The 107732-nt window shown below is 60.8% G+C and carries 123 protein-coding genes, 2 tRNA genes and 1 other RNA gene (2 of these 126 only partly in view); 67 read left to right on the top strand and 59 right to left on the bottom strand.

The genetic code is table 11. The features are described from left to right. A protein-coding gene (locus tag SynMINOS11_RS07255; RefSeq protein WP_186547600.1) for a response regulator transcription factor crosses the window boundary here: on the top strand, positions 1 to 37 show its 3' portion. The gene continues 671 nt to the left of window position 1, outside the view; 37 of the gene's 708 nt are visible here — the last part of the coding sequence; its start codon lies off the left edge, out of view; the stop codon is at positions 35 to 37. Positions 38 to 88: 51 nt separating this feature from the next. Beyond that, positions 89 to 382 (top strand): hypothetical protein, encoded by a 294-nt coding sequence (locus tag SynMINOS11_RS07250; RefSeq protein WP_011935849.1) that lies wholly within the window; start codon positions 89 to 91, stop codon positions 380 to 382. Positions 383 to 396: 14 nt separating this feature from the next. On the opposite strand, the gene SynMINOS11_RS07245 is transcribed toward SynMINOS11_RS07250, so the two are convergent. Together SynMINOS11_RS07245 and nadA are read right to left on the bottom strand one after the other, a co-directional pair. Beyond that, positions 397 to 1386 (bottom strand): ligase-associated DNA damage response exonuclease, encoded by a 990-nt coding sequence (locus tag SynMINOS11_RS07245; protein ID WP_186550769.1) that lies wholly within the window; start codon positions 1384 to 1386, stop codon positions 397 to 399. Further along, the gene (nadA, locus tag SynMINOS11_RS07240) at positions 1383 to 2336 is read right to left on the bottom strand and encodes a quinolinate synthase NadA (RefSeq protein ID WP_186547598.1); all 954 of its coding nucleotides are present in this window, start codon (positions 2334 to 2336) and stop codon (positions 1383 to 1385) included. The genes SynMINOS11_RS07245 and nadA overlap by 4 nt, the downstream gene beginning before the upstream one ends. Before the next feature lie 57 nt (positions 2337 to 2393). Here nadA and SynMINOS11_RS07235 point away from each other — a divergent pair, with 57 nt between their 5' ends. From SynMINOS11_RS07235 to SynMINOS11_RS07215, 5 genes are all read left to right on the top strand, one after another. Further along, positions 2394 to 3248, top strand: coding sequence for a TIGR04168 family protein (locus SynMINOS11_RS07235; protein WP_186550767.1), 855 nt, complete (start codon positions 2394 to 2396; stop codon positions 3246 to 3248). 119 nt (positions 3249 to 3367) lie between these two features. Further along, entirely contained in the window at positions 3368 to 3931 is a 564-nt protein-coding gene (locus SynMINOS11_RS07230) for a recombinase family protein (RefSeq protein ID WP_011935845.1), read from the top strand. Next, complete coding sequence (locus tag SynMINOS11_RS07225) at positions 3932 to 4105, top strand: hypothetical protein (RefSeq protein WP_011935844.1); 174 nt, start codon at positions 3932 to 3934, stop codon at positions 4103 to 4105. 17 nt (positions 4106 to 4122) lie between these two features. Then, positions 4123 to 5202 carry a hypothetical protein gene (locus SynMINOS11_RS07220; RefSeq protein ID WP_186547596.1) on the top strand — a complete coding sequence of 360 codons (1080 nt, stop codon included), beginning with the start codon at positions 4123 to 4125 and terminating at the stop codon, positions 5200 to 5202. 224 nt (positions 5203 to 5426) lie between these two features. After that, positions 5427 to 6200 (top strand): glycoside hydrolase family 24 protein, encoded by a 774-nt coding sequence (locus SynMINOS11_RS07215; protein WP_186547594.1) that lies wholly within the window; start codon positions 5427 to 5429, stop codon positions 6198 to 6200. A gap of 1 nt (position 6201) precedes the next feature. Here the strand turns inward: SynMINOS11_RS07215 and SynMINOS11_RS07210 are convergent, their stop codons facing one another. Then, positions 6202 to 6996 carry a TPM domain-containing protein gene (locus SynMINOS11_RS07210; protein ID WP_186547592.1) on the bottom strand — a complete coding sequence of 265 codons (795 nt, stop codon included), beginning with the start codon at positions 6994 to 6996 and terminating at the stop codon, positions 6202 to 6204. A gap of 33 nt (positions 6997 to 7029) precedes the next feature. Here SynMINOS11_RS07210 and SynMINOS11_RS07205 point away from each other — a divergent pair, with 33 nt between their 5' ends. Then, entirely contained in the window at positions 7030 to 8214 is a 1185-nt protein-coding gene (locus SynMINOS11_RS07205; protein WP_186547590.1) for a class I SAM-dependent methyltransferase, read from the top strand. Between the two features lie 5 nt (positions 8215 to 8219). On the opposite strand, the gene SynMINOS11_RS07200 is transcribed toward SynMINOS11_RS07205, so the two are convergent. Continuing rightward, positions 8220 to 8630 (bottom strand): tautomerase family protein, encoded by a 411-nt coding sequence (locus SynMINOS11_RS07200; protein ID WP_186547588.1) that lies wholly within the window; start codon positions 8628 to 8630, stop codon positions 8220 to 8222. Between the two features lie 283 nt (positions 8631 to 8913). Between SynMINOS11_RS07200 and SynMINOS11_RS07195 the strand changes: the two genes are divergently transcribed. Both SynMINOS11_RS07195 and SynMINOS11_RS07190 read left to right on the top strand, forming a co-directional pair. Next, positions 8914 to 9408 (top strand): DoxX family protein, encoded by a 495-nt coding sequence (locus SynMINOS11_RS07195; protein ID WP_186547586.1) that lies wholly within the window; start codon positions 8914 to 8916, stop codon positions 9406 to 9408. Between the two features lie 74 nt (positions 9409 to 9482). Beyond that, positions 9483 to 10253: a methyltransferase domain-containing protein gene (locus SynMINOS11_RS07190; RefSeq protein ID WP_186547584.1), complete on the top strand. Its 771-nt coding sequence runs from the start codon at positions 9483 to 9485 to the stop codon at positions 10251 to 10253. On the opposite strand, the gene aroB is transcribed toward SynMINOS11_RS07190, so the two are convergent. Next, positions 10250 to 11353, bottom strand: a complete 1104-nt coding sequence (gene aroB / locus SynMINOS11_RS07185) for a 3-dehydroquinate synthase (RefSeq protein WP_186550765.1) — start codon at positions 11351 to 11353, stop codon at positions 10250 to 10252. The two genes, SynMINOS11_RS07190 and aroB, sit on opposite strands and share 4 nt — an antisense overlap. A 67-nt stretch (positions 11354 to 11420) precedes the next feature. Here aroB and SynMINOS11_RS07180 point away from each other — a divergent pair, with 67 nt between their 5' ends. The 9 genes from SynMINOS11_RS07180 to SynMINOS11_RS07140 all read left to right on the top strand — a co-directional run bounded on the left by SynMINOS11_RS07180 (position 11421) and on the right by SynMINOS11_RS07140 (position 16780). Next, positions 11421 to 12317 (top strand): carbohydrate ABC transporter permease, encoded by an 897-nt coding sequence (locus tag SynMINOS11_RS07180; protein ID WP_011935835.1) that lies wholly within the window; start codon positions 11421 to 11423, stop codon positions 12315 to 12317. Between the two features lie 25 nt (positions 12318 to 12342). Then, a complete protein-coding gene (locus SynMINOS11_RS07175; RefSeq protein ID WP_186547582.1) occupies positions 12343 to 13503 on the top strand; it encodes a 5-(carboxyamino)imidazole ribonucleotide synthase in 1161 nt (386 codons plus the stop codon). A 6-nt stretch (positions 13504 to 13509) separates the two neighbouring features. Then, positions 13510 to 13692, top strand: a non-coding RNA gene (gene ssrS / locus SynMINOS11_RS07170) — 6S RNA. Between the two features lie 156 nt (positions 13693 to 13848). Then, a complete protein-coding gene (locus SynMINOS11_RS07165; RefSeq protein ID WP_186547580.1) occupies positions 13849 to 14142 on the top strand; it encodes a hypothetical protein in 294 nt (97 codons plus the stop codon). Between the two features lie 100 nt (positions 14143 to 14242). After that, positions 14243 to 14494: a hypothetical protein gene (locus SynMINOS11_RS07160; protein ID WP_186547578.1), complete on the top strand. Its 252-nt coding sequence runs from the start codon at positions 14243 to 14245 to the stop codon at positions 14492 to 14494. Positions 14495 to 14640: 146 nt separating this feature from the next. Then, positions 14641 to 15075, top strand: coding sequence for a hypothetical protein (locus SynMINOS11_RS07155; protein ID WP_186547576.1), 435 nt, complete (start codon positions 14641 to 14643; stop codon positions 15073 to 15075). A 101-nt stretch (positions 15076 to 15176) separates the two neighbouring features. Then, on the top strand, positions 15177 to 15368 hold the full coding sequence (locus tag SynMINOS11_RS07150; protein WP_043736971.1) for a hypothetical protein: 192 nt from the start codon (positions 15177 to 15179) through the stop codon (positions 15366 to 15368). Positions 15369 to 15571: 203 nt separating this feature from the next. After that, on the top strand, positions 15572 to 16165 hold the full coding sequence (locus SynMINOS11_RS07145) for an AAA family ATPase (protein ID WP_011935828.1): 594 nt from the start codon (positions 15572 to 15574) through the stop codon (positions 16163 to 16165). 183 nt (positions 16166 to 16348) lie between these two features. Next, on the top strand, positions 16349 to 16780 hold the full coding sequence (locus SynMINOS11_RS07140; protein WP_186547574.1) for a VOC family protein: 432 nt from the start codon (positions 16349 to 16351) through the stop codon (positions 16778 to 16780). Here SynMINOS11_RS07140 and SynMINOS11_RS07135 read toward each other — a convergent pair. Continuing rightward, positions 16767 to 17048 (bottom strand): DUF2103 domain-containing protein, encoded by a 282-nt coding sequence (locus tag SynMINOS11_RS07135; RefSeq protein ID WP_011935826.1) that lies wholly within the window; start codon positions 17046 to 17048, stop codon positions 16767 to 16769. The genes SynMINOS11_RS07140 and SynMINOS11_RS07135 overlap by 14 nt on opposite strands. A 4-nt stretch (positions 17049 to 17052) precedes the next feature. Further along, a complete protein-coding gene (gene clpS, locus SynMINOS11_RS07130; protein ID WP_011935825.1) occupies positions 17053 to 17349 on the bottom strand; it encodes an ATP-dependent Clp protease adapter ClpS in 297 nt (98 codons plus the stop codon). Positions 17350 to 17432: 83 nt separating this feature from the next. Between clpS and petN the strand changes: the two genes are divergently transcribed. From petN to SynMINOS11_RS07120, 3 genes are read left to right on the top strand one after another with little or no spacing between them, the layout of a single operon-like run. Next, positions 17433 to 17534 carry a cytochrome b6-f complex subunit PetN gene (gene petN, locus SynMINOS11_RS07125; protein ID WP_011935824.1) on the top strand — a complete coding sequence of 34 codons (102 nt, stop codon included), beginning with the start codon at positions 17433 to 17435 and terminating at the stop codon, positions 17532 to 17534. A gap of 10 nt (positions 17535 to 17544) precedes the next feature. After that, positions 17545 to 17679 carry a hypothetical protein gene (locus tag SynMINOS11_RS12955; protein WP_255445338.1) on the top strand — a complete coding sequence of 45 codons (135 nt, stop codon included), beginning with the start codon at positions 17545 to 17547 and terminating at the stop codon, positions 17677 to 17679. 6 nt (positions 17680 to 17685) lie between these two features. Next, positions 17686 to 18924 (top strand): hypothetical protein, encoded by a 1239-nt coding sequence (locus tag SynMINOS11_RS07120; RefSeq protein WP_186547572.1) that lies wholly within the window; start codon positions 17686 to 17688, stop codon positions 18922 to 18924. On the opposite strand, the gene psb29 is transcribed toward SynMINOS11_RS07120, so the two are convergent. Beyond that, positions 18870 to 19583 carry a photosystem II biogenesis protein Psp29 gene (gene psb29, locus SynMINOS11_RS07115; RefSeq protein WP_011935822.1) on the bottom strand — a complete coding sequence of 238 codons (714 nt, stop codon included), beginning with the start codon at positions 19581 to 19583 and terminating at the stop codon, positions 18870 to 18872. The two genes, SynMINOS11_RS07120 and psb29, sit on opposite strands and share 55 nt — an antisense overlap. A 78-nt stretch (positions 19584 to 19661) precedes the next feature. On the opposite strand from psb29, the gene clpP reads away from it, so the two are divergent. Next, complete coding sequence (clpP, locus tag SynMINOS11_RS07110; RefSeq protein ID WP_011935821.1) at positions 19662 to 20252, top strand: ATP-dependent Clp endopeptidase proteolytic subunit ClpP; 591 nt, start codon at positions 19662 to 19664, stop codon at positions 20250 to 20252. 16 nt (positions 20253 to 20268) lie between these two features. Here the strand turns inward: clpP and SynMINOS11_RS07105 are convergent, their stop codons facing one another. From SynMINOS11_RS07105 to pyk, 5 genes are read right to left on the bottom strand one after another with little or no spacing between them, the layout of a single operon-like run. After that, entirely contained in the window at positions 20269 to 20550 is a 282-nt protein-coding gene (locus SynMINOS11_RS07105) for a DUF7219 family protein (RefSeq protein WP_255445337.1), read from the bottom strand. 43 nt (positions 20551 to 20593) lie between these two features. Further along, positions 20594 to 22513 carry an ATP-dependent zinc metalloprotease FtsH gene (ftsH, locus tag SynMINOS11_RS07100; protein ID WP_011935819.1) on the bottom strand — a complete coding sequence of 640 codons (1920 nt, stop codon included), beginning with the start codon at positions 22511 to 22513 and terminating at the stop codon, positions 20594 to 20596. Positions 22514 to 22561: 48 nt separating this feature from the next. Then, entirely contained in the window at positions 22562 to 22987 is a 426-nt protein-coding gene (locus SynMINOS11_RS07095; RefSeq protein ID WP_186547570.1) for an NUDIX hydrolase, read from the bottom strand. Further along, on the bottom strand, positions 22984 to 24258 hold the full coding sequence (locus tag SynMINOS11_RS07090) for an ABC transporter permease (RefSeq protein WP_186547568.1): 1275 nt from the start codon (positions 24256 to 24258) through the stop codon (positions 22984 to 22986). Before SynMINOS11_RS07090 ends, SynMINOS11_RS07095 begins: the two co-directional genes overlap by 4 nt. Beyond that, positions 24227 to 26011 (bottom strand): pyruvate kinase, encoded by a 1785-nt coding sequence (gene pyk / locus SynMINOS11_RS07085; protein ID WP_186547566.1) that lies wholly within the window; start codon positions 26009 to 26011, stop codon positions 24227 to 24229. Before pyk ends, SynMINOS11_RS07090 begins: the two co-directional genes overlap by 32 nt. A gap of 45 nt (positions 26012 to 26056) precedes the next feature. Here pyk and SynMINOS11_RS07080 point away from each other — a divergent pair, with 45 nt between their 5' ends. Both SynMINOS11_RS07080 and SynMINOS11_RS07075 read left to right on the top strand, forming a co-directional pair. Beyond that, positions 26057 to 26386 (top strand): nucleoside triphosphate pyrophosphohydrolase family protein, encoded by a 330-nt coding sequence (locus SynMINOS11_RS07080; protein WP_011935815.1) that lies wholly within the window; start codon positions 26057 to 26059, stop codon positions 26384 to 26386. Continuing rightward, a complete protein-coding gene (locus SynMINOS11_RS07075) occupies positions 26383 to 26844 on the top strand; it encodes a hypothetical protein (protein ID WP_011935814.1) in 462 nt (153 codons plus the stop codon). Before SynMINOS11_RS07080 ends, SynMINOS11_RS07075 begins: the two co-directional genes overlap by 4 nt. A 273-nt stretch (positions 26845 to 27117) precedes the next feature. On the opposite strand, the gene SynMINOS11_RS07070 is transcribed toward SynMINOS11_RS07075, so the two are convergent. From SynMINOS11_RS07070 to ilvA, 5 genes are all read right to left on the bottom strand, one after another. Next, complete coding sequence (locus SynMINOS11_RS07070) at positions 27118 to 27315, bottom strand: hypothetical protein (RefSeq protein ID WP_186547564.1); 198 nt, start codon at positions 27313 to 27315, stop codon at positions 27118 to 27120. A gap of 68 nt (positions 27316 to 27383) precedes the next feature. Beyond that, positions 27384 to 27674, bottom strand: a complete 291-nt coding sequence (locus SynMINOS11_RS07065) for a YggT family protein (protein WP_011935811.1) — start codon at positions 27672 to 27674, stop codon at positions 27384 to 27386. 86 nt (positions 27675 to 27760) lie between these two features. After that, positions 27761 to 28693, bottom strand: coding sequence for a phycobilisome rod-core linker polypeptide (locus SynMINOS11_RS07060; protein WP_186547562.1), 933 nt, complete (start codon positions 28691 to 28693; stop codon positions 27761 to 27763). Between the two features lie 193 nt (positions 28694 to 28886). Then, on the bottom strand, positions 28887 to 29402 hold the full coding sequence (scpB, locus tag SynMINOS11_RS07055) for an SMC-Scp complex subunit ScpB (RefSeq protein WP_186547560.1): 516 nt from the start codon (positions 29400 to 29402) through the stop codon (positions 28887 to 28889). Between the two features lie 27 nt (positions 29403 to 29429). After that, positions 29430 to 30953: a threonine ammonia-lyase, biosynthetic gene (gene ilvA / locus SynMINOS11_RS07050; protein ID WP_186547558.1), complete on the bottom strand. Its 1524-nt coding sequence runs from the start codon at positions 30951 to 30953 to the stop codon at positions 29430 to 29432. A 101-nt stretch (positions 30954 to 31054) separates the two neighbouring features. Between ilvA and dxs the strand changes: the two genes are divergently transcribed. Continuing rightward, the gene (gene dxs, locus SynMINOS11_RS07045) at positions 31055 to 32977 is read left to right on the top strand and encodes a 1-deoxy-D-xylulose-5-phosphate synthase (RefSeq protein WP_011935807.1); all 1923 of its coding nucleotides are present in this window, start codon (positions 31055 to 31057) and stop codon (positions 32975 to 32977) included. A gap of 24 nt (positions 32978 to 33001) precedes the next feature. After that, positions 33002 to 34162 (top strand): NAD(P)/FAD-dependent oxidoreductase, encoded by a 1161-nt coding sequence (locus tag SynMINOS11_RS07040; RefSeq protein WP_370586198.1) that lies wholly within the window; start codon positions 33002 to 33004, stop codon positions 34160 to 34162. 11 nt (positions 34163 to 34173) lie between these two features. Here the strand turns inward: SynMINOS11_RS07040 and psaK are convergent, their stop codons facing one another. The 3 genes from psaK to SynMINOS11_RS07025 are packed head-to-tail and all read right to left on the bottom strand — an operon-like array spanning position 34174 to position 35113. Continuing rightward, entirely contained in the window at positions 34174 to 34449 is a 276-nt protein-coding gene (gene psaK / locus SynMINOS11_RS07035; protein WP_011935805.1) for a photosystem I reaction center subunit PsaK, read from the bottom strand. Then, positions 34446 to 34811 (bottom strand): DUF3593 domain-containing protein, encoded by a 366-nt coding sequence (locus SynMINOS11_RS07030; protein WP_011935804.1) that lies wholly within the window; start codon positions 34809 to 34811, stop codon positions 34446 to 34448. Before SynMINOS11_RS07030 ends, psaK begins: the two co-directional genes overlap by 4 nt. Further along, entirely contained in the window at positions 34808 to 35113 is a 306-nt protein-coding gene (locus SynMINOS11_RS07025; RefSeq protein ID WP_011935803.1) for a DUF2499 domain-containing protein, read from the bottom strand. The genes SynMINOS11_RS07030 and SynMINOS11_RS07025 overlap by 4 nt, the downstream gene beginning before the upstream one ends. Before the next feature lie 46 nt (positions 35114 to 35159). On the opposite strand from SynMINOS11_RS07025, the gene csaB reads away from it, so the two are divergent. Further along, positions 35160 to 36230: a polysaccharide pyruvyl transferase CsaB gene (gene csaB, locus SynMINOS11_RS07020; protein ID WP_186547555.1), complete on the top strand. Its 1071-nt coding sequence runs from the start codon at positions 35160 to 35162 to the stop codon at positions 36228 to 36230. Here csaB and SynMINOS11_RS07015 read toward each other — a convergent pair. Together SynMINOS11_RS07015 and rpmB are read right to left on the bottom strand one after the other, a co-directional pair. Further along, positions 36211 to 36756, bottom strand: a complete 546-nt coding sequence (locus tag SynMINOS11_RS07015; protein ID WP_186547553.1) for a peroxiredoxin — start codon at positions 36754 to 36756, stop codon at positions 36211 to 36213. The genes csaB and SynMINOS11_RS07015 overlap by 20 nt on opposite strands. Before the next feature lie 37 nt (positions 36757 to 36793). Beyond that, positions 36794 to 37030, bottom strand: coding sequence for a 50S ribosomal protein L28 (rpmB, locus tag SynMINOS11_RS07010; RefSeq protein ID WP_011935800.1), 237 nt, complete (start codon positions 37028 to 37030; stop codon positions 36794 to 36796). Between the two features lie 175 nt (positions 37031 to 37205). Between rpmB and SynMINOS11_RS07005 the strand changes: the two genes are divergently transcribed. Together SynMINOS11_RS07005 and SynMINOS11_RS07000 are read left to right on the top strand one after the other, a co-directional pair. Next, positions 37206 to 38720: an FGGY family carbohydrate kinase gene (locus tag SynMINOS11_RS07005; RefSeq protein WP_186547551.1), complete on the top strand. Its 1515-nt coding sequence runs from the start codon at positions 37206 to 37208 to the stop codon at positions 38718 to 38720. Continuing rightward, positions 38701 to 40263: a glycerol-3-phosphate dehydrogenase/oxidase gene (locus SynMINOS11_RS07000; RefSeq protein ID WP_186547549.1), complete on the top strand. Its 1563-nt coding sequence runs from the start codon at positions 38701 to 38703 to the stop codon at positions 40261 to 40263. Before SynMINOS11_RS07005 ends, SynMINOS11_RS07000 begins: the two co-directional genes overlap by 20 nt. Here the strand turns inward: SynMINOS11_RS07000 and SynMINOS11_RS06995 are convergent. Beyond that, on the bottom strand, positions 40176 to 41906 hold the full coding sequence (locus SynMINOS11_RS06995) for an alpha-amylase family protein (protein ID WP_186547547.1): 1731 nt from the start codon (positions 41904 to 41906) through the stop codon (positions 40176 to 40178). The two genes, SynMINOS11_RS07000 and SynMINOS11_RS06995, sit on opposite strands and share 88 nt — an antisense overlap. A 69-nt stretch (positions 41907 to 41975) precedes the next feature. Further along, positions 41976 to 43175 carry a glucosylglycerol 3-phosphatase gene (stpA, locus tag SynMINOS11_RS06990; protein WP_186547545.1) on the bottom strand — a complete coding sequence of 400 codons (1200 nt, stop codon included), beginning with the start codon at positions 43173 to 43175 and terminating at the stop codon, positions 41976 to 41978. 93 nt (positions 43176 to 43268) lie between these two features. Between stpA and SynMINOS11_RS06985 the strand changes: the two genes are divergently transcribed. After that, positions 43269 to 44780: a hypothetical protein gene (locus SynMINOS11_RS06985; protein WP_186547543.1), complete on the top strand. Its 1512-nt coding sequence runs from the start codon at positions 43269 to 43271 to the stop codon at positions 44778 to 44780. Here the strand turns inward: SynMINOS11_RS06985 and SynMINOS11_RS06980 are convergent, their stop codons facing one another. Genes SynMINOS11_RS06980 through ggpS form a run of 5 tightly spaced genes read right to left on the bottom strand, consistent with a single transcriptional unit; the run spans position 44781 to position 50227 of the window. Then, the gene (locus tag SynMINOS11_RS06980) at positions 44781 to 45836 is read right to left on the bottom strand and encodes an ABC transporter ATP-binding protein (protein WP_186547541.1); all 1056 of its coding nucleotides are present in this window, start codon (positions 45834 to 45836) and stop codon (positions 44781 to 44783) included. Further along, positions 45833 to 46627, bottom strand: a complete 795-nt coding sequence (locus tag SynMINOS11_RS06975; protein ID WP_186547539.1) for a carbohydrate ABC transporter permease — start codon at positions 46625 to 46627, stop codon at positions 45833 to 45835. Before SynMINOS11_RS06975 ends, SynMINOS11_RS06980 begins: the two co-directional genes overlap by 4 nt. Beyond that, complete coding sequence (locus tag SynMINOS11_RS06970) at positions 46624 to 47478, bottom strand: carbohydrate ABC transporter permease (protein ID WP_011935792.1); 855 nt, start codon at positions 47476 to 47478, stop codon at positions 46624 to 46626. The genes SynMINOS11_RS06975 and SynMINOS11_RS06970 overlap by 4 nt, the downstream gene beginning before the upstream one ends. A gap of 23 nt (positions 47479 to 47501) precedes the next feature. Further along, the gene (locus tag SynMINOS11_RS06965) at positions 47502 to 48755 is read right to left on the bottom strand and encodes an ABC transporter substrate-binding protein (RefSeq protein ID WP_186547537.1); all 1254 of its coding nucleotides are present in this window, start codon (positions 48753 to 48755) and stop codon (positions 47502 to 47504) included. A gap of 5 nt (positions 48756 to 48760) precedes the next feature. Beyond that, entirely contained in the window at positions 48761 to 50227 is a 1467-nt protein-coding gene (gene ggpS, locus SynMINOS11_RS06960; RefSeq protein ID WP_011935790.1) for a glucosylglycerol-phosphate synthase, read from the bottom strand. Between the two features lie 190 nt (positions 50228 to 50417). Between ggpS and SynMINOS11_RS06955 the strand changes: the two genes are divergently transcribed. Next, entirely contained in the window at positions 50418 to 51359 is a 942-nt protein-coding gene (locus SynMINOS11_RS06955; RefSeq protein ID WP_186547535.1) for an NAD-dependent epimerase/dehydratase family protein, read from the top strand. Between the two features lie 10 nt (positions 51360 to 51369). Here the strand turns inward: SynMINOS11_RS06955 and htpG are convergent, their stop codons facing one another. The 5 genes from htpG to SynMINOS11_RS06930 form a co-directional block, all read right to left on the bottom strand. After that, positions 51370 to 53274, bottom strand: coding sequence for a molecular chaperone HtpG (gene htpG, locus SynMINOS11_RS06950; protein ID WP_186547533.1), 1905 nt, complete (start codon positions 53272 to 53274; stop codon positions 51370 to 51372). 87 nt (positions 53275 to 53361) lie between these two features. Further along, positions 53362 to 53586 carry an indolepyruvate ferredoxin oxidoreductase subunit alpha gene (locus SynMINOS11_RS06945; protein ID WP_011935787.1) on the bottom strand — a complete coding sequence of 75 codons (225 nt, stop codon included), beginning with the start codon at positions 53584 to 53586 and terminating at the stop codon, positions 53362 to 53364. A 32-nt stretch (positions 53587 to 53618) separates the two neighbouring features. Beyond that, positions 53619 to 54800 (bottom strand): ATP phosphoribosyltransferase regulatory subunit, encoded by a 1182-nt coding sequence (locus SynMINOS11_RS06940; RefSeq protein ID WP_186547531.1) that lies wholly within the window; start codon positions 54798 to 54800, stop codon positions 53619 to 53621. 26 nt (positions 54801 to 54826) lie between these two features. After that, positions 54827 to 55666, bottom strand: a complete 840-nt coding sequence (locus SynMINOS11_RS06935) for an inositol monophosphatase family protein (protein WP_186547529.1) — start codon at positions 55664 to 55666, stop codon at positions 54827 to 54829. After that, positions 55663 to 56031 carry a 2Fe-2S iron-sulfur cluster-binding protein gene (locus SynMINOS11_RS06930; protein WP_011935784.1) on the bottom strand — a complete coding sequence of 123 codons (369 nt, stop codon included), beginning with the start codon at positions 56029 to 56031 and terminating at the stop codon, positions 55663 to 55665. Before SynMINOS11_RS06930 ends, SynMINOS11_RS06935 begins: the two co-directional genes overlap by 4 nt. Positions 56032 to 56087: 56 nt before the next feature. Between SynMINOS11_RS06930 and SynMINOS11_RS06925 the strand changes: the two genes are divergently transcribed. Beyond that, positions 56088 to 56174 (top strand) — tRNA-Ser (locus SynMINOS11_RS06925). A 63-nt stretch (positions 56175 to 56237) separates the two neighbouring features. Next, positions 56238 to 57293 (top strand): PstS family phosphate ABC transporter substrate-binding protein, encoded by a 1056-nt coding sequence (locus tag SynMINOS11_RS06920; protein WP_255445336.1) that lies wholly within the window; start codon positions 56238 to 56240, stop codon positions 57291 to 57293. 73 nt (positions 57294 to 57366) lie between these two features. Here SynMINOS11_RS06920 and pstB read toward each other — a convergent pair whose 3' ends face one another. The 5 genes from pstB to SynMINOS11_RS06895 all read right to left on the bottom strand — a co-directional run bounded on the left by pstB (position 57367) and on the right by SynMINOS11_RS06895 (position 62335). After that, a complete protein-coding gene (gene pstB, locus SynMINOS11_RS06915; protein ID WP_011935782.1) occupies positions 57367 to 58182 on the bottom strand; it encodes a phosphate ABC transporter ATP-binding protein PstB in 816 nt (271 codons plus the stop codon). A gap of 46 nt (positions 58183 to 58228) precedes the next feature. Continuing rightward, positions 58229 to 59122, bottom strand: a complete 894-nt coding sequence (gene pstA / locus SynMINOS11_RS06910) for a phosphate ABC transporter permease PstA (protein WP_186547525.1) — start codon at positions 59120 to 59122, stop codon at positions 58229 to 58231. 4 nt (positions 59123 to 59126) lie between these two features. Then, on the bottom strand, positions 59127 to 60083 hold the full coding sequence (gene pstC / locus SynMINOS11_RS06905) for a phosphate ABC transporter permease subunit PstC (RefSeq protein WP_186547523.1): 957 nt from the start codon (positions 60081 to 60083) through the stop codon (positions 59127 to 59129). A 122-nt stretch (positions 60084 to 60205) separates the two neighbouring features. Beyond that, a complete protein-coding gene (gene pstS / locus SynMINOS11_RS06900; protein WP_186547521.1) occupies positions 60206 to 61192 on the bottom strand; it encodes a phosphate ABC transporter substrate-binding protein PstS in 987 nt (328 codons plus the stop codon). A gap of 156 nt (positions 61193 to 61348) precedes the next feature. Beyond that, positions 61349 to 62335, bottom strand: a complete 987-nt coding sequence (locus SynMINOS11_RS06895; RefSeq protein WP_186547519.1) for a substrate-binding domain-containing protein — start codon at positions 62333 to 62335, stop codon at positions 61349 to 61351. 198 nt (positions 62336 to 62533) lie between these two features. On the opposite strand from SynMINOS11_RS06895, the gene dnaK reads away from it, so the two are divergent. Genes dnaK through murQ form a run of 4 tightly spaced genes read left to right on the top strand, consistent with a single transcriptional unit; the run spans position 62534 to position 66722 of the window. Then, positions 62534 to 64519, top strand: coding sequence for a molecular chaperone DnaK (dnaK, locus tag SynMINOS11_RS06890; protein ID WP_186547517.1), 1986 nt, complete (start codon positions 62534 to 62536; stop codon positions 64517 to 64519). An 8-nt stretch (positions 64520 to 64527) separates the two neighbouring features. Next, complete coding sequence (locus SynMINOS11_RS06885) at positions 64528 to 65352, top strand: DnaJ domain-containing protein (RefSeq protein ID WP_186547515.1); 825 nt, start codon at positions 64528 to 64530, stop codon at positions 65350 to 65352. 21 nt (positions 65353 to 65373) lie between these two features. Beyond that, on the top strand, positions 65374 to 65793 hold the full coding sequence (locus tag SynMINOS11_RS06880) for a DUF3110 domain-containing protein (RefSeq protein WP_011935775.1): 420 nt from the start codon (positions 65374 to 65376) through the stop codon (positions 65791 to 65793). Next, the gene (murQ, locus tag SynMINOS11_RS06875) at positions 65790 to 66722 is read left to right on the top strand and encodes an N-acetylmuramic acid 6-phosphate etherase (RefSeq protein WP_186547513.1); all 933 of its coding nucleotides are present in this window, start codon (positions 65790 to 65792) and stop codon (positions 66720 to 66722) included. Before SynMINOS11_RS06880 ends, murQ begins: the two co-directional genes overlap by 4 nt. Here murQ and SynMINOS11_RS06870 read toward each other — a convergent pair. After that, positions 66701 to 67615, bottom strand: a complete 915-nt coding sequence (locus SynMINOS11_RS06870; RefSeq protein ID WP_186547511.1) for an S-methyl-5'-thioadenosine phosphorylase — start codon at positions 67613 to 67615, stop codon at positions 66701 to 66703. The two genes, murQ and SynMINOS11_RS06870, sit on opposite strands and share 22 nt — an antisense overlap. Before the next feature lie 42 nt (positions 67616 to 67657). Here SynMINOS11_RS06870 and SynMINOS11_RS06865 point away from each other — a divergent pair, with 42 nt between their 5' ends. Next, complete coding sequence (locus SynMINOS11_RS06865) at positions 67658 to 68098, top strand: peptidylprolyl isomerase (RefSeq protein WP_043738095.1); 441 nt, start codon at positions 67658 to 67660, stop codon at positions 68096 to 68098. Here the strand turns inward: SynMINOS11_RS06865 and ribBA are convergent, their stop codons facing one another. Further along, positions 68099 to 69748: a bifunctional 3,4-dihydroxy-2-butanone-4-phosphate synthase/GTP cyclohydrolase II gene (gene ribBA, locus SynMINOS11_RS06860; protein WP_186547510.1), complete on the bottom strand. Its 1650-nt coding sequence runs from the start codon at positions 69746 to 69748 to the stop codon at positions 68099 to 68101. A 76-nt stretch (positions 69749 to 69824) separates the two neighbouring features. Between ribBA and argC the strand changes: the two genes are divergently transcribed. After that, positions 69825 to 70916 (top strand): N-acetyl-gamma-glutamyl-phosphate reductase, encoded by a 1092-nt coding sequence (gene argC / locus SynMINOS11_RS06855; protein ID WP_186547508.1) that lies wholly within the window; start codon positions 69825 to 69827, stop codon positions 70914 to 70916. Here argC and purN read toward each other — a convergent pair. Beyond that, complete coding sequence (purN, locus tag SynMINOS11_RS06850; protein ID WP_186547506.1) at positions 70907 to 71539, bottom strand: phosphoribosylglycinamide formyltransferase; 633 nt, start codon at positions 71537 to 71539, stop codon at positions 70907 to 70909. The genes argC and purN overlap by 10 nt on opposite strands. On the opposite strand from purN, the gene SynMINOS11_RS06845 reads away from it, so the two are divergent. Genes SynMINOS11_RS06845 through SynMINOS11_RS06835 form a run of 3 tightly spaced genes read left to right on the top strand, consistent with a single transcriptional unit; the run spans position 71531 to position 74431 of the window. Then, a complete protein-coding gene (locus SynMINOS11_RS06845) occupies positions 71531 to 71872 on the top strand; it encodes a DUF1257 domain-containing protein (RefSeq protein WP_186547504.1) in 342 nt (113 codons plus the stop codon). The genes purN and SynMINOS11_RS06845 overlap by 9 nt on opposite strands. Before the next feature lies 1 nt (position 71873). Continuing rightward, complete coding sequence (locus SynMINOS11_RS06840) at positions 71874 to 73580, top strand: M61 family metallopeptidase (RefSeq protein ID WP_255445335.1); 1707 nt, start codon at positions 71874 to 71876, stop codon at positions 73578 to 73580. Positions 73581 to 73594: 14 nt separating this feature from the next. Then, on the top strand, positions 73595 to 74431 hold the full coding sequence (locus SynMINOS11_RS06835) for an N-acetylmuramoyl-L-alanine amidase (RefSeq protein ID WP_255445334.1): 837 nt from the start codon (positions 73595 to 73597) through the stop codon (positions 74429 to 74431). Positions 74432 to 74435: 4 nt separating this feature from the next. On the opposite strand, the gene SynMINOS11_RS06830 is transcribed toward SynMINOS11_RS06835, so the two are convergent. Then, entirely contained in the window at positions 74436 to 75221 is a 786-nt protein-coding gene (locus SynMINOS11_RS06830; RefSeq protein WP_186547498.1) for a helicase DnaB, read from the bottom strand. A gap of 163 nt (positions 75222 to 75384) precedes the next feature. Between SynMINOS11_RS06830 and SynMINOS11_RS06825 the strand changes: the two genes are divergently transcribed. Further along, positions 75385 to 77007 (top strand): glucose-6-phosphate isomerase, encoded by a 1623-nt coding sequence (locus SynMINOS11_RS06825; RefSeq protein ID WP_186547496.1) that lies wholly within the window; start codon positions 75385 to 75387, stop codon positions 77005 to 77007. Positions 77008 to 77043: 36 nt separating this feature from the next. Continuing rightward, the gene (locus SynMINOS11_RS06820; protein WP_255445333.1) at positions 77044 to 78468 is read left to right on the top strand and encodes an MFS transporter; all 1425 of its coding nucleotides are present in this window, start codon (positions 77044 to 77046) and stop codon (positions 78466 to 78468) included. 9 nt (positions 78469 to 78477) lie between these two features. On the opposite strand, the gene SynMINOS11_RS06815 is transcribed toward SynMINOS11_RS06820, so the two are convergent. Continuing rightward, positions 78478 to 79134, bottom strand: a complete 657-nt coding sequence (locus SynMINOS11_RS06815; protein WP_186547494.1) for an HAD family hydrolase — start codon at positions 79132 to 79134, stop codon at positions 78478 to 78480. A 75-nt stretch (positions 79135 to 79209) separates the two neighbouring features. On the opposite strand from SynMINOS11_RS06815, the gene acs reads away from it, so the two are divergent. Next, positions 79210 to 81183, top strand: coding sequence for an acetate--CoA ligase (gene acs / locus SynMINOS11_RS06810; protein ID WP_186547492.1), 1974 nt, complete (start codon positions 79210 to 79212; stop codon positions 81181 to 81183). 4 nt (positions 81184 to 81187) lie between these two features. After that, the gene (locus SynMINOS11_RS06805) at positions 81188 to 82267 is read left to right on the top strand and encodes a calcium/sodium antiporter (protein WP_011935761.1); all 1080 of its coding nucleotides are present in this window, start codon (positions 81188 to 81190) and stop codon (positions 82265 to 82267) included. Here SynMINOS11_RS06805 and SynMINOS11_RS06800 read toward each other — a convergent pair. Continuing rightward, the gene (locus tag SynMINOS11_RS06800) at positions 82239 to 82976 is read right to left on the bottom strand and encodes a DUF1350 family protein (RefSeq protein WP_186547490.1); all 738 of its coding nucleotides are present in this window, start codon (positions 82974 to 82976) and stop codon (positions 82239 to 82241) included. The genes SynMINOS11_RS06805 and SynMINOS11_RS06800 overlap by 29 nt on opposite strands. Beyond that, complete coding sequence (locus tag SynMINOS11_RS06795; protein WP_186547488.1) at positions 82976 to 83431, bottom strand: peroxiredoxin; 456 nt, start codon at positions 83429 to 83431, stop codon at positions 82976 to 82978. Before SynMINOS11_RS06795 ends, SynMINOS11_RS06800 begins: the two co-directional genes overlap by 1 nt. Positions 83432 to 83524: 93 nt before the next feature. On the opposite strand from SynMINOS11_RS06795, the gene SynMINOS11_RS06790 reads away from it, so the two are divergent. After that, positions 83525 to 84283: a 3'-5' exonuclease gene (locus SynMINOS11_RS06790; RefSeq protein WP_186547486.1), complete on the top strand. Its 759-nt coding sequence runs from the start codon at positions 83525 to 83527 to the stop codon at positions 84281 to 84283. A gap of 81 nt (positions 84284 to 84364) precedes the next feature. Next, the gene (locus SynMINOS11_RS06785) at positions 84365 to 84592 is read left to right on the top strand and encodes a hypothetical protein (protein ID WP_011935757.1); all 228 of its coding nucleotides are present in this window, start codon (positions 84365 to 84367) and stop codon (positions 84590 to 84592) included. 3 nt (positions 84593 to 84595) lie between these two features. Here the strand turns inward: SynMINOS11_RS06785 and SynMINOS11_RS06780 are convergent, their stop codons facing one another. From SynMINOS11_RS06780 to SynMINOS11_RS06750, 7 genes are all read right to left on the bottom strand, one after another. Next, on the bottom strand, positions 84596 to 84880 hold the full coding sequence (locus SynMINOS11_RS06780) for a 2Fe-2S iron-sulfur cluster-binding protein (RefSeq protein WP_186547484.1): 285 nt from the start codon (positions 84878 to 84880) through the stop codon (positions 84596 to 84598). Positions 84881 to 84969: 89 nt separating this feature from the next. Beyond that, positions 84970 to 85043: transfer RNA gene (locus tag SynMINOS11_RS06775), tRNA-Pro, on the bottom strand. Between the two features lie 31 nt (positions 85044 to 85074). Beyond that, positions 85075 to 85407, bottom strand: a complete 333-nt coding sequence (locus SynMINOS11_RS06770) for a hypothetical protein (RefSeq protein WP_186547482.1) — start codon at positions 85405 to 85407, stop codon at positions 85075 to 85077. Then, positions 85404 to 85688: a hypothetical protein gene (locus tag SynMINOS11_RS06765; RefSeq protein WP_186547480.1), complete on the bottom strand. Its 285-nt coding sequence runs from the start codon at positions 85686 to 85688 to the stop codon at positions 85404 to 85406. The genes SynMINOS11_RS06770 and SynMINOS11_RS06765 overlap by 4 nt, the downstream gene beginning before the upstream one ends. A 22-nt stretch (positions 85689 to 85710) precedes the next feature. After that, positions 85711 to 86409, bottom strand: a complete 699-nt coding sequence (msrA, locus tag SynMINOS11_RS06760) for a peptide-methionine (S)-S-oxide reductase MsrA (RefSeq protein ID WP_186547479.1) — start codon at positions 86407 to 86409, stop codon at positions 85711 to 85713. Further along, entirely contained in the window at positions 86409 to 86666 is a 258-nt protein-coding gene (locus tag SynMINOS11_RS06755; RefSeq protein WP_011935752.1) for a hypothetical protein, read from the bottom strand. The genes msrA and SynMINOS11_RS06755 overlap by 1 nt, the downstream gene beginning before the upstream one ends. Before the next feature lie 87 nt (positions 86667 to 86753). Beyond that, on the bottom strand, positions 86754 to 88508 hold the full coding sequence (locus SynMINOS11_RS06750) for an ABC transporter ATP-binding protein (protein WP_186547477.1): 1755 nt from the start codon (positions 88506 to 88508) through the stop codon (positions 86754 to 86756). Between the two features lie 54 nt (positions 88509 to 88562). Between SynMINOS11_RS06750 and SynMINOS11_RS06745 the strand changes: the two genes are divergently transcribed. The 9 genes from SynMINOS11_RS06745 to SynMINOS11_RS06705 all read left to right on the top strand — a co-directional run bounded on the left by SynMINOS11_RS06745 (position 88563) and on the right by SynMINOS11_RS06705 (position 98694). Next, positions 88563 to 88901, top strand: a complete 339-nt coding sequence (locus tag SynMINOS11_RS06745) for a DUF3288 family protein (protein WP_186547475.1) — start codon at positions 88563 to 88565, stop codon at positions 88899 to 88901. 118 nt (positions 88902 to 89019) lie between these two features. Continuing rightward, a complete protein-coding gene (gene trpD, locus SynMINOS11_RS06740) occupies positions 89020 to 90054 on the top strand; it encodes an anthranilate phosphoribosyltransferase (protein WP_186547473.1) in 1035 nt (344 codons plus the stop codon). A 22-nt stretch (positions 90055 to 90076) separates the two neighbouring features. Further along, entirely contained in the window at positions 90077 to 91225 is a 1149-nt protein-coding gene (carA, locus tag SynMINOS11_RS06735; protein ID WP_186547471.1) for a glutamine-hydrolyzing carbamoyl-phosphate synthase small subunit, read from the top strand. A 31-nt stretch (positions 91226 to 91256) separates the two neighbouring features. After that, the gene (locus SynMINOS11_RS06730) at positions 91257 to 91625 is read left to right on the top strand and encodes an STAS domain-containing protein (RefSeq protein ID WP_043738086.1); all 369 of its coding nucleotides are present in this window, start codon (positions 91257 to 91259) and stop codon (positions 91623 to 91625) included. Continuing rightward, positions 91612 to 91980, top strand: coding sequence for a Mini-ribonuclease 3 (locus tag SynMINOS11_RS06725; protein WP_186547466.1), 369 nt, complete (start codon positions 91612 to 91614; stop codon positions 91978 to 91980). The genes SynMINOS11_RS06730 and SynMINOS11_RS06725 overlap by 14 nt, the downstream gene beginning before the upstream one ends. A 27-nt stretch (positions 91981 to 92007) precedes the next feature. Then, a complete protein-coding gene (gene rlmB / locus SynMINOS11_RS06720; protein WP_186547464.1) occupies positions 92008 to 93300 on the top strand; it encodes a 23S rRNA (guanosine(2251)-2'-O)-methyltransferase RlmB in 1293 nt (430 codons plus the stop codon). A gap of 51 nt (positions 93301 to 93351) precedes the next feature. After that, complete coding sequence (locus SynMINOS11_RS06715) at positions 93352 to 93582, top strand: DUF1816 domain-containing protein (RefSeq protein WP_011935744.1); 231 nt, start codon at positions 93352 to 93354, stop codon at positions 93580 to 93582. Between the two features lie 49 nt (positions 93583 to 93631). Continuing rightward, positions 93632 to 95089 carry an Asp-tRNA(Asn)/Glu-tRNA(Gln) amidotransferase subunit GatA gene (gatA, locus tag SynMINOS11_RS06710; RefSeq protein ID WP_186550753.1) on the top strand — a complete coding sequence of 486 codons (1458 nt, stop codon included), beginning with the start codon at positions 93632 to 93634 and terminating at the stop codon, positions 95087 to 95089. Between the two features lie 77 nt (positions 95090 to 95166). Then, positions 95167 to 98694, top strand: a complete 3528-nt coding sequence (locus SynMINOS11_RS06705; protein WP_186547462.1) for a DNA polymerase III subunit alpha — start codon at positions 95167 to 95169, stop codon at positions 98692 to 98694. Here SynMINOS11_RS06705 and SynMINOS11_RS06700 read toward each other — a convergent pair. From SynMINOS11_RS06700 to ruvA, 3 genes are read right to left on the bottom strand one after another with little or no spacing between them, the layout of a single operon-like run. Then, on the bottom strand, positions 98639 to 99046 hold the full coding sequence (locus SynMINOS11_RS06700) for a PAM68 family protein (RefSeq protein WP_011935741.1): 408 nt from the start codon (positions 99044 to 99046) through the stop codon (positions 98639 to 98641). The genes SynMINOS11_RS06705 and SynMINOS11_RS06700 overlap by 56 nt on opposite strands. A 9-nt stretch (positions 99047 to 99055) precedes the next feature. After that, positions 99056 to 99325 (bottom strand): 30S ribosomal protein S15, encoded by a 270-nt coding sequence (gene rpsO / locus SynMINOS11_RS06695; RefSeq protein WP_011935740.1) that lies wholly within the window; start codon positions 99323 to 99325, stop codon positions 99056 to 99058. Positions 99326 to 99378: 53 nt separating this feature from the next. Then, on the bottom strand, positions 99379 to 100005 hold the full coding sequence (ruvA, locus tag SynMINOS11_RS06690) for a Holliday junction branch migration protein RuvA (RefSeq protein ID WP_186547460.1): 627 nt from the start codon (positions 100003 to 100005) through the stop codon (positions 99379 to 99381). A gap of 21 nt (positions 100006 to 100026) precedes the next feature. Between ruvA and SynMINOS11_RS06685 the strand changes: the two genes are divergently transcribed. Genes SynMINOS11_RS06685 through dnaG form a run of 3 tightly spaced genes read left to right on the top strand, consistent with a single transcriptional unit; the run spans position 100027 to position 102947 of the window. Further along, positions 100027 to 100488, top strand: a complete 462-nt coding sequence (locus SynMINOS11_RS06685; RefSeq protein ID WP_255445332.1) for a hypothetical protein — start codon at positions 100027 to 100029, stop codon at positions 100486 to 100488. Positions 100489 to 100513: 25 nt separating this feature from the next. Next, a complete protein-coding gene (locus SynMINOS11_RS06680) occupies positions 100514 to 100873 on the top strand; it encodes a hypothetical protein (protein ID WP_011935737.1) in 360 nt (119 codons plus the stop codon). Positions 100874 to 100925: 52 nt separating this feature from the next. Beyond that, positions 100926 to 102947: a DNA primase gene (gene dnaG, locus SynMINOS11_RS06675; RefSeq protein ID WP_186547456.1), complete on the top strand. Its 2022-nt coding sequence runs from the start codon at positions 100926 to 100928 to the stop codon at positions 102945 to 102947. 142 nt (positions 102948 to 103089) lie between these two features. Here the strand turns inward: dnaG and SynMINOS11_RS06670 are convergent, their stop codons facing one another. Together SynMINOS11_RS06670 and SynMINOS11_RS06665 are read right to left on the bottom strand one after the other, a co-directional pair. Beyond that, on the bottom strand, positions 103090 to 103446 hold the full coding sequence (locus SynMINOS11_RS06670; protein ID WP_186547454.1) for a hypothetical protein: 357 nt from the start codon (positions 103444 to 103446) through the stop codon (positions 103090 to 103092). 6 nt (positions 103447 to 103452) lie between these two features. Further along, positions 103453 to 103920: a pentapeptide repeat-containing protein gene (locus SynMINOS11_RS06665; protein ID WP_186547452.1), complete on the bottom strand. Its 468-nt coding sequence runs from the start codon at positions 103918 to 103920 to the stop codon at positions 103453 to 103455. A gap of 51 nt (positions 103921 to 103971) precedes the next feature. Between SynMINOS11_RS06665 and SynMINOS11_RS06660 the strand changes: the two genes are divergently transcribed. The 6 genes from SynMINOS11_RS06660 to secD all read left to right on the top strand — a co-directional run. Then, positions 103972 to 104337: a YraN family protein gene (locus SynMINOS11_RS06660; RefSeq protein ID WP_011935733.1), complete on the top strand. Its 366-nt coding sequence runs from the start codon at positions 103972 to 103974 to the stop codon at positions 104335 to 104337. Between the two features lie 15 nt (positions 104338 to 104352). Then, the gene (rsmA, locus tag SynMINOS11_RS06655; RefSeq protein WP_186547450.1) at positions 104353 to 105177 is read left to right on the top strand and encodes a 16S rRNA (adenine(1518)-N(6)/adenine(1519)-N(6))-dimethyltransferase RsmA; all 825 of its coding nucleotides are present in this window, start codon (positions 104353 to 104355) and stop codon (positions 105175 to 105177) included. Then, positions 105174 to 106097, top strand: coding sequence for a 4-(cytidine 5'-diphospho)-2-C-methyl-D-erythritol kinase (gene ispE, locus SynMINOS11_RS06650; protein WP_186547448.1), 924 nt, complete (start codon positions 105174 to 105176; stop codon positions 106095 to 106097). Before rsmA ends, ispE begins: the two co-directional genes overlap by 4 nt. Next, the gene (locus SynMINOS11_RS06645) at positions 106090 to 106377 is read left to right on the top strand and encodes a DUF3082 domain-containing protein (RefSeq protein ID WP_011935730.1); all 288 of its coding nucleotides are present in this window, start codon (positions 106090 to 106092) and stop codon (positions 106375 to 106377) included. Before ispE ends, SynMINOS11_RS06645 begins: the two co-directional genes overlap by 8 nt. A 195-nt stretch (positions 106378 to 106572) precedes the next feature. After that, positions 106573 to 107550, top strand: a complete 978-nt coding sequence (locus SynMINOS11_RS06640) for an alpha-ketoacid dehydrogenase subunit beta (protein WP_011935729.1) — start codon at positions 106573 to 106575, stop codon at positions 107548 to 107550. After that, on the top strand, positions 107547 to 107732 hold the 5' end (the start) of the coding sequence (gene secD, locus SynMINOS11_RS06635; RefSeq protein ID WP_186547446.1) for a protein translocase subunit SecD. 1287 nt of this gene lie beyond the right edge of the window; only the first 186 of its 1473 coding nucleotides appear in the window; the start codon lies at positions 107547 to 107549; its stop codon lies off the right edge, out of view. Before SynMINOS11_RS06640 ends, secD begins: the two co-directional genes overlap by 4 nt.

Genomic DNA, 107732 nt, shown 5'->3' with positions numbered 1-107732 from the left:
GATGGCCCTGCGGATGGGGCTACTCAGCGCGGTTTAAATCGTTTGCCCGAATTGTTTTCACACTGAAAGCAGTCCGTTTGTCCCTGCCATGGCTGATATCACCGAAACCCCTGTCGTCGATACCACCGCCGACATCATCGAAACCCATCCCCTCGTCGACAACGATGAGTTGCATGCCGGTGTGGCTGAGCGCCTGCGACATTCCCAAGAGTTCGGCAGTGCCCTGTGGGATGCCACCAAGGACTACCTGCAGAAGATGAACCTCACCGCTGAGGAGCGCAATCAGGTGGGTGATTGGTTGCACCAGAAAAAAGACAAGTTCCAGAGCAAGGTGGTTGAGCAGCTCCATAAGCTGCACAAAGTTGACGACAACAAGCTCTGAATCAACAGCTGCTGTTAGTGCTCAGCTTCTCCTTCAAACAGGGTGCTGAGTGGTTCGCTGGCGATTCCCTCCACTTCGCGTAGGTAGCGCGCCAACACGTCGCTTTGGCCATGGGTCACATACACCTGTTGTGCCTTGGATTCGCGCACGGTTTGCAGCAGACCGGGCCAATCGGCGTGATCACTCAGCACAAAGCCACGCTCGTAACCACGACGCCGGCGGGCTCCGCGCACGGCCATCCAGCCGGAGGCAAACCCTGTTTGCGGCGCCTTGAAGCGCTTCATCCAGGGGCTGCGGTGTGCCGAGGGGGGTGCCAGCACCAACCTCCCCGATAGGTCTGCCAGACGTGGCAACGAGCTCAATGCTTCGGTGGGCACCATTGCAATGCCCTCATCGCGATAGGCCTGGGTGATCGGCACCATGGCCCCATGCAGCAGCACCGTGTCGCTAACCCCGAGCTGATGCAGCTCAGCGAGTAGTCGTTGGGCTTTGCCGAAGGCGTAGCAGAACAGCAGCGATGCCCTCTCAGGTGCGTCGCGCCACCACTGCAGTAGATCAGCCGCCACTTGTCGGCCAGCTGGCCAGCGGTAGATCGGCAAGCCAAAGGTGGCTTCGCTGATTAACACATCAGTACTCACTACCGAGAAAGGATCACAACTGGGATCGCTGTCACGTTTGTAGTCGCCACTGACCAGCCAGGTTTCACCGCCGGCTTGCAGGCGGATTTGCGCTGAACCCAGCACATGGCCAGCGCTGTGAAATGACACTCGTGCATCACCAATGCGGTGCTCATCGCCGTAGTTCACGCAGTTGAGAGTGATCTGCTGCCCCAGTCGCTGACGCAACACAGCAGCGCTGCGACCAATCGCCCAGTACTCGCCACAACCAGCACGGGCATGGTCGGCGTGGGCATGGGTGATCAACGCCCGCGGTACTGGTCGCCAGGGATCAATCCAAGCGTTCGCGGCTTGGCAGAAGAGCCCTTCGGGGGTGTGCTCGATCAGCGGCTCAGCTCCAACATCCGCTCGATGGGCTTGAGCGCTCGTAAGCGCAGGTCTTCATCGAGTTCGATTGCTGGTTCGAGAGTTTCGAGACACTGCTCCAGCTTGTCGAGGGTGTTGAGCCGCATATGGGGGCAGGCATTGCAGCTGCAGCCGTCGAGCCCCGGCACGGCATAAAACTCTTTGTTGGGGACTGCCTTGCGCATCTGGTGCAGGATTCCCGGTTCGGTGAGCACGATGAAGCCGCTCGCCTCACTGGATTGGCTGTAATTCAGCAACATGCTTGTGGAGCCAATGAAATCGGCCAGGTCCAGCAGATGTTGTTCGCATTCGGGGTGGGCGATCACCGCCGCATCGGGGTGGGCCGCTTTCAAGCCAAGTAAGGCTTCTTCGCTGAAGGTTTCATGCACCATGCAGCTGCCAGGCCACAGCGTGAGCTCACGACCCGCCTGGCGGGAGACCCAGCGGCCCAGGTTTTGATCGGGAGCAAACAGGATCGGTTGATCGCTCGGCACCGACTGCACCATCGCCACGGCGTTGCTGCTGGTGCAGATCAGATCGCTTTGGGCTTTGATCGCTGCTGAGCAGTTGATGTAGCTGATCACCACGTGGTCTGGGTGTTCCGCCTTGAATTGCGCAAAGCCATCGGCCGGGCAGGCATCAGCAAGCGAGCAGCCGGCGTTGAGATCTGGCAGCACCACCGTTTTCTGCGGGCTGAGGATCTTGGCGGTCTCCGCCATGAAGTGCACCCCGCAAAACACGATCACCTCGGCATCGGTGTTGGCTGCTTTGCGGGAGAGTTCCAAGGAGTCACCGATGAAGTCGGCGATGTCTTGGATGGCGTCCTCTTGGTAGTAGTGCGCCAGGATCACGGCATGGCGTTGCTGCCGTAGCTGCGCAATACGTTCGACCTGATCCAGACGCGGAGCGGCGGATTGAGTGGCGGCAAACACGCGGGGAGTGGAGGGCGCAGTGCCCTAAGAGTAGAAACGCCTGCGCGCCGGACTGTGCTGCGACTTGCCATCGCTGGAGATCTCCACGGTCAGTGGGACCAAGGCGATGCCTCGTTGCTGACGATTTTGGCGCCCGATGCCCTTCTGGTGGTGGGGGATCTGGCCGATGGTGATGTGAGGTTGCCGCGCCTGCTGCGGGAGCTGGAGCTGCCGGTGGCTTGCGTTTTGGGTAACCACGACGCGGCCAAAGATGCCAGTGGCCGCACCCTGGCGCGGATGGAGCAAGCGCTTGGTGGCCTGCACTGCGGCTGGTCGCTCAAGCCGCTGGATCCAGTACCCCTCTCTGTGGTCGGTGGGCGGCCAGGCAGTGCTGGCGGTGGCTTTTATCTCTCTCCTGCGGTGAAGGCCCATTGGGGCGAGCTCAGCTTGTTTGAGTCGGCCCAGCGCATTAGTGCAGCAGCCCTTCAGGCACCAGCAGATCGTCCCTTGGTGCTGCTTGCCCATAGCGGTCCAACCGGGTTGGGGAGTGAAGCGGCTGATCTCTGCGGCCGTGATTGGAAACGTCCGGCCTGTGATTGGGGCGACCAAGACCTGCAAGAAGCGATCCGTTTGATCCGCAAGCAGAGGCCCCTGCCCTTGGTGATCTTTGGCCACATGCACCATCGCCTGCGGCATGGAGCCGGGCAACGCCGCACCGTGCAGCGGGACCGGCAGGGCACCGTCTATCTCAATGCCGCTTGTGTTCCGCGCCATGGCATCGATGCAAGCGGTAGGCCCTGGCGTCATTTCTCGTGGGTCGAACTGGATCACAACGGCGACGTCCAACTCGCGGCCCACCGTTGGTATGGCCTCGATGGCGAGCTCTTGGAGCAGCAGGTGTTGCTGGATTCCGGTGGGCTTGTTGCCCCCTGAGCTGCTGTGTCGTAACTAGCTCCATTCGACACATCCATATACGCCAATTCTCACAAGCAATTTGCATGTGTCGTAAGTAGGTGTCACGCTAGAGGCATCCACTTACGGCAATAGGCCCCATGGCGCTCGTTGGTTATGCGCGTTGCTCCACAACGCCCCAGGAGCTCGAGCATCAGCTCGAGGGCCTCAAGGCGGCTCTTGTGGATCAACTCTTTAGTGAGCACATCTCCGGTGCTGCACCCTTCAGCGAACGGGTGGAGCTGCAGCGGGCCATTGATGCCTGCCGGCCCGGGGATGTGCTTTTGATCCCCAAGCTCGATCGGCTGGGCAGAACCATGGAGGACTGCGTCAGCAGGGTCGCTGAACTGCTCGAGCGTGATGTGCACGTTCGAACCCTTGATGGGCGCGTCGATACGAAAGGCCTCGGGACCATGGCTAAGCCGGTGGTCGGGGTCCTAACGGCTGCTGTTCAGGTGGAGCGTGAGCTCTCGTTGGAGCGTTCCCGTGAGGGCATCCAAGCCGCCCGCAACAAGGGCGTGCCCTTTGGTCCCAAGCGCAAATACACCAACGAGCAGGCTGAGCATGTCCGCGACCTTCGCGCCCAGGGCAAGAGCTATGGCTCCATCAGCAAAGCCACTGGCCTGACGGTGAGCACGGTCCGCCGGATTCTGGGGGTGGTTTAGATGGAAGAGACCGAAGACTTTTTTCGGCCGGCCTGGATGGTGCCGCCGCCCCGGCAACACCGCTTGGCTTGGGTGCTGTGGCAGCGCGGCGATGTGTGGCGACTGTTGGCGAAAACTCTCACTGATGAGGATTTGGCTTGGGCGCAGCAGCATGGCGATGAGCCCTCCCTTTAGCCCTGTGCCCTAGCGCGATGTTGGTGGTGACTTGCATCAGTAGCCATGGCTTTGGCCATGGCGCCCGGGTAGCAGCCGTGCTGCAGGCTCTAGCGGCTCGCCAGCCGGCCTGCCGGTTTGTTCTCTCAACCGCATTGCCGGCGGCGTTCCTGCGGCGAACCTTTGTGGGTCTCAACTATGAACACCGCTCCTGCCAATGGGATGTGGGCGTGGTGCAAGCCGATGCCTTGGGCAGTGATCCCGAAGCCACGGTGCAGGCCTTGGAGCGTTTGGAGCAGCAGCTGCCTCAGCAAATCGAGGCCGAAGCCCGCTGGCTAGAGCACTGGCGCCAGGCCCATGAGCCCGTGGTGATCGTTGCCGATGTCCCCCCGGCCGCTGCCCGCCTAGCCGAGCGCTTGGGCTGGCCGTTGCTGTGGCATGGGAATTTCGGTTGGGATTCGATTTATGCCGACCTGGGTGGTCCATTGCAGGAGTGGGCTCAAAGCAGCCTGGCTGACTACCGCCGCGGTCAAACGCTGCTGCGCTGCCCCTTCGCCTTGCCGATGCCGTGGGATGTTCCGGTGCAACCCCTGGGGTTGGGCGCCAGCGAGCCCCGTTTTCAGCTTGAGTGCATTGCTGAGCGTCTCAATTGGCGCGGCCTGAGGCAGCGCTCGGCCCTGCTGTGCTTTGGCGGTTTGGGCTTGCCGCTAGAGCCAGCTCTGCTGCAGAGCTGGCCCGATTGGCAGTTTTTGGTTGTCAATGAAGCCTTGGCACAAGCCGCCAATGCCACCTGGCTTGCCGAGGACCTCCGCCCGGTGGATGTGATGCCCTTGTGTTCAGTTGTGATCACCAAGCCTGGTTACAGCACGTTTGCTGAAGCGCTTTCGCAGGACTGCGGCTTGGTCGTGGTGGAGCGCAGTGGATTTGCAGAGGCTGAAGTTCTGCAGAAAGGCTTGCAGCAACATGGTTTTCATCGGCTGCTGACTCGGCGCGCCTTTGAGCAAGGGCAGTGGTTGCTGGATCAGCCTTTGGCCCAGCCTCAGGGTCTACCTTTACCGACTGATGGGGCTGCTTCAGCGAGCGAATGGGTGTTCGCAGCGCTGTCGCAATCGCGCTGATACTGACAGCTTAATGCCGCTATTTTAGCTGCCAATTTGTTAGTCAAATGCTGCTGAATTGAGCCTTCAAGTTGTTGAGGTGTCCGACCAATTGGTGTCACGCAAGCGCTCGGGGACAATTTATTATCCGTCCGCAGGATAATCCCATCAGTCTCAATTCTGGGCATATTTGCGCCGATCGCTTCTCGTGGTTCGCCGCGAGCGCTCCCGTTAATTCCTTATCTGTGATGCTTCAGCACCCTCAAGCTTCCAGGTTGTTTGCTGCTGTTTTGCTGGCACCTGTAGCCGTGTTGCCGGCCACCCCTGTTCTGGCTGCTGGAGCCAAAGCTCAGCCCGCCGCTGAACCGGAAGCCAGCGAATTGGCACAGTTGCGTTTTCCCCGCCTGCGCATGCCGAGCGTGCCGCGCATGCCGAAGGTGTTTGCGATCACGCCTGAGCGCCGCGCACTGCTCAACACGATCCGCTACGCCGAAGGCACCTGGAAGGAAGGCGCTGACATCGGCTACCGCGTGATGTTTGGCGGTTCATTGATGAAAACCCTGAACCGCCATCCCGATCGGGTGAATTACACCAGCGGCTATGCCAGCGCCGCCGCTGGGGCCTATCAATTCATGCCAGCAACCTGGCGCATAGCTGTTCGGGCTCTGGACTTGGTGGGCTTTGGTCCCCATGCCCAAGATCAGGCCGCGCTGTATCTGATCAAGAAACGCGGCGCTATGCATTTGGCTGATCGCGGCGAGCTCAGCCCGCAGTTGGCTGCCAAGTTGGCACCTGAGTGGGCATCGTTCCCCACCCTGCGTGGCTACAGCTACTACGGCCAACCGGTTGTGAAATACGGCCGCCTCAAGCGTTTCTATGAGGCCAACCTGCAGAAGTTGCGTCAGATCCACCCACCTGTCGCGCTGATGGAAGAGCCCCAACAGGTTGAGGTGGCCCCTGAGCCCTGCAACGACGACAGTCTCGAGTGCATGCTCGCCAAGGTGAGCGAGGGCCTTTGATCTAGGGGTTGTCGCCTGCTTGGCTGTTGCGGCTGGTGAGATATTGAGCCAAGAGATAAGCGGCCACGCTGCTGCCAATGAAGCCGAGAATATTGCGGCTCAGTGGCAACCAATCAGCCGTGCGGGTTACCACCGGGCCGATGCCAAAGACGCCAAAGAGAATCACCCAAAGCGGTGAAAGCAGCAGCACCCAAGACCAGGCGATGGTTTGATCCGGTTCCCGTGGGAATGCAGCAATTCCCACGATCAATCCCCCCAAGATGGATGTCATCAAGGTGAGAATCCACTGCTCTTGGGGCAAACCAGGCACCACTTGGCAACCACCACGCTCCAAGCAAATTTCAACGGCTTCGAGGGCATCAAAAATGGCGCCGTCTTCGCCGTGGTCGCGCACATAAAACTGATTGCCAAAGCGGGTTTGTAGTTCCACCCAGTAGGTGCGCGGCATCAGCGCAAAGAGAGCGTCGCCCACGTTGAAGTTCAACAGGTTGCCGCCGCGGGGGTCGGCAATCAACAGCAGGCTGCGCTCATCCAGCTGCCAGAAATCGCGCACGGCCAGTCCTGGTGTTTGATCGAACTGGGTGAGTACGCGCAATTTCCAGCCCACCTTGGCTTCAACGCCATCGAGTTCTTGCTCCAGGTTTTTGCGCTGGCTGTCGGTGAGGATCCTGGCCAGATCAATCACAGGGGTGGGTTGATCCGGTAAGACCGAAGGGTCGTCGATGGCGAGGGCTGCCGATGGCTGCCAGAGGCACAACAGCAATGCGCAGATGGCAGACAGCAACCAGCGGGGCATAACCAACGGCATTGAGGTGGTGCATTCTCGTTGATGTCCAGCGGAGGTGTTGTGGTGGAACAGCAGCAGAGCTCCTGGCTGGTGCAGCGCCTTCAGGCCAGCGCTGGGCCGCAAAGCTTTGTGGCGGTGATGGATTGGCTGCTCAATGACCCTGCCTATGGGTATTACGGCAGTGGCCAGGTGCGCTTCGGCTCTGGCGGCGATTTTGTGACCGCTCCCTCTCAAGGCCCAGTATTTGCCGAATTGTTGGCCCGCCAGTTGCGGCCCTGCCTGGATGCCCTGGCCGCCGAGTCAGGACCTCTGACCTTGATTGAGTGGGGTCCTGGCGATGGTCAATTGATGCGCGATCTCATCGCTGGGATCGGCGTTGAATCTCCGGCTTGGTTGGATCGGCTCGAGCTGGTGTTAGTGGAGAGCAGTCCGGCGCTGCAGGCGCGTCAGCGGCAAACCTTGGCCGGCTCAGCGGTGCCTGTGCACTGGTGTTCCCCGCAGCAGCTGGCAGCGGAACCGCGCCGCGGATTGATCGTGGCCCATGAGCTTCTTGATGCCTTGCCAGTCCAGCGATTTGGCCTGCAGAACGGCAACTGGCATGAGTGGCTGGTGGGCCTCGATGGGCAGCAGCAGCCCTGCTGGCAGGTGGGCGCTGGCTTGGCTCCGGCGGTGCTGGAGCAGTTGGAGCAGCTGGGGTTGCCGCCCGGTGGCGGCGGGCGGCCTGATGGCTGGAGCAGTGAATGGTGCCCTGCGCTGGGCCCCTGGCTCGAGCAGGCACGGGCCTGTTTGCGCCAGGGATGGCTGCTAGCGATTGACTACGCCATGCCGGCATCGCGTTACTACGCCCCAAGCCGTGATGGGGGCACCTTGTTGGCCTGCCGCGAACAGCGCACTAGCACTGAGCTGTTGCGCGATCCCGGGCGTATGGACCTCACAGCCCATGTCTGCACAACCTTGGTTGAGCAGCTCGCTGCCGCTGCCGGTTGGCGCTGGCAAGGGGCTGCGCTGCAGGGAGAGGTGCTGCTGCAGTTGGGGCTGGCCCAGGAGATCACAGCCCTCTCCGAGCCAGGTCCATTGGCGTTGGCCGATCGCCTCAGTCGCCGTGAACAACTGCTGAGGTTGGTGGACCCGCATCTGTTGGGTGGGTTCTGGTGGTTGTTGCTGGAAAGCGATTCGGCGACGCCACCGCAGCGGCCTGCCTGTCCGCCGGCTTGGTGGCCCAGCTGATGGCTTCAATCAGAACAGGACTCAGCCTTTCGGGGGGCATCGAGTAGCTGCGCTACGCCATTGCCAAAGGACCAATCTTCTGGGTTGCTGGGTGTAATGCTGATGAACAGATCCTCAGGTCGAAAGCCAAGTCGAGCAAACTCGCCGGCAAGCAGCTTGTAGAAGCTGGTCTTCATCTCTGCACTCCTTGGCGAGGAGGTGATTTGCAACAGGATGGGTGGATGACTGGAACGCTCGATACCCCACATCGTTCTGTCGATTCGCATTCTTGATTGGGGACGCTCGCTGATGAGGTAGAAGCCACCGTTGTCAGGAATGCCCCAAGCTTTGACCAAGCAAGCATGGGTTGCCTGCTGGATCTGATCAATTTGAGTTTCGGACAGTCCCTGCCAGACATTGATAGTGACCAGGGGCATAACGCAATGGCGAGATCAGCGGAGTCTTGCGCAGGATCTTTGAAGCGTTGAAGGGGCGTATCCAACGATCAACCGGTGATCGCGCAGCGCGTTGCCAGGGGAGCCATGAATCCGATTGACGGATCCATCGGCAAGCTGCTTGGCCAGCGCTCTCCGTTGGAATGGATGGAGCCTGCCTTGTGATCCAAGGTCAGGCCTGGCGTTTTGCTGCGAACGAGCGGCAGCCACAGCAGCGGATAATCCTCCTTAGGGTTGATGTAGTTATGTAAAGCCCATGCCAGTCATGGCTCGATCCCTTGGACTTCTGCTCCTGCGCATTTGCGTGGGAAGCGTTTTGATCCACCACGGCTACGACAAGCTTGCTGATATCCAAGGCTTTGCTGAGTCGGTAGTTAAACCACTGCATCTGCCTTTCCCCGTTCTGCTCTCCTACGTCGCCGCCTATTCCGAAATCGTCGGTAGTTGGTTGATGATTTTCGGTCTTGGTGCTCGCTTGGGTGGCCTGGCCGTTGTGGGAACGATTTCAGTGGCGATCTATCACTCAATCGTCGTCACCGGTGGATTCAACATTTACGCGCTGGAGTTGTTGATCCTCTACTTCGGTGGCTCGGCGTGTGTGGCTCTCCTTGGGGCTGGTCGTTTCTCATTGGACTTTTTGATCATCCGCGCCATCGGCATGAGCTCTTCACCGCTGAAGGCTTTTGTGATGCGCCGTCCGCAGCTGGATGAACTCGAGGAGTTGGTTGGAATTCCGGTCACCACCAGCGATAAGTACTGAGCGGGTCATGGCCCAGATAGGGATGTTCGTTGATTGCTCCAATCGGCGCAGCATCCTGCCATTAGGTTCTCTTAATGCCTAATCCCTGTTGTCCTCCCGATCACCGGGATGCCATAGACGAGCGTTATGGCGCTGCTGCCCTTGAGCAGGAAACTTGCTTATGTGCTGCAGTCCCGTTTGATCCGGCTCTGTTAGCGGCCATTCCCAAGGACGTGGTCAGCCGTGATTACGGCTGCGGAGACCCCACCCGCTGGGTTCGCCCTGGCGATCGCGTGCTTGACCTAGGCAGTGGTAGCGGTAAAAACGCCTTCATCTGCAGTCAGCTGGTGGGCGCTGAGGGTTCGGTGCTCGGACTCGACCGCAATCCCAACATGCTGGAGCTGGCCAACAGCGCCTGCGGCTCTGTGGCGAGTCAAATTGGTTACGGGAATGTGTCGTTTCGGCGCGCTGAGATCGATCAGCTGGCTGAAGACCTCGACGGTCAGCCCTTGCTTGCCGATGGCTGCATCGATGTGGTGCTGAGCAACTGCGTATTGAATTTGGTGCAGCCGTCCCGGCGCGGCCAGCTGCTTCAGGAAATCAGGCGTGTCACGGCGCCTGGGGGGCGCCTGGCCATCAGCGACATCATTTGCGACAAGCCAGTGCCGTTGGAGTTGCAGCAGGATCCCGATCTGTGGAGCGGTTGCATCAGTGGCGCTTGGCTGGAATCCGAGTTCTGCGCAGCCTTCGAGCAGCTGGGATTCAGCAAGGTTGCGCTCGTTGATCGCCAAGAAGAACCTTGGCAAGTGCATGCCGGCATTGAGTTTCGCTCCGCAACCCTGACCGCCGAGCTGCCCTGCTGTTAGGCCTCAACGCCGCTGGTGGCTTTGAGCGCCGCTACGGCAGCCTCGAGATCCACGTCGTCGCGGATCACCACCTGGCCGATGGCGGTGGGCAGCACAAAACGGACGCGGCCGTTTTGCACTTTTTTATCGCGCAGGATGGCGGTTCGGATCGCTTCGGTGTTCAGCTCAGGGGCTTGCCACGGCAGGCCGCAGCGCTTCAGCAACGTCAACTGTCGCTGCTGCTCATCAGCGCTCCATAGCCCAAGCCGCTGGCTCAGCAGACCAGCGGCATGCATGCCGATGCCAACGGCTTCGCCGTGCAAGTAGGTGCCGTAACCCGTCAGGGTTTCCACCACATGGCCAAGGGTGTGGCCGTAATTGAGAATCGCCCGCAAGCTTCCTTCCCGCTCGTCATGGGCCACCACGCGCGCCTTGGCCGCTGCTGAACGGCGCAGGATCTGTTGCATCAAGGTTGAGCCAATGGCCTCGAGGCTGTCCAGCGGCCCGTGGGCCTCGAGGGCTTCAAACAGCACCGGATCGCCAATCACGCCGTACTTGATCACTTCGGCCATACCGGCGTGGACTTCGCGGATCGGCAGCGTGCCCAGGGTGGCGGAATCAATCATCACCAGCCTGGGCTGGTGAAAGGCGCCGATCAAGTTTTTGCCGCCGGGGTGGTTCACGCCGGTTTTGCCGCCAATGGCGGCATCCACCATCGCCAGCAAGGTGGTGGGCACCTGCACCACGGCGACACCCCGCAACCAAGTGGCGGCAGCAAAGCCGGTCATGTCACCCACCACACCGCCGCCGAGGGCCAGCATCAACGAGCTGCGCTCGAGCTGCATGGCGTAGGCCTTGTCATGGATCTGAGCCACGGTGGCCGGCGTTTTTTGCTCTTCCCCGGCTTCAATCACCAGCAGCTCGGCTTCGTAGCCAGCGGAGCTGAGCGATCCCATCACTGTGGCGCCGTAGTGCTCAGCCACCACTGGGTTCGACACCACCAAAATTTTGGTGCCCGCTCGGATGGCTTGCTGCTTGAGGCGCTCGCCCAGCTGTTGCAGTGAGCCCTGGCCAATCACAACGTCATAGGGGCGCTTCAGCTCCACCGTCACGGTTGTCATCGCGCCGCCGCTGTCCATCGACACCACAGAACCAGGGCTTCTGAATGTATGGCCTGTTTGGCTCACAATGCGCAGGCAGCGAACCGAAGGCATGCGCCGCTCCCTCTGGCTTCCTTGGCTTTTCGTGGCGCCAGCGATGGTGCTGGTGTGCCTCACCGTGCTGGTGCCGGCCCTGATGGCGCTGTTGATGAGCTTCACCCGCTCTGGCCTCGATGTCAGTGAGCCACTGCAGTTCATTGGCTTGGCCAACATCCAACGGTTGCTGGCTGATCCGATGTTTTTGCGGGTGCTTGGCACCACGGCGATCTACTTGGTGGGCGTGGTGCCACCGATCGTGTTGGGCGCCTTAGCCCTGGCGGTGCTGGTCAATCGCGCTTTGCCGGGGATGCATTGGTTCCGAGGCGCCTTCTACACCCCTGTGCTGGTGTCGATTGTGGTGGCCGCCATTGCTTTCCGCTGGCTCTATGCCGAAAACGGCTTGATCAATGGCTGGGGCCAAGCGCTATTTGGTGATGCCTTCACGCCGATTGGCTTTCTCACCGATCCTCTGCTCGCTTTGCCCTCGGTCATGCTGGTGACCCTCTGGAAAGGCCTTGGCTACTACATGGTCATCTTTTTGGCCGGGCTGCAGGGCATTCCCAAAGACCTCTATGAAGCCGCTGAACTTGATGGCAGCGTCGGCTGGAGGCAACACCTCGACATCACCTTGCCCCTGCTGCGCCCCTATGTGGCCTTGGTTGCGGTGATCTCGGCCATTGCCGCCACCAAGGTGTTTGAAGAGGTGTTTTTGATGACCCAGGGCGGACCCGCTGATTCCACCCGCACCGTTGTCTATTACGTCTACGACTTGGCCTTCCAGGAGCTGGAGATCAGCTATGCCTGCACAGCGGGTTTGGCCCTTTTTCTGGTGGTGCTGGTGCTTGGCCTGATTCAGCAAGGGCTGAAGACCGGTAGCGCCAACTAGATTGAGAGATTGATTTGAGCTGCCTGTGAAGCGGCCGGGCATCGTTGGAAGCGGCCAGCTGGCGGTGATGTTGGCGGAAGCTGCCGCTGCGATGGGATTGAACTTGGCCCTGCAGGCATCCAGTGCCAGCGATCCAGCTTGCAAGCTTGTTGATGAGGTGGTGATCGGCGCGGCGCCTGATGGCGCGGCGACAACTCAGTTGGCTGAGCATTGCGATGCGATTGGTTTTGAGAACGAGTGGGTTGATCTCAAGACCATTGCTCAGCTGGAGAAGCGTGGCTTGGAGTTTCAGCCTTCGGCGGCTGTTCTGCAGCAGTTGGTGGATAAACGCAGTCAGCACCTGCTGCTCGAGCGGCTGAACCTGCCTTGCCCGCGCTGGTGCGACCTGGCGGAGGTGGTGAGTGCTGGTGGTGCGTTGCCGGAGCACATGGAACTTCCCGCCATGGCCAAGGCGATGACAGGCGGTTACGACGGCCAGGGAACCGAACGGGTGCTGAACCGCGCATCGCTTGAAGCGTTGTTGATGCGTGTTGATCCGCGCTGCTGGATCCTCGAGGAACTGGTTCCGTTTGAGCATGAGCTGGCCGTGGTGGTGGCGCGCGATGCGGCCGGGCAGGTGGAACTGATGCCATTGGTGGAAACCCACCAACATCAGCAGGTCTGCGAGTGGGTGTTGGCACCAGCAGGCGTGAGCCATGCAGTGGAGGCCCGTGTCCGTTCGATTGCGGTGTCACTCGTCACAGCACTCGACTACGTCGGCGTGCTGGCGATCGAAATGTTCTTGGGGCCTCAAGGACTGTTGATTAATGAGCTGGCTCCGCGCACCCACAACTCCGGCCACTTTTCGATTGAGGCCTGCAGCACCAGTCAGTTCCAGCAGCAGCTGAGGTTGCTGAGCGGCGAACCGCCCGCAGCTGTGGAGTGGCTGGCCTCAGGGGCCTTCATGGTGAATCTGCTTGGCTTTGAAACGTCGGACTGTCCCTACAGCGATCGTCTGCAGCAGTTGGAGCGCCTGCCTGGGGCCCACGTGCACTGGTACGGCAAAGAGCAGTCGAGGCCAGGGCGGAAGTTGGGTCACATCACCTTCCTGCTGCAAGCCAAAGACCCTGGGTTGCGCCGTCGTGAAGCCATGGAACGTTTGCAAGAGGTGCGTGAGCACTGGCCTGCTCCTGGTCAAACCCCCTAAATTCGGTTCGGACTGCTGTGTTGGTGTTTGCCCTGCCAAGTGTTCTGATCTGACTCCCTTTTCGACTTGGGGGAGATGTCCCGGAAGTGACGTAGACCGGCCCAGTAGCTGGAAACGAAGCTCCGCTTTTCTCCCCCTTCTGGTTTATCCAGGTCGAACCTCAGGTCATCACGGCACGGCGGTCCACCCAATTGTTGTGGCAACGCGTCTCGGGGTTTGTCGGCTCCCACCGCTGAGTTGAACGCCTTGGTGATGGCTCAGCGCTGGCGATAAATCCACGCTGATTGGCTCGACAAGGCCCTGGTTGGAGAGGAGTTCCAACGCTTTTGCACCCCGCTGGAATGGGTGCTGATGCCTTCCAATGACACCCACCAGGGTTTTGTCTTGGCTTTCCAGCGCCGCGATGCGCTTGCTTTGAGCACTTTGTTGATTAAGGAGAACCAGAGCGGTCCGGTTGAAACGCTATGCATGGATGTCGTTGTCCTTGGCTCGCTCGATCAAATCCAAGACACGCTGCTGTGTTGTGCCATCGAGGTCGTCATACGACGTAGGGACTCGAAACGTTCGGCAACGAACTTCTGTTTCGATGGACCGGCAACGCCTGATTCCCCCGGTTTTCAGAACTGCTACAGCGCTTGAGAGGTTCTGATTGGGCAGGTGCCGTGTTGTCGATTCACCAAAACGGGGGATGCGGCTGGACCGCTGCTGTCCACACCCTGGAAGGAGATGTTGATCTCCTATGAACGCTCTGACTCGTTTGGTGATTGGCTCTGCCGCTGGCGGTTTGATCGGTGGAGCAGTATTTCTTGGCGTGGAGGCTGCCACGGCTCACAAAGCCTCCGCTGAATCGTTCCAGAACCGAGAAGCAACGGTGTTCATCAAGGACGATGCGCTGGCTAACAAGTTGGGCACACGCTTCCTCGAGGAATGCGAGGCCAGCCAACGCAGCGGTAGCGCCCACGTTGAGGTCACCTGTTGGGGCTCGTTTTGAGTGTTGGTGTGTGACTTGGTGTGGGCAAAGCAGGCGTGCATTGGATTTGGTCGTCAACAGCCTCTTACCGGGGGCCTGCCAAACCATCCCAACAGCAGCACACTGGCTGTATGAAAAGAATCCTCTTCTCTTTGCTTGCTCTTGGTTTGAGCAGCCCAGCGCTGGCCCAGGATCTCGACCAAACCGTGGAGCAGTTCCAGCAGCAAGCTGCAGAGCAGCGCGCCCAGCAGGAAACATGCATCGCTAGCTGGAATGAGGCTCAGTTCCAAGCGGCAGATCCGATCTTGGTGAACGAGCGTTTTCTGCTCAAAGATGGAACTGTGCAGGGTTTCAACTACGACCCAGAGATTGTGCGCAACAACGACGAGTGCCTCATCGGCGATGTGGTGTCGTTGATGGATCAGCAAAACACACCTGGTTGTATCACCCCTTCAACGGTTCTGATTCCTGGTTTGGATGATTGCCAGGCAACGATGTATCGCCTCGAGGTGGATGGTTTGGTGCTTTATACCAAGTCAAAATCTGATCAAGACAATTCCTTGACACGGAATTTGATCGGAGTTCGGCGCGTTGGCTACTGATCAACGCCCAGCGATGCTGACCTTGGGTTGATGAAGGTCTGACAACATTCATTGGCAGCCTGGTAGCTCAAGTGTTTGAGTGCCGCCAAAGGAAATTTTCCATGGCCTGGTGGACTGCTGTTTTTAAAGCGCGCGATGGCTCCACAGAAGAGCTAGAGGTGAGCACCACGACGACCCTGCAATACGAGGCTTGGAATAAGGTCACAACCATGTTTCCCAATAAAGAGCTGCTGCAACTGAAAAGTGGTGATGAGCTGCCGAAAACCCTTGAGGAGTGGAATGGACGCAGCTGAGCCCACCGTGTTGACTGGGGAGATGCCACTGCTTTTCCACGATGCGTTTTGTTGAGGCACTGCGCCGCTTCTGGAAAAAATTCCTGGCGAATCTCAAAACCAATCGGGCTCCCCTGGATCTCTTCGGATCGGGACAGCGGCCTTTGAAGTAGGAGCTGATCAGCCCCAAGATTGATTAAACCGGAGTAGATCCCGGCGAGCCGATGCGCATTGCTGTCAGTGGAGCCCATTCCCAGGGCAAAAGCACCTTTGTGCATGACTGGGTTGCCCGCCATCCGCAGTACGTGCGGGAAGAAGAGCCATTTCGAGCGCTGCATGCTGAGGGCTATGACATTCGCTTCCGTCAGGAATGTCATCGCTTCGATAATGGCTTGCAGATGTACTACAACATCAGCCGCGTTCACGCTTACAGCAACTCAAGTGATTGTGTGATTTTTGATCGTTGCCCCATCGATTACATCGCTTACTCCCAGTACACGGCTAACTACAAAACGACCGACATCGATGATGCATTCGTTGAGATGATGGTGCCTGCGGTGCGCCGCTCATTGGAGTCTCTCGACTGGCTTGTGTTCTTCCCGATCACGAACGAATGGCCAGTGGAGATGGAAAACGACGGGATTCGTCCGATTGATTTGCCCTATCGCGATGAGGTGGATGCCATCTTCAAGCAGATTTATCGCGATCAGCGTTGGGCCGTGTTGCCTGAGCAGGCAGCTCCAAGGGTGTTGGAGTTGTGGGGGTCCCGGGAGCAGCGCTTGGAACGCCTCGAGCAAGCCATTCAGCAGCAGGCCTAGGCCATGGACCCTGAAGTTCAGCGTTTGGTGATTGAGCAGCTGGTGGTGATTGGTTTGGTGGTGGGATTGTTTTGGTGGGCTTGGCTGCGATTGCTGGACTAACAACCGCCACGGGATTGCCGCGAATCCAAGGGCATTCGGTGGTTTAAGTCCTTCAGCGGTGCATCCAGCTATCGGAAGTTCATGGCCCAAGCCTCCCCCATTCCCCTGATGGGTATCGATCACGTTGTGATTCGGGTGCGTGATCTTGAGCCCATGCTGGCCTTCTATACCGAGGTTCTCGGCTGTGAAGTCGCCAAGCACAACGCTCCCCTCGATCTATGGCATTTGCGCGCTGGTAGCGCCTTGATTGATTTGGTGCCTGTCAACGGAGTTCTGGGCCGCAGCGGTGGTGCCAGCGGCGATACCAAGCCCCCGGCTGCCTCGGGCCGAAATGTTGACCATGTGGCCTTCAAGGTTCAGCCCTTTGATCCGCCGGCGCTGCTGAGCCATTTGCAAAGCCATGGCATCGATGCCAAAGCCACCTTGCAAAGCCGCTTTGGCACAGATGGGGATGGTCCGTCGATTCAGTTCACCGATCCGGAAGGCAATGGGATTGAACTCAAGGGTTATTGAGTAAGGCGTCGAGCCGCTGCTGCAAGGCGCTGCGCTCCAGGGGCGTGACAACGAACACCTCCTGTGCGCTGGTGCCGCGCCGAGCCACCACTTTGTGGCCCCCGCTAATGGGGGCTGAGATCCGCAGCTTGAGTCCTTGGCAGCGGCCTTTGACGCGGCTGATCACCGCCGGTGTCACCGTCACCACTTGGGGATCCTTGGCCAATTGCTTGAGCAGCGGGATCAATCCTTCGAGGTAGGTGCTGTGGGTGATCACCACCCGCCCCATGGCCTCAGGCCCGCTCCAGTGGGGCCATGGTCAGGCCCTCAGCGCCCAATTGCATGTGATACAGCTCGGCTTGCTCCTGCGGACCCACCCAGACCACGGCTTGGCCATCGCTATCGATCTGCTGAGCTAATGACCAGGCGCGGTCGGGATCCATGGCAGGGATGTACTTCACCAGGCAATCCACCACGTGCTGGAAGGTGTTCACCTCATCGTTGAGGACCACCACCTTGAAATTGGGATAGGGAGCCCGCTCCAGCAGGGTGCTGCCGGCTGTTTGGCGGCTGGGAGCTGAGCTGGTCAATGCTGAATTCCTACCAACTGCGCCATTCTGCGCAATCACCCCTCCAGCTTTCAGTACAGTCAGCACGTTTGATCGACCGTCCAGTGCTGATCTCCTTGGGTTGGGCTGCTTTGGCTGCCACGTTCACCTTCTCGATCGCCATGGTGGTCTGGGGCCGCAACGGCGACGGATCCATCAATTTCTGATCCCCATCTGATGTCCGTGGTTGAGCTGCCGGGGACAACCCTGCTGGCCACGGTGGCAGCGGCTTTGTTGCTGTTCGTTAGTGGTGGTGTGATCTACCTCTCAGCGGTGGAGTGGCGTGATCGCCGCCGCCGCAAGCGTGATTAATCGGCCATGCGCCGTTTGCTCGGATCCCTAGCGGCAGCTGCAGGGCCAGCCGCTTTGGCTGCGTTGCTATGGGCGACGGCGCCCCCATCGGCCAGCCCAGAGCTGACGCAGCTGCTTCCCATCAGCGACCTGATTCAGGCATTTCCTGTGCTGCCTCGGCCGCAGCCTCCAGCGCTGTGGCTGCAGCGTTTGCCGCAACCTTTGGCCGCAAAGCTCTGGCGCAACAAAGCGATCAGCTGGTTTCAGCTGTGGGGTGAACATGCCGGGGCTCCCCCCTATTTGATGTTGCGTGGGGGCGCAGAGCTCGATGGGATTCCCCACAGCCTGCGTTTGGGGAATTACCGCCTTGTTGCTGCCGATGCCCTCAGCCTCCAAAGCCTGCAGCAGGGGTTGGAGGGTCAAAACAGTTCTGAACTCCGCTGTGAAGCATTGGCTGGTTCACCACCGGCTCTGTTTTGGCAAGGCGAGGCCCTGGCCGGTTGGTTGGGGAGTTGGTCTCCTCTGGCTGAACCCCTGCGCTGGGGCTGCTTAACGCTGCGCGGGGATCGTTTCTGGGGACAGGTCAGCACCCGTCCAGCAGCCCTGCAAGCCGCTTTGCGGGCCCCGGCGAGACGTCCATCCAGCATCTTGCCGGACCCCATTGTTTTGCGGCTCCAGGGGCGCCGGATGGCGCCGCTCTTGCAGCCCTTGCTGGATGCCCTCAGCTGGCCTGCAGTGCTGCTGCCCCATCGCAGCTGGCTGCTGAATAGCCCATTTCAGTTGGAGCTTCGCCGCAACCCAGAGCAATCGCCCTATCGCGCCAGTCTCTGGCTTCGCTTGTGGCCCGCTGATCGCCACCGCTTGGATGTGGCGCGTTTGCAGCGGCAGCTAGAAACTCAGCAGGCGCCGGGATGGCCTATCAGCGCTGAGGGTCCGATCAGGCGCGTTCAGCAGCCTGATGGTCCTGTTCAAGCCGGATGGCGATGGTTCCCCAGCGGTGAATTGTTGGTGGTGTTGGGGGCTGATGTCCCGTTAGCCAGCCAGCCCCAACCACCATCTGGTGCTGTGTTGCGTGAGGGCTTGCAGCTCAGTGCCGCCCCTGCAGCCATGCAGCAGCTGCAGTTGCTGCCGGTAGGGCTACCTGCGTTGTGGGGCGGTCTGCAGCAACTGGATGCCGAGTGGCAGCCAGCGCATCAAAGCGGTGGCCCCGCTCAGCTGGCGGGCTCGCTCACTTGGCCTGTGGCAGCAGAAGCAGGTTCACCCTGACGCTGCTCGCGCTTGCGGCGTTCAGCAGCCACGGTTTCCTCGAGTAACTCCACGGCCTGCGACATCTTCTCCAGATTGCTGGCATAGAGGCCCATGTCTTTCTGCAGTTTGTCTTTCTGCAATCCCATGCTGTGCCCCAATTGGTGCGCCCGCTCTTGCAAGGCTTGGGGATCTTGGTCATCGCCACCGCTGAGGTCTTGCAGCAGCCCCATCAGCCCAACGGCATGCAGGCGTGAGTAGTGGAAATCGCTGCGGCCTGCCTGCTGTAAGACGTGCTTGAGCACATCCGGTGCTCCTTGGCCCTGCTGCTCGATCCAGGATTTGATTTCGGCTTCGCCATGGGGAACCAGATGCTCCCTGAGCTGCTTGGCGTCTTTGCGTAGTTGATCCGCCTTTAGGCCAGCTCCAGAGCAGATCGCCGCAAACAGCTCCTTCTGACGTTCAGCAGGTTTGAACCCCTGCATCAGGTTGTCGAACACCTGGGTGAGCCCCATCGCAAACAGCGAATCGGCCTGGAAGCCGGCCTGCCCAGCGAGCAGGTGCAACTCCACCAACAATTCATCCACCACCCGCCGGTAGAGACCGGGGATGACATGGGGGTAGGCGGCGTAAAAACGGCGCTTGCTGTCGGCAACGGTTTGCGGGTTGCTCAAGACCATGCTCTGCAGGACTGAGACCTTAGCGCTCAGAGTCCTGGTTTTCGTCGGTAAGATCGCCCTATCTGACCTGATGTCCCCATGATTCCCATCGTGATCGAGGAGTCCGGACGGGGCGAAAGGGCGTTTGACATTTACTCCCGCCTGTTGCGTGAGCGGATCATCTTCATGGGTGAACCGGTGACCGCCGAATCGGCCAACCGGATCGTTGCTCAATTGCTGTTCCTCGAGGCAGAAGATCCTGACAAGGACATCTTCCTGTACATCAATTCACCCGGTGGTTCCGTCTATGACGGCCTTGGCATTTTCGACACCATGCAACACGTCAAACCCGACGTGCAGACGGTGTGTGTTGGCTTGGCCGCCAGCATGGGTGCTTTCTTGCTCGCCGCCGGCGCTCCTGGCAAGCGCAGCAGCCTGCAGCACTCGCGGATCATGATTCATCAGCCCTTGGGCGGTGCCCAGGGTCAGGCCAGCGATATCCGCATTCAGGCCGATGAAATCTTGTTTTTGAAAAAGCGCCTCAATGAGGAACTGGCCCAACGCACCGGCCAGCCCCTCGATCGGATTCAAAAAGACACCGACCGCGACTTTTTCATGTCTCCCGCTGAGGCGGCTGAGTATGGCCTGATCGACAAGGTGATCGATCAACGACCGATTCACGCGATTTAAAACCGTTCAAACAGGACTACAAATCCAGTAACTCACCTCGGCTTTCTTTGAGATCCTTCCAAATTTGGCGGATCTCACTGAAAGCTTTTTCTTGGCTGATTTTTCCGTTGCCTTGCAAGGCAACGATCAAGCCGACTCGCTCAGCAAATTGTTCCAGATTTTGGTGGAACATCAGCCGTTGAGGGGACCAATCATCCCCTCGATAACCCGTATGACTTTCCATCGGCGAGTGGGTACCCACTTCGCCTGATGGAATTGGCCCCTCAAACTCTCCGTCCTGATCGCTCAGCTTCGGCACGGGGTGTAATGGCTAATCGGCAGTCTTCCTACTATGTCCCCGCTTAGCTATTGACAGGTAAAAGAGGGCTGAAACGATCCTTTTCAGGGATGCTCGCGAACTCAGCAACAACATCTCTGAAGTCATCGCCATCAAGGGTTTCCTTCTCGATCAGCAGATCCACCAAGCGATCCATGCAGTCGCGTTGATCGGCAAGCAGGTCAACGGTTTCCTTGTAGCAGCGCTCAACGATGGAGCGAACTTGCTCGTCGATTTGATTGGTGATCGAGTCTGAGACGTCGCTGCGGGTCATCAGGTCACGGCCCAAGAACACCTCCTGGTTACCAGCCTCGAGGGAGAGAGGACCCAAGTCACTCATGCCAAAGCGGGTCACCATTTGCCGGGCCATGCTGGCCACCTGTTGGATATCGCCACCGGCACCGGTGGTGACTTCAGCGTGGCCAAAGACAATGTCTTCAGCAGCGCGGCCGCCGAGAGCGCCCATGATCCGGGCACGCAGTTGGGCGCGGCTCACCAGCATTTGCTCTTCATCAGGAGCAAACCAGGTCAAACCCTGGGCCTGACCGCGAGGAATCAGGGTCACCTTCTGCACGGGATCGTGATCCTTGACCAGGGTTCCCACCAAGGCATGGCCCACTTCGTGATAAGCGATCAAACGCTTGCTGCGGCCATCGGTCAGAGGTTGCCCCTCCATGCCAGCAATCACGCGATCAACGGCATCGTCGATTTCGGCCAACGTGGTGGCTTCCTTGCGGCGGCGTGCCGTCAAAATGGCGGCTTCGTTGAGCAGGTTGGCGAGATCAGCTCCTGTGAAACCAGGGGTGCGTCGAGCGATCACCTCAAGGCTGACGTCTTCGGCCAGCTTTTTGTTGCGGGAGTGCACTTCCAAGATGGAGAGGCGGCCCTTGATGTCGGGTGCATCCACCGTCACCTGACGGTCAAAGCGGCCGGGGCGCATCAGCGCTGAATCGAGCACATCGGGGCGGTTTGTGGCCGCCAGCAGGATGATGCCGCTGTTGCCTTCAAAGCCGTCCATCTCGGTGAGCAGCTGGTTGAGGGTCTGCTCGCGTTCGTCGTTACCACCACCAACACCGGCACCGCGTTGACGGCCAACGGCGTCGATCTCGTCGATGAAGATCAAGCAGGGAGCGTTCTCTTTGGCGCGCTTGAACAGGTCGCGAACGCGGCTGGCGCCAACGCCCACAAACATCTCGACGAATTCCGAACCGGAGAGGGAGAAGAACGGCACACCGGCTTCACCGGCAATGGCCTTAGCCAGCAGTGTTTTACCGGTTCCGGGAGGGCCCACCAACAGCACACCGCGGGGGATGGTGGCGCCCAGTGCAGAGAAACGCTCAGGCTGCTTCAGGAAGGTGACCACCTCTTCGAGGTCTTGCTTGGCCTCTTCCACACCAGCCACGTCGTCAAACATGACGCCGGTTTCCGCTTCCATGGCAAAGCGGGCCTTGCTCTTGCCGAATTGCATGGCCTGACCAGGGCCACCGGGCATGTTGTTGGAGCGGCGTGCCAAGAAGATCAGGGCGCCGATCAGCAGCAGCGGGAAAGCCAGATTGCCCAGGATCCCGAGAGCCGGTGGGGTGGTGCGGGGAGGATGCACATCGAAGCTGATGCCTTGCTCTTCGATCTGGCTGATCAGTTCAGGGGCAAGACCAGGCAGGTCAACGCGCAGGCGCTGGACGCGGTTATCGATATAAGGGTCAACCGCCTCGACAACTGCAGTGCGGCCACCGTCGTACACATCAACAGCGGTGATGCGGCCGGCCTCGAGGTAGTCGAGGAAACGGCCGTAAGCCACGCGCGCCACGGCGCTGTTGCGCGGAGCTTCGGTGGGGCCATTGGCCGCCTGCATTGGGCCGCCGCTGCGAACCACTTGCAAACCAAAGAAGACAACCAGGGCGATGGGCAGGGCCCAAAGCGCAATCAGTCGCCAGCGGTTGTTCATAGGAAGCGCCCCGTGCCACCAAAAATGTTTCGCGATTGTAAAGTCTTCTCAGGCTTGATCGCGTTCTTTTTTCAGCTCTTGTACGGCCCGTTGCAGCGAAGGGGCTAGCGGGCGCCGTTGTTGGCACTTCGGGCTCCAGATAGAGCCGCTGAGCAACTCATCGAGTGCGGCGACCACCATGTCTTGCCCCTCCAGCAGGGTGAGGGACTCCAGCGGAACGGCCAGAGGGCCTCGAAAAAAATGGCGGATGCGCTGGTCATCGCGCTGTTCAAACCAAGGGGCCAGATCGCTGCCAGCCCAATTGATCTCTTCTTCCAGTTCGCGCCGCAAGGCCACCTCAGGGGTTTCCCCGGGATCGAGATGTCCTCCAAAGAGGGCCCACTGGCCGGGATAGAGAATCCCCTCGGTGTCGTCACGCAGCTGCAGCAGCCAGCGGCCGTCGCATTCGATCATCGCGATGGCCACTTCGTTCATAGGCGTCTGAGGGCCACGATCGGATCGAGTTGGGCGGCGCGGCGCGCTGGAACAACGCCAAAGAACAGACCGATCGAGCCGGAGAGCAACACCGTGCCCAGCACGCTCACCGCTCCAATGCTGGCGGGTAGCGGGGTGAACGCCGCTACCGCCATCACCGCGCCAACCCCAAGACCGCTGCCCAGCAAGCCACCAAGGCTGGAGACCACCAGCGCTTCGACCAAAAATTGCAGCAACACATCACCGCTGCGGGCTCCCACGGCCTTGCGCAGCCCGATCTCTTGGGTGCGCTCACTCACCGACACCAACATGATGTTCATGATCCCGATGCCGCCCACCAAGAGGGAAATACCGCCAATGGCGGCAAGCATCAAGGTGAGCCCTCCAGTGATCGTGCCCACGATCGAGAGGGCATCTTTTTGGGATCTCACAGCGAAATCGTCTTCCCGCAGGATCCGGTGCCGTTGCCTCAGCAGGTTGGTGATCTGAAACCTTGCGGCACTAATGGATTCCGGGTCGCGGGCCTCAACGCTGATGAAGCTCAAGGAGGTGCCATAGGTGGGATCACGTCCACTCAGGCGGTTCACCATCGTGGTCAACGGCACGTAGGCCGCATCGTCTTGGTTTTGTCCCAGGAAGGCCCCCTTGGAGGCCATGATTCCGATCACCTGGAAGCTCTGGTTCTTGATGCGAACAGAGCGTCCGATCGGCGAGCCTTCAGGCAGCAGTCGCTCGGCTAGATCGGGTCCGAGCACCGTCACGGTGCGCGCAGCTTTGAGGTCTTCGTTTGAGAAGAAACGGCCCTGGGCCATGTCGAAGCGCCGCACCGAGAGAAATTCCGGCGTGATTCCCGTCACGGTCACCGTGGCGCTGAGGTTGCCGGCCCGAACCGTTTGGCTGGTGGTGATTTGAGGGGCCACTTTGGCCACGCTGGGCACCTGCTCCGCGATGGCGTCGGCATCGGCCAAAACCAGGGTTTTGGGATTGCTAATGCCACGCCGGCGGGTGTCGTTATTGCCCGGCACCACAAACAGCACGTTGGCCCCCAGGCTGCTGAGCTGATCTTTGGCGAGATTTTGGGCGCCCTGCCCCACACCCACCAGGGTGATCACCGAAGCATTGCCAATGACGATGCCCAGCATCGTCAGCAGAGAGCGCAAGCGGTTGGCCCCGAGCGCGCCCAGGGCCATTCCGACGGTTTCACGGAGCGGTAGTCGGGCAACGACCACCGCGGCGGATTCAACCGATCGTGTCGGCGCTGCTGTGGTCATGGACGTGGGTGCCGCGGTGCACCATCCCGTAGCGGACATCGAGGGTAACCACCTCTCCTTGGCGCACGTCGCGGGTGGCATTGGCCACCCCTGTGATGACTGGGATCCCGAGACGCTGGCCGATCACAGCGGCATGGCTTTGGCTGCCATCTTCTTCAGCGATCACCCCCCCGCAGCGGCGAATGGCTTCGAGGTAGTTCGCATCGGTGTGCGGCACCACCAAGATCCCGCCGGCTTCGATGCGGGCGGCTTCCTGGGGTGAATTGGCAATGCACACCTGGCCGCTCACCGGTTGGCTGCCAAAACCTGTGCCCCGTCCCAGCACGGCTGAAACGATGCCCACCTTGACCAGATCGGTGGATCCACTGACGCCGGCCAGAGTTCCAGCGGTTTGGATCACCAGATCGCCGTCTTGCAGCAACTTCTGTTCTTGGGCAACACCCATGGCAAGGCTGAAGGTGCGGCTGGTGGAGGCCTGGGTGGCAATCACCAGGGGATTCACACCCCAAACCAGTTGCAGCTGGCGGGCCACCTTGACGTCGCTGGTGATCGCCAGGATTGGCGTTGAGGGGCGGAACTTGCTGACGGTGCGCCCCGTGGCGCCACTTTTGGTGAGCGTCAAGATCGCGGCCGCATCGAGTTGGGTGGCGATCGTGCTCACCGCCATGCTGATGGCGTTGGGGATCGTGCAGGCCAGCTGGGTGTCGGGCTGGCGGTTTGGGTAATCCTTTTCAATGCGCCTGGCGATCCGGTCCATGGTTTCCACGGCCTCAACGGCGTAGTCGCCAACGGCGGTTTCGTTGGAGAGCATCACCGCATCGGTGCCATCGAGGATCGCGTTCGCTACATCGCTCACCTCAGCGCGGGTGGGCCGGGCATTGGCCACCATGCTGTCGAGCATCTGGGTGGCCGTGATAATCGGGATGCCCATGGAGTTGGCCTTGCGGATCAGCTCCTTCTGCAGCAGGGGCACTTCCTCGGCCGCCATCTCCACGCCCAGGTCGCCACGGGCCACCATGACGCCGTCGCAGAGCGGCAGGATGGCGTCGATCTGATCGATCGCCTCAAATTTTTCGATCTTGGCTACCACGGGTGTGGCATGGCCCAAGGAGCTGATTAGCTCCTTGATCTCCTGCATATCCGAGGGGTTGCGCACAAAGCTGAGCGCCACCCAGTCGACGCCGAGCTGCAAACCAAAGGCCAGGTCATTACGGTCTTTGGCCGTCAGCGCGCGGACCGAGAGCAGGCAGTCGGGGAAGTTGACGCCTTTGTTGTTGGAGAGCTTGCCGCCAACGGTGATCTTGCAGTGCAGGGTCTGTTCGGCCTGGTCGATCCAGTCGACCTTCATCTCCACCTTGCCGTCATCAAGAAGGATGCGGCTGCCGGGCTCCACTTCGCTGGCCAGCTTGTCGTAGGTGACTGTGGCGATGCTTTGGGTGCAGGGCACATCGCGGGCCGTTAGGGCGAAGGAATCCCCCTTGGCCACGGTGATTGGACCGTCGGCAAAACGGCCGAGGCGGATCTTGGGCCCCTGCAGGTCTTGCAGGATTCCAACATGAACTCCCAGTTCATGGGCCACCTGTCGGATCGTGGCGGCGCGCTGGGCATGCTCCTCGTGATCTCCGTGGGAGAAGTTCAGTCGGAAGGTTGTGGCACCGGCCAGAATCAGCTGCCGAATGCTGTCTGGTGATTCTGTGGCCGGCCCGATTGTGGCGACGATTTTGGTGCGTCGCTGATGATCGGGCAGGGGCATGGACCGGGCCTGAAGCGTTGCGGAAGCTACCACCCGAACGTTCCCATGGATCTCAACAATTATCAGCGGCAAGCGCGCAACACAGCCCTGTACCCCGATCTGGGCAGCAATCCCATCTATCCAGCCTTGGGGCTCTGTGGGGAAGCCGGAGAGGTGGCTGACAAGGTCAAGAAGGTGTTGCGGGATGAGGCAGGGGTGTTTAGCGATGAGCGCCGCCAGGCCATCGCCTTGGAGCTTGGTGATGTGCTCTGGTACGTGTCTCAACTCGCCGATGAGCTGGGCTTCAGCCTGGAGACCGTGGCGCAGGCCAATCTGGACAAGCTGGCCAGTCGAGCCCAGCGTCAGGTGATTGGTGGCAGTGGAGATCAGCGATGAAACGCGCCTTTTTGATGGCCCTTGTGGTGCTTGCCCTGTGGTTCCCGCAGCCGCTCTGGGCCGCTGAGCTGAGCGTTAGTGATTTGCAGCTGGCCCCTTGCCCAGAGGGTGACGCCGGCGCCCAGCCGGATTTGAAGCGGCCTGTGGGGGCGAGCTGCTATGCCCTGCGCGGTGTGGTCCACAACCCCGGCAAGCGGGCCGTGGTGGATGCCGATCTGTTTGCACAGATCTTCGATCGCGGCGGTGAGCCTGCTCTGCAGAACCGCACCCGGGTCGGATCCCTTGGCGATGTGCCGCCTGGTGATTCCGACTTTGCTCTGCGCTTATCGATCCCTGCGGGCACCCCAGAGCCTTTGAGCGTGTCGAAGGCACGGGCCAGGGGCTTTACCGCGCCCGTGCGCACCCGCGCTGGCTCAGACGATGAATTGCTGCCCTTGGAGCTGGAGCTGCAGGGCTAAGGCCCTTTCCGGTGCTCGATCTGTTGACTTCACGCCTGAAGGGTTGCCCAAGCCACCACAAAGGCCAGCCCCACAAACCCCACAAGGCTGAGGTGAAAGCCGTCTTCGAAGATCTTTTCGGCCGCCCACAAAATCACGCAGACACACAAGCACCTGATCGCCAAGTCCATGGGTGCGGTGAAATTTTCGAAAACCATGCGTCAGCAAGGTCAAGGAGCCGTTGCCTTGGGGTAAACATTCGGTAAACACTTGGCTAAGACCAGTGCTCAGTGCTCAAGCCTCTGGTTGGCTTGCCTTGCTGTAGGGCACTGATTTGGGTTTGCGGTATTGGCGATAGCCACCAGCCAGGCGTTCCAGGCTTTCAGCGATGTGTTCGTCACTGCAGCCACTCATGGCCTTAAGGCGGTCCAGTAGCCAAACCACCTCGTTGAGCGTTTCTTGAGTGGCAGCCGCCACTTGCTCGCGGTTCACCTAACCAATCAAAAACACCTGATTAGTTTGCTCCACCAGCTGGCCTTGTGGCCTGGGTTTGGTGCTGATCAGTAACCGAAGCCACCGCTGTAAAACGATGCGCTAGCGCTTGAGAGGAGTGACTGCAGCAGGTTTAAGGCGATAAAGGCAATGATCGCCGACAGATCCAGACCGCCAAGGGGAGGGATCAAACCTCGGAAGACATTCAGATAGGGATCGGTGATCGAGCTGACAGCGCTCAGTACAGGGTTGCCCCAGTCAAGGTTGGGAAACCAGCTCAGCAGGACACGAACGATCAGCACGACCGTGTAGATGCTCAAGGTTTGAGCCAGAACACCGAGTAGGAAGCTGAGATCCATCGTGCGTGGGATTTACCCGAATCTATCCAGCATCTCTTTTAAAGGAAGAGGGGCTGTGGTGGCAGCCCCTGATGGGTCGACAGCAATCAAAGACCCAGGAACATCGCTGGAATGCGATCAAGGGCATGAATTCCGGCCATCTGTGAGAGCACATTGACGAGCATTCCGGCCAGGTGAGCGCCACCGACAAGGGTTAGACCACGCCAGAGCTTTTCGTAATTGGCTGGGGGCTTGCCAGCACCCCAAGCGGCCGACACGCCAACGAAATTGACCTTCTTGCTCACCTTGATAGGCAAAGGAGTGCCTTTGGTGAGGTTGCCAAGCAGGATTGAGGCCGATCCGTTGTTGCGATCGCTGGTCACAAAGTTTTGCTCCAGCGCTGCCATGCGAACAAAGTTGATCATTGGCATACCGCTCGCTGAGGTCCAGGCCCTGGAATAGGGAACGGTGTCTGCACCGAAGACTTCGCTGTATTCGGCGGAATCCACCAGGCTGTCAACCAAGGCGTCGAAGCCATGGGCGGCTTGTGTTGCAATCGCAGCGGAGATTTCTTGCTGATGCAGCGGCGGGCGGCCCAACAGGTGTTTGAAGGCCAGTTCAATTCCCCGATGTGGTGACACCACCGAGAAAAAACGATCTCTGTAGAAGTCACGCTTCACCAAGGCCCGCACGAATTCGCGAATGCTCAGTGAGCCATGGCTGAGCTGGGATTCCAGCTCAGCGGCGCGCTCGTTGTCCATGACATAGCAGTTGCCATGAAGATGCCGGTAGGCGGCATGTATGGCCTCCTGCAACGTTGCGCTATCGGAGGGTGAGTAATAGTCAAAAGTCACCCGGTGCGGGCATTCCTGGTGATCACGGGCGCCAACACCCAGCTTCATTTGAGCGCAGGAATCCCTCAGGAAATCGGCAGTGGTGAGGGCGGCAACACTGCTAGCCCCATTGGAGTTGTTGTAAGTAACGCCCTCTGTTTTGGTGATCCCACCAAAGTCCATCTTGGGTGACAGGGAGTTGTCCATGGGGCGTCAAATGTGGGTTCAGCTGAGGCCACGTCCACAGCAATAAAGCCTGGCTTGGGTGGCACTAGAAGGGCTTTTATCAAGCCTTCAAGCCAGCTCAAACTATTCGCTATCACTGCAACAACATCGCCGGGCAATCAAACTTGAATTACCTCAAAGAAAATTTGCGTTGAGGAATGTGAAAGTACGAACTTCAGGCTGTTTTTATGTGCTGCTTCTGCTGCGCCGCTTCGGCGCTGACGTTGTTTAAGGCAAAGGTGCGATGAAATTTTTCGGTGAGGCTGATCCAAAACGAACGGCCTTCGCTCTGGCGTTTGCGTTCGATGAAGCCGTGCTGGAGCAGCTCTTTGATGTGGTCGTAGGCCCCACTGCCGCGAAGGTCCACCAGCTCCGATTGGAGGATCCTTTTTTTCAGCGCCACCGTGGCCAGGGTCCGCAGGCTGGCGGTGCTGAGGTCCACAGGAACCAGTTCTTGCACTAAGGCCGCCAGGTTTTGGCGCAATTGCAGGCTGTAACCAGCGCTTTCCTGGCGGATTTCCAGCGCCGTATCGCGGTGGGCGTAGTCCGCCATCAAGGTGATCAGCGCTAGCTCCACCTCATCGCGCTCACAACCGGCGAGCTCGCTCAATTCCGCCAGGCTCAGGCAGCGCCCCTTGAGGTAAAGGATCGCCTCGAGTTGGGCCGGAAGAGAGAGCTCGGTTGAGACCATTGGCGCAACGTAGCGGTCGTTTTTGCCTCAGGCCAGGAAAAGCTGATAGGCGGGGTTATTGGTCTCCTCCCAGCTTTGGAAGGGCAGCCCAGCCAAAACCTGCTGCCATTGCTCCAACTCCTCAGCTGGAACTTGGACTCCCACAACGATCCGGCCCACATCAGAGCCCTGGTTTCGGTAATGAAAAATGCTGATGGTCCAGCCCGGGTGAAGGGCTTCCACAAACGCCATCAGGGCACCGGGGCGTTCGGGGAATTCGAAGCGATAGAGCCTTTCAGGGACTGGGTCTTGCCCTGGTGCTGCTTCTGGTAGCCGCCCGCCCACCATGTGGCGCAGGTGCAATTTGGCCAATTCATTGCTGGAGAGATCCACGCAGGAGAATCCCCCCTCTTCCAGCAAGGCCATTAATGCCATGGCGTCTTGGCGGTTGCTGGTCTCCACCCCCACGAAGATTTGTGCCCGGTGCCCGCGGGCCTGGCGATAACTGAATTCCGTCAGGCTGTGACTGCCAAGCAAACGGCAGAACTGCCGAAGGCTGCCGGGCTGCTCAGGAATTTCCACGGCCAGCATCGCTTCGCGTTGCTCGCCCAATTCCGCCCGTTCGGCCACAAAGCGCAGCCGCTCGAAATTCATGTTGGCGCCGCAGGCCACCGCCACCAAGGCGCTGCCCTGGGGCCAACGGGCCGCGTCGGCTTTCAAGCCAGCCACAGCAAGGGCTCCAGCAGGTTCAAGGATTGAGCGGGTGTCTTCAAAGACGTCTTTGATGGCGGCGCAGATGGCATCGCTATCGACCGTCACCATCCGGTCCACCACCTGTTGCGCCACGCGAAAGGTTTCTTCCCCCACTTCCCGCACAGCCACGCCATCGGCAAACAGCCCCACCTGCTCGAGCCTTTGGCGCTCGCCGGCTGCGAGCGAGCGGGTCATGGCATCGGCATCCTGCGGTTCGACGCCAATGATCTGAACACTTGGCCAGAGGGCTTTGACGTAGGCGCCAACCCCAGCAATCAGCCCCCCTCCCCCCACGGCCAGGTAGATCGCCGCCGGTGGTTCATTGCATTGGCGCAGGATTTCCATGCCAATGGTTCCTTGCCCAGCGATGACTTCGGGGTCATCGAAGGGATGGATAAAACACAGCCCCCGCTCCTGCTCCAGGATTCGGGCCTGGGCCTGGGCGGCGTCAAAGCTGTCGCCATGGAGCACCACTTCAGCTCCGCGGCTACGCACCGCTTCAACCTTGGTGCGCGGCGTTGTCACCGGCATCACGATCACCGCTGAGCAGCCCAGGCGCTCGGCGGCCAAGGCCACGCCCTGGGCATGGTTGCCGGCACTGGCTGCAATGACCCCGCGCTGCAGCTGTTCGGCGGGCAGCTGCACCATCTTGTTGAAGGCGCCCCGCAGCTTGAAGGAGAAAACCGGTTGCAGGTCTTCGCGTTTGAGCAGCACCGAATGGCCCAGCCGCTGCGATAGGCGCGTGGCTGGCTCCAGTGGCGTTTCGCGGGCCACCTCATAGACCCTGGCGCGCAGGATCCGCTGCAGGTAACCCTCCATGACCTGGTCTTGATTGCCTCCATCCTCCCGGTTTGCTGCCGTTGATGCCATCAACCGTTGGGAAGGGGTTTTAGATTTGTCGCTTACGGGACGTCAGCCGAATGCATCTCAGCGAGCTGAGTCATCCCAATGAATTGCATGGTCTGAGCAGCTCAGAGCTCGAAGACGTTGCGCGACAGATCCGTGAGAAGCACCTGAAAACCGTGTCCACCAGTGGTGGTCACCTGGGCCCAGGCCTGGGGGTAGTGGAGCTCACCTTGGCCCTCTATCAAACCCTTGATCTCGACCACGACCGGGTGGTGTGGGACGTGGGCCACCAGGCCTATCCCCACAAGCTGATCACCGGGCGTTTCAACGAATTCCACACCCTGCGCAAGAAAGATGGTGTGGCTGGCTATCTCAAGCGCTCAGAGAGCAGCTTTGATCATTTCGGCGCAGGCCATGCCTCCACCAGCATCTCGGCGGCCCTGGGCATGGCGATTGCCCGCGATCGCCAGGGGCAAAACCACAAATGTGTTGCGGTAATTGGCGATGGAGCCCTCACCGGCGGCATGGCCCTGGAGGCCATCAACCACGCCGGCCATCTGCCGAAAACGCGCCTGTTGGTGGTGCTGAACGACAACGACATGTCGATCTCACCACCGGTTGGGGCCCTCTCCAATCACCTCAACCGCATGCGGCTTAGCCCGCCCATGCAATTCCTGACGGGCAGTGCGGAAGAAGCGGTGCGTCATCTGCCCTTCATGCAGGGCCAAGTGCCAGCTGAGCTCAACCGGATCAAAGAGGGCATGAAGCGCTTGGCGGTGCCCAAGGTCGGTGCTGTGTTTGAGGAGCTTGGCTTCACCTACATGGGCCCGGTTGATGGCCATGACATCGGGGCCCTAGTGCGCACGTTCCAGGAGGCTCACCGCAGCGAAGGCCCGGTGCTGGTGCACGTGGCCACCACCAAGGGCAAGGGCTACCCCTATGCCGAAGCCGACCAAGTGGGGTATCACGCCCAGTCGGCCTTTGATCTCACCACCGGGAAATCCTTCCCGGCGAAAAAGCCCAAGCCCCCCAGCTACAGCAAGGTGTTTGGCCAAACCTTGGTCAAGCTCTGCGAGCAGGACTCACGCATCGTTGGCATCACTGCGGCGATGGCCACTGGTACCGGCTTGGATTTGTTGCAGAAGGCCGTTCCCGATCAATACGTCGATGTGGGCATTGCCGAGCAACATGCCGTCACCCTGGCCGCAGGGATGGCTTGCGATGGCCTCAAGCCTGTGGTCGCGATCTACAGCACGTTCCTGCAGCGGGCCTACGACCAGCTAATCCACGACGTGGGGATTCAAAAGCTGCCGGTCACCTTTGTGTTGGACCGCGCCGGCATCGTGGGCGCTGATGGCCCCACCCATCAAGGCCAGTACGACATCTCTTACCTGCGCTGCGTCCCCAACTTCACGGTGATGGCGCCCAAGGACGAAGCCGAGCTGCAACGCATGCTGGTGACCGGTTTGCGCCACAACGGTCCCATTGCCTTGCGCATCCCACGGGGCTCCGGTGAGGGTGTTCCCTGTTTGGAAGATGGCTGGGAACCCCTCGAGATCGGTCGCGGTGAACTGCTGGCTGAGGGTGATGATCTGTTGATCGTCGCCTATGGCGCCATGGTGGCTCCAGCGATGGCCACAGCTGGTCTGCTGCAAGAGCAGGGCATCCGCGCCACCGTCGTCAATGCCCGCTTCCTGCGTCCCCTTGATGAAGCGTTGCTGGTGCCTCTGGCCAAGCGTATCGGCCGCGTGGTGACCATGGAAGAAGGCTGTTTGGCCGGCGGTTTTGGTGCTGCAGTGATGGAAGCGCTGCACGACCGTGATGTGTTGGTGCCGATGCTGCGGTTGGGCATCCCGGATCAGTTGGTGGATCACGCCAGCCCCGATGAATCCAAACAAGCCCTTGGTTTGACGCCGCCGCAAATGGCTGATCGCATCTGCGAGCGCTTCGGCTCGGCCTTTGGCGATCGTCTGCAGCGCCAAACCCTCTCGGTGTGAGTTCTGGAGCGTTGCTCCGTGCTGGTGGTGGGAGCCGGTCCTGCGGGGGCTGAGCTCGGGCGTTGCCTGGCCAAAGCCGGCGTTGATGTCTGCGTGATTGACCGCTTGCCTGACCTAAGGCGGGCGGCCTTCAGCAGTGCTGCCATGCCGATGGCAGCTGTTGAGGAGTTTGGCTTGCCCGCCCAGGTGGTGGGTTCGCGCTGGACGAGCTGGAACTTGCTGGGGCCTAGCGGGCAGTGGCGCGCTTGGCAGCAGCAGCAGCCCTTGGGGGTGGTGCTGGATTTCGGGGCCTTGCGCTGCTGGCTCAGTGAGCAACTGCAAGCGTGGGGCGGCTGTTTGCAGTTGGGTTGGACCGCCCTTGGCAGCGAATCGGCAGCCGATGGCGGGGTGATCACCCACTGCCGTGATGCCAGCGGCGCCCGCCGCAGCATCCGCAGCGATTGGCTGATCGATGCCAGTGGTCAGCAACGGGCCTTGATTGGCGATGGCGCCTTGGCTCCCGATCCGATGGTGAGCGGGGTTGGCTTGGAGTGGTTGCTGCAGGTGAATCAGCAGCAGTGGTTGCGCTGGCAGGGCAGCTTGTCGTTCGTGTTGGGTTCCCAGTGGGTTCCCCAGGGCTATGGCTGGGTGTTTCCGATGCAGCCAGGTGTGCTCAAGCTTGGGGTGTGTCGTTTATTGGATCCACGCCGCCCCCAACCGGGCTTGCAAACCTTGCAGCAGCAGCTGTTGGCGCAGTTGGATTTGGCCAATGCTGAGGTGCTGGATCGCCATGGCGGTTTGATGCGCAGCCGCATTCGGCGCCAGGACTGCCACGGCCGTGGCCGGCTCGTGGCCCTGGGCGATGCCGTGAGTACTGGAAATTTGTTGGGGGGAGAGGGGATTCGCCATGCCATGACCAGTGCTCGCGTGCTGGCTTCGCTGCTGCAGCATCCGCAAGCTGACCTGACCAGTCGCTACCGCAAAGCGCTTCGTCAGCAGCTCGGTTGGCGTTGGAATTTGAGCGGCCGTTTGGCCCGGCGCACCTGGCTTGGCTTGCACAGCCCCAAGTCTGATCAGCGCCTCGAGCATTGGCTCAGAGCGCTTGAACGTTGCAGCGCGGTTGAGCTCTCCGCGCTGCTGTTTGACTATCGCTTCGAACGCTTTGGTTGGCGCGCCCTGCCCTACGTGCTTGGGCTAGGGCGCTAGGGACCCGCTCTTCAGAGAACGCCGCTGGCAGCCAAGCCTTGGATGCTGGCGATGCCGATCACGTGACCCAGGCTGGTGGTGCCGAGCAGCGCGCCCATGCCCATGCCGCCGAAGAAGGAGCTGTTGGGCAGAGCACCGCCCTCATTTGGGTACTTGATGGTGGCTTTGCCGATGGCAATGGCCATGACGTTGCAGAGGATCATCACCAAACCAACCTTGGGGCTCCAAGCCACGGTCGCGGGAGCCAAGGCGAGCAGAGGAGACACCAATGCGGGAAACAGGGTCATGGGGAGAGGCGCCTGCAGGCAGACGGGTCAAACGGGATGTCCCCGGAATCATCCTTTGAACTGTTCGCTTTTGTGTCAGCTCGTAAGAGTTGTTCACCGCCAAAACCCAGCAGCAAGATCAGATTGCTAAGGCTCAAAAAGGCTTCCGCCCCGCCATGGAGCCAGTCCACATTGGCCAGCTCGGCGTCGTAGCGCAGCTGAGCTACCAGGGCGGCGGCAATGGTGATCACCACAAACAGCAGGGTCAGGGCAAAGCCCAGCAAAGCCAGCCGCGGAAAGCGCTGACTCCGCCAAGCCCACCACAGAAACAGCAGATAGGGCAGCAGCGAGAGGGCAAACAGTGGGGCGGCAGGATCGTTCATGCGGCCTCCTGGCGTTGACGGCGCCAAATCCACCAAGCCGCCATGGCCAGAGCGCTATTGCCCACCAGGGTTAGTGCGGCTTGAACGGTGACCAGCCAGTGCAGCTCAGGGGCGTTATCAAACAAGTGCCATGTGCAGGCGCAGAGGGCGCTCGCCAGGGCCGGCAGCATCGCCACCGCCAGCCAGCGCCATTCCGGCTCGGCGCGCCGCTCTCCCCAGAGCGTCACCGCGGCAATCGCCAGCATCCACTCCAGAACAGAACTGATGTGGATCACCCAGGTGTGAAAGGAGAGGACGTGCATGAACCTCAGCGAAGATCCGTAATGTACGGGCCCTGGATTTGCCTGCGTGACGCCCACTTCGGCCGTGTTGGCTCGCCCCCTTCTCTGCGGTTATTACGGCGAACACAACATCGGCGATGACGCCCTGTTGCAAGCGCTGCTGAGCGGGTTGCCGGCCGGGGCCAAGCCCTGCGTCACGGCAGCTGATCAACAGCAGGTTCAGCAGCGCTTTGGCGTGTTCACCTGCGATCGACGCCGTTTGCGCTCCACGTTGCGCGCCTTGGCTGACTGCGATGGCTTGATCCTGGGTGGCGGCAGCCTGCTGCAGGACAGCACCAGCTGGCGCAGCCTGCTCTATTACGCCGCCTTGATCCTCACGGCACGGCTGCAGGGCAAGCCTGTGATCCTCTGGGCTCAAGGGCTTGGCCCCTTGCGGCGGCGCCGTAGTCGTGTACTCGTTTCACGCCTGCTGCCGCTGGTGTCAGCTGCGAGTTGGCGCGACCGACAGTCGGCTGCGTTGGCCCAGCGGCTGGCGGGCGTCAGTCGTGCGATGGACCCCGTGGCTGCTGATCCGGTTTGGACCTTGCCGCCGATGCACTGGCGTGGCCGCGGTGGCCCGATCGTGCTGGCTTGGCGATCCTCAAGCCTGCTCAGCGATGCCGATTGGTGCGTGTTGCTCCAGGCCCTGAGCGCCTTGGCAGAGCAGAGCGATCGCCCAGTGCTGTGGCTGCCACTTCATGACATCCAAGACGGGGGCTTGATGGAGCGCCTGAAGGGGCAAGGGCTGTTGCCGAAATCCTTGGCGGCGCGCAGTCGCGAAATTCGATTGCAGCGCCCCGAAGAGTTGATGGCCCAGGCCTCAGCAGCAGGCCTGGTGTTAGCGATGCGTCTGCATGGCTTAATCCTGGCGGCGCGCGCCGGTGCCCCGGTCTCGGCACTGAGCTACGACCCGAAAGTGGCGGCCGCTGCCGATGCCTTGGGCTGCCCTTGGGCTGATTTGCAGCCATTGCCTTCGGCTGATGCGCTGACAAGCAGTTGGCAGAAACAGCTCGATCAGCCCCTGCCCAGTGCCGCCATCGCCGCTCAGGTCCAGTCGGCTGCGCAGCACCAAGGGCTGCTTAAACCTGCAACTCCTTGAGCGTGCTGAGCACTTCTTGGCTGTGAATCGAGGGATTCACACCAACAAAGCGGGCGCGCAGGACGCCGTCGGGGTCGATCACAAAGGTGTGCCGTTGGCTAAAGGGGGGAATCCACGAGCCATAGAGCTTGCTCACCGCGCCGCCTGGATCGGATAACAGCGGGAAGTCGAGCCCTTCGCTGGTGCAAAAGCTGGCGTGTTTGTCGCTGCCATCCGCGCTCACGCCCACCACAGCACCGTTAGCGGCTTTGTAGAGGCTCAAGTCGCGCTGAAAGCCACGGGCTTCCAGGGTGCATCCGCTGGTGAAATCGCGCGGATAGAAATAGAGAACGAGCCAGCTGCCGCGAAAGTCATCGCGCTGCAGACGCTGCCCAAGTGCCCCAGTTTGGCCCGCTGATTCGAGATCGAAATCAGGAGCGAGTTGATCGAGCGCCGGCAAAGTCCCGCCCATCGCTGCGGCAGGCCTGGGCCGCAAGGCCAATAGGGGGAGAACCCCGAGCAGTTTGAGAACCTCTTGACGCCGCATCACAGCTGTAAAGCGACCGCCAAGCTAGGCAGCGCGCTCAGATCTTGGCGAGGTTGATGCCCAGCTCTTTGGCGTAAGCGCCCAAGCCTTTTTTCTGGATGGTGCGCAGCGCTGAGGTGGAAACGCGCAGCTTCACCCAACGGTTGCCTTCGGCCCACCACAGGCGCCGCTGTTGCAGGTTCACCTGTTGCAGCTTCTTGGTGCGCACGTGGGAGTGGCTAACAGCCATGCCGTTGTTGGCGCGCTTGCCGCTGAGTTGGCAGACCCGGGACATGACTGATTCCTTCCGAACGAATTGAATCGGACACAATGATCCGATCGGCCAATCTTTGATCAATTAGCCAAGGACTAAGCCTACCAACCCACTTCAATCTTCAGTCAATCTCCCGTTGCCGCTGCCTGAAAGCTCCGCTCAGGCGAGTTAAGACCGAAGGGTGGTGATGCAAGGCATGGCCGAACCCCTTTTGCTGGCCCTTGATCAAGGCACCAGCAGCTCCCGCGCCGTGATTTTTGATGGCAGCGGACAAGCCTTGGCGTCGGCGCAAGTCCCGTTGCCGATTGAGTACCCAGCTGATGGTTGGGTGGAACAGGACCCGCTTGCGATTTGGAGCAGCCAGCTCCAAGCCGTGCAGCAGCTGGAGGATCAATTGAGCCCGGAGCAGCGTGCTGCCGTGGCCGCCTGTGGCATCACCAACCAGCGCGAAACCACAGTGTTGTGGCGATCTGACCAAGGCCAGCCCTGCGGCCCGGCTTTGGTCTGGCAGGACCGGCGGACCGCTTCTATTTGCCGCCAGTGGCGTCAGCAGCCCGAAGCTGAGAGCTGGCAGCAGCGCACGGGGCTGGTGCTCGATCCCTATTTCAGTGCCAGCAAGGTGCAGTGGCTGCTTCAGAACAACGCCGAGGCCGCTGCAGCCCAGGCCGATGGCACCCTGCGCTTTGGCACTGTCGACAGCTGGCTGCTGTGGCAGCTGACCGCTGGCTCGGTGCATGCCACTGACCTCAGCAATGCCAGCCGCACCTTGCTGTTGGATCTCGATCGCGGCTGTTGGCTGCCGGAGGCCTGTGAGCGGGTGGGTTTAACGGCCTCGGCCCTGCCGGAGCTCAAGCCCTGCCGCAGCCATTTCGGCTGCATCGCTGAAGGTCGGCCCTTTGCCGGGGTGCCGATCACCGCCATGCTCGGAGATCAACAGGCCGCCAGTTTTGGTCAGCTGTGCTTGGAGCCTGGCCAGGCCAAATGCACCTATGGAACGGGCGCTTTCCTGGTGATCAATGTGGGCTCAACGCCTGTGCGCGCACCCGGGGGCTTGCTCAGCACCGTGGGATGGACCGAGGCCGATGGCAGCACCACCTATTGCATCGAAGGCAGCCTCTTCAACGCCGGAACCGTTGTGCAATGGCTGCGCGATGGCTTGGGTCTGATTCCCAACTCAGCGGCGATTGAAGAGTTGGCCGCTTCGGTTGATAGCGCTGGTGAACTGATGCTGGTGCCCGCCTTCACCGGTTGGGGCACTCCCCACTGGGATCCCGAAGCCCGTGGCTTGGTGATTGGCCTGACCCGAGACACCGGGCCTGGCCAGATTGCCCGCGCGGCCCTCGAGGGCATTGCATTAGCCGTAACAACGCTGATGCAACTGGCTGAGCAAGCCTTGGGACAGCCGCTGCATGAGCTGGCGGTCGATGGCGGCGCCGCCGCCTCCGATCTCCTGTTGCAGGCTCAAGCCAATAGCAGTGGGGTGCCCGTACGCCGCCCCGATCAGCTGGAGAGCACGGCCTTGGGTGTTGCCCTGCTGGCTGGTCTCTCAGCTGGATGTTTGAGCGATCTCAACGCCGTGCGCCAAGCCCGTGCCGCCGGCAGCCGGCGCTTTGATCCGACGATTGATTCAGCCGAGCGTGAACGCTGGCTGCAGCGCTGGGAGAGCGCCGTTCACCGTTGCTTGGAGTGGCATGGCGATGCCCTGCGCTGACCTGCTGATCATTGGCGGCGGTTCCAGTGGCGCAGCCCTGGCCTATGAAGCCGTGCGCCGCGGGCTCAAGGTCACCCTGCTGGAGGCTGAAGATCCAGCGGTTGGCACCAGCTCTCGCAGCACGAAGTTGTTGCACGGCGGTGTGCGCTACCTGGAGCTCGCCGTTAAAAAAGCCGATCCCGCCCAGTTCAAGTTGGTGCGCGAAGCCCTCGTTGAACGGGGGCACTGGATCCGTCAGGCGCCCTTTCTGGCCCACACCCTCAATTTGGTGCTGCCGACGGAGGGGCTGATCGAGCGCAGCTACTACCGTCTTGGGCTTGGGTTTTATGACCTGCTGGCTGGTTCAGCTGGGCTTGGAGCCACCAGCAGCCTGAATGCCGAGGGGGTGCAGCGCGCCTTCCCTGGGTTGGATCGCCGCTTCAACGGCGGGGTTCGTTACAGCGATGGGCAGTTCAACGATGCACGTTTGAACCTTCTGCTGTTGCTGACGGCGGCACAAGCGGGTCTCGAGGTGGTGCGGGATTGCCGTGTTGTGGGCTTTGAACGCACAAATGGTCGCCTCAGCGCCGCCATCAGCGAAGGCCCAGGGGGTGAGCAGCAACGCTGGCCGGCTCGCGTGATCGTCAATGCCACTGGAATCGCTGCCGATCAGCTGCGTTTGCTGGCTGACCCCGACGCTGAAGCGCGGTTGCTCGTGAGCCGCGGCACCCACCTTGTGTTGAGGGGCAACCTCTGCGCCGGCGGAGATGGTCTTTTGATTCCGCGCACCAGTGACGGCCGCGTGCTGTTCTTGTTGCCATTTTTTGGCCGCACGCTGCTGGGGACCACTGACATCCCCTGCCCAGCGGCTGAAGCCACCCAGGTGTCTGATCAAGAGCGCACCTATCTGCTCGAGCACCTGGCTCGCTGGTTCCCCGATGGCACCACGGCTGAGGTGGGCAGTGCTTGGGCAGGAGGCCGGCCCTTGATTCGCGCCGCCGGGAGCTCCGCCTCCAGTAGTCGTTTGGTGCGAGAGCACGAGGTGGAACAGCTGCCCAGCGGACTCATCAGTCTTTTGGGTGGCAAATGGACCACTTGCCGGGTCTTGGCCCTTGATGCGTTGCATCTAGTGCTGCAGCGTCTGGGTGGACCTGAGCCGGCAGCCAAGCCTTTGCCGCTGCTTGGCAGTGCTGCCGATTCAGACCAGACCGTTCCGCAGTTGCAGGCCCTGCGGCCGCGCCTGCTGCAGCAGTTGCCCGATCACCCACAACAAGCTGCCCAGGCCGAACACCTCATCGCGAGCTATGGCCTGCGGGCTGAGGAGGTGATTCACCACGCCAGGCAGCCCGCTGAGCTGGAGCCACTGAGCGAGGTGTTGCCCATTTGCCGCGCTGAGTGGCGCTTCAACATCGCTCAGGAGTGGGCAACCACCTCCAGTGATCTGCTGAGCCGGCGCAGCCGCTTGGCGTTATTGGATCAGCAAGAAACCGCCAGGCTGTCGGCGATGGCGTCGGAGCTGCTGGTGGATTCAGGCTCCACATCACCGATCAACCACCAGCAGTAGTCGTAGGCCGAGAGGTAGGCAAACCAATGCTCACTGGCGACAGGGAAGGGGCAGCCACCGAGCACCTCGCGCACCTGCTGTCCTTGCCAAGCGCCCAAATCCAGCCGCGTCGAGGCGGGATTGCCGCTGAGATTGACCGCCACCAGGATGGTCATCTCCTCGGATTGGCGGATGTAGCTGATCACTCCTGGGTGGGAGTTCTCCAGTAATTGGAAGTCGCCATACCGGAGGGCAGGGAGCAAGCGGCGGCTGAGCAAGGTGTTGCGGTGCCAGTTCAACAGTGAGCCCTGCAGGCTTTTCTGCACGGCCACATTCATCATTTGGAAGTTGTACCCAGGCCGGGTGATGGGGGGGAGCACCAGCAGAGGGTCGGGTGCCTTGGAGAAGCCACCGTTTCGCTCTGATGTCCAGGCCATCGGCGTGCGATTGGCGTCCCGGTCCCTGAGGCCGGGATAGTCCCCCATGCCCAGTTCATCGCCGTAGTAGATGCAGGGCATGCCCGGCAGGCTGTAAAGCAGAGCGTGCAGAGCCTTGTTCGGGCGCGGATCGCCGTTGAGTAATGGTGAGAGCCGGCGGTTGATGCCCCAGTTCAGCCAATGGCCTTTGGCATTGGGGAAGCCCTCGCGGACGCGGTCGACGATCTCCTCGGGCACCAGGTGTCCATCGCCGAGCCAGAGCTCATCGTGATTGCGTAGCGGCAGAGCCCAGCGGCAACCGGCGTTCAATTGGCGAAACTCCAACAGGAAGTTCTGCAGAGCACTCACCTCCCCGTGCGCCACCGCGGCGAAGAGGTGGGCCGTTAGAGCGAAATTGAAGGCTGAGTGCAGTTCGTCGTCAGCGACGTATGGCATCGCTTCATGCACAGGTTGGATGGCCTCAGCCAGCAGCAGCACCTCCTCACGGCCCAATTGCTCGCAGCGTTCTTTGGCCCTGCTGCGCAGCCGGCGCAGGAACGCATGGGTTTCAGGCAGCCCCTCGCAACGCGTGCCCTCCCGTTCAAAGAGGAAGGGGATGGCATCAAGCCGAAAACCATCAATGCCTCGATCAATCCAAAAATCGAGCACATCGAGCATCGCCTCTTGAACCTGGGGGTTGTCGTAGTTGAGATCGGGCTGGTGCCGCAGGAACCGATGCAGGTAGTACTGGCCGGCCACCGGATCCCAGTGCCAATTCGAGTCTTCGAAATGGCGGAATAGAACAGGCGCATCGCTGTAACTCTTGTCGTCGTCGCGCCAGACGTAGAAGTTGCGCTCGGGGGAGCCGCGCTCAGCCCAACGCGCACGCTGGAACCACAGATGCATGTCACTGGTGTGGTTCAGCACCAGATCGAAGAGCACCTTCAAGCCAAGCGCATGGGCATGACGAATCAGGGAGTCGAGAGCCTGTAGATCACCGAGGTCGGGATGGACCGACTTGTAATCGGTGATGTCGTAGCCGCCGTCGCGCAGCGGTGAATCACAGATGGGGGTCATCCAGACCGCATCCACGCCAAGCCAGTGGAGATAGTCCAGCCTTTGTTTCAGCCCGTCGAGGTCTCCAATGCCGTCGCCATTGCCATCAGCGAAGCAGCGGGGGATCAGTTCGTAGATCACTGACCCCTCCCACCAGGGGGAGGCGAGTTCAGCTGCGGAATTGGTAGGCATGAAGCGGGCACCCTCGACGAGGGTCTGTATCTGGAATAGACCCGCCTTGCCTTGCTTGTCAGTAGTTGGTTAGGCCCCTAGTTCGGTGGCGAGTTGCTCAAACCAGGCCACATAGGCATCAGGCCCGCCTGGAACGAGCACATCGGGCTTGAGGGGATCCTCGGGATCGCTTAAGCCCTTGAGTTCTGGGTCTTGCAAGCTGGGGCGATCCACTTCGCCAGCGCTGCTGTCCACCAGCACAACACGGTTGCTGCGGCCGAATGGGTGGCCCAGCTCCTGCAGCAAGGTCAAAAAGCCCCGATCACTGCCGCCGCGTCGCCACCCACCTTCTCCATCGGGCTCTGAGGTGATGGTGTCGCCTACCCCCACCAGCACAGGCATCTGCTCAACGGGGATGCTGCGCTGGCAGAGCTCTAGCAACTGCGCATGATCAGCTGGGGCACTGCGGGCGTTGAAGGCTTCACCCAGTGGGGCAGTGCCCGTGCCTCTGGCGATGTGTTGGTTGATCAGGGCCAAGAGGCCGGCCTCCTTCACCGCACCCCGCAGCATGAACTGAACATCGGTGGTGCCAACGTTGCCTGGCGCAGCTGGTTTGAGAACTTCCACTCCGCCGCTATTGCCCAGGTTGGGAGCCAGGTGCAAGAAAAAGCAGGCTTCCTGGCCATTGGCTTCAGCCTGCGCCAGCAGGGTTTGCATCACAGCCAAGCTGCGCTGCTGCAGCTGCTGCTGCCGCTCCACATCCCCGGTTAGGCAGCTGAACAGGGCATTGAGATTGATGGTGGGGCTGAGGGGGTTCGCCAGGATTGTGCGCTCGTACAGCGCCTCGCGCTCCGCCTCACTTAGCTCTGGCAGCAGGGGTGTGAGCTGCTCGCGCAGGCCCTTCAAAATTTTGGCTGGAAGGGTGTCCAAGGTGGCTAATTCAGCTGTGCTGATGCCGGGATAGGTGATCTGGCCAAAGCGGTCTTGCCACTGCACACCACCAGCGGCCAGGCCAGGCAGGTAGAGCCCCTCGATGGCTGGGTTGGCAGTCCCGGCAAGGGCTCTTTCCACCAGAGGGTTCACACCGCGACGTCCGGCGTGTTCGCCGTTGGTGAGCACGCAAAAGCGACCCTGCAGTCGTGCGGCTGAGCGGATGTAGGCCGCTGGCATGACCCTGGTTAGTGGATCGAGTACCAGCGGCATGCAGACCCCATCGAGGTCTTGCACCATCAGCCAGTCCTGTTGGTGCCGCAGTTCTTCCAGCAGGGCCTCGAGGCTCAAGTTGGCCATGGACGGACGCTGGCAGGGAGATCAACGAGGATGGTGGGATGCACCTGCTCGGTCAAGACCTGAGCAGGTGGATTGAACGGTTGTAGGTGCGTTTTGAAGAACGGCTTTTTTGAATCCAGCCTTGATCCCAGTCGCATCCGCGATCGCCTGCTGGAGCTCGAGAACGGCAAGGTTGGCTTTTACAGCGTGGGGCTGTATCCGATTTCGCTGGCGTACAACTGCGCCATGCAGACAGCGGATCCTCAGCTGCTGCTGGCGCCGCGACCTGGCCGCGCTCTTTTGGGGGCCTTCTCCAAAGACGACATTGCCGGCATGGATCCAGACCATTTGGCGACCGTCGAGGCCATGGGCTCCCACTTGGACGGGTCGGAGCGGGTCCCTAACAACCTGGAGGATCTGATTCGGCGCTGTGAGTTGGTTGTTCTGAGCTCAAACAGCAACCACGTGGAAGACGATTTGCAGGAAGCCATCGCCATGCGCGAGGCCCTGCAGCGGGAGCATGTGGTGTTGGCCTGTTTGGCGGGATCGTTCACCAACGATCCGATCGCCAATGAGGCCTATGTGCTCTGCGATAAGACTCCGAACCTGGCGTTCTTTTCGGGCTTTCATCGTCACGGCGCCCTGCGCAACCCGCTCGATAGCTTCACCGCCAATTTCTGTCATCCCGATGCGCTCACAGCACTGCTGGGGGCACGGATGCTCGACCGCCTCTCTCCGAACATTCAGGTGTCACCGGGTGTGCACAACATCGAAGGGCAATACATCAAAGCCGCCAAGAACATGGCCTCGATCTTTGCGGGCTTTGGTTACACCTTTCACTCAGAAAATCCCGGTGTCCTGCCCACCCTGCTGACGCTGTTGCTGGAGCAGTGTCTTGATCAGGCCGCCACGGTCTCCATCTCGCGGCGCGATCGTCAGCGCCTCTACCACCGGCAGGCCATCGCCCTAACGGAGTTGGGCTACGGCGTTCAGCGCATTGAGGCCGCCTTGGTGCGCGATGGAGATATGGAGAAGGTCCGCGACCACACGTTCTCCCAGCTCACGGCGATGGTGGCTGATGTGCGCGGCAGCATGATGCCTCCCACCATTGGCAACCCAACCCGAAACTTTCAGGCCGGTGTGCAGCTGGCTCTGCAGATGCGAAAGCTGGGCCGCTGCCCCAATGGCATCGACGAGTTGGAGCAATGGTGTGAAGACGCGGGCATCGCCAAAGGCGGTCTCGAAGGCCTCCGTTCGTTGCGCTATTGGCCCCAGATCGTTCGTCAATACGGCATTGCCCTGCACGATGCCTCGCTCATCAATCTGCTCTACATGGCTGTGTTTGGCCGTCAGGCCTCCAAGGAATCAGCCTTTGAGGTGATGACGCAAAGCCGTGAGCTGAGCAACTACTGCCAGGAATCGGTGCGCCCCACCCACAGCCGGCGCTACGCCGAGGCGCTGCAAAATCTGGATAACCCCGCTGCCATGGATTTGGTGGTGAGCGCTGTGGTGGCGGCTCTGGCGAGGCGCTCGAAGGATGACGGCAGTTTTGTCGACGATGCCAGTGATGACGACGACATGCCGGCTTATCTCAAAGCGATGAATGTGATCGAGACCGTGTGGTGATCACGAGGGCTCGATCCGTTCACCCGATCGGGCATCGAAACAAAGTGCATCGCCTCGGCTCCACTGCACCTCCAGGTGGGCTCCAGGTTGGAGACCAGCGGCCAGTGTGTCGCTGCTGGGACGCATCACTTTCAGCGGGCCGTTGGCACTGCTGAGATGGAGCAGCAAACGGTCGCCGAGCCACTCGCGTGTTGTGAGCTGGGCGTTGAGGCTGGTTTCGGTTGACGCTGGCGCAGCTCCAGCCGGTGCTAATCGCAGTTGTTCAGGGCGTAAGCCAATCAGCAGGCCGGGACGCAGCGACAGCAGGTTGATCGATGGATTGCCGAGGAAGCCCGCCACAAAGCTGTTGGCTGGTCGGCGGTAGAGCTCTTCAGCACTTCCCACCTGCTGCAGCTGCCCCCGCTCCAGCACAGCGATCCGATCAGCCAAGCCCATGGCTTCATGTTGATCGTGGGTTACGTAGATCACCGGTGCACCGATGCTGCGCAGGATGTGCTGCAGTTCGGCGCGGAGCTCCTCGCGCAACTTGGCGTCGAGGTTGCTCATGGGTTCGTCGAGCAGCATCAACCGCGGCCGGCGCAACAGGGCACGGCCGAGTGCAACCCGTTGCCGCTGGCCTCCCGAAAGCCCTGCTGGCTTGCGGTGCCGGAGGTCTTGGAGCTGCAGCAGATCGAGAACCCGGTTGATGTCCTCTTTGATGAGTTCGGGCCGGGTGCCCCGCAGTTCGGGGCCAAGGCTGAGGTTGCGCTCCACGCTCAGGTGGGGATAGAGCGCGTAGCTCTGAAACACCAGGGCCACCCCGCGATCAGCTGGTGGGGTCGCTGTGATGTCGTCGTCGCCCAGCAGGATCTGCCCGCTGCTAGCTGGATCCAGTCCCGCCAGCAGGCGCAAGGTGGTGCTTTTGCCGCAGCCACTGGGTCCCAATAGGGCGAGGATCTCCCCAGGCTGAACCGTCAGGCTGAGCGACTCCAGCAGCTGCTGGCGACCCACACGTCGCCCGAGCTGTTGCAGCTTGAGGGCTCCCTTGGACCCATTGGTGTTGGCTGCTGCGGTCATCCCTTGATGGCTCCTTGGGTGAGTCCGCTAACGATCTGTCGCTGAAACACAAGCACCAACACAATGAGCGGAATGCTGCCGAGAACAGTGGCTGCCGCAAATCCCCCATAGGGAACGGTGAACACCGAGGACCCAGCGATCCTTGCCATCGCTGGGGCCAAGGTGAGCAGATCAGCGCGGCTGAGCCAGGTCAGCGCAATGGGGTATTCGTTCCAGCAAAACAGGAAGATCAGCAGAGAAGCGCTGGCGATGGCGGGGGCCATCAGTGGCAGCAGCACCCAACGCAGCCGCTGCCAGAGCCCGAGACCTTCCAGCCGAGCGGCCTCCTCAAGCTCGGGCGGGATGTCCCGAAATGAGGCCTGCAGCAGCAGGATCGCCAACGGCAGGCTCAATCCGGTGTAGGGGAGGCTCAGGGCCAGCAGGTTGTTGCCCAGGTGCAGATCACGCGCAAGCTGCAGCAGCGCCAAGAACAACAGCACGTAGGGAAAGGCCGCGGCGATGGCGACCAGCACGTTGACGTTGCGAGCCGTTTTGCGGCCAAGCCGGCTGAGCCCATAGGCGCAGGGCACCGCAACCACAAGGGTGAGCAAGGTGGAGCTCAAACCCACCACGCCGCTGTTGAGCAAGTAGCGCCAAAAAGGAGGATTGCCCCCAAGCAGGGCCTGGTAGTGCTCGAGCGTCCAGCCGCCTTGCATGGGATTGCCGGTGAGCGTGGCATTGGGCCGAAAGGATGTGTAGAGCTGCCAGAGCATCGGACCGAGGCTCCAGAGAATCAGCAGCAACCTGTTCATCGTTGCCCTCCTGCCCAACGCGGCCGGCTGACTAGCCATAGCAGCACTGCTCCACCACTGAGCAGCAGCATCAGTAGGAACGCCGCCAGCATCAGCGTCGCGCTGTAGCCGAAATCGAGAAAGCGCATGGCATTGATGTAGGCGTAGAGCGCCAAGCTCTCGGTGCTGCCTGCCGGGCCGCCTGCCGTGAGCACCTGCACCAGGTCAAACACCCCCAGGGCCTGGGCTAAACGAAACAAGACTGCAATCAAGATGTAGGGGGAGAGCAACGGCAAGGTGATCCGCCGCAAGCTCTGCCAGCGATTGGCACCCTCTAAAGCCGCCGCTTCATAGAGATCCGCTGGGATGGTTTGCAGGCCAGCCAACAGCAGCAGGGCCACAAAGGGAGTGGTCTTCCAGGTGTCTGCCCACACCATGCTCAGCCAGGTGATGGCGGGATCACCCAAAAACGACACGGTGGGAAGACCCACCTGAGCCAGCAGCAGATTGATCGGGCCAAAGGGATCATTGAAGATCCAGCGCCAGCCCAACGCCATCACAGTGGTGGGCAGGGCCCAAGGCAGCAGGCTCACGGTGCGCAGCAGCGTTCGGCCCCGCAGCGGCTGATTCAAGAGCAGGGCGACGGCTAAACCCAGCACCAACTCCAACCCCACAGAGCAGAGGCCGAACCGCAAGGTTTGGAAGGCGTCTTGCCAGAAGCGCCCGTCCTGAAGCAGACGCTGCCACTGGGCCAACCCAACTGGTTGGGGCTCGAGCTCGGTGAGCACCGTTTGGGCCTGGGTGCTGAGCCAGGCGTACTGCAGCATCGGTAGGGCGAAGACCGCTAAAAGCAGCAGCAACGCCGGTGCCATCAGCAGCCACAGCCGTTGGCCTCTCAAATCTCACCTCCCACGGTTCGGCGCAGCTGCAGCGTTTGCTCCTGCAATTGCTCCATTCCCTGCTGCGGGCTCACCCGAGCGGTGAACACCCGGCTGAGCTCGCGGTAAAGCAGGTCGCTGATCTGTGCATAAACCGGAGTCAGGGGGCGAAGCACGGCATCAGCGAGGGCTGCCTCCAGCTCCGGCAGCTCAGGGTGAGCGGACACCAGCTTGGGATCGCGGAACACCGCTTGGCGTGTTGGGGTGTAGCCAAAGTCTTCGTAGAGCCGGGTTTGGCTCTCCTCGCTGGTGAGGAACTGCAGGGCTTCGATTGCGGCGCGCTTGTGCTGGCTGCCCCTGGTGAGGGCGAGCCCCCAGCTGCCCTGGGTCGCCACGTGGGGCTGGCCCGGTTCAGCCACCATTGTGGTGATGCCCACTTTGCCGGCTAAGGCGCTGCCAGCGCGGTTCAGTTCGTTCCAGGCGTAGGGCCAGTTGCGCATGAAGGCGGACTGACCAGCGGCGAACACTTGCAAGGATTGCGGTTCGGCCATGGTGACCACCGATGGCGGTGAGATCCCCTGGCGGATCAAGCCCTCCAGCCAGCGGGTGGCCGCCACGGCTTCCTTGCTGTCGAGGGTTGGGCTGCCATCAACGATCCAGCGGCCACCAAAGCCCCGCAGCATTTCGAGATAGACCGTGCTCAGGCCCTCGTACTGCCGGCCTTGCCAGACATAGCCCCAGCGCACGGCACCACTGGATTGCAGCTCCCGGCTGATCCGAGCCAATTCCATGGGCGTGCGTGGCGGAGCCGCCATGAGATCCGTGCGCCAATAGAGCAACCCCATCGAGGCCACCATGGGGAAGCGCCAGAGGTGGCCACTGAAGGCATTGCCCAAATCAGCGCCAGGAGCCAGGGGAGCCATGGCGTCATCACCAAGCCAGCCCTCGAGCGGTTCAAGCCAGCCGGCAGCCACGTATTTGGGCGTCCAGGTGACATCCATCAGCAGCAAGTCGTAGGGGCTGCTGCCCAGCAGCAAGCTGCTGATCGCCAGATCCGACACGGATTCGGTGTCGAGCGGCCCTCGGGTGACCTCTAGGCGGATGTGGGGATGGCTGGCGTTGAACTCCCGCACCAGGGGTGCGCTGGCATCGGCAAAGGACGCCGGCATCAAGACAGAGACCGGGATCGTGGCTGCTGGCACACCTGTTGCCATCAGCAGCAGGGTGATGCTGGCTAGCACCACTCCCAGCAACCGGCGGCGCAGCGTCATGGGCTCTAATGCTCGAGCGCGTTGAGCTGCTCACTGGCCCAGTTGGCCACGCTCAAGGTGTCAACGGCACGCTCCATGCGCTGCATGCGCTCGCGCTGCTCGGCCATCGGCATCATCAGCGCGGCGTCGATCGCCTCGTCCATGCGCCGATGGGAGTAGGGGTTGGTGAGGATTGCGCCATCGACAACCACCGAGGCACCGGTGAACTCCGACAGCACCAAACTGCCCCCTTGGCCCTTGCGGGCCGCCACATATTCCTTGGCAACAAGATTCAGCCCGTCCCGTAGTGGCGTGATCCAGCAGATGTCGGAGGCGGCAAACCAGGCCACGATTTCCTCGTAGGGGATCCGCTGCGTGGTCAGTCGAATGGGCACCCAATCGATGCGGCCGAAGCGACCGTTGATCCGGCCCACGGTCTCTTCAATGCTGCGTTGGGTGTCTTCGTAGACCTTCATGCCGGTGTTGGCTGCTACGCAGGCCAGCATCAGCACCACGTCGCCATGCATTTCTGGGCGACGTTCGAGCAGGCGCTCGTAGGCCAGCAGCAGCTCTTCATTGCCTTTGGTGTAGTCCACCCGGCTGGCGGAGATGATCAGCTTGCGACCTTTCTTGGTGTCGCGCTCGATGTCTTCGATCAGGTCCTGAACAGGGGCTGAGTCCCTGAGGGCTTGAATCACATCTGGGCTTGTGCCAACAGGTGTGGAAACCAGCTGCACGGTGCGGCCTTGGTAGCGAAGCCAAGGGGTGCAGTCGGGCTGGGCCAGGGCGCTGCCATGGTGCAGGAAATGGGATGACACCTCCTCTCGGGGCCCCCGCTCGACGGCCAACAAGCTGGAGGCAGCACGGCTGAAGTTTTCGGCGTAGCGAGGGATGTGAAAACCCACCACATCACAGGCCAGCAGGCTGCTGATGATTTCTTCTCGCCAGGGAAGGATGCCGAACACATCGGCGCTGGGGAACGGTGTGTGGTGGAAGAATCCGACCTTCACATCCGGTCGTTGCTGGCGGATGTATCCCGGTGTCAGCCATAGGTTGTAGTCGTGCACCCAGATGCAGGCACCCGGTGCGGCTTCATTGCAAGCGGCCTCGGCAAAGCGCCGATTCACCTCCTGGAATGTGGCCCAGTCGGCGTTGTTGACATTGAAGTGGCTGGGGAAGGTGTGCAGGATCGGCCAGGCCGACTCCTTCGAGGTCACGTGATAGAAGCTCGAGATCTGCTGCTGTTGCAGCGGAATCCGGCGGAGCCTGATCGTCAGTGGCTCCTCGATAACCGTTGTTTCATCCTCGCCGTTGTTGTTTTCGTCTTGGCGCCAAGCAATCCAGGTGCCCGAGGGGTGATCTCGGAACAGGTTGCGCAGGGTTGGGATGATGCCGTTGGGGCTTTTTTGGTCTTGCCAGCTGCGGTTCCCGTCCGCGTCGATGACTTCATCGAAGGGTGAGCGGTGGTAAACGAGAACAAACGAGCTCGGCACGCAGTCAGGTTGTAAACGGCGGATATAGAGGAACTTCGCGCCCCCAACGCAGAGCGCTGAGGAATGAACCAGACCTCGACTCGTACACCATCGACCCGCGGCCTGGTTGCTGTCAAACCCCTGATTTGGTCAAAGCGGTAACCGCACTGATGCTTGCGGTCGAATATCGTTTACAAAAAGAAAGAAAGTCATGGCCCTCGACCTGGCCGGCCTCTATCAACGCCTCCAGGCTGAACAGCGGCCGATGCTCCCTAGTGGAGAACATCGGGCTGTCGTTGGCTGCGGCTATGTCGGCCGCCGGCTGGTGAGTGGTTGGAGTGATGAAGGTCACACCGTGACGGCCACCACCCGCCGCGATTCGCGGCTGCATCAGCTGCGCTCGCATGTTGATCAAGCCGTGCTGTTCGACTCCGAAGCCACCAGCAACGACCTGTCGTTCTTGGGCGATGTCGATGTGTTGGTGGTCTCCTTGGCTCCGACTGGCCAACAGCATGTCTGCGTTGAGGCCTACGAATCGGTTTATCGCCGCGGCATTGAAATGTTGTGCGATGGCATCGCCAACCGCCACTCCAATCGGCCCCTGCAAATCATCCATCTGAGCAGTTGCGGGCTGTATGGCAATCGCGATGGTGCTCTGACCTCAGAGCACATGGGCTTGGATCTCAATCACCCCGTGAATGCTCTGCTCGCTGGCGCTGAGCAACAGCTTCAGTCCCTGCGTAGTGAAGCGATCAACGTCTGCACCCTGCGCCTGGGTGGCATTTATGGCCCCGATCGTGAGATCCCCGAATGGCTTGTGGCCGCTGCTGGCCAGTGCGTTGAGCGCAATGGTGACCATGTCCCCTGCTGGGTTCATGTGGACGACGTGGTTCAGGCGGTGAACCTGGCGGCGGAGCAGAAGCTCAACACCACCTTGAACGTCGTGGATGACATCAAGCTCTCCAAGCGCGCCATCACCGATCAGCTCTGTGAAGCCATCGGTTGTCCGCCAGTGATTTGGATGGGTTCAAGCCAAGACGAGCGCATTTTGCATGCCGCCATCTCGAATGAGTCGTTGAAAGACTTGGGTTTCCAACTGCAGCACCCTTCGATGCTGCAGTGGTATCTCAAGCGCCGCGCCGCTTCGGTCTGAGCCCCGGGGCTTAAAGCCCCCGGTTCATCAGCTCACCCATCAGGTCGCAGCTTCGCTGTTGGAAGCCGGCCAGCTCATTGGGTTCGAGGCCTCCGACCGAGAGCTTGGCCATTTCATAGACATGGCGGCTGAGTTGCTCGGCGAGTTGTTGGCTCGGCGAGCTCGCGCCCCCGCCGGCAATCACAGATCCAGCGGCCAGCTTTTGCATGCCTTCGACCAACCGGTGCCGGCGGTTGATCAGCAGCACGTGGTGATCAGGCAGGCCCGGGAGGCGTTGCTCCATCAAGGCGCCCATGTCGTTGATGCGGCGCATTTGCTCTGGCAGCAGGATCAACGCAGCCGGGGCGTTGTCACCCTTGAGAGCCTGCACCTGGATGGTGACTTTGTCGTTATCCAGTGAGGCCTTAAACAGATCCCGCAGGCTTTCACTGCTGTCTTTGCCTTCAGCATCGGTAACGCCGCTGTCTTTGTCTTGCAGCGAATCATCCAGCTCGGCATCCACCCGCTGGAACTTCAACTCCTCGTGGCGGTATTCCAGCCAAGGAATGAACTGGGTGTCGATGAAGGTGTCAGCCAGCAGCACTTCAGCGCCTTGCCCTTGCCAGAGCGCCAAGGCCCCGGCCTGCCCGGCCTCATCGGTGCAATAAAGGATGCGCTTGTCGTTATGGGCGCTGAGCCGTGAGCGGTAACCCGCCAGGGTGGTAAATCGCTTGCCGTCTTCAGCTGCGACCGGATCGGGGGTTTCGCCTACGCCTGCCGCTGCGGTGGTGCCAAACAACACCAGCTCGGCGACTTGATCAGCAAACTTCTCATCCTCCATGGCGCCGATCTTGATGAAGGGAGCCAACGACTCCCAAATTTCGGCATAGCGCTTGGGCTCATCACGATGCAGCTGCTTCAACCGGTCGCCCACCTTCTTGGCCACAAAGCCGCCGATGGAGCGCACCCGGCGATCGGTCTGCAGCGCCGAGCGGCTCACGTTGAGTGGGATATCGGGTGAATCGATCACCCCGCGCAAGGGCAGCAGATACTTCGGCACCACCTCCTTGATGGAGTCGCTGACAAAGACCTGATTGCAGTACAGCTTGATTTCGCCCTTTTCCCAATCAGCGCGGCCGGTGGATTTTGGGAAATAGAGGATGCCTTGCAGGTTGTAGGGGTAATCGGTGTTGAGGTGAACCCACAGCAGGGGATCGCCTTGGAATGGATAGAGGTAGCGGTACAGCTCGATGTAGTCCTCATCGCTGAGCTCCCGGGGGCTCTTGCGCCAGGGGGCTTCGCGCTTGTTGACCGTCTCCCCTTCCAGCTGCACCTCCACCGGCATGAAGTCGCAGTAGGTGTTGATCAAGGTGCGAATCCGGGCGGGCTCGATGTACTCGAGCTCCTCCTCCTGCAGGTGCAGGATCACATCGGTGCCGGGTTCGCTGCGCTCAGCGGCTTCGAGGCTGAAATTCGGTGAGCCATCGCAGCTCCAGCGCACCGCTTCAGCGTTGGGGCGAGCGCTCAAGCTCACCAGCTCAACCTGGCTGGCCACCATGAAGCTCGAATAAAAGCCCAGGCCAAAGTGGCCAATGATGGCGTCGTCTTCGCTCTTGTACTTCTCCAGGAATTCCTCGGCGCTGGAGAAGGCCACCTGGTTGATGTAGCGCTTCACCTCATCGGCGTTCATGCCGATGCCGTTGTCGCTGATGGTGAGGGTTTTGGCTTCGCGATCGATCTTGATGCTGATCAGTCCGTCGGTGCCTTCGCTGCAATCACCAGCCATGGCCGCCATTCGGCGCTTGCTGATCGCATCGGTGCCGTTGCTGACCAATTCACGCAAAAACACCTCGTGGCCGCTGTAAACGGCCTTCTTGATGATCGGGAAGATGTTTTCGGTATGGATCTGGATCTGGCCTTGCTCAAGCACCGACATGCGCCGTCTGAATTGGGGTCCACGACCCTAGGAACAGGAGGGCGACCCGCTCAATGGCTGCAGTGGTGTGAAGCCCGAACCAGTGACTCAGTTGCTGGTTTGCAGGTCGGGGCGCTCTTCCGGAACGATGGCTCCTTCCACAGGGCAGACCTGCAGGCAGATTCCACAATCGATGCAGGTTTGAAAGTCGATCCAATAAAAGCCAGTGCCCTTGGTATTGGCGCCTTGACCAGGATGGATGCAGGCCACAGGGCAGGCATCGACGCAGTCGGCGATCCCTTCGCAGACGTTGGTGACGATGGTGTGTGCCAAGAGGGGCTTGCAGACCCGCTGATCCTAAGGATTCAACCCACCCAGCGAACCGTTTGAACGCCGCGTTGTGTGGCGATGCCTTGGGCCTCGTCTTGGTTGGCGCAGGGCTCGGGCCAGAGCTCAGCGGGTTGGCCGCTTTGATGCAGCTGCTCCAGCAGGTTCAAGGCCGCATGCAATTGGCTGGGCTGGCTGTAGGCCACCAAGACCAGTTGGCCGTCTAGCCGCGGGGGTAGTTGATCGGCTTGCTCCAACAGTTGACGCACCGCCTCAACGGCAAAGCTGAATCCCACACCGCTGGCTACCGCCCCCACTGGGCTGAAGCGCTGGACCAAAGCGTCATAGCGGCCGCCACTGGCGATGGCCACCGGCGCATCAAGCCCCTGGCAGACCAACTTCACCATCACCCCGTCATAGAGCTCGAAGTCGGGATGGAAGGTGGGATCCAGCTGCAGGCGAATGCCGGCGTGGCTGGCCTGCTCCTCAATGATGCTGATCAGCTCTTTCAGCTCGGCGAGCAGACCCGTTTCTCCCAGCAGGGCTTCTAGTCCGTTGAGTACCGCTGCGGGTTCCCCGCGCAGCTGCAGCAATTGCAGCAGTTGCAAGCGTTGCTGCCCTGGCAGCTCTAGCTGGGAGAGGGCCACGCGGTTGAGTTCGCAGACGTGGCGGCGCACCGTGCTGCGCAGCGATGGCTCCACAGCTTCGAGCAGCACCGACAGCAACCGTTGATGGCCGATCAGCAGGGTGGGCTGATGCTCTGCGCTAAGCGGCAGATGGGAGCCGGCATCGAGCAGCAGACGCAGCAGTTCGGCATCACCGGCAAGCCCCTTGGCGCCCATCAGTTCCACGCCGCTCTGCAGGTCTTCGACAATGCGCAGACCTTGGTCTTCCGCTCGTTGGGCTTGGAAGGTGGAACCGCGGTAGTGCAGCCGTAGGGGGCGCTGCATGGCTGCCAGGCGCGTACAAGCGGCCCGGGCGATGCTGGCGGTCATTTCCGGGCGCAGGCCGAGAGCCTCATCGGCCACCACTTGCACCACCTGGTGCGATTGGATTGCACCGCCGGCCTCGAGGGTGTCGATCCGCTCCAGGCTGGGCGGGGTGACCTCTTCGTAGCCCCAGCGCTGGTAGACGGCAGCCAGTTGCTCTGCAATCCAGCGGTTAACCCCCACGTCGCGGGGCAGGAGGTCGCGGGCTCCACTGGCGGGCTGAAGGGCCATCCGATCGGCACGGTTGCCGCCGAATCCTATGGACCAGCGGGGATCTCAGCGTTGTAGGTCGCAGGCGGCAGCGGTTGGCATTCGGATAGGCCCTGCAACAGCGGGGCCTGCAAGGCGGCATTAGTGGCCACCACCCGGCCACTGGAGAGCTCAAGCGCACTGCCGTCGTAGTCACAGACCAGACCACCGGCGGCTTGAACCAAGGCCACCCCGGCCGCTAAATCCCAGGGCTGCAGGCCCCGTTCCCAATAACCATCCAGCCTGCCGGCGGCCACAAGGGCCAAATCCAGTGCTGCCGCACCACCGCGCCGCACGCCATGGGTGCGGTGGGAGAAATAACAGAACTCGCTGTAGTTGTTGTCGATTCGCTCGCGCCGGTCGTAGGCAAATCCCGTCACCAGGAGGGAATCCGCCAAGGATTGGCAGCTCGACACCTGCAGTGGATCCCCATTGCACCAGGCTCCGAGGCCGAGCCCACCGCTGTAGCGCTGATTGAGGCCAGGAGCGGCAATGGCCCCCAGCAGTGGCTTGCCATGGCGCAGCAGGCCGATGGAGCAGGCAAAGAAGGGAAAGCCATGGGCGTAATTGGTGGTGCCATCGAGTGGATCCACGCACCACTGCAGCTCGCGGTCGCTTCCGGGTTGATGCCCGCTTTCTTCGGCTAACACCGCCACTTCAGGTGTGCGCTCTTGAAGCAGTCGCAGCACAGCGGCTTCGGCGGCCAGATCGGCTTCAGTGACCAAATCACCGGCGCGCCCTTTGCTGCGCACCTGGCTCAGATTGCCCCAGTAGCGGCTCAACTCGGCAGCGCCGGCATCGGCCGCCGCGCTGGCAATCGCCAGCAGCTCTTGATCGCTTGGGCTCATTCTTCTTCCAGCGGAATAGCAGCGCGCACGGTGCCTTTTCCAAAGGCATTGCCGAACTGCAGCATGTAGACCTCGTCTTCGTCCTGGGTTTCCACCGTCACCGGTCCATAAGCGCGAGCCACGCAAAGCAGCCCATAACCCTGCCGGCGTAAATCGTGGGAGAGGCCCAAGGCTTCGCGTTGATCCAGCTCGCCGCTCAGCACCCTGACGGCACAGGCGGTGCAGCAGCCATTTCGGCAGCTAAATGGCAAGGGTTGGCCGCTGGCTTCAAAACCTTCCAGCACATAACGACCCTCCTCGATATCGGCGCTGAGGACTCGATTGTTCTGCCGGTCATGGACCGTGACCCGGTGCCGTGGGCTCATCAAAGCTGGCCAAGTTGAACTGCTAGGTTGCCAGCTGCATAGCCCAGCTGTGCAGAGGAGAGGTGGCCGAGTGGTCGAAGGCGCAGCACTGGAAATGCTGTATAGGGGCAACTCTATCGAGGGTTCGAATCCCTCCCTCTCCGTGCCTCACCAAGCTGCCTTAATGCAGCCAAAAAGTTGGCAGTGGACCATATCAACAACGGTTGATGGATCCGATGGTTCCCCTTCGCGCGGTATCCGGGATGCTCGCTGTGGGCGTAGGCCTGTTGACAGCATCAGGGGCTGGAGGGCTGAAAGCTCAAGCCACGGCACCGATCCTGATTACGGGGTCGAGCACAGTTGGGCCCATCACAACCTTGGCGATTCAGGGATTTCGATCGACTGCTGCAGGTCGGAAGGTGCGCTTTTCGCCTGTTGTCGAAAGTGGCACCAGTGCTGGATTCCGTGACTTCTGCAGCGGCAAGACCCCGATCAGTAACGCCTCTCGACCCATCAGCCAGAAAGAGCTCAAGCGCTGCGCAGATCAAGGCATCAAGTTTTTTGAGCTGCCGATTGCGTTTGATGCCATCACTGTTGTGGTCAATCCTGCCAACACCTGGGCAAAAAGCATCAGTGTTGCCGAGCTGAGACGTCTTTGGTCCCGCTCTGCCCAGGGAACGATCAAGCGCTGGAATCAGGTGAGTTTGGATTGGCCTGAAAAGCCAATTGTGCTGTACGGACCCGGCGCTGATTCCGGTACGTTTGACACGTTTAATCAGGCCATTAATGGCAGTAAACGAGATAGCCGTAGTGACTACATCAGTAGCGAAAATGACAATGTTCTAGTCCAAGGTGTGGCCTCGAATTCCAACGCTCTTGGTTATTTTGGTTATGCCTACTATGCAGCAAACCGAAACAAGCTCAGGGCTTTGCCGGTTGAGAGCGATCAAGGACCTGTCATGCCATCGCTTGAGACTGTTCAAAATGGAAGCTATTCACCGTTATCACGGCCTGTTTTTATTTATGTCAATGCTAAGAGCCTAAAAGACAGTTCTTCGTTAAGGGCTTTCGTGCAGTATTACCTGAATAATGCAACGCAATTGGTTGAGAAAGAGGGATCAATCCCTTTGACCAAGGCCCAGTATCTTGTCGTCAAGAGCAAGATGCTCAAACAAGTTCAAGGAACTGCTTTTGGCGGGAAAATCCCCGTCGGTTTGACGATTAGTGAACTTCTCAATCGCAATATTGATCAAACCATTAAGCGGCCTGAATTCCATCAATGAAAACGAGGGCAGAGAGAGGCTTTTCCTGCCTTCATTCTCTGCCCTTGGCTGCTAAATGATGGATTTGGAGAAATTATCCAAACCGACCGCTGACATATTCCTGTGTGGCTTCTTGTCTTGGGTTGTTGAAGATATTGCTGGTTTCATCAAATTCGACCAGGTACCCCACTTTGCCTGAGCCGCCTTCCACGGCCACGGCGTTGTAGAAGGCGGTCATGTCTGAAACCCGCACAGCCTGCTGCATGTTGTGGGTGACAATCACGATGGTGAAGTCCTTCTTCAACTCGTGCATCGTTTCCTCCACTTTCAGTGTGGAGATTGGATCGAGCGCTGAGCAAGGCTCGTCCATCAAGATCACATCCGGTTGAGTGGCAATGGTGCGGGCAATACAAAGTCGCTGCTGCTGACCGCCAGAGAGGGAATAACCGCTTTCGTTGAGCTTGTCTTTGCACTCATCCCAGACAGCAGCGCGCCGCAACGATGTCTCCACCAGTTCGTCCATATCGCCGCTGTAGCCATTGATGCGGGCACCGAAGGCGATGTTTTCGTAAATCGATTTGGGGAAGGGATTAGGGCGTTGGAACACCATGCCGATCCGACGCCGCACTTCGACAGGATCGACATTGGGGGCATAGAGATCTTGCCCTTCGTAGATCACCCGACCCTTGAGCCGACAGCTGGCGATCAAGTCATTCATTCGGTTGAGGGCTCGCAGCACTGTGCTTTTGCCGCAACCGGATGGTCCGATGAACGCTGTGACCTGGCCTCGGGGAATTTCGAGGAAGACATTCTTGACCGCTTCAAAGGCGCCGTAGCTGATTGTGACGTCATCACAGGTGATGGCCACTTGATCGTCGGGAACGTCTGCGATGTGGCTAGAGAGCGTCATTGGTTGGGAAGCTGAGGGGCTCTAGGGCAAGTTTGACAGTGAGCTTTTAACGCTGGGCAAAGCTCGAGAGCCAGCGGGCCAGAAGATTCATGGCCAGGATCATGATCACCAACACAAAGGAAGCAGCCCAGGCCAGTTGGACTTGGGCTTCGTAGGGCATGATCGCGTAGTTGAAGATCATGACCGACATGGTGGCCATGGGCTCCAGCAGGCCATCAGGCCAATAGGGGGAGAAGAAAGCCGTGAAGATGAGTGGTGCAGTTTCTCCTGCCGATCGCGCAATGCCCAGAACGACTCCGGTGGCGATCGGTGCAATGGCGGAGGGAACCACCACCTTGATGGTGGTCACAAATTTTGAGGCCCCCACACCCAGTGCCCCCCATCGCAATTCCTGAGGAACCAGCTTGAGGCCTTCATCGGTGGTTTTGATGATGGTGGGCAACATCAAAACGGACAGGGCCAGGCCACCAGCTACGGCTGAGAAGGTGCTGCCGAAAAGAATTCGGCTGGAAACGATCAAGCCGTAAATGAACACGCCAGCAATAATCGATGGCACACCAGCCAGGACATTGGTGCCAAAGCGGATGAATTCGGAGAACTTATTTTCTCCGCCATATTCCGCCAGATAGATGCCACCCCCGACGCCCACAGGAATCGCAAACAGGCAGGACAGCCCGGTCACGATGAAGGTGCCGAGAAAGGCATTGCCAATGCCGCCGCCCATTTCTTGGCCTGGGACTGGCGGCAGCTCAAAAAACATCGCTGGCCGCAGGAATGCAAAGCCCTTGATTAAAACAAACAGGATGACCGCAATCAAAGGGATGATCGCGATGACGGAAAAGGCCGCAGCGATGCCCGTCATCAATCGGTTGCCCTGATTGCGAAGCAGGCCTGGCTTGAACAGCAAGTCGCCTTTGGCTTTAAAGCTTGATGAGGTCATTGGATCACTCGTATTTGAGGGCCAAGCGCCTGACAATCCACTGCGCCAGAACATTGACGAGGAACGTGATGATCATCAACACCAATGCGGCATACATCAGTGCTGACATCTGAAGTTCACCGGCTTCTCCAAATTGATTGGCAATCAAAGAAGCAATGGTGTTTCCTGGCGCAAACCAAGAGATGTTGAAAGAGGTTTGGTTGCCAATGATCATCGTGACGGCCATGGTTTCACCCATGGCTCGACCGAGGGCCAACATGATTCCGCCGATAATCCCTGAAATGGCGGCTGGAACCAGAACGCGCAAGATCGATGTCCAACGTGTGGCGCCGATGCCATAGGCGGCTTGGCGCAGATCTTGGGGAACCTGATTGAGAGAATCGCGGCTGATCGCTGTGATGATCGGCAGCAACATGATCGTGAGAATGAAGACCGCTGGCATCACACCGGGGCCCGATGGAACGGTGCTGAAAAAGGGGATCCAGCCAAGAACGTTATGGATGGCCATCAGGATTGGCCGGACAAAGGGTTCAAGAACAAAGATTGCCCAGAGCCCTAAAACCACCGATGGAATGGCTGCCAGCAATTCCACCATGTTTGAAATCACCTCACGGACTTTGCCGTTGATGAAATCTTCGGTGAGGAAGATGGCTGTGCCCACTCCCAACGGCACGGCCAAGACCAAAGCCAGAAGTGACGTCAGCAGGGTCCCGTAGATCGCCGTGAAGGCTCCATAGGTGTCCCTAACCGGATCCCATTTGGAGCTGAGTACAAAATTGAGCCCAAAGGCTTTGATCGCTTCTGCCGCTTGGCTTCCAACAACGATAAAAATGCCGATCAAGATGATCGCCACCATCAGAGCCAGAAGAACGACAAGGTTTTTGAATCCGTTGTCCACCAGCTTGTCGCTGGGAGGACGGTGACGCAGCTTGTAGAGACTGCTTTGCCCGGAGGCTGACATTGCACTCGTCACAGTCGATCCAAAGATACGCAGTGATGCTTAGGGACTCATTAAATTCCCACAAAAAAAGAGGGGGCTTAGCCCCCTCTTGCGATGAAATTCGCTAAGTCCTGACGCTTGGATCAGTTAGCGATCTTCTGAACAGCTGCCAAGGAGATCTTGCGGATGCTGCTGGGCAGGGGCACATAACCCAGGCTCGGTGCCTGGCTTTGGGCCTTGTTGCTCAGCATGTAAGCAAAGGTCTTCTTGAGGGCGGGGGTGTTGTCACCGTTGCCGCTGGCGTAAGCCAAGATCCAGGTCAGGGTGCTGATTGGATAGGCATTGGCGCCGGAGGGATTGGTGTCGGTGCCGGTGTTGTAAGCATCAAGCTTGATGCCAGCCAGGCCAGCCGAACCGTTCTTGGAGGTGGGCTTGACGTAGTTGCCGTCCTTGTTCTGGATGGCAGCAGCCTTGATCTTGCCTTTGACGTAGGCCTGGTTCACATAACCCAAACCACCAGGGGTGTTTTGGATGACGCCGGCGACGCCGCTGTTGCCCTTACCGCCGGAGCCCACGGGCCAGTTGACGGATTTGCCAACGCCGATGGTGTCTTTGAAGTCGCCATTCCAGGCGGCAACGGCGTTGGTGAAGGCGAAGGTGGTGCCGGAACCGTCAGAGCGGTAAGCCACGGTTATCGGACCAGCAGCACAACCCAGTTGGCTGTAGTCGGTGATCTTGCCCAGGAAGATCTCGGCCACCTGCTTTTGGGTGAGCTTGAGAGTGCAGCCTGGCTTGTTGTAGCCAACGGCGATCGTGCCCCCAGTCATGGGGATCTGGATCACGCCGCGTTTGATCTTGTCGCGCTTTTTAGCGCCCAGGGGCTTGTCAGATGCACCGAAGTCGGAGGTGCCAGCGATCATCTGGCGTACGCCAGCGCCGGATCCAACAGCTTGGTAGTTGACCTTGGGGCCGCCGGCAGCAGCCAATTCCTGGAACCACTTTTGATAGAGAGGAGCCGGGAAAGAAGCACCTGCACCGTTCAGGGATTGCTGAGCGATAGCGGGGGCGATGGCGGCAGCACTCAGAGCGACAAGGGAGCTCAGAGCAACAGCCTTTTTGGTGACGGGCATGGGTTGCCTGCGAGACGTCAATGTCCTTGATACGAGCCATCCCTTAAGGACCAGTTATCTCTTTTGTATCAATGGTTACAGGGAAATTAAGGCTTTACTCAGCCATAAGAAAACGGCCCCCAAGGGGGGCCGTCAGGAGTGTTAGCTCTCAGCGCTTCACTGCTTGATCAGTTGAACCTGATCGAGAGCTGCCTTGCGGATGGACTCAGGCAGGGGCACATAGCCAAGGTTGTCGGCCTGGCTCTGGGCAGGGTTGCTCAACATGTAGTTGATGGTCTGCTTGAGAGCATCGGTGTTGACACCGTTGCCGTTCTCGTAAGCCAGCACCCAGCTCATGGCAACCAGGGGATAGGAATCCCGGCCAGGAGGGTTGCTGATGGCCAGAGGCTTGTACTCAGCGGCGCGAATACCTTCCAGAGCCGAGATGCCGGTGGCGGAATTCGGCAGCATGTAGTTGCCTTCGCTGTTCTGCAGAGCAGCAGCTTGAACTTTGCCCTTGATCGAGGGCACGTTCACGTAGCCGATCGAACCAGGGGTGGTTTCGATGAAGCGACGCACGCCTTCGTTGCCGCTGGTGGTGGTGCCAACGGGGAACTTGACGCGCATGCCGGTGCCAACGGTCTGACGGAACTCAGGGCTCCAGTCAGAGAGGCTCTTGGTCAGGGCCAAGGTGGTGCCGGAGCGATCCGAACGGGTGCTCACCTTGATGGGGCCTTCTTGGCAACCCAGGGTCTTCCAGTTGCTGATGGTGCCAAGCAGCACCTCGCTGAGCTGCTGCTGGCTCAGCTTCAGATCGCAACCGTCTTTGTGGTAGCCGATGGCGATGGAGCCAGCGACGACAGGGATTTGCACCAGACCGCGGCGCACCAGGTTGGCGGTGCGAGGGGCGATCGGACGATCGGTGGCGCCGAAGTCAACTTCCAGCTCAACCAGCTGACGGATGCCTTGAGCGGAATTCACCGGTTCATAGGTGACATTGGGACCGTCTTGGTTGCGCAGGCTGTCGAACCAGGTCGCAAACATCGGTGCGGGGAAGGAAGCCCCGGAGCCGTTGATTTGCTGTTGGGCGATGGCCGGAGCAGCAGCACCAGCAGCCAGAGCTGCGATGGCGCCGAGGGCAACGGTCTTCTTGGACATGAACATGGGCGACCAAAAAAGTATTGGGTCAACAACGGTGATATGGACCGTCTGTTAAGTCGCAGTTAAAGACTGGTTAGAGACACTAAGAACTAATCATCAAAAGGTTTTGATCTCACTTTCCGTCTTTGACGCTGTTCAACTGGCTTGGGTGCTTGGATCAGGGTCGAATGCCCGGTAGCGTGAGCACATTTGCTCGGGAGCATGGGCCGGATCGTCGGCATTGATCTGGGCACCACCAATTCCGTGCTGGCTGTCCTGGAAGGTGGCCGGCCTGTGGTGGTGGCCAATGCAGAAGGTCTGCGCACGACCCCTTCGGTGGTTGGGTTCAGCCGCGACAAAGAATTGTTGGTGGGTCAGGCGGCACGCCGCCAGCTGGTGCTCAATCCTCGCGACAGCTTTTCCAACCTGAAGCGCCTGATCGGGCGGCAGTGGCAAGAGCTCGATGAGGCCTCCCAGGCGGTGGCCTACACCATCCGGGCCAATGACTTGGGTCAGGTGCGGGTGGTGTGCCCGGCTACCGAGCGCGAATACGCCCCTGAGGAATTGGTGGCTTGCCTGCTGCGCAAGTTGGTGGATGACGCTGCCACCTATCTCGGTGAGGAGGTGGAGGCCGCCGTGGTGACGGTTCCCGCCTATTTCGATGATTCCCAGCGCCAGGCCACCCGGGATGCCGGCCGGCTTGCGGGCCTCACGATTGAGCGAATCCTCAATGAGCCAACCGCTGCAGCCTTGGCCTATGGCTTTGATCGCAGCCGCTCCCAGACCGTTTTGGTCTTCGATTTGGGTGGGGGCACCTTTGATGTCTCGCTGCTGCGCATTGCCAATGGCGTCTTTGACGTCAAGGCCACCAGCGGCGACACCCAGCTCGGCGGCAACGACTTTGATCAACGCATCGTTGATTGGTTAGCGGAGGGGTTTCAGCAGGCCAATGGCGTGGACCTGCGGCGCGACCGGCAAGCGCTGCAGAGGCTGTTGGAGGTAGCGGAAAAGGCCAAGCAAGAGCTCTCCGGAACGCTGAAAACCACCATCTCGCTTCCGTTCATCGCCACGGCGGAATCAGGCCCCCTCCATCTCGAAACCAGCCTCGATCGGCGCACCTTTGAATCGCTGTGCCCTGATCTTCTTGATCGTTTGCTGAGGCCAGTGCAAGCCGCTTTGCGGGATGCCCGCTTGGCTCCTGAAGATGTCGATGAGGTGGTGTTGGTGGGTGGTTCCAGCCGCATGCCGATGGTGCAGCAGTTGGTGCGCACCTTGGTGCCGCGCGAACCCAGTCAGAACGTCAACCCCGATGAAGTCGTTGCCGTTGGCGCTGCTGTGCAAGCCGGAATTCTCACTGGTGAGCTGCGCGACTTGATGCTCAATGACGTCACCCCTCTCTCGGTGGGGTTAGAGACCATTGGCGGCTTGATGAAAACCATCATTCCTCGCAACACGCCGATCCCGGTGAGACGGTCTGATGTGTTCAGCACCTCGGAAGCCAATCAATCCTCCGTCGAGGTGCATGTGCTGCAGGGTGAACGGCCCATGGGCGGCGATAACAAATCACTGGGCCGATTTCGCTTAGCAGGGATTCCACCCGCACCGCGCGGGGTCCCGCAAGTGCAGGTGTCCTTTGATGTGGATGCCAACGGGATCCTGGAGGTGTCGGCTACTGATCGCACGACGGGGCGCCGCCAAAGCGTCACGGTGCAGGGCAGTGCCAATCTCACCCAGCAAGAAATTGATCAGTTGATCGCTGAAGCGGCGAGTCAATCCATGGAGGATCGCCGCAAGCGCAGCGCCGTTGACCGGCGCAATCGCGCCGAAACGTTGATTGCCCAGGCCGAACGTCGACTCCGAGATGCAGCCCTTGAACTTGGACCCTATGGGGCTGAACGCCAGCAGCGTGCTGTGGAGATGGCTCTGCGGGACCTTCGCGATGGGCTTGAGCAGGCCGATGAGCGGGAATTGGATCTACTCACCAGTCAGCTCGAAGAAGCTCTCTATGGCCTCAACCGCCGCTTAACGGCTGAACGGCGCGAACTCGATGGCGGTGCTGGCCCGTTGGAAGGGATCAAGAGCACGCTCGGCTCCCTTAAAGATGAGCTCTTCGCCGAAGACGACTGGGATGACTGGGACCGGCCAGGAGGCGGCCGTGGTCGTTACGACCGCTATGACCGCTCCGACGATCCCTGGGGGCGCTATTGAGCCCAACGATGGACCACTGGGCTGTTCTTGGGCTTGAGCCCGGAGCTGACGCCGAGAGCCTTAAGCAGGCCTTTCGCCGGCAGGCTCGCCGTTGGCATCCCGATCTCAATGGCAACGATCCAGCTGCGGAAGAGCGTTTCAAAAAGATCAATGAGGCCTATGAAGTCCTCAGTGATCCCCGCCGCCGTCAGGCTTGGGAAGCCGGGGGCACCAGCCAGGCCGGCCATCGCGATCCTTTCGCAAGTGGGTTTCCCGACTTCCACGACTACGTCGATCAGTTGTTTTCGCGCCGCCGTGAACGGCGGCCGGCCACAACGCCGCCGCCGCCGCCGCCGCCAGTTCAAGCCCACGACGATTTGGAGACCGCCGTTTCCCTCACTCCAGAGCAGGCCCTCGATGGCACGTTTGTGGAGGTGCAACTCAGTGATGGCATCACTGTGGAAGTGCAAACCCCGCCAGAAGCAGGTGATGGTTGGCGCCTACGCCTTGAGGGGGTAGCCCCGGGAGGGCGTGATCATTTTCTGCAGCTGCAGGTGCGCACTGACGAAGGGTTGCGCGTTGATGGCCTGCGGGTGCTCTACCGGCTGGATTTGCCGGCCCCTGATGGCGCCCTGGGTAGCAGCGCCGTCGTTCCCACTCTTGAAGGCCCTGTGCGCTTGCGTATTCCACCGGGCACCTCGAGCGGGCGCCTGTTGCGCTTGCGCGGCAAAGGCTTAGAGCGTGATGGCCGCCGCGGAGATCAGATCGTTGAAGTGAGGTTGGTGGTGCCTGACCCGCTGGCAGAAGACGAGGAAGCTCTCTACAAGCGCCTGCAGGAGCTGCTGAGAGAATGAAGCTTCTCGCCCTGTTCTGATTTGAGTGACCGGGTCTTTGTGCTGCTGTTTGATTCCGGCAGCGAGGTGGAAGGCATCCACACCCTTGAACTCAATGGCCGCACGGTGGTGTTGATGTTTGAGGAGGAAGACGACGCCTTGCGCTACGCCGGCTTGCTGGCGGCCCAGGATTTTCCCGAAGCCACCCCTGAGGCGATCAGCCGCGAAGAGATTGAACTGTTTTGCGGCCAAGCTGGCTACGAAGCCCAATCGGTGCCCTCCGGTTTTATGCCAGGCACCGCTGAAGAGCGTCTGATGCTGGCGCCGCCGGAACAAAATCTCGACACCAATGAGTGGCGTGAGCAGCAGGATGAGCCCCAGCAGGCTCCCGCTGAAACTGCCCAGCCAGCGGTGAATCCAGAACTCGAAGCGTTTCGTCGTTCCCTGGAGGGATTGCTGTGAGCAGCGGAATTGATCGCGGTCATCTGCTCACCGAGCAAGCCAATCCGGCTAGCGCAGACCTTGACCTGCTCAGCACCTCCGAGCTGGTGCAGCTGTTTTGCGAGGAGGACCTGCGCCCCCAGCAAGCGGTTGCTGGAGCAGCCGCTGAGCTCAGCGCAGCCATTGATGCCATCGCCTTACGGCTGTTGGCCGGCGGTCGACTCTTCTATCTGGGTGCTGGCACCTCCGGCCGCTTGGGTGTGCTGGATGCGGCGGAATGCCCGCCCACCTTTTGCAGCCCGCCGGAGTTGGTGCAGGGCGTGCTAGCTGGCGGGGCCCCAGCGTTGTTGCGCAGTTCAGAAGGCCTGGAGGATTCCCGCGAGGGCGGCCGCCAGGATTTGTTGGAGCGGGGGTTTACGGGCGCTGATGCTCTGGTCGGCATCGCCGCTGGGGGCACCACCCCCTATGTCCATGGTGGTTTGAACCTGGCTTTGGAGCTGGGCGCTGAAGCGATCGCTATGGCCTGCGTGCCAGCTGATCAAGCGCCAATGCCTTGCAGCATTGATATCCGTTTGTTGAGTGGTCCTGAGTTGCTCACGGGCTCCACACGCCTCAAGGCGGGAACGGCCACCAAGATGGCGCTCAACATCCTCAGCACCGGCGTGATGGTGCGGCTCGGCAAAGTCTTCGGCAATCGCATGGTCGACGTGTCGGTCTCCAACAGCAAGTTGGAAGATCGCGCCCGCCGAATCCTGCGTGATCTGGCCGGTGTTGATTCGGCCAGGGCGGCCGAGTTGCTGCAGGTCAGTGGCGGTTCGGTGAAGCAGGCGCTGTTGATGGCGGCCACGGGCTGCGACGCTCCTGCAGCCCTGGCGCAATTGCAGGGCTGTGATGGTTCCTTGCGTCAGGCCCTCGCACAAGCTGGAGCTCAGCTGGCCGCTCCCCAGTAGGGGCGCGTGAACAGATCCAGTTTTTGGCGAGTGGCGGCCGGCACGGCCTCAGGCGCGGTGAGCAAACCGTTTTGCAGCGCGCTGTGGGCCGGGCTGGAGGGCTTTTGCCTCTGAATCGCCTGGGCGGCATGGCGCACCACTTGCTGGGCTGTGGTGGCGTTGGCGCGCAGGTTGTTGATCACCATCTCAACGGTCACGGCATCGTGATCGGGATGCCAGCAGTCGTAGTCGGTCACCATCGCCAAGGTGCTGTAGGCGATTTCGGCTTCACGCGCCAAGCGGGCTTCGGTGTGATTGGTCATGCCGATCACATCGCAGCCCCAGCTGCGGTACAGCTCAGATTCAGCCTTGGTGGAGAAGGCAGGTCCTTGCATGCAGAGGTAGGTGCCGCCGCGGTGCAGCCTGCGCCCTTCCGGCAGCACCGATTGCGCAGCATCGGCCAAGAGTCCAGAAAGGGTTTGACAAAAGGGATCAGCAAAGGCCACATGGGCCACGGCTCCTTCGCCAAAAAAGCTGGCTGCACGCCCTTGGGTTCGGTCGATGAATTGATCCGGGATCACCAGGTCCAAGGGCCTGTGTTGCTCTTGCAGTGAGCCAACCGCGGAGCAGGAGAGGATCCAGCGCACGCCCAGGCTGCGCATCGCCCAGATGTTGGCCCGGTAGGGAACCTCAGAAGGGAGATAGCTGTGGTGCCGCCCATGGCGGGCCAAAAAAATCACCGTGGTGCCATCGAGATTGCCGCGGATCAGCCGATCCGATGGCTGGCCAAAGGGCGTTGGCACCTCCAGCTCCTCCACATCGCGCAGCTCCTCCATGGCATAGAGACCGCTACCGCCGAGGATGCCAATCGTGGCGTTGCTCAGGTCGGAAACAGGTGGTTGCGCAGTCGCCATCGTCTTGTGCGAAGGTTCATGGACCACTTTGCCCCCGAGCTCATGACCAAGGCCGTGATGGACACCGACGCCGGCCAAATCACCCTGGAGCTATTTGATGCTGATGCTCCCAACACCGTCGCCAACTTCGTGAAGCTGGCCAAGGATGGTTTCTACGACGGCTTGGCCTTCCACCGGGTGATTGATGGCTTCATGGCTCAGGGCGGTTGCCCCAACAGCCGTGAGGGAGCCAAGGGCATGGCGGGCACCGGTGGCCCCGGCTACACGATTGATTGTGAGATCAACAGCCAGAAGCACCAGGCGGGCACCCTGTCGATGGCCCACGCCGGTCGTAACACGGGTGGCTCTCAGTTCTTCATCTGCCATGAGGCCCAGCCTCACCTCGATGGCGTCCACACCGTCTTCGGTCTGACCGGTGACATGGGCGTTGTGCTGGCGTTGAAAAACGGCAGCAAGATCAAGACCGTCACCATCAGCGACTGATTAGCTCCAGCGCAGCAACGTCCAAGGGGATTGCTCAGGGTTGATGGCCGCAACGGCATCAACCCCTGATCCTTGGCGTAGCTGTTCGAGTTCAAGCGCTGTGGGCTCGAGCTGAGCCGGTGGGTGCTCACTGCGATCAAGATCCGGGCCAATCAGCAGTTGCAGCTGCTGTGTGCTTGGTTCTTCGGCCAATTCCTGCAACAGGGCCCAGCAATTGCGTTGCAAGCTGCCCCGCTCCGCGGCCCCAACACGCACCGTGAGATCCGGTTTGCCCAGAAGGGCGAGTACCCGGTGCTGCTCTTCCACTTCCATCGTCAGCCCGAAGGCATTCAGCTTGCTGGCCAGTTGCTCTTCGAGTTGGTGAGCGCGTTGGCGGGGATCATCGCCGGAGCCGCTCCAGGCCAGCAGTGCACCTGGGCCATGCAGTAAATGGCCCAGTTTGCGGGCCTTGGTGCGCAGGTAGTCGGCGTTGTGTTGGCCCGGATCCATCACCAGGGGAACCCGGTCCACCACTTCCAATCCGTAGCCACCGAGGCCAGCAATTTTTCTGGGGTTGTTGGTGATCAGCCGCAGCCGCTTAATGCCCAGGTCGGAAATGATTTGGGCGCCCACGCCGTAGTCGCGCAGATCGGCGCCAAAGCCGAGATGTTCATTGGCTTCAACGGTGTCGAGGCCAGATTCCTGCAGGCTGTAGGCCTTGAGCTTGTTGATGAGTCCGATGCCGCGGCCCTCTTGCCGCAGGTAGACGACAACGCCTTCCCCCTCGGCTTGGATCATGCGCAGCGCTGATTCCAGCTGCGGACGGCAATCACAGCGCAGCGAGCCAAAGGCATCCCCGGTGAGGCACTCCGAGTGCACGCGCACCATCACCGGCGCGCTTTGGCGACCGGGGTGGCCCTTGACCAGCGCCACATGCTCACCGCCATCGAGAATGTTGCGATAGCCAATGGCGCGGAAATCACCGAATTCGCTGGGGATTTTGGCTTCCGCTTCGCGCACCACAAAACGCTCGTTTTCCAGCCGATAGCGGATGAGATCGGCAATCGAGATCAGGTAGAGGCCGTGCTCAGCGGCGTATTCCGCCAGCTGCGGTAGCCGCGCCATCGAGCCATCTGGATTTTGGATCTCACAGATCACGCCAGATCGATGTAGCCCCGCCATGCGCGAGAGATCCACGGCGGCTTCGGTGTGGCCGGCCCGTTTCAGCACTCCCCCATCGCGGGCGCGCAAGGGAAAGATGTGGCCCGGGCGGCGCAGATCTTGGGGTTTGCTTTGCGGATGCAAGGCCACCTGGATGGTGCGAGCCCGATCTTCTGCGGAGATGCCTGTGCTGACGCCAGCCTCAGGTCCGGCATCAATGCTGACGGTGAAAGCGGTTTGGTTGGTATCGGTGTTTTGCCCCACCATCAGCGGCAGGTCGAGGGCGTCGAGCCGCTCGCCTTCCATGGCCAGACAGATCAACCCTCGGGCTTCGGTGGCCATGAAGTTGATCTGCTTCGGCGTTGCAAATTGCGCCGCGCAGATCAAGTCACCTTCGTTTTCCCTGTTTTCGTCATCGACCACCACCACGCAGGCCCCATCCCGAATGGCCTCAAGGGCCTTTTCAATCGGGTCGAAACGGACGGTGCTGGTCACCGCTGGGGAGCTCATTGCGGGCGTTCCAGTCCCTTGTTTATAGAGCCCGGGCGGCTGCCAACGGGTCGATCACTAAAGTCAGCCTTCCTCAATGCAGCCGGTGAGGCCTGTGGCGCCCACGTCTTTCAAGCGAATCGCGGTCATTGGAGCCTCCGGCTATGGCGGCCTGCAGACCCTGCGTCTGCTGCAGGACCACCCTCACTTTGAGGTGACCTTTCTCGGGGGTGAGCGCAGCGCCGGCAAGCGCTGGTCGGAACTCACGCCTTTTTTGCCGCTCGGCGATGACCTGGTGGTCCAGAGCCCTGATGCCGATGCCATCGCTGCTGCTGCTGATGCAGCGGTGTTCAGCCTCCCCAATGGCTTGGCCAGTCAATTGGCCCCCCAACTGCTGCAGCGTGGTGTGCGGGTGGTGGACCTCTCGGCGGATTACCGCTTTCCGAGCTTGAGCCAATGGTCGGCGACCTATCGCCAAGAAGCCGCCGCTCAACAGCGCCAAGACGATGCGCTCTGTCAGCAGGCTGTTTACGGCTTGGTGGAGTGGGCCGGTGACGCCCTCGCTGAGGCCAAACTGGTGGGCGCCCCAGGTTGTTTTCCCACAGCCAGCCTGTTGGCCTTGATGCCCCTGTTGCAACAGGGACTGATCGAGGGTGAGGGCATTGTTATTGATGCCAAAACCGGCACCTCAGGTGGTGGCCGGGCGGCCAAAGAACACTTGCTACTTGCAGAAGCCGCTGAATCGGTTAGCCCCTACGGCGTTGTTGGCCATCGCCACACCGCCGAGATCGAACTGCTCGCAAGCCGCGCAGCCGGTCGTCCGATCCAGTTGCAATTCACGCCCCACCTGATGCCGATGGTTCGCGGCTTGCTTGCCACCGTGTATGGCCGGCTGCGTGACCCCGGTCTCACCGCGGAAGATCTCACCACCGTCTATCAGGTCACCTACCGCGATCATCCCTGCGTTGAGGTGTTGCCGGTGGGGACCTATCCCGCCACCAAGTGGGTGCGCCAGACCAACCGAGCCGTGCTGTCGGTGGCGGTGGATCAGCGCACCCGCCAGGTGATCGTGATGAGTGCGATCGACAACCTGTTGAAGGGACAGGCCGGTCAGGCTGTGCAATGCCTCAATGTGATGGCGGGCCTGCCTCAGCAAACCGGGTTGCCGTTGCTGCCCTTCTATCCCTGAGTGCGCTGGCTGAGCAGGCTGAGCCCCTTTTCGATCACAACGGCTGGCAATAGCTGATGTTCAGCGATGTGGATGCGGGCCGAGAGGCTCGCCTCATCATCACCGGCTTCGATGGCCACGGCCTGTTGCCCCAGAACTGGTCCAGCGTCCACGTCTTCCACCACTTCATGCACGGTGCATCCGGTGTGGCTGACGCCAGCAGCCAGGGCTTGACGGATGGCGTTCATGCCGCGAAACGACGGCAGCAAGCTGGGATGAATATTGAGCAGTCGGCCTTGAAAGGGTCCGATCAAGGCCGGCGTCACAATCCGCATCCAGCCAGCCATCACCACCAGTTCCACCGCCGCGTTCTGCAGGGCTTGCACCACGGCAGCATCCACTGCTTCGCGGCTGTCAAAGCGGGTGTGATCAATCAGCTGGCAGGGGACGTTCAGTTGTTCAGCCCGCTGTTGCGCCCCACACCCCGGGCGATTCACGATCAGCAGCACCACCTGCAAGCGCGGCTCATCGCGCAGCGCTTCCACCAGGGCCTGGAAGTTGCTGCCGGAACCGGAGGCCAAAACGGCCAAACGCAGTGGGGCATCGCTAGGGTCAGGCGAGAGGAGCTGTGCGGCATGTCCCATCTCTCCATCCTGCCCACCGTCTTGCACGATGTGGAGCGGTTGGCTGAATGCCTCGAGACCTTTGGACTTCAGGTCTACCGAGGCGGTGAGTTGAGTACCCCTGTTGGCCGCCAATCCGTGTGTCTTCGGGTGAGCGTGGAGGGCGGCCAACAACTGGGTTGGCGCAAAAGTTCGTCGGGCAGCTTGGAGTTGGTGGCTGATCTGGAGCGGGTCAGCCGCGATCACAGCTTGCAGACCTTGTTGTCGCGCCTGACGCGCGCCTATGCCGCACGGCAAGCCCTCGACAGTCTTGAGCAGTGCTCTGGCGCCATCGCTGATCCCTCGTTGGTCTGAGGTGCTGGGTCCCACATTTCAGCTGGATCTGAGGCATCCCCAGAGCCATAGCTTTTCGGTGCAGCTGAACTTCCGCGCTCAACAGCAGCGCGAATCCGTCGCCCTGCCGAGCTGGACCCCGGGGTCTTACCTGGAGCGTGACTATGTGCGGCATCTGGAGGGATTGCAGGCCTGGGTCAATGGCCAGCCGGTCCCACTCCAGAGGCAATCACGCCATCTCTGGTGGCTGGAGGACTTGCCCCCTGGGGCTGAGGTGGAGCTGCGCTACAGCCTTCTGGCTGTGGAGGCCAGTGTGCGAACCAATTGGCTGGATGTGGAAACAGGCTTCCTCACAGGGGCGGCTTGGGCCATGGCTGTCGAATCCCAGCGTTGGCTGCCGCAGCAGCTGAGCTTGCAGTGCCCGCCTGGCTGGAGCGTGGCCACCAGCCTGGAGTCCACCCCCGAGGGTTGGCGTGCAGCCAGCTACGACGTGCTGGTGGATAGCCCTCTGGCCCTTGGTGATCTACACACACTCCATTTTGAGGTGGGTGGTGTTCCCCACCGCTGGGTGTGGCAAGGCTTGCAGCGGCCGTCGCCACGGCAGAGCTGGCAGCAGCAGTTGCCCAAGATTTGCGCCGCCACCTGCGCCCTGCTGGGTGCTGAGCGGCCCGTTAGTGACGACTACCTGTTCATCACCCGCTTCAGCGCCACTGGCTATGGCGGTTTGGAACATGACGATGGTTGTGCCTTGATGTTCAGCCGCCGCGAGCTGGCTACGGCCGCCGGGCAGCGGCAATTGCTGCAGTTGGCAGCCCATGAATACCTGCATCAGTGGAATGTGCGGCGGCTCAGGCCCGTGGGCTTGCGTCCCTACCGCTACGGCCAAGCGGTATTGATTCCTGAGTTGTGGTTTGCCGAAGGCGTCACGAGTTACTACGACCAACTCATCGTTCTGCAGGCGGGGCTCTGCAGCGAAGAGGAGTATCTCGAGGATTTGTCTAAAGATCTCAGCCGTTTCCTCTCCACCCCGGGCCGCCACGTGCAGAGCTTGCTGGAGAGCGCCACAGAAGCCTGGGTGAAGCTCTATCGCCGTGATGCCCACAGCGATAACCAGCAGATCAGCTACTACCTCAAAGGTGCTCTGGTCTCCTTGCTGCTTGATCTGCATTTGCTGGCGCAAGGCCAGGGCCTGCATGTCCTGCTGCAGCAGTTATGGCTGCGTTTTGGTCGGGTTGGCCGGGGTTACAGCCAGGCCGACATTGAGCAGTTGGTCGGTGAACTCGATCCGCAGTTGCCAGCGTTGCTGCACAGCTGGCTCTCTGGCGTGGACGATTTACCACTCTCTGGCTATTTAAAAAGTGTGGGCTTGGATCTTTTACCGGATCCCGCCGAGTCCCCCTACAGCGGATTGCAGTCGACCTTCCAAGAAGGCCAATTGACGATCAGCAAGGTGGACCGCGATAGCCCTGCAGAGCTGGCCGGTCTCTCTCCAGGAGACGAGTTGCTGGCCCTCGACGCAGAACGGTTGCGTTCCCCTGAGCAGTTGCCCCCTTTGCTGAGCGCTGGTGGGCAGCACGAGCTGCTTTTTTGCCGCGATGGGGCAGTTCGCTCCACGGCCTTAAGGCCCTCGACTCCCCAGCCATGCCGTTGGTCCCTACGGCTTGACCCCAATGCCTCTGAGGCTGCATGTCATCTCCGTCGCAGCTGGTTCCAAGGTCCCGCCCGTTAAGACGCGGACTGCTGGTGGCTGCAGGGCTTTGCGCCACAGCTGGCCTGGTGACCATTGCGGTGCTGCAACAACCCCTCAAGCGCCAACCCATCGCCGAACGCCCTGGCTTGTTGATCAAGCCGGAGATGTTGGATTGGTTGCAGCAGGCGGTGGATGGCCCCACGGAGGAAAACGCCAAAACCCCTGCACCACCGGTTAACAAGACCTGGGATTCACCGCTGTTGAAGAGCTGCCCTGTGGTGGATCCCGGTTTGCAGCAACGGCTTGTGGCGATGCCGCTGCAACTCAGCCGGATCAATGCAGCACCGACCAACTACGGCGAGCGGGTTCATCTCGATGCCCAAGGCCAGCGGATTGATCCCACCCCTGCGGTGATCGTTCTGCATGAAACCGTTTACAGCTTGGGCTCAGCGATCAATACCTTCACCACCCCCCATCCAAACGATGCGGATCAAGCCAGCTATCACACCCTGGTTGGGCAGAAAGGGGAGATTGTTCAGGTGGTTGATCCCAGTAAGCGTGCCTACGGCGCTGGGCACTCCGCCTTTGATGGCCGCTGGGTGTTCACCTCCAAGCACTTCAGTGGCTCGCTCAACAATTTCGCCTTGCACGTGAGCCTGGAGACCCCTCCCGATGGGGCAACATCAGCTCAGAAACACAGCGGCTACACGCCAGCGCAATACGACGCCTTGAGCCGCGTGCTGGCGGACTGGATGGTGCGCTACAAAATCGAGCCCCATGCCATCACCACGCACCGCCATGTGGATCTGGGTAATGCCCGCAGCGACCCACGCAGTTTTGATTGGCAGCAGCTGCAAACCAGGCTTACGGCATTAGGTCTGGTTTGCTGAGCCGCTAGATGATCGGGTTGGTGAGCCGAAGGGTGCGTCCGTAGATCAAGGCGTGCAGGGCCGGATCTTGCATGTAGCCCAAGATCCGGGCCGGATAATCGAGTTTGCCGTTGTGCAGGTAGGCCAAGGTGGCGATCCAATGGGCATCGCGGTAGCCGTTGCTGGCCTCCAAGAGGTGTCCGCTGGGGATGCCCAGGGCGCTGGAGAGCCGAGCCATCTTTCCAGCGAGGAGGGCCACATTGCGCTGGGGATCGAGCAGTTGTTCGCGGGCCTGTTGACGCTGCTCGGGGCTGGGATCGGCGGGCAGCAAGCCTTGGTGGATTAGCTCTTCAACACCGAGCTGAGCGGGCCCGTGGGTTTGCAGCAAGCCGGAATGCACAAGCCAAGGGGAGTTTTCGCCCGGCTTGGCATGTTGAATTTCGTCGTAAAGGATGGCCCCCAGCAGCATCGGGTTGAGGGTGCGAGCCCTGGCCTCACGGCGGATGGTGGGAACGAGGCTTTCGATCTGCTCGAGGGTGTTGCGCCGCAGCGGCTGCCATTGATCCAGGCCTGCTGTTAGAAGCTGAGCCAAGGCCGGCTGCGGACCATGCACCCCAAAGCGGCGCTGCAGCTCTTGCAGCTCTTCAGGACTGAAATCGGCTGGGTTGGGTTGCCCGCCCTCCGCCATGAGTTGTTGAAGCTCAGGCTCAGCCGGCAAACTCCAACCCTCCCAGGGTTGGGTGGCCGGAAGCAGGGCGGCTAGACCCAACAGACTGGCGGTAATGGCAGTGGGGAAGCGGCTCAGCGGCACTGGTGCTCGCAGATATCTCTGACAAACTGAATTTATGAACGTTAGTCAAAATCACTACACAATCCAAGAATGTTCTTGGCTTTTGGTGATCACTGTCTTCCCATAACCCGGACCTGGTTTTTTCTGCATACCTTGTTCAGAAGAGCCTTTCACGGGTTATCAGATGAGCACGACGCGTATGGCGACCCCTCTCCCCAACCTCAACGCTTCTGATCCAGCGGCTCAGTGGCAGCGGTTCTGTGACCTGCTCTGGCACCACGAGCCCCTTGGTCTTTGGCTCGATGTCAGCCGCATGGCGGTGAGTGCCGACCAGCTTCAGGCTTTTGAACAGCCCTTTGCCCAGGCGTTTGCGGCCATGGATGCCCTGGAGAAAGGGGCCATCGCGAACCCCGATGAAGGGCGTCAAGTGGGTCACTACTGGCTGCGTAATCCTGAGTTGGCGCCAGATCGCTCAGTCGGTGAGCACATCAGTGCTGAATTGCGCCGTCTGCAGAGCTTTGGTGCTGAGGTGCTGGAGGGGCGCCTGAAAGCCAGCAACGGTGAACCCTTCACTGATGTGCTATGGGTTGGCATCGGTGGTTCAGGCCTGGGCCCACTGCTGATGATCCGTGCCCTGCAGGACAACCGTCAGGGTCTGCCATTCCATTTCCTCGACAACGTGGATCCAGCCGGCATGAGCCGGCTGTACGACGAGCTCGGCGAGCGCCTCAAGACCACCCTGGTGATCATTGTCAGCAAATCAGGCGGTACCCCTGAGCCCCACCTCGGCATGATCCAAAGCCGGGATCGCCTTGAGCGCCTCGGCTGCCGTTGGAGTCAGCATGCCGTCGCTGTGACGATGAAGGACAGCAAGCTCGACCAGGAAGCCGCTGCTGAAGGTTGGCTCAACCGCTTCGACATGTTCGATTGGGTTGGCGGCCGAACCTCCATCACGAGTGCCGTCGGCCTGCTGCCCGCTGTTCTGGCTGGCATCGATAGCGATGCTTTCCTGCGTGGTGCTGCCGTGATGGATGCCGCTACCCGCCGTCCCAGCCTGCGCGATAACCCCGCCGCTTTGATGGCTGCGTCTTGGTATGTGGCCGGTGATGGCAAAGGCAAGCGCGACATGGTTGTGTTGCCCTACCGCGATCGCCTCGAGGTGTTCAGCCGCTACTTGCAGCAGCTGGTGATGGAGTCCCTCGGTAAGCGCCTCGACCGGCAAGGCCGTGTCGCCCATCAGGGCATTGCGGTCTACGGCAACAAGGGCTCCACCGACCAACACGCCTACGTGCAGCAGCTTCGCGACGGGGTCGACAACTTCTTTGTCACCTTCATCGAGGTGCTGGAAGATCCAACCGATATCCCGGTTCTGGAGGATTCTCTGCCCGGAGACTTCCTTGATGGCTTCTTGCAAGGCACCCGCGCCGCCCTCTCTGAAGGTGGTCGCCAGAGCATGACGCTGACCCTGCGCCAGTTCAATGCCACCAGCCTGGGCGCCTTAATTGCATTGTTTGAGCGCGCCGTTGGCTTCTATGGCGAACTGGTCGACATCAATGCCTATCACCAGCCTGGTGTAGAGGCCGGCAAGAAGGCAGCGGCGGCGATTCTCGATCTGCAAAAGCAGGTGGAGCAATTGCTCAGCGATGGCACCGCCCGCAGCGTGCAACAAATCGCCCAGGAGTTGGGTGATCCCGCCCATCAAGAAGCGGTGTTCTTCATCCTGCGCCACCTCAGTGGTAATCCCCGTGGCATTCAAGCCAGTGGTGATTGGGCCGACCCTTTGAGCCTGCAGTTCCGCCAGGTTTGAGTTCAAACGCCCATCCAAACCATTGCCCCCTGCACCGTGTCGAACACCGTCCAGGCTTACATCGAGGAAATCCCCGCCTGGTCCAGTGGCACGGCCATGGCATCAGCGCCGCTGTCTTCTATGCAGTGGCTGGTGTGGTCCCTAGCCACCGCGGGCAAGTTTTTCGAGGGAATGATCGTGTTCATGGGGGGCATTGCTCTGCCCCTGCTGACAGCTGAATTCGGCCTTGATGATGTAGCCAAAGGTGCGATGACATCGGCCACCCTGGCCGGGATCTTGGTGGGTGCTCTGGTGCTCGGAGGCCTGGCCGATCGCTTAGGGCGCAAGCCGGTGTTCATTGGTGAGATGGTGCTGTTGCTGGTGGCCTTGATCGGCGCTTCAACCAGCCCAGGCATTGGGGTTCTAGTGGTATGGCTGTTCGTGATCGGCCTGGCATTGGGTGCTGACTACCCGACCGCTCACCTGGTGATCTCCGAGAGCATCCCCGCTTCCATCCGCGGTCGTCTGGTGTTGGGGGCCTTCAGTTTTCAGGCCATTGGAGCCATCGCTGGAACCGCTATTGCAGCGGTAGTGCTGGCCCAGAAACCTGAGCTCTCTACCTGGCGCCTTTTCTATCTGTTACCAGTGATCCCGGTGATCCTGGTCATCTGGGGGCGCTTGTTCCTGCCTGAGAGCAGCCATTGGCTCGTCAGCCAGGGTCGCCATGAGAAGGCCGAAAAGCAGCTACGCAAGTTGCTCAATCGCAAGGACATCGACTTGCTACGCGTTGAGATTGCTGATCGGACCAGTACCCCAAAGCGCTCCAACAATTTCGCCAAGTTATTTAAAAGCAAGCAGCGCCGCCGCACGATCCTGGCTTCATTGCCCTGGTTTTTGCAGGATCTCTCCACCTACGGCATCGGCATCTTCACGCCGGTCATCATCGCGGCGGCTTTCGGCGCCAAGGCTGGCGGTGCTGATGTCGCATCGATCATCCACGACGACCTGATCGGTGCCAAGGGCACGGCCTTGATCGATATCGGTTTTTTAGTGGGCATCAGTGTGGCGATCTATTTGGCTGATCGCTGGGGCCGGATTCCGCTGCAGATCACCGGGTTCATTGGTTGTGCGGCTGGCCTTTTCTTTGCATTGATCGGTCGCAGCGGCGGTGATGGCAACCTCCCTTTGATCGTTGTGGGCTTTGTCATCTTTCAGTTCATGACCAATCTGGGCCCCAATTCCCAGACCTATCTGATTGCTGGTGAGGTTTTTCCCACCAAATACAGGGGCATCGGCGCTGGTTTTGCTGCGGCCAGCGGCAAAGTCGGCGCTGTGCTGACAGCGTTCTGCTTCCCTTTATTGATGGCGAGCATCGGCACCGAGCGCCTGCTGGTGCTGTTGTTGATCACCTCCCTGCTGGGGGCCCTGGCCACCTGGCTGTTTCGCGTGGAGACCAAAGGCTTGGATTTGGAGAGTCTCTGAGCAGCTCGCTCAGAGCTCCAGATCATCGAGGCGTTCTAGCAGTGTGACCGCATGGGGGTAGTGATGGGCTCCAAGACCCGGAGCCGGAACCACAAACACCCGGCAGCCAGCGGCAAGTGCGGCTATCGCACCCGCTTGTGAATCCTCAAAGGCCCAGCACAGTGTGGGGTCCACACTGAGGCGACGGGCCGCCTCGATGAACAGATCTGGTGCTGGTTTGCCCTGTTGAATCTGGGGATCATCCCCATGCACTCGCACGGCAATGCTTTGTAGCCACGGGTGTGGGGCCAGCTTGATCTCCACTGATTCCCGACCGCTGCTGGTGGCGATGGCCAGCGGCATCCCAGCGGCCTGCAAGTGCTGAACCAACCGTTCGGCGCCCGGCATGGCCCTGGCTTGACGCACCTTGGCGCGTGCCAAGGGTTGTTGCACCGCCAGCAGCTGCTCCACCGAGACCGTCAACTGCAGTGCCTCAATCAGGCCTGAGGCGTTGTCGAACTTGTTGCGCCCCCTCAAACCCAGCAGCAGCTCGGCGCTGGCAGAGCCGCCAAATTGGCCCACGGCTTCCGCCCAGGCTTGTCCATGCAGCGGCTCGGTATCGAGTAACAACCCATCGAGATCGAACAGGCAGCCCGCCGGCATGGCTTTGTCACTGAATGCCTCCATTGAACAACCGTGTCAGCCGTGTCCCGTCTGGGCAGTGGAGTGGGTTTAATTCCTTTGGTATGCACGGCCCCGTTGATGGCGGACCCTCAGATCGAATCTGTTCTGCAAGAAGAGCGCGTCTTTGCTCCACCGCAGTCCCTCTCTGCTGAGGCGGCCGTTGGCTCCTTGGAGGCCTATCGCGCCTTGGTGGCCCAGGCCGACGCTGATCCCGATGCTTTCTGGGGAGAGCAGGCCAAGGAACACCTGCATTGGTTCCAGCCCTTTGAGCAGGTGCTCGATTGGAGCAATCCCCCCTTCGCCCGTTGGTTCGAAGGCGGCACCACCAACCTCTCCTACAACTGCCTGGATCGCCATCTCGATGGCCCCCGGGCTGAGAAGACAGCTTTGATCTGGGAGGGCGAGCCTGGCGATGTGCGCCGCTTCAGCTACCGGGAGCTCCACGCTGAGGTTTGCCGCGCTGCCAATGCCCTCAAAGCGCTGGGGATTGGCAAGGGCGATTTGGTCGCCCTCTACATGCCCATGGTGCCGGAGGCAGCCATAGCGATGTTGGCCTGCGCCCGCATTGGTGCTCCCCACTCGGTGGTGTTTGGTGGCTTTTCCGCCGATGCCCTGCGCGATCGCCTGATTGATGGGGAGGCCAAAGCGGTGATTACCGCCGATGGTGGCTTCCGCAAAGACAAGCCGGTGGCCTTGAAGCCGGCTGTGGATGAAGCCTTGGCGGGTGGTGCGGTGCCGTCGGTGCAGGCGGTGTTGGTGGTTCAGCGCACCCAAGGCGCCGTGACGATGGAAGCGGGCAGAGACCATTGGTGGCACGACCAGGTGCCGCTGCAAGCGGCGGATTGCCCTGCTGAGCCGATGGCCAGCGAAGACCGCTTGTTTGTCCTCTACACCTCCGGTTCAACCGGCAAGCCCAAAGGGGTGGTTCACACTACGGCTGGCTACAACCTCTGGGCCCACCTCACCTTCCGCTGGATCTTTGATCTCAAGGAAGACGACGTGCACTGGTGCACCGCCGATGTGGGGTGGATCACCGGCCATAGCTACATCGTTTACGGCCCGCTTTCCAATGGCGCCACCACCGTGATGTACGAGGGTGCGCCAAGACCCTCTAAGCCAGGTGCGTTCTGGGAGCTGATCGAGAAACACAAGATCACGCTCTTCTACACAGCACCCACGGCGATCAGGGCCTTCATGAAGAGTGGCCGTTCGGTGCCCGATGGCTACGACATGAGCTCCCTGCGCATCCTCGGCACGGTGGGAGAGCCGATCAATCCTGAGGCTTGGATCTGGTATCGCGATGTCATCGGCGCCAACCGTTGCCCGATCATCGACACCTGGTGGCAAACCGAAACCGGTGGCGTGATGATCAGCCCCCTGCCCGGGGCGACGCCCACCAAGCCTGGATCGGCAACCCTTCCCCTGCCGGGAATTGCTGCCGATGTGGTGGATGCCTCCGGTCAGTCGGCTGGTGCCGATGAGGGTGGCTTCTTGGTGGTGCGCCGGCCCTGGCCGGGAATGATGCGCACGGTGCATGGAGATCCCGATCGCTTCCGCCGCAGCTATTGGGAACACCTGCGTGCTGCTGATGGCAGCGCGATCTACTTCGCCGGTGATGGGGCCCGCCGTGATGGCGATGGCTACTTCTGGGTGATGGGCCGCGTTGACGATGTGATCAACGTCTCTGGCCACCGTTTGGGCACGATGGAAATTGAATCGGCGTTGGTGAGTCACCCTGCTGTGGCCGAAGCCGCGGTGGTTGGCCGCCCCGATGAGCTCAAAGGGGAGGGCATCGTCGCGTTTGTCAGCCTTGAGGGGGGGCGCCAAGGCAGCCCCGAGTTGATGGCCGAGTTGCGGAAGCACGTTGGGGCTGAGATCGGTCCGATCGCTCGCCCTGATGAGATCCGCTTCAGCGACGCCCTGCCCAAGACCCGCAGCGGCAAGATCATGCGCCGGATCCTCAGGGCCCTAGCCGCTGGTGAGGAAGTCAGCGGTGACACCAGCACCCTGGAGGACCGCAGCGTTCTCGAGCGGCTACGGGCTGAGGGTTGAGCCCATGGCGTTTGCCCTGAGTTTTCTGCAGTTGTTGCTGGGGATTGCCCTGCTGTTCGCCGGTGGCGAGTTGTTTGTGGCTGGCTCGGTGGCGTTGTCGCTGCTGTTTGGGATTCCCCAAATCGTGATTGGCCTGACGGTGGTGTCTTTTGGCACCAGCGCGCCGGAGTTGTTCGTCAGCCTGCTCTCGACCCTGCAAACCGGTGGCAGCACTGAAAGCATCGCCGTCAGCAATGTGGTGGGCTCCAACATTTTCAATCTGCTGGTGGTGCTCGGTGCCAGTGCCCTGGTGATGCCGTTGAGGGTTCAAAGCCGCTTGATCCGCAGGGATGTGCCGCTGCTGCTGGCCATTTCGATGGCGGCCTGGGGCATGGCCTCGTCTGGCACCCTCACCTGGGTGGCTGGTTTGGCCCTGCTCACCGTGCTGCTGATCAACTTGATTTGGGAGGTGCGAACGGCTCGTGAAGAAGGCGCTGGTGATGAGCCTCTCGAGGACGACGCTGCCGCCCCCCTGCCGGTGGCCCTCGGTAAGGGCTTCTTGGGCTTGGTGTTACTGGTCGTTGGCTCCCAAGTGTTGGTGAACGGGGCCACGGGCGCAGCTCTGGCTTTGGGCGTCAGTCAAACGGTTATTGGCTTGACCATCGTCTCGGCCGGCACCGGCATGCCAGAACTCGTTACGTCCTTGGTGTCGGTGTATCGGGGGCGAACGGATCTGGCGATCGGCAACGTGGTGGGCAGCAACCTGATGAATCTGCTGCTGATCCTTGGTGGTTGTGCCTTGGCCACTGGTGGCAGCGGCCTGGCCGTTGATCCGGTTTTGATCAGCCGTGATTTCCCCTTAATGGTGGCGGCCACCTTGGCTTGCCTGCCGATCTTTTGGAGTGGAGGGGTGATCAACCGCTTGGAAGGTGCGGTGTTGGTGGTGCTCTATGCCCTCTATTTGGTGGAGCAAGTGCTCAGCAACACCATGCCATTGGGTGATGAGGATCCCTTTCGTTTGGTGGTGTTGGTGGTGGTGCTGCCGGCTGTGCTGGTGTTCATCGCCTGGAGCACGCTCAGCTGGCAACGCAGCCGGAGGGCGTGAGTCCAGGGCCTTGCTTCCACCAGCGTTCAATGTTTTCGGCCAATTGATCGAGCTGGCGTTGCCGCTGCTCATCGCCAAGTCCTCCCAACCACTGCTGGCGTAAACCTGCGCTGGCTGGGGTGAGATGGTCGCCGCTGAGTTCCACCAGTTCCACCTGCTCTCCGATGGACTGCAACTGCCGCAGTAACGGGCGGCTCTGATCGAGCTGATCTTGGCGGAAGCGGATCAACAGACGCTGGCGGCGATGCTCTTGGCTAGTGATCAGGCGCAGGGTTTCCTCGGGTCCTGGGCTGAATTCACTGCGTACACCCAGGCGCGGGGCCAGTTCCCCCAGCAATGGAATCGAGCGATCTGCTGAGAAGTTGTTGAAGCTCAGCAGGGCTTCCCCACGGCAGCCACGCCCTTGATCGGGGGCGAGCAAGTGCAATTTGCAGCCCATGCTGTGGCCCAAGCGCAACACCGGCAGGTCGTTTTGGCGCTGGCTGCGAAAGCTTCGCCAGGCTTGGACAGCCAAGAGTTGGTGGTCAAAACTCGGCAAGTAGGACCAGCACTGCACCAGCCAGCCCCGGCGACTGACCGCTTCAAGCAACCGTTTGTAGCTCAGTTGCGGGCTCGCGCCTAAGCCACTGCCGCCAAGAAACTGCACCACCCCCTTCGGTTGGGTTGGACCCACGGTCCACAGCTCACCGCGCTGGCGCCAGGTCGGCATTAGCCCTTGAGTTGTTGCAGGGTTGCCATGGCTTGGCGCACATGGGCGTTGGCATCAAGCATCTCGTCAAACACCAGACGCACCACACCGCCGCCATCGATCACATACGTGACGCGACCTGGGATGACAAACAGGGTTTTGGCAACGCCAAAGGCGTCGCGCAGCGCATTGCCCTCATCTACCAGCAACGGGTAAGGAAGCTGGAACTTGCTCACAAAGCGGCGGTGACTGCCTGCCCCATCACCACTAACGCCCCAAACTTCAGCGCCAAGCGCTTGCAGGGCAGCGTATTGATCCCGGAAACCGCAGGCCTCGATGGTGCAGCCGGGCGTGTCGTCCTTTGGATAGAAAAACAGCACCAGAGGTTTGCCGCCCAAGTCGGCGAGGCAGCGCTCCACTCCGTTTTGATCTTTGGCTTTGAACGGAGGAGCTTGATCGCCAACAGCGATGGGCATCGAATCGATCCTTAAGCCACTGCACGACCATAAACATCTCGCTGGCGCAACGGATGGGTGGCTGGGACCATGGGCTGCAGCCGGGCGTAAGCAATGTCTGAATCGCTGGAATCCCCCTGGCAGCAGACCTCCTTGCTTCCCCTGGTGGCACCACCGAAGGTCAGCGCTGATCAGCTCTTAATTCTCGACACCGAAACCACGGGTTTGGATCCCGAGGTCGATCAGGTTCTGGAGGTGGGAGCCATCTTGTTTTCGGTGCCGCAGCGGGCCGTTTTGGCGCAGCTGTCGTTTCTGCTCCCAGTGGAGGCCAACGCTGCTGAGCCCCTCAATGGCATTCGTGCCGGGGCGACGCAGGCTCCCCAGCCGTGGCAGCCAAGCCTGCAGCTGTTGCAGCAATTCGCCAGCTGCGCGCAGTTGGCTGTGGCCCACAACGCGGCCTTTGATCGGCAATGGTTTGGCCATGGGGCCTTGCCTGATTTGCCACTGCCCTGGCTTTGCACCATGGAGGACATCCATTGGCCTGCCGATCGTTTGCTGCGTCCGCGGCCGTCGGTGCGGGATCTAGCGCTGGCCTACGGGGTTCCGGTGTGGGCCGCCCACCGCGCCCTCACCGATTGCATCTACTTGGCTCAGGTGTTTGAGCGTTGCGATCAGCTTGAGCAACTGATTGCTGAGGGCCGTGAGCCTCGCCATCTCTATCGCGCTCAAGTGAGCTACGACGAACGGCATCTCGCTCGTGAAGCTGGATTCCGCTGGAACGACCCGGTGCACGGTGCCTGGAGCCGGCGGTTGAGTGAACGCCAGTTGGAAGCGTTGAAGTTGCCCTTCAACGTGGTGCCTGTGGCCAGCTGAGGTTCGAGGGTTTCTCTTCAGCACTCCGAAAACCTTTGGTGTGCTTTGCACAGATGCGTTTTCCAGCACCACGCTGGAACTATGCAGAGCTCTGCCTCCATCAGTTTGCGGCTGGCCACGTGGCAACGGGCCCGCACCCTGGCTCGCCTAATCCGCGAGGCCGAGGACCTTTGGCATGTGGATGTCAAAGATTTGCGCCGCCTCGGTGCTCTGGAATTGGATCAGTTGCTGCATGAAGTGCCCGCCAGCCTTAAGCCTCGCGTGAACCGCTGGCTTAAGGGTTATGGCGCTGCCACGCGGCTGCACTGAGCGTCAGCTCAGTTCTTGCTCAACGTTGGTCTTGATGGTGCAATCGCTGGTGGGATAGCTCACGCAGAGCAGGGCATAGCCCTGGCCCATTTGATCGTCATCGAGAAAACTCTGATCGGCTTGATCCACCGAGCCGCTCACCAATTTTCCGGCGCAGGTGGAGCAAGCCCCCGCTCGGCAGGAATAGGGAAGGTCGACTCCTGCTTCTTCAGCAGCATCAAGGATGTAGGTGTCATCGGTGCAGCTGAAGCTGCCTCCACCCTCGATGGAGATCGTGTAGGAGCCCATGGAAAAGCAATGCCTCCTTTGTTGGTAGCAATGCGATCACCAGTGGGCATAAAAAAACCGGCCGAAGCCGGTTGAGGGTTAACGATGGATCGGAGCGGCGGGATTTGAACCCACGACCCCCACTACCCCAAAGTGGTGCGCTACCAAGCTGCGCTACGCCCCGTTCAGCTAGAAGCTATCACGACGCTGCCTTGTCAGCGACGGCGTTTCAGCCGCTTCAGCAGCTTGCCGTTGAGGCGGTCCCGTCCCATGGCTGCGTAGCCCCGTAGTCGCAAGCCCTGGGCTAGCTGACGCAGCTGAGCCAGGCTCATGGAGGCCAATAGCAATTCGGGCACTCGGCGCCAGGCTGCGGATGTGGCGGGCAAGGGCTCACCGGTTTCCGGGTTCTGCAAGCCAGCCAAAGCGCCGCCAGCGATCCATTCCGGAACCAGCACCATCAACACGGCCAAGAGGCCATAGAGCTCAACCAGCCCTCGCGGCAGAGGGTGGAGGGTTTTTAGAGGGCTGTCTTGGTGCTCTTCACTCACGCCTGCTCAAAACGTTGACAGCGTCGGCGCGAGATTAAATCTTCAATCTCAATTTCATCACCGCGGATGGTGACGCTGAACTGGCTATTGGAATAGCGCTTCAGCAGTGGACTTTGCTGATCGCGGAAGAGGTTCATTCGATACCCCCGCATGAAGAGGGAGGCTTGGCTGTCGTTTCGTTCGATCAACACCTTCTCTTCTTCCCCACAGCGATAGCGATCGCTGCGGTCGTAGTGCTCCCACCAAGGGGATGGCCCCGCCCAGGCAGCGGTGGGGGCCAACAATCCCAAGAGGAGTGCGGCCTTAAATCGCGATTGGGGCATTCTCACCACGCAGCACACAGTGGCTCACGCTCCAGTCGTAGTTGGTCCACACCTGCGATGGAAGCTGGTAGGTACAGCCCTCGAAACGGCCTAGCGCCACCTTGGTGGGCATGGCTGAGCAATACGGACGGCTGCCGGGCTTGGCCAAATACTGCTGGTGGTAGCTCTCAGCGGCGAAGAACGGCACCCCCTGCCGGATTTCTGTGGTGATCGCTGCAAATCCAGCAGTGCTGAGCAGCTCCTGGTAAGCCTTGGCACTGGCGCTGGCCAGTTCAATCAAGGCGCTGTCGTTGGCGTAGATCGTTGAGCGGTACTGACTGCCGCAGTCATTGCCTTGCCGGTCCCCCTGGGTCGGGTCGTGGCATTCCCAAAACAGCTTGAGCAGATCACTAAACCCGATCGTGCTGGTGTCCCACACCACGCGCACCACTTCCGCATGGCCTGTGCGGCCGCTGCAGACCTGTTCATAGCTGGGATTGGCAGCGCCGCCGCCCGCATAGCCCACCGCGGTGGTCACCACACCTGGTAGGCGCCAAAACCCTTTTTCGGCGCCCCAGAAACAGCCGCAACCAAACAAGGCCTCCTGCTGCCCTGGCTCGAGCGGAGCATCAATGGCGGTGCCTAACACCACATGCACACCGGGTTGAGGAGGCGTGCCGCCGCGAAGCCAATCCAGCATCAGAGTTCAGCTGCGTTCTGAGTTGCCTGTGGTTCTAGGGCAATGTGATTCAGCAGCGTGGTCGTGAAGGCAAAGAGCAAGAACGGCAGCGACAACACCAAAATCAAGCCCACACCGAGCAGCGCAAACAACGGCCTGCTTGCCCCCATCAAGCCCAAAGCGGTGGCCAGGCTGGCGAAGATCACTCCCATCCAGGCCAACACCTGGGCGTAGATGTCGCCAAAGGTGAGGGTGCAGTGCACGCGATAAGGACCCATCGCTCCAAAAGCCGTTCGTCCCCCTAGTCAAGCCATGGCCTCCGGCTGGGTCTTCTGGGTGGCTGAGTTCTTCAGATTTCAGGGCCTTTAGGCCGCCTCCAGCTGTGTTGCAGCTTGTTCTCGCTCCCATAGCCGGCGGTAGGTGCCGCTCTGTTGGACCAGCTCGCGGTGATGTCCCTGCTGAACCACCCGTCCGTCGTCGAGCACCAAAACTCGGTCGCAAGCTGCTGCCGCTGAAAGCTGGTGGCTGATGAACAACACGCTGCGCTGTTGATTCAGGGTCAGTGACTGCAAAATCGCAGCGGCCGTGCGGTTGTCGACGCTGGCCAAGGCGTCATCCAGCACCAGGATCGGAGCCTTCACCAGCAATGCCCTGGCCAAAGCTGTGCGCTGCCGTTGACCGCCGCTCAGGGTGATCCCCCGCTCCCCCACCAGAGTTTCGTAGCCATTGGGAAAGGCCTGAACATCCCCCTCCAATTGCGCCTGGCGGGCCGCTTGCTGCATCTCAGAATCCGTTGCATTGGGCCTGCCAAAACGCAGGTTTTCGGCCAGGGTTGCGGTGAACAAATAGCCCTCTTGGGGCACCAAGGAGATTTTGCTGCGCAGGTCATCGAGGCTCAGGGCCGTGATGTCTTGCCCATCGATGCTGAGTTGCCCTGCTGGCACCTCCACCATGCGGCCTAGGGCTCGGGCCAAGGTGGTTTTGCCGCAGCCCACCGGGCCTACCACCGCCACCAATTCCCCGGGTTTGACGTGGAAGCTGAGGCCCTTGAGAGCATCACTGCTGCTCTCCTCGTAACGCACGTGGAGGTCATGGGCTTCGATGCCCCCGGGCCGGCTGATGCGGTGCAGCTCTTCGGGCTGGACTGGCGATTGGATGGCTGGCTCGCGTCTGAGCAGCTCTTCAACCCTCTCGAGGCTGACTTGCCCGGTTTGAAACGTGCTCAAGGTGAATCCGAGCAGGGCCGTTGGGAAGACCAGGCGCTCCACATAAAGAATGAGTGCCACCAGGCCGCCCAGCGTGAGGTTGCCGTTGGCTAGTTGGCTGGTGCCCAAGCCCAACAGCACCAACAGCGACAGCGAGCTGATGCCCTCCAGCAGGGGGAACAAGGTGCTGCGGGTGCGGGCTAACGCCAGGGCTGCATCGCGATAACGATTGCTGAGTCGGCTAAAGGCCGCTTCTTCAGTGGGTTCTTGGCGGTAAATCTTGATGGCGCTGATGCCAGAGAGGTCCTCCTGGATCAGATCGCTCAAGCTGGCGAGATCGCGTTGCTGCTGCCGCTGCTGACCCATCATCCGGCCGCCGCTGACGCGCACCACCAGCAGCATCACCGGGTAGAGGGAAATGGCCGCCAGGCTGAGCCAGGGGTCAATCGTCAGCATTGCCGGCAGCGTGAAGCTGTACACCAACACCGTGTTGGTGAGGCTGAGCAGGGCAAAGCCCAGCAATCGCCGCACATTTTCCACATCACTGGTGGAGCGGCTGATCACCTCACCGCTGCCGGTGCGTTGCACCCAGCCCGGTTCTTGCTTCAGCAGGTGATCAAAGATTTGTTGGCGCAAGGTCACTTCCACTTGCCGGCCAGCGCCAAACACCAACAGGCGTGACCACAGCCTCACGCCACCCATCAAGGTGGCGAGTCCAGCAATGATCAGCGCCTGCTGCAGCAGTTGGGGCAAAGAAAAGCCCGGTTGCAGTTCATTCACCGTGCGCTGAACCAGCAGCGGCAAGCTGACGCCAACGATGTTGACCAGCACCAAAGCCAAGGCCCCGCGCAGCAAAATCCAACGCTGCGGCCGGAGATAGCGGGCAATTAATCCCAGCTTGAGTTGGCCGGCCATCACGGTTGCGGTGATGGGCCCAAACTACGGGCTCGTTTTGCATTGCCGTGAGCCATGGGCGCGTCTCCGGAAGCCTCAGCGCAGCAGGCCCATCCTTTGGAGGCCTCCGACCGTGATCTGGTGGACGGTTTGCTGGCGGCCACAACACCCAGCGATGACCAGCTGGTGGATGCCGCCCGCTTGCTGATTCGCTACGACGGTTTTCCCGGAGCTGTGGCGTTGAAGGCTGATCTCGAGAAGGTCATCAAGCTTTGGAAACTCAGTCGTGATCAGCTGAATGCACGGGTCCAACAGTTGTGGGCTGCTGGCTATCGGCCCGGTCAAGGAGGATCGCTGGAGACCCCGGCTGTGGGCAGTGGCTTTGATGCGTCGGATTCCGAATCGCCCGCTTAAGGCTGATTGGCGTCCGGGCGACAGATTTTTGAGGCTCTAATGCGTTAAATATGTGCCGTCCCCATCACCTGGCCCAGGATGCTGTTGCATCCGGGTCTTTTTTTTGTCTGTTTGAGAGATGACCTCATCTTGGCCCCAGCTGCTGGAGTTACTGCTGCGCGGTGGTGAGCTTGAAGATGATCAAGCCGCTGCCTTGATGCAAGCGTGGTTGGCCGAAGAGTTGGAACCGGTTCAAACCGGGGCTTTTTTGGCTGCCCTGCGCTGCCGCAACTACCGTCCTGTGGAGCTGGCGGCGATGGCCAGGGTGCTTCGCGCCGCCTCGCCACTGCCCTGCCCGCGCCCAGCACTGCCCCTGGTGGATACCTGTGGCACCGGTGGCGATGGCGCCGACAGTTTCAATATCTCCACGGCGGTGGCCTTCACGGCTGCTGCCTGTGGGGTGGTTGTGGCCAAGCATGGCAATCGCAGTGCCAGCGGCAAGGTGGGCTCCGCTGATGTGCTGGAGGGTTTGGGCTTGCAGCTTCAAGCGCCCTTACAGCAGGTGGTGGGAGCGCTAGAGCAGGCCGGCATCACCTTTTTGTTTGCACCGGGCTGGCATCCAGCCCTGAAATCGCTGGCCCCCTTGCGCAAGTGTTTGGGTGTCCGCACGGTCTTCAATCTGCTGGGTCCCCTGGTGAATCCTTTGCAGCCCGATGCCCAGGTCTTGGGTGTGGCAACGGAGGACCTCCTCGAGCCCATGGCTGGTGCCTTGCAGTTGCTCGGTCTCAAGCGCGCTGTGGTGGTGTATGGCCATGGTGGTCTTGATGAGGCCAGCTTGTCGGGCACCAATCAATTGATGGTGTTGGAAGACGGCCAATTGCGCCGTGATCAGCTCGATCCGCAAACGCTCGGCCTGGCCTTGCAACCGATCGATGCCCTTTCCGGTGGTGATCTGGCCCGTAACCAGACCATTTTGAAAGCGGTCTTGCAGGGTCAAGGCAGCCAAGCTCAGAAAGATGTTGTTGCTCTCAACACGGCCCTGGTGCTGTGGTCGGCTGGTCAGGTCAGCAGTTGGCGTGAAGGGGTGCAACAAGCCCACGATTGCCTGGCTAGTGGCACGCCCTGGCAGCGATTCGAGCAGTTAGCAGCAGCCCTGACCCCTGTTGGGGGATGATCGACACAACCAGTCAATAGATATGGACGGATTGCTGGTGCTGGCCGACGGCACGGTGTTCAGGGGCCAGGGTTTTGGGGCCAAGGGAACAGCCATCGGTGAAGTGGTGTTCAACACCGGCATGAGCGGGTACCAGGAGGTCATCACCGACCCCAGTTACACCGGCCAGCTGATCACCTTTACCTATCCCGAGCTCGGCAATACCGGCGTTAACCAAGAAGACCTGGAAGCCGATACCCCCGCGGTGAAAGCCGTGCTCTGCCGCTGTTTGGCACCACAGCCCAGCAACTGGCGTAGCAGCGGGACTTTGGAGCAGTGGTTGGAGCAACACGGGGTGGTGGGCCTCAAGGGCATTGATACACGCGCAGTTGTGCGCCAGCTCCGGGAAGGTGGGGCCATCAATGGAGCGGTGAGCACCGATGGCACGAGCCCCGCGGAGTTGTTGAAGCAGGTGTTGGCGGCTCCTTCGATGGCGGGACAGAACCTGGCTGAGCGGGTGTCCACAACGCGTGCCTATCGCTGGAGTTCACCCACAGCCGCCGCTTTTGATCAGCGCCTTCAGGACCAGCCAGCCGATCGTTATCGCGTTGTGGCGATCGATTTCGGCATCAAGCGCGCCATCCTTGAACGGCTCAGCGCCCATGGTTGTGACGTTGAGGTGCTCCCTGCCGGCAGTGATGCTGACGCTGTTTTGGCGCTCAAGCCCGATGGTGTTTTCCTCTCCAATGGCCCCGGTGATCCCTCGGCGGTCGGCAGCGGCATTGCCTTGGCCAAACAGCTGTTGAGCGATCCGGCGTTGCCGATGTTTGGCATTTGTCTCGGCCACCAAATCCTTGGTCTCGCCCTCGGCGGCAGCACCTTCAAATTGGGCTATGGCCATCGCGGTTTAAATCACCCCTGCGGCGGTTCGGGTTTGGTGGAAATCACCAGCCAGAACCACGGCTTTGCCTTGGATGCCAACTCGCTTGATCCCCAACGGGTTGCCGTCACCCATCACAACCTCAACGACCGCACGGTGGCAGGACTCGAACTGCGCGATCAACCAGTGTTTGGGGTTCAATATCACCCGGAAGCCTCCCCTGGCCCCCACGACGCTGATCACCATTTCGCGCGGTTTATCAACCTGATGGCAAGCCGGCGCAACGCGGATAAGATTGAGCGCCTTTCATAGGCGTCTCCGCTCGTCCAAGGGGTCTAGGACCATCACTGATCTACAGCGACTCACTGTTTCGCTCCGGGCTGGTTTTGAGCCCCAGGATCAATGCCTCCTGTTCCATTTCACGGGGCAGTTGGATGCCTATTCCGAGCGACAGTTCCGGGATTTCATCGGCGATAACGCCCCCTCTGGTTTGAAGCCTTTGGTGATCGATCTGAGCAAGATCGATTTCATTGATTCTTCTGGCCTTGGCGCTCTGGTGCAGCTGGCCAAGCAGTGGAATGAGGGCAAGCGTCGTTTTCTGATCGTTGGCAATAGCCGTGTCGTGCAGACCGTCAAATTGGTGCGCTTGGAGGCTTTCTTGAACCTCCAGCCCGATCTGCCCACTGCCCTCGGCAACATTGCTGCTGCCTAAAGGCTGCCAACCAGGCCCAGCCCAGTTGGCTTGGCTGGGTGATGCGGTTTGGGAGCTGCATCAGCGCCGTGCTTTGGTGGCCCAAGAGGGCACGATCCAAGAGCTCCACAAACGGGCTGTCGCCCTGGTTCGGGCCGAAGCCCAAAGCGAAGCCCTCGCCAAGCTTGAACCCCTGCTCAATGCCGAGGAGCTCGACTGGGTCCGGCGTGGACGCAATGCCTGTGGCCGTGGTCCCCGCCGTGGTGACCCCAGCGTCTATGGCCGGGCCTCAGGATTTGAGACAATGGTGGGCTGGCTCTACCTCAACCAACCCGAACGGCTTCAGCAGCTGTTCCACCAGTTGGATTTGGGGTGATCGGGCCGGGTTTTTGATACCCCCTTCATGGCAACTCCTCGTCCTCGCCGTTCTTATGGCCGCCCCGATGGGGCTGGCAGGCCCCCGGCTCGCCGCGGGGGAGGCGATCGCTACGAGCGCCGTGGCGGCCCTGGAGGCGGCGACCGTTTTGAACGCCGTGGCGGACCTGGAGGCGGTGACCGTTTTGAACGCCGTGGCGGACCTGGAGGCGGCGACCGCTTTGAACGCGATGGGGCTCCGCGGGATCGCCGCTACCGGCCTGATTCCGAGGGTCGACCCAGTGGCCGGTTCGACCGTGCTGGGCGTAACAATCGCTTTGATCGTGGTGCTCGTTCGGATCGCACGGACCGCGGTGGTCGTCCAGCTCCCCGTTATGGCCGCCCTCCAAGCGACGCCAATCGTGAACCGGAAGCTGAAAGCCTGACGCCCCCGGAACACAACGATTTGGTCTGGGGTCTGCATGCCTCCCAGGCGATTCTTGAAAGCGAGCGTCCGATTCACCGCATTTGGTGCACCCCAGAGCTGCGCTTCCGCAGTCGCTTTCTGCAGTTGCTGCGAGAAGCCAAATCCTCCGGTGTGTTGGTTGAAGAGGTCACCTGGGCGCGATTGGCCCAGCTCTGCGGCGGGGCTGTTCACCAGGGGATCGTGCTGCAAACCGCGGCTGCGCAAACCCACGACCTTGTGACCCTGATCGATAGCTGCGCCGGCCTGGGTGAGGCACCGCTGCTGATGGCCGTTGATGGGTTGACCGATCCCCACAACCTCGGCGCGATCGTGCGCAGCGCCGAGGCCCTCGGTGCCCACGGGTTGGTGTTGCCCCAACGCCGCAGCGCTGGTCTGACCGGATCGGTCGCCAAGGTGGCAGCTGGGGCCCTGGAGCACTTGCCGGTGGCCCGCGTGGTCAACCTCAACCGTTCTCTGGAGCGACTGAAGGACGCTGGTTATCGGGTTGTTGGTTTGGCCGAGGAGGGCAGTGCAACCCTGGCCGAGGCTGATCTCGATGGTCCACTGGTGGTGGTCACCGGTTCCGAGGGCCAAGGTCTTTCGATGCTGACCCGGCGTCACTGCGATCAGCTGGTTCGGATCCCCCTGCGCGGGGTCACGCCAAGCCTCAATGCCTCGGTGGCCACGGCGCTGCTGCTGTATGAGGTGGCACGCCGCAACTGGATGGGTGCCCTGAAGGGCACCGACCCCGCTCCGCGGCTGCAGCGATTGCAACTGCAGGGACAGCAACCTGCAGCTGTTCCAGCAGAAGCTCCAGCCGAGGCAGCTCCTGCGGCTGAGCTACCAGCGGCGCTGGATGGGGATATTCGTCTTTAGGGCGGCCCTAGGGGTGTTCCTTCACAATGAGGTGAAATCCTTTCCCGTCCCATGTTGCGTGCCTCGGCGAACCTGTTGGGTCTGGCCTGGTGGGCCCGAGTCGAGAGTCGCAATCCTGATGTGACCTACTGGTTTGGTCCGTTCGTGCGCCGCAGCACCCTGGAGCGGGAGCTCGAGACCTTTTTGACGGACCTGCGCAGTGAATCTCCGGCCGTGCTGGAGCATCAGCTGTTGCGCACGCGCCGCAGCGAACCGTTCACCGTTGAGCATCCTCAAGGCTGATCAGCACCGGCGCCTTGATAGCGTCCAAAGCCATCAGCTGCTCTTCGCTATGCCCATCGGCGCTTGGTCCGATGCCCTCCGCAACGGCTCCGCAACAGCCAAGGAGCACAGCGAGCAGGCGCTCGAACGCATTGCAGCGACCGAATCGGAACTGAAGGCGTTCGTCAACGTCACTGGCGACCAGGCCCGGGCCCAAGCCGAAGCGGTGGATCAAGCCATCGCTGCCAAGCAAGATCCTGGCCCGCTGGCCGGGGTCACCACCGGGATTAAGGACAACCTCTGCACCAAGGGTGTCACCACCACTTGCTCCAGCCGCATGCTGGAGAACTTCGTGCCCCCCTATGAATCCACCGTCACCGAGCGGCTGTGGAAAGCGGGCGCCGTGATGGTCGGCAAAACCAATCTCGATGAGTTCGCCATGGGCAGCTCCACGGAGACCTCTGCCTTCGGCATGACCTCCAACCCCTGGGATCCAGGGCGTGTGCCTGGCGGTAGTTCAGGCGGCAGCGCGGCCTGTGTAGCGGCGGGGCAGTGTGATGTTGCCCTGGGCTCTGACACCGGCGGCTCCATTCGCCAACCCGCCAGCTTTTGTGGCGTGGTGGGCCTGAAACCCACCTATGGGCGCGTTAGCCGCTGGGGCTTGGTGGCCTTTGCCAGTTCCCTGGATCAAATCGGTCCCTTCAGCCGCACCGTGGCTGATTCCGCTGCTGTGCTTCAGGTGATTGCAGGCCATGACCCCCGCGATTCCACCAGCTTGGATGTGCCGGTGCCGGACTACAGCGCTGCGCTGAATCGCCCGATTCAAGGGCTCAAAATCGGCATCCTCCAAGAGGCTTTTGTTGAGGGGCTTCAGCCGGAGGTGGAAGCCTCGGTCAGAGCTGCTGCTGAACAGCTGGCCAGCTTGGGTTGTGAATTGGTGGATGTCAGTTGCCCGCGCTTCCAGGCCGGCATTGCCACCTACTACGTGATTGCCCCATCGGAGGCGTCCGCCAATTTGGCCCGCTACGACGGCGTCAAATACGGCTACCGCGCTGCCGACGCGGAATCGTTGAGCGCGATGACGGCCAAGAGCAGAGCGGAGGGATTTGGTGATGAGGTTCAGCGCCGGATCTTGATCGGCACCTATGCCCTCTCTGCAGGCTATGTCGATGCTTATTACAAAAAAGCCCAGCAGGTGCGCACCCTGATTCGCCAAGAATTTGACCGCGCCTTTGAGCAGGTGGATCTGCTGCTGACCCCCACCGCACCCACCACCGCCTTTGCCCCAGGCCAGCACAGCAATGACCCGCTGGCGATGTATCTGGCTGACCTGCTGACCATTCCCGCCAACTTGGCTGGGCTGCCGGCCATCAGTGTTCCCTGCGGGTTTGATGGCCAGGGGTTGCCCATTGGTTTGCAGTTGATGGCCCCGGTGCTGCAGGAGGAGCGCCTGTTGCAGGTGGCGCACCACTACGAGCAGGCGGCTGATGTGATGGCCAACCGTCCTGAGGCACCTCTGGTGGCCTAGCTGCAATCTGTCGCAGCTGGCACCCCAGATCTGGTGTGTCTCGGTAGGCTTGCTGTGTTCGATCAGTGGTTGCAGGCTTGAGCTTCGTTCCTCTGCATAACCACAGCGATTACAGCCTCCTCGACGGGGCGACCCAGCTGCCTGCAATGGTGCAGCGGGCCGTTGACCTCGGCATGCCAGCGGTGGCCCTCACCGATCACGGGGTGATGTATGGCGCCATCGAGCTGCTGAAGCTGTGCTCGAAAGCGGGCATCAAGCCGATCATTGGCAATGAGATGTATGTCGTCAACGGCAGCATCGATGACCCCCAGCCGAAGAAAGAGCGTCGCTATCACCTCGTGGTGCTGGCCAAAAACAACGTTGGCTACCGCAACCTCGTCAAGCTCACCAGCATCAGCCATCTGCGCGGAATGCGTGGTCGCGGCATCTTTGCGCGCGCTTGCATCGATAAGCACCTGCTGCAGCAATACAGCGAAGGCCTGATTGTGGCGACAGCCTGCTTGGGCGGTGAAATTCCCCAAGCGATTCTGCGCGGCCGCATGGATGTGGCCCGTCAGGTGGCCAGCTGGTACCGCGACCTACTGGGAGATGACTTCTACCTCGAGATTCAAGACCACGGCTCACCGGAAGACCGCATCGTCAACACCGGCCTGCTGACCCTCTCGCGGGAGCTGGGCATCCAACTGATTGCCACCAACGATGCCCACTACCTCAGTCGCGATGACGTTGAAGCCCACGACGCTCTGCTGTGCGTGCTGACGGGCAAGTTGCTCAGTGATGAGAAACGTCTGCGGTACACCGGAACCGAATACATCAAAAGTCGCGAGGAGATGGAGCGTCTCTTCGTTGACCACCTGCCGGCTGAGGTGGTGCAGCAGGCGCTCGACAACACCGTGTCGGTTGCCGAAAAGGTCGAGGACTACGACATTCTCGGCCGTTATCAGATGCCGCGCTTTCCCATTCCGGAGGGCCATACGCCGGTGTCATACCTGCACGAAGTCACCGAGCAAGGGTTGCGCCAGCGCCTGCAGCTCGATGCCGATTCCAGCATCGATGAGCTGTACGGCGAGCGCATGCGCCATGAACTCAAAATCATGGAGCAGATGGGATTCCCCACCTACTTCCTGGTGGTTTGGGATTACATCCGCTTTGCCCGTGACAACGGCATCCCCGTGGGGCCCGGCCGTGGTTCGGCCGCTGGATCCCTGGTCGCCTATGCCCTCGGCATCACCAACATCGATCCGGTCAGCAATGGATTGCTGTTCGAGCGCTTCTTGAATCCAGAGCGCAAGTCGATGCCTGATATCGACACCGACTTCTGCATCGCTCGGCGCAGTGAGGTGATCGACTACGTCACTGAGCGCTACGGCGATGACAAGGTGGCGCAGATCATCACCTTCAACCGCATGACCTCCAAGGCCGTGCTGAAGGATGTGGCGCGGGTGCTGGATATTCCCTATGGCGATGCCGACCGACTGGCGAAGTTAATTCCAGTGGTGCGTGGCAAGCCCGCCAAATTGGCACAGATGATTTCAGAGGATTCACCGGAGCCCGAGTTCCGTCAGAAGTACGAAAGCGATCTACAGGTGAAGCGCTGGGTCGACATGGCCCGCCGGATCGAGGGCACCAACAAGACATTTGGTGTGCATGCCGCTGGTGTGGTGATTGCCGCTGACCCCCTCGATGAATTGGTGCCCCTGCAGCGCAACAACGACGGGCAGGTGATCACCCAGTACTTCATGGAAGACGTGGAATCCATGGGGCTGCTGAAGATGGATTTCCTCGGCCTCAAGAACCTGACCATGATCGAGAAGACCCTCGAACTGGTCAGTGCCGAGCATGGGGATCGTCCCGACCCCGACCAGCTTCCTGCCGATGACCCGGAGACCTACCAGCTGTTGGCGCGCGGCGATCTCGAGGGAATCTTCCAGCTGGAATCCACTGGCATGCGCCAGATCGTGCGCGACCTCAAGCCCTCGTCGCTGGAGGACATCTCTTCGATCTTGGCCCTCTACAGGCCTGGCCCCTTGGATGCCGGCTTGATCCCCAAATTCATTAACCGCAAGCATGGCCGCGAGGCCATTGAATTTGCCGACGCCAAGCTGCAGCCGATCCTGCAGGAGACCTACGGGATCATGGTGTATCAGGAGCAGATCATGCGAATTGCGCAGGATCTGGCGGGCTACTCACTCGGTGAAGCCGACCTGCTGCGCCGGGCCATGGGCAAAAAGAAAGTCTCTGAGATGCAGAAGCATCGCGGCATTTTTGTTGAGGGGGCCAGTCAACGGGGCGTTGACGCCAAGGTGGCCGATGAGCTGTTTGATCAGATGGTGCTCTTTGCGGAGTACTGCTTCAACAAGAGCCATTCCACGGCCTATGGCGCCGTGACCTATCAGACGGCCTACCTGAAGGCTCACTACCCCGTGGCCTACATGGCCGCGCTGCTGACGGTGAACGCCGGCGTGACGGAGAAAGTCCAGCGCTACATCGCCAACAGCAACGCCATGGGCATCGCGGTGTTGCCCCCTGATGTCAACCGTTCCGGTATCGACTTCACGCCCGTGGGGCAACGCATTCTCTTTGGCCTCTCTGCGGTTCGAAACCTTGGTGATGGTGCCATCCATGCCCTGATCGCCTCACGCCAGAGCGATGGACCGTTCACATCGCTGGCTGAACTTTGTGATCGCATGGCTGGCATTGGCCAGCTCAACCGGCGCTCGCTGGAATCATTGATCCATAGCGGCGCTCTCGATGCCTTGGAGCCCGATGGCAACCGGGCGCAGTTGATGGCCGATCTGGATCTGCTGCTCGATTGGGCCACAGCCCGGGCCCGAGATCGCGCCAGCGGCCAGGGCAATCTGCTCGATCTGCTTGGTGGAGGCTCCGAAGCTGAGGCCGCGAGCGCAACGCCGGCTTCGGCCCCGAAAGCAGCCTCAGTGCCCGACTATGCGCCCACGGAGAAATTGCGTTTAGAGAAGGAGCTGGTGGGTTTCTATCTCTCCGATCACCCGCTCAAGCAACTGCAAGACACCAGACGGCTGCTGATGCCCGTTGGTCTGGGCAGCCTGTCTGAGCAGAGCGATCGGCAACGGGTGTCCACCCTGGTGATGGTGCCTGAGATGCGTGTGGTGACCACCCGCAAGGGTGATCGCATGGCGATCTTGCAAATCGAAGACCTCACCGGCAGTGCTGAAGCCGTGGTGTTCCCCAAAACCTATGCCCGCCTCAGCGACCATTTGATGGTGGACGCCCGATTGCTGCTCTGGGGGCAGGTGGACCGCCGCGATGATCGGGTGCAACTGATCGTTGACGACGTTTCACTGATCGATCAACTGGATTTGGTGGTGGTTCGACTCGATGGCCCGCAAGCCGCAGACATCACCGTGCAGCACCAGTTGCGTGAGTGCTTGCAGCAGCACCGCATCGATCCTGAAATCTTGGGCAGCCGAGTGCCGGTGGTGGCTGAGGTGCAAGCCGCCAACCAACGTTGCTTTGTGCGTTTAGGGCATCAGTTCTGCGTGAACGATGCCCAAGCGGCTGCCGCCAGCCTTACGGCTGCTCGCTTCGACGTGCAACTGCGCCATTGCGCAGCCGCTGGATGTTGACGCCGATTTGCTCAAACCCCAGGAAGCTGCCTGGCGCTTCTAGCCAGCTGCTTGAAAACAGGCCGTAGCTCAAGCCCAGCAAACCCAACAAAAAGAAGCCACCTGAGACGAGCAGCGTCAGGGCTGGTGGCACGTCGATGATTTGGCGGGAGACGAGCCAGTAGCTCACCAGGAATGAGGCCATGCCCAACGCCGTTGGTATGGCGGCACAAATGGCCACACGCCGCGCCATGCGATTGGCGACAACCGGCGGGATGGTTTGAGTGGTTTTGGGCTTGGCTTGTTTGGGAGCTGGTTTGACCGCTGGGGCGTTATTGGCTCCGAATCCGCCAGTCTCTTTGGGGCTGGCCATGGGGGCGGCTTAGCCGCGAATGCCGAGCTTTTGAATCAGCGTGTCGTAGCGCTCGCTGCTCTGGCTCTTCAGATAGCCCAGCAGGCTCTTACGGCGGCCCAGCATCTTCATCAGCCCCTGACGCGACGAGTAGTCGTGCTTATTGCTCTGCAGGTGGCCGGTCAACTGTGTGATCCGCTCACTCAGCATCGCCACTTGCACTTCCACAGACCCCGTATCTGTTGCGTGGGTCTGGTGGGAGTTGATCAGTTCTTGTTTCTTCTCGGTGTTGAGGGGCATGCGGGAGGGGAGACCCAGCTCGTGTAATCCAAAAGCATACCGTTCGCGGTTCTCTAGCCCGCTTGACGGCTCAGCCACGCCAAGCAATGCCGTAACCACTCCTCCATGGGTTGTTCCGGATCAAGGCCTTGGCTGCCCGCTTGGGCTACCGCCGCGCTCACTTCTTCTGGCCCATAGCCGAGGGCTTCCAGGGTGGCGCGCAGTTCCCGGCTTTCCGCCACCGGCTCCACCAGGCGCAGCGGTGTGGTTCCCCCCTGCTGTTGCCAGCGCTCTTGCAGCCGTGAGCGCCATTCCAGGCTGAGCCGCTCGGCGGTGCGTTTGCCAACGCCGGGCGCTTGGCAAAGCACTTTGACGTCTTCTGCTGCCATCGCTTGCAGCAAGCTCACCGCGCCCAAACCTGAGATCAGTCCCAGGGCGACCTGCGGACCCACGCCATTGACACTGATCAACAAGCGGAACAGGTTGCGATCGGCTTTGGTTTCAAAGCCATAGAGCTGTTGGCCGTCCTCGCGTTGCTGCAGATGGGTATGGACAGTCGTTGGGCTCTCCAAAGCGGTGCCTTGCCAGAGGCTCTCGCTCACCTGCAGCTCGTAACCAACCGGCCCGCAGATCAACAGAAGCCAGCAGCGGTTGCCCTCTTGCCAGCGATCACCGATCGTTCCATGCAACCAACCGATCATGCTGTGCCTAGAAGTGCTGCCATGTTGCCGTTGATCGCCGTGCTGCGCCGCCTTGTGGTGGGAATGGCTCTGTTGTTGATGCTGGTGCTGTTGCCCGCTTGCAGCGCCTCAGGGCATCCCCCACGGCAGATCTTGATGCAGGCCTTGGCGATGCAAGTGCAGTTCACCCAAGAGGACCTGGCTGCTGCACTACAACTGCCGGCCCTCAGCGGCGAGCCCAGTTTGCGCCGCATTCGGCTTGAGCAGCAGGGACGTGAAGCGGTGGAAGGTCAACAAGCCCTGCACTTGCAGGGACGCTTTGATTGGAGCTTGCCCGACGATCCGATTCGGGTGGATAGCCCCTTTGATTTGCTTTTGCTGCCTGGATCCAAAGGCCAGAGCTGGCGTTTGCTGCGACCCCCGGCCGAGGAGGGTGTTGGCTGGCGCAGTTATCCACTCACCCGCCAGGGCCTCGTTGTTGACGCTGCTGACGCCTCTGGCTAGTTCGTGAATAGAACTCTCTGGACAGATGAAATTCCCGCTGCTGGTAGCGCTGCTGGCCGTAGCCCTGCCGCTGCCGCTTCAGGCCGAGCAGCCCAACAGCAACGCAGCGGTGGATTTGAAGCAATCGCGCCCATGCGCTTGGAGTGATGGCACATCCGGCCGCTGGGTTGAGGCTGGCCGCTGCCGCATCGAGGGCTGGCAAGGAGCCGGCGAATTGCTGTTGACCGTGCAGTGGCCCTCGGGGCAGCGCAGCGTGATTGAAACCATCCCCGGTGGCGGCAAAGCTCAAGTCAATAGGCGGCCTGCATCGTTCCAGGCCTCCGCTGATGGCACCTGGATCTTTCGCCTCAGCCGCGGGGGAGCCATGCGTTTTTCTGCCAGCTGAACAGTGGCATTGGCCGATTTGTCTTAGAGAATGAGGCCCCTTCGGTGCGTCCGTGAGCGTTCCTCGGCTTCATCCCCGCACGATTGAGGCTGTCAAAGAACGGGCCGACATCGTTGATGTGGTCGGTGAGCACGTGATGCTCAAAAAGAAGGGCCGCGAATTTGTCGGCCTGTGCCCCTTTCACGACGACAAATCGCCGTCGATGACGGTGTCACCGGCCAAGCAGTTTTATTACTGCTTCTCCTGTGGGGCTGGCGGCAACAGCCTCAAGTTCCTCATGGAGCTGAAGCGCCAAAGCTTCAGCGATGTGGTGATGGAGCTGGCCAGGCGCTACTCCTTGCCGGTTGAAACGCTGGATGCCAACCAGCAAGAGCGCCTGCGGCAGCAGCTCTCTCGCCGTGATCAGCTGCACCGCGCGCTGTCACTAGCTAGCGGCTGGTTTCGTTCACGCTTGCAGGCCCCAGAGGGTGCCGCAGCGCTCGAGTATTTGCGTAAGCAGCGGGGGCTGAGCGCCGGCACGATCGAATCCTTTGAACTGGGCTATGCCCCCGAGGCTTGGGATGGGCTGTTGCGCCATCTCCAGCAGGTGGAGGGCATTGATCCCAGCTTGATGGAAGCCGCCGGCTTGGTGGTGCCGCGCAAAGGCGGCAATGGTTTCTACGACCGTTTCCGCCATCGCTTGATGGTCCCCATCCACGATCGTCAGGGCCGAATCATTGGCTTTGGCGGCCGCAGCCTCGATGGCAGCGAACCGAAATACCTCAACTCCCCTGAAACGGAGGTGTTTGACAAGGGCAAACACCTCTACGGCTTCGATAAAGCTGCCGATCCCATCCGCCGGGCGGACTGTGCCCTGGTGGTGGAGGGCTATTTCGATGTGATTGCCCTGCATGCCGCAGGTGTGCGCCATGCGGTGGCGGCCTTGGGTACCGCCATGAGTGCTCAGCAGATCACCCAGCTCTGCCGCTGCAGTGAAAGCCGCCGGATTATCCTCAATTTCGATGCCGATGGCGCTGGGGTGCGCGCTGCCCAGCGCACCATTGGCGAGGTGGAGCAGCAGGCGTTGCAGGGCCAGCTGGAGTTGCGGGTGTTGCACCTGCCAGCGGGCAAGGACCCCGACGAGTTCCTCAAGCAACACAGCCAGGCCGATTACCTCGCCTTGCAGGACAACGCTCCGCTGTGGCTGGACTGGCAGATCGAGCAGGTGCTGAGCGGCAAAGATCTCGGCCGGGCCGATCAATTTCAGCTCGCGGTTCAAGGTCTGGTGGAACTGCTGGGGAAGTTGCCCCAGTCAGCCCTGCGCAGTCACTACCTGCAGCGGGTTGCGGAGCGGCTCTCTGGTGGTCAAGCCCGCATGGCGCTGCAGCTGGAGGAAGACCTGCGTCAGCAGGTCAAAGGTCAGCGCTGGCATGGCCGCTCCAGTCGCCATGAGCAGCCAGGCGATGCCTCCTTGCGGGAGCGGGCGGAAGCCCAACTGCTGCGGCTGTATCTGCACGTGCCCAGCTTGCGGGCCACGATTCGCCAGGAGCTGCGGCAACGGGAGCTCGAGGACTTTGGCCTGCCCCATCACCGCAAGCTTTGGGCCCACCTTTCGGCCCTTGAAGAAGACAACCTCGGCGTGGGATTACTCGAGAACATCAGCCGCGGCAGCGAGCCGGGTGATCAGTTGGCTGATTTGGAGTTGCCCCGCCTGTTGTCAGACCTGCTCTTAATCGAAGATTCCCCGTTGCTGCAACGGCTCACGGCGCTGCTGGAACCTGGCGAGCTGCAGCAGCTTGGCTTGGTCAACCCCAGTGATCAGCTGCGCGGCACGACCGCGAGCTTGGAGCGTCATCGCGTGCTGCGCCGTTGCCGCCACCTGCTCGAGGCCTGGGGATCGCAGCGACTGCAAAGCCTGGAGCAGTGCATTGCGATGTTGCTGGAGAGCAAAGAGGACGAGGGGGATGCCGAAACCCGCATCGAAGCGCTGTTTCAACGACTCAACGCCGATGCCTTGCGTTTCCAAGAGCTCTATTACACCGAGCGCCAATACCTCCAACAGCTCGATCAGCAGCGATGTCGGCAAAGCGCCTAACCATTGCTTAAAATCTCGTTACATGAAATTCACAGTGGATGGTTTCGGCGGTCGCCATTGACCTGGTCTCGACCCTGTTTGGGGTGCCACTCAGGCAGATCGGCTTGGCGCTGAGCTTCGCTCCGGTGCTGTTGCCCCTGAGCTAAGCGTCGTCCTCTTCCAGCAGCATCTGTTCGAATTCGCTGTAGAGCGAATCGTCTTGGTTGGGATCGCTGCTCGTGCCCTTGTTGGCTGATGTTCGTTTGGCGTTCGCTTCCTGGGGTGCTCGTTTCCGCTGAGCTTCGAGCTGCCGCAGCCGGGCCATCAGGTGCTCAGGCACCTTGCCGTCAGGGCTCACCTGCATCAATTGGCGAAAGAGTTCTTCCGGGTCCTCTTCGATCTCAACCCGGTGTTGCCGCTGAGGCTTCGTCTGGGCTTGGGGCGTTGGTGCCTCCAGGGGCTTGGGGAGTTGGCGACCCAGTTCCTGGAGACGCTCCAAGCTGCGGGGATCAAAGCTCATGGCAGCTCAAGGGCAGCCCAGGGTGTCCCGGGTGTCGCGACCTGTCACCGAGTTGGTGCCTTCGGCCACGGCACACAGGGTGCTGAGGGCATCACCTCGCAGGGGCACATCGCTGAAATCAGCACCGGTGATCGTGACACCACTGAAGCGGGTGTTGAAAGCAAAGGCGCCTTCAAGGCGGGCATCACTGAGATCGGTGCCGTTGAAGACTGCTGAATCCAGCGTGGCTTCGCGCAGATCGCTGCCAGAGAGATTGGCGTCTTGAAGCTTGGCGCCGAACAAGCTGGCGGCGCGGAGATCAGAGCCCGATAGATCGGCTTCGCGCAGGTTGGTGAGGTTGAAGGTCACGCCCCTGAGATCCCGACTGGAAAAATCAGCGCCAATGAGCACTTGCTTGGCGTAGTCCATGGCCGCATCGGCCGGGAGAACAGGCAGGAGCAGGAGCCAAAGCAGGGCTAGCAGCCGTCGCAGCATCACGTTGAACCGGTCGGCCAAAAGCCTAGGGCCGCTGTCGGGGAATCCTGAGTGCTCCTGCTGGCGGTCGTCATGGCATGGGGCGCCGAGGCGGAGGCCCAGGTGGCTGTGTTGCTCTGCCGCCGCCATTGGCGTCTGCTGGATTGCAACTGGTGCTGCCGTTGGGGTGAGTTGGATCTGGTGCTGGCCAAACCCCAGCGGCTGCTGCTGGTGGAAGTGAAGGCCAGGCGGCGCTGGGGCCTTGATCACGGCGGGCTACTGGCCTGCGGACCCCGCAAGCGCTGCCGGCTGGCCAGGGCGCTGCGCTGTTGGCTGGCGGCCCATCCGAGCTACGCCTTCCACAGCATTGAGGCCCACTTAGCGCTGGTGGATGGGGAGGGCCAGGTGCGCTGGTTTCCTCTGGAGCATCTGGGCTGATGCACAGTTGGAGTCATGGCCTTTTCTGGACATCACGCGCGCAAACGCTTTGGCCAGCACTGGCTCAAGGATGAGAGCGTTCTGCAGCGGATCGTGGCGGCTGCAGCGCTGCAGCCCGATGACCATGTGCTGGAGGTGGGGCCTGGGCGCGGCGCCCTCACGGCGCAATTGCTCGCCAGCCCAGCTGCCTCGGTGCAAGCGGTGGAGTTGGATCGGGATCTGGTGGCGGGTTTGCAGCAACGCTTTGCAGCTGAGCCCCGGTTTCAACTGCAAAGTGGCGATGTGTTGGCTTTGCCCCAGTTAGGTGATGGGGAGCGCCGTCCCACCAAGGTGGTGGCCAATATTCCCTACAACATCACTGGACCACTGTTGGAGCGTTTGGTGGGTCGCTTGGACCGTCCGGTTGAGCCCCCGTATCAACGGCTGGTGCTGCTGGTTCAGCAGGAGGTGGCCCGGCGCATCAGTGCCAGAGCGGGGCAGAGCAGCTTCAGTGCCCTGAGCGTGCGCATGCAGCTGTTGGCCCACTGCCGCTCGGTGTGCCCTGTTCCGCCCCGCTGCTTTCAGCCGCCGCCCAAGGTGCAGTCCGAGGTGATCAGCCTCGATCCACTGCCTGCCGATCAGCGTCCGCCCCAGGCGGTCGCCAAGCAGGTTGAACATCTGCTGCGCCTGGCCTTTTCAGCGCGCCGAAAGATGGTGCGTAACACCTTGGCCAGCGCTGCTCCAGCCGTTGGCTTAGAAGCGTGGCTGGCTGATGCCGGCCTCACGCCTCAGCAGCGCCCGCAGGAAATTGCAGCGCAGCAGTGGGTAGCGTTGGCCGCTGCTCTGCAACCGGCTCTGTGAGTTCGCTGTCCCTGCGTGCCCCGGCGAAGATCAACCTTCACCTGGAGGTGCTTGGTCTCAGGGACGACGGGTTTCATGAGCTGGCCATGGTCATGCAGACCCTGGATTTGGCTGATGAATTGGCGGTGGATTCGGCCCCTGCCGGGGAGTTGAGCTTGTCTTGCAGCGATCCCCAATTGCCCGTCGATGGCAGCAATTTGATCGTCAAGGCCGCCGAGGCGCTACGCCGCCATTGCGGCAGGCCAGAGCTCTCAGCGCAGTTGTCGTTAACCAAACGCATTCCCATCGGTGCTGGCTTGGCCGGTGGATCCAGTGATGGAGCAACGGCGTTGTTGCTGCTCAACCGCTATTGGGATCTGCAGCTCAGCGCTGCAGAGCTGCACAACTTGGCGGCACAACTTGGCTCTGACGTGGCGTTTTGCCTGCAGGGAGGCACGCAACTCTGCTTTGGCCGTGGTGAGCGGCTTGAAGCGATTGCTGTGGCTGCCAAGCCGGCTGTGCTGCTGATTAAAAATCCCAACGTCAGTGTCAGCACGCCTTGGGCCTACGGCCTCTGCAAAGAGCGCCTGGGCTCTGGCTACCTCAGCTCGGAAGCTGACTTTGAGCGCCAGCGTCAGGCCCTGCGCCAATCGCCGCTGCTGGCGTGGCTCAAAGCTGAGCAGCAGCAGTTACCGCCGTTGCGCAATGATCTGCAGCAGGTGGTGGCACCTGAGAACGCCAGTGTGCAAAAGGGCTTGGCTTTGCTTGCCTCAGCGGGCGATCCCCTGCAAGTGGCGATGAGCGGATCGGGCCCGAGCCTGTTTGCGCTCTACCGCGATCAGCCGGCCGCCGCCGCAGCCCAGAGCGCCCTGGCACCGGCTTTGGCGGAGAATGGCTTTGAGCACTGGATCTGCCAGTTCACAGCGGAGCGTCATGGCTGAAACCACTAGCAAAGGGCCCTTGAGTTATCTCAGCGGCAGCCTCACCAGTGGGTTGTTCTGCGCCATCTCCGTGTGGATCACCCTGAGGTTGATCAACTACTACAGCCTGCATCCACCTCAGTACAGCCAGCAATTCGCCCAGTCGATCGCCACGGCCTTGAAAACACTCATCATCGGCAGTGGTTGTGTGGCGGTGTTCAGCTTTGGCTTGATTGCGGCAGGTTTGCTCTTGCTGTTTTTCCAGGCTGTCTTCCAGAACGAGACCAAACCAGCTGCCTAGCCTGGGTTAGCTGAATCCTTGCCATGACTCCCCACGATTTGGGGTTGCTGGCCTTGCTGCTCTCCCCGGGCCTGCTGCTCTCGGTGCTGCTGTTGGCCACCTTTGCGGCCGGGGGCTAGGGCTCTTTTCCCCGCCTGGCGCTGATAAGTTGGCCGCTTGCCGGCTTTGCTCGGTACGCCGCCTGCGCCTGACCCTGTGGCTGAAACCCTCCTGTTCAACGCCTTGCGTGAAGCCATCGATGAAGAGATGGCCCGCGATGCCCATGTTTGTGTGATGGGGGAGGACGTCGGCCATTACGGCGGTTCCTACAAGGTCACCAAGGATCTCTACGAGAAATACGGCGAGCTGCGCGTGCTCGATACCCCGATTGCGGAAAACAGCTTCACAGGCATGGCGGTTGGTGCTGCCATGACCGGTTTGCGCCCGATCGTGGAAGGCATGAACATGGGCTTTCTGCTGCTGGCCTTCAACCAGATCTCCAACAACATGGGGATGCTGCGCTACACCAGCGGCGGCAATTTCACGATCCCAACGGTCGTGCGTGGACCCGGTGGTGTGGGCCGTCAGCTGGGTGCCGAGCACAGCCAGCGCCTCGAGGCCTATTTCCACGCGGTGCCGGGTATCAAGATCGTGGCTTGCAGCACCCCCACCAATGCCAAGGGGTTGATGAAGGCCGCGATTCGCGACAACAACCCCGTGCTCTTTTTTGAGCATGTGCTGCTCTACAACCTCAGCGAAGAGCTCCCGGAAGGGGAGTACACCTTCGCGCTCGATAAAGCTGAGATGGTGCGGGAGGGCAAGGACGTCACCCTGCTCACCTACTCGCGCATGCGCCACCACTGCCAAGCGGCCGTAAAGCAACTGGTGGAGCAGGGCTATGACCCTGAACTGATCGATTTGATCAGTCTCAAGCCCTTCGACATGGAGGCCATTAAGCGCTCCATTGCCAAGACCCACCGGGTGGTGATCGTTGAGGAATGCATGAAGACCGGTGGTATCGGCGCCGAGCTCATCGCTCTGATCACAGAGCAATGCTTCGATGAACTCGATGCCCCCCCGATCCGGCTATCCAGCCAAGACATCCCAACGCCTTACAACGGCAAGTTGGAAAACCTGACGATCATCCAGCCCCATCAGATCGTCGAGACCGTTCAGCAATTGGTGCAGCGATGACCCGGCCCCAAGGTTGGCTGGCGCTGATCCTGGCGCTGGCCATTGGCAGTCTTTTGGTGCTGCGCTCCTTACCGCTATCCCTCGGACTGGATTTGCGGGGCGGCAGCCAACTCACCTTGCTGGTCAAACCAGCCGGTGACATCACCAAGATTGAGTCCAAACAGCTTGACGCGGTTAAGGAA

Origin of the sequence: Synechococcus sp. Minos11, from assembly GCF_014279855.1 — a bacterium.
GTDB lineage: Bacteria > Cyanobacteriota > Cyanobacteriia > PCC-6307 > Cyanobiaceae > RCC307.
The sequence above is the reverse complement of the archived record's forward strand: the minus strand, read 5'-3'. Positions and strand labels throughout refer to the sequence as shown.

Bases quoted from the DNA above. Each gene is read 5' to 3' on its own strand.
- SynMINOS11_RS06970 (WP_011935792.1), bottom strand. From the start codon at position 47,478: ATGGCACCGGCGTTGCTGCTGCTTTTAGCGGTCTTCGCCCTACCGATG.
- SynMINOS11_RS06980 (WP_186547541.1), bottom strand. From the start codon at position 45,836: ATGACCGCAGCAGCCAACACCAATGGGTCCAAGGGAGCCCTCAAGCTG.
- SynMINOS11_RS07090 (WP_186547568.1), bottom strand. From the start codon at position 24,258: ATGACCACAGCAGCGCCGACACGATCGGTTGAATCCGCCGCGGTGGTC.
- pstC (WP_186547523.1), bottom strand. From the start codon at position 60,083: ATGTCAGCCTCCGGGCAAAGCAGTCTCTACAAGCTGCGTCACCGTCCT.
- SynMINOS11_RS07230 (WP_011935845.1), top strand. From the start codon at position 3,368: ATGGCGCTCGTTGGTTATGCGCGTTGCTCCACAACGCCCCAGGAGCTC.
- SynMINOS11_RS07075 (WP_011935814.1), top strand. From the start codon at position 26,383: ATGAAACGCGCCTTTTTGATGGCCCTTGTGGTGCTTGCCCTGTGGTTC.
- scpB (WP_186547560.1), bottom strand. From the start codon at position 29,402: ATGGTCTCAACCGAGCTCTCTCTTCCGGCCCAACTCGAGGCGATCCTT.
- SynMINOS11_RS07225 (WP_011935844.1), top strand. From the start codon at position 3,932: ATGGAAGAGACCGAAGACTTTTTTCGGCCGGCCTGGATGGTGCCGCCG.
- SynMINOS11_RS06790 (WP_186547486.1), top strand. From the start codon at position 83,525: ATGTCTGAATCGCTGGAATCCCCCTGGCAGCAGACCTCCTTGCTTCCC.
- clpP (WP_011935821.1), top strand. From the start codon at position 19,662: ATGATTCCCATCGTGATCGAGGAGTCCGGACGGGGCGAAAGGGCGTTT.
- SynMINOS11_RS07190 (WP_186547584.1), top strand. From the start codon at position 9,483: ATGCCTAATCCCTGTTGTCCTCCCGATCACCGGGATGCCATAGACGAG.
- carA (WP_186547471.1), top strand. From the start codon at position 90,077: ATGGACGGATTGCTGGTGCTGGCCGACGGCACGGTGTTCAGGGGCCAG.
- SynMINOS11_RS07150 (WP_043736971.1), top strand. From the start codon at position 15,177: ATGGCCTGGTGGACTGCTGTTTTTAAAGCGCGCGATGGCTCCACAGAA.
- SynMINOS11_RS06995 (WP_186547547.1), bottom strand. From the start codon at position 41,906: ATGCCTACCAATTCCGCAGCTGAACTCGCCTCCCCCTGGTGGGAGGGG.
- pstA (WP_186547525.1), bottom strand. From the start codon at position 59,122: ATGACCTCATCAAGCTTTAAAGCCAAAGGCGACTTGCTGTTCAAGCCA.
- SynMINOS11_RS06700 (WP_011935741.1), bottom strand. From the start codon at position 99,046: ATGGCCAGCCCCAAAGAGACTGGCGGATTCGGAGCCAATAACGCCCCA.
- SynMINOS11_RS07195 (WP_186547586.1), top strand. From the start codon at position 8,914: ATGGCTCGATCCCTTGGACTTCTGCTCCTGCGCATTTGCGTGGGAAGC.
- ilvA (WP_186547558.1), bottom strand. From the start codon at position 30,953: ATGGAGGGTTACCTGCAGCGGATCCTGCGCGCCAGGGTCTATGAGGTG.
- SynMINOS11_RS06685 (WP_255445332.1), top strand. From the start codon at position 100,027: ATGTTGCCGTTGATCGCCGTGCTGCGCCGCCTTGTGGTGGGAATGGCT.
- argC (WP_186547508.1), top strand. From the start codon at position 69,825: ATGCAGCCGGTGAGGCCTGTGGCGCCCACGTCTTTCAAGCGAATCGCG.
- dxs (WP_011935807.1), top strand. From the start codon at position 31,055: ATGCATCTCAGCGAGCTGAGTCATCCCAATGAATTGCATGGTCTGAGC.
- pyk (WP_186547566.1), bottom strand. From the start codon at position 26,011: ATGCCCCTGCCCGATCATCAGCGACGCACCAAAATCGTCGCCACAATC.
- msrA (WP_186547479.1), bottom strand. From the start codon at position 86,409: ATGCTGGATTGGCTTCGCGGCGGCACGCCTCCTCAACCCGGTGTGCAT.
- SynMINOS11_RS07135 (WP_011935826.1), bottom strand. From the start codon at position 17,048: ATGGGGCGGGTGGTGATCACCCACAGCACCTACCTCGAAGGATTGATC.
- SynMINOS11_RS07145 (WP_011935828.1), top strand. From the start codon at position 15,572: ATGCGCATTGCTGTCAGTGGAGCCCATTCCCAGGGCAAAAGCACCTTT.
- SynMINOS11_RS06780 (WP_186547484.1), bottom strand. From the start codon at position 84,880: ATGGGCTCCTACACGATCTCCATCGAGGGTGGAGGCAGCTTCAGCTGC.
- ruvA (WP_186547460.1), bottom strand. From the start codon at position 100,005: ATGATCGGTTGGTTGCATGGAACGATCGGTGATCGCTGGCAAGAGGGC.
- SynMINOS11_RS06680 (WP_011935737.1), top strand. From the start codon at position 100,514: ATGAAATTCCCGCTGCTGGTAGCGCTGCTGGCCGTAGCCCTGCCGCTG.
- SynMINOS11_RS06670 (WP_186547454.1), bottom strand. From the start codon at position 103,446: ATGAGCTTTGATCCCCGCAGCTTGGAGCGTCTCCAGGAACTGGGTCGC.
- pstS (WP_186547521.1), bottom strand. From the start codon at position 61,192: ATGCCCGTCACCAAAAAGGCTGTTGCTCTGAGCTCCCTTGTCGCTCTG.
- SynMINOS11_RS07220 (WP_186547596.1), top strand. From the start codon at position 4,123: ATGTTGGTGGTGACTTGCATCAGTAGCCATGGCTTTGGCCATGGCGCC.
- SynMINOS11_RS06715 (WP_011935744.1), top strand. From the start codon at position 93,352: ATGTTGCGTGCCTCGGCGAACCTGTTGGGTCTGGCCTGGTGGGCCCGA.
- SynMINOS11_RS12955 (WP_255445338.1), top strand. From the start codon at position 17,545: ATGTCCGTGGTTGAGCTGCCGGGGACAACCCTGCTGGCCACGGTGGCA.
- psb29 (WP_011935822.1), bottom strand. From the start codon at position 19,583: ATGGTCTTGAGCAACCCGCAAACCGTTGCCGACAGCAAGCGCCGTTTT.
- SynMINOS11_RS06935 (WP_186547529.1), bottom strand. From the start codon at position 55,666: ATGAGCCCAAGCGATCAAGAGCTGCTGGCGATTGCCAGCGCGGCGGCC.
- rsmA (WP_186547450.1), top strand. From the start codon at position 104,353: ATGGCCTTTTCTGGACATCACGCGCGCAAACGCTTTGGCCAGCACTGG.
- SynMINOS11_RS06755 (WP_011935752.1), bottom strand. From the start codon at position 86,666: ATGGGTCCTTATCGCGTGCACTGCACCCTCACCTTTGGCGACATCTAC.
- SynMINOS11_RS07095 (WP_186547570.1), bottom strand. From the start codon at position 22,987: ATGAACGAAGTGGCCATCGCGATGATCGAATGCGACGGCCGCTGGCTG.
- SynMINOS11_RS06825 (WP_186547496.1), top strand. From the start codon at position 75,385: ATGAGCACGACGCGTATGGCGACCCCTCTCCCCAACCTCAACGCTTCT.
- SynMINOS11_RS07000 (WP_186547549.1), top strand. From the start codon at position 38,701: ATGGCGATGCCCTGCGCTGACCTGCTGATCATTGGCGGCGGTTCCAGT.
- SynMINOS11_RS07180 (WP_011935835.1), top strand. From the start codon at position 11,421: ATGCGCAGGCAGCGAACCGAAGGCATGCGCCGCTCCCTCTGGCTTCCT.
- psaK (WP_011935805.1), bottom strand. From the start codon at position 34,449: ATGACCCTGTTTCCCGCATTGGTGTCTCCTCTGCTCGCCTTGGCTCCC.
- SynMINOS11_RS06920 (WP_255445336.1), top strand. From the start codon at position 56,238: ATGGATCCGATGGTTCCCCTTCGCGCGGTATCCGGGATGCTCGCTGTG.
- ribBA (WP_186547510.1), bottom strand. From the start codon at position 69,748: ATGAGCTCCCCAGCGGTGACCAGCACCGTCCGTTTCGACCCGATTGAA.
- SynMINOS11_RS06865 (WP_043738095.1), top strand. From the start codon at position 67,658: ATGACCAAGGCCGTGATGGACACCGACGCCGGCCAAATCACCCTGGAG.
- SynMINOS11_RS07200 (WP_186547588.1), bottom strand. From the start codon at position 8,630: ATGCCCCTGGTCACTATCAATGTCTGGCAGGGACTGTCCGAAACTCAA.
- SynMINOS11_RS06885 (WP_186547515.1), top strand. From the start codon at position 64,528: ATGGACCACTGGGCTGTTCTTGGGCTTGAGCCCGGAGCTGACGCCGAG.
- SynMINOS11_RS06665 (WP_186547452.1), bottom strand. From the start codon at position 103,920: ATGCTGCGACGGCTGCTAGCCCTGCTTTGGCTCCTGCTCCTGCCTGTT.
- htpG (WP_186547533.1), bottom strand. From the start codon at position 53,274: ATGTCGGTGCTTGAGCAAGGCCAGATCCAGATCCATACCGAAAACATC.
- SynMINOS11_RS06750 (WP_186547477.1), bottom strand. From the start codon at position 88,508: ATGGCCGGCCAACTCAAGCTGGGATTAATTGCCCGCTATCTCCGGCCG.
- SynMINOS11_RS06965 (WP_186547537.1), bottom strand. From the start codon at position 48,755: ATGACGCTGCGCCGCCGGTTGCTGGGAGTGGTGCTAGCCAGCATCACC.
- SynMINOS11_RS07060 (WP_186547562.1), bottom strand. From the start codon at position 28,693: ATGGACAACTCCCTGTCACCCAAGATGGACTTTGGTGGGATCACCAAA.
- rlmB (WP_186547464.1), top strand. From the start codon at position 92,008: ATGGCAACTCCTCGTCCTCGCCGTTCTTATGGCCGCCCCGATGGGGCT.
- rpsO (WP_011935740.1), bottom strand. From the start codon at position 99,325: ATGCCCCTCAACACCGAGAAGAAACAAGAACTGATCAACTCCCACCAG.
- SynMINOS11_RS06940 (WP_186547531.1), bottom strand. From the start codon at position 54,800: ATGGCCCTTCAGCCCGCCAGTGGAGCCCGCGACCTCCTGCCCCGCGAC.
- ftsH (WP_011935819.1), bottom strand. From the start codon at position 22,513: ATGAACAACCGCTGGCGACTGATTGCGCTTTGGGCCCTGCCCATCGCC.
- acs (WP_186547492.1), top strand. From the start codon at position 79,210: ATGGCGGACCCTCAGATCGAATCTGTTCTGCAAGAAGAGCGCGTCTTT.
- SynMINOS11_RS06975 (WP_186547539.1), bottom strand. From the start codon at position 46,627: ATGAACAGGTTGCTGCTGATTCTCTGGAGCCTCGGTCCGATGCTCTGG.
- SynMINOS11_RS06785 (WP_011935757.1), top strand. From the start codon at position 84,365: ATGCAGAGCTCTGCCTCCATCAGTTTGCGGCTGGCCACGTGGCAACGG.
- SynMINOS11_RS06845 (WP_186547504.1), top strand. From the start codon at position 71,531: ATGTCCCATCTCTCCATCCTGCCCACCGTCTTGCACGATGTGGAGCGG.
- trpD (WP_186547473.1), top strand. From the start codon at position 89,020: ATGACCTCATCTTGGCCCCAGCTGCTGGAGTTACTGCTGCGCGGTGGT.
- SynMINOS11_RS07015 (WP_186547553.1), bottom strand. From the start codon at position 36,756: ATGCGGCGTCAAGAGGTTCTCAAACTGCTCGGGGTTCTCCCCCTATTG.
- SynMINOS11_RS06795 (WP_186547488.1), bottom strand. From the start codon at position 83,431: ATGCCCATCGCTGTTGGCGATCAAGCTCCTCCGTTCAAAGCCAAAGAT.
- SynMINOS11_RS07205 (WP_186547590.1), top strand. From the start codon at position 7,030: ATGTCCAGCGGAGGTGTTGTGGTGGAACAGCAGCAGAGCTCCTGGCTG.
- SynMINOS11_RS06800 (WP_186547490.1), bottom strand. From the start codon at position 82,976: ATGCCGACCTGGCGCCAGCGCGGTGAGCTGTGGACCGTGGGTCCAACC.
- SynMINOS11_RS07065 (WP_011935811.1), bottom strand. From the start codon at position 27,674: ATGGATCTCAGCTTCCTACTCGGTGTTCTGGCTCAAACCTTGAGCATC.
- aroB (WP_186550765.1), bottom strand. From the start codon at position 11,353: ATGACAACCGTGACGGTGGAGCTGAAGCGCCCCTATGACGTTGTGATT.
- pstB (WP_011935782.1), bottom strand. From the start codon at position 58,182: ATGACGCTCTCTAGCCACATCGCAGACGTTCCCGACGATCAAGTGGCC.
- purN (WP_186547506.1), bottom strand. From the start codon at position 71,539: ATGGGACATGCCGCACAGCTCCTCTCGCCTGACCCTAGCGATGCCCCA.
- SynMINOS11_RS07210 (WP_186547592.1), bottom strand. From the start codon at position 6,996: ATGCCCCGCTGGTTGCTGTCTGCCATCTGCGCATTGCTGTTGTGCCTC.
- SynMINOS11_RS06645 (WP_011935730.1), top strand. From the start codon at position 106,090: ATGGCTGAAACCACTAGCAAAGGGCCCTTGAGTTATCTCAGCGGCAGC.
- SynMINOS11_RS07120 (WP_186547572.1), top strand. From the start codon at position 17,686: ATGCGCCGTTTGCTCGGATCCCTAGCGGCAGCTGCAGGGCCAGCCGCT.
- stpA (WP_186547545.1), bottom strand. From the start codon at position 43,175: ATGGCCAACTTGAGCCTCGAGGCCCTGCTGGAAGAACTGCGGCACCAA.
- SynMINOS11_RS07250 (WP_011935849.1), top strand. From the start codon at position 89: ATGGCTGATATCACCGAAACCCCTGTCGTCGATACCACCGCCGACATC.
- SynMINOS11_RS07030 (WP_011935804.1), bottom strand. From the start codon at position 34,811: ATGAACGATCCTGCCGCCCCACTGTTTGCCCTCTCGCTGCTGCCCTAT.
- SynMINOS11_RS06955 (WP_186547535.1), top strand. From the start codon at position 50,418: ATGGCCCTCGACCTGGCCGGCCTCTATCAACGCCTCCAGGCTGAACAG.
- dnaK (WP_186547517.1), top strand. From the start codon at position 62,534: ATGGGCCGGATCGTCGGCATTGATCTGGGCACCACCAATTCCGTGCTG.
- rpmB (WP_011935800.1), bottom strand. From the start codon at position 37,030: ATGTCCCGGGTCTGCCAACTCAGCGGCAAGCGCGCCAACAACGGCATG.
- SynMINOS11_RS06930 (WP_011935784.1), bottom strand. From the start codon at position 56,031: ATGAGCCCACGGCACCGGGTCACGGTCCATGACCGGCAGAACAATCGA.
- SynMINOS11_RS07005 (WP_186547551.1), top strand. From the start codon at position 37,206: ATGGCCGAACCCCTTTTGCTGGCCCTTGATCAAGGCACCAGCAGCTCC.
- SynMINOS11_RS06870 (WP_186547511.1), bottom strand. From the start codon at position 67,615: ATGGCGACTGCGCAACCACCTGTTTCCGACCTGAGCAACGCCACGATT.
- SynMINOS11_RS06805 (WP_011935761.1), top strand. From the start codon at position 81,188: ATGGCGTTTGCCCTGAGTTTTCTGCAGTTGTTGCTGGGGATTGCCCTG.
- SynMINOS11_RS07160 (WP_186547578.1), top strand. From the start codon at position 14,243: ATGAACGCTCTGACTCGTTTGGTGATTGGCTCTGCCGCTGGCGGTTTG.
- SynMINOS11_RS06745 (WP_186547475.1), top strand. From the start codon at position 88,563: ATGGGCGCGTCTCCGGAAGCCTCAGCGCAGCAGGCCCATCCTTTGGAG.
- SynMINOS11_RS07080 (WP_011935815.1), top strand. From the start codon at position 26,057: ATGGATCTCAACAATTATCAGCGGCAAGCGCGCAACACAGCCCTGTAC.
- SynMINOS11_RS07025 (WP_011935803.1), bottom strand. From the start codon at position 35,113: ATGCACGTCCTCTCCTTTCACACCTGGGTGATCCACATCAGTTCTGTT.
- SynMINOS11_RS06815 (WP_186547494.1), bottom strand. From the start codon at position 79,134: ATGGAGGCATTCAGTGACAAAGCCATGCCGGCGGGCTGCCTGTTCGAT.
- SynMINOS11_RS07140 (WP_186547574.1), top strand. From the start codon at position 16,349: ATGGCCCAAGCCTCCCCCATTCCCCTGATGGGTATCGATCACGTTGTG.
- SynMINOS11_RS06895 (WP_186547519.1), bottom strand. From the start codon at position 62,335: ATGTTCATGTCCAAGAAGACCGTTGCCCTCGGCGCCATCGCAGCTCTG.
- gatA (WP_186550753.1), top strand. From the start codon at position 93,632: ATGCCCATCGGCGCTTGGTCCGATGCCCTCCGCAACGGCTCCGCAACA.